The sequence below is a fragment of the Providencia sp. PROV202 genome (genome assembly GCF_028479565.1).
GTDB lineage: Bacteria > Pseudomonadota > Gammaproteobacteria > Enterobacterales > Enterobacteriaceae > Providencia > Providencia zhijiangensis.
Window position 1 is genome coordinate 57,672 of the sequence record NZ_JAMPNV010000011.1, and the last position, 115,343, is coordinate 173,014.

The window sequence follows — 115,343 nt, forward strand, 5'->3', positions numbered from 1 at the left end:
TCAAGCGCTCAAAGCACTGACCCTGTTAAAAGATTATCTGCCAGCAAGCTACCATGAAGGGGCAAAAAACCCAGTAGCAAGAGAGCGTGTTCATAATGCAGCAACATTAGCTGGTATTGCTTTTGCTAACGCATTCTTAGGGGTTTGTCACTCAATGGCGCATAAACTGGGATCGGAATTCCATATTCCACACGGTTTAGCAAACGCCCTATTGATTTGTAACGTAATTCGTTTCAACGCAAATGATAACCCAACTAAGCAAACAGCATTCAGCCAATATGACCGTCCTCAAGCACGTCGCCAATATGCTGAAATTGCAGACCACTTAGGGTTAACCAAAGCGGGTGACCGTACTGGTGCGAAAATTGAACGCTTACTGGCTTGGTTAGAAGAGATGAAAGCTGATTTAGGCATACCTAAGTCTATCCGTGAAGCGGGTGTTGCCGAGGCAGACTTCTTAGCTCACTTAGATAAACTATCTGAAGATGCATTTGATGACCAATGTACTGGCGCTAACCCACGTTATCCGCTGATTTCTGAAATTAAACAGCTGTTACTGGATTCTTACTACGGTCGTGAATTTACTGAACAAAGTGCAGAGCCAGTGGCACCAAAAGCTGAAAAGAAAAGCAGCAAAAAATAGTTAACATACTGGTGGCTTAGGCCATTAATAGATAAAAAGGCTTCAAAAGATTTAGGGTCTCCCTAACGCTTTTGGAGCCTTTCTCGTCATTTAGCCATCATAATGTACCAACTGATTGAGAAAGTGCCTTTTATTTCAGCTGGCAGCCATTACATCAACAAAACTACAGCACAATGAGCGGTTCAATTACTGATATACGTTTACTGCTAATTAAAGTTCACTGTTATTTAAAGTTTATTGCTGCGGTGAAAAATAGCCTCCCTATTTATATGGGTTTTAATATTCTTTCAAGCAATTGTATTTTTGTAGGTAGAGACAGTGCTAGAGGGAAGCTTGACCTAATCCAGAATCATTATAGCCGCTCTATTCTGCCTAGCCCCTACAATAGTATACTGAAGGTTTCAGGCTGCTTTAGTCGTATTTGAATAAACTGAAACAGTGAAATGCTAAACTTTATTTAGCCTACTGTTTTGTGCGAATTTTCATTGTTTGATTATAAATAATCTAACAATGTGTGAAATTAAACAGGTATAAAAAGAAAGCCCCGTGTTAAAAACATGAGGCTTGTCAAATTTTATTCAATCCGCTTTTATTCTATGAATGTTGAAGCTTTATCTGTGATACATCCCTTTTTAGAACTAACGAACTGAGTGTTTTATTAATTCATTTACTTTATTTGACAAAAATATCTTAATAATCTGATATTCCTATTTGTAAACTATATGAAGCATAAATCTTAATTAATGCTTATTTGAAGTTAAATGGTATTTTTTCAATTGCACCACTATTCATTAATTGAGCTTGCTTAATGGCTTCAGAGTAATGCTTTCGGCAAACTGAGATATACTTTTCATTCCCGCCGATATCCACTTGAGCCCCTTCGTATACAGGGATGCCATCACCACCAATCCGTAAAACTTTATTTGCCTTACGTCCACAGTAACAAACTGTCTTTAACTCAACTAACTTATCTGCCCATGCCAATAAATACTGACTTCCTGCAAACAATTCTCCAGAAAAATCCGTTCGTAAACCATAACAGAGTACCGGAATGTCTAAATTATCGACAACATCACATAATTGCTCTACTTGATGTTTTGTCAGAAATTGGCATTCATCAATAAGTACGCAATGTACTTTTTGTGCATCATTCTCGTTCTTGATAATTTCTGCCATATTCGTTATAGGCGAAAATAATAACGCATCCGCAGATAAACCTATCCGCGAAGATACCTTACCCTGACTGAAGCGGTTATCGATTTCAGCGGTAAAAATCAACGTACGCATCCCTCGTTCGTGATAGTTATAAGAAGATTGTAATAATGAAGTCGATTTACCCGCGTTCATCGCAGAATAATAAAAATATAGCTGTGCCATTGGGCGGTTTCCTAAAAAATAATATTCGCAAATACTTTAGCATAAAGGCATTTTAAGATTAACTTAAACCTATGTAGATAACTAAGTGTATGAATTTCCATCTATCACTACGTTAAATTAGTTCCTTTAGATCACACATCATCTGTGTTGTAGACAATTAATCTCAAACTGATATTAACTTTATCTGGTATAGCCATTGGCACATATTGCCAAATTAATTCTGTCAAAAAAAGAAAATTTCCGTTAAAGACATCCATTGATACATCGACAAACAAAAGGTAATGGTTATCACTAGGCTATTAATATAAAATTTAGTGGCATTTTCTAATTACCTTTTTTCATTAGTACCGTTATTGATAATAGAGCAATTTATAGCAACGAAAATTTTTATAATTCTTTTGTAAAAAAATTGCATTCGTTAAAGATAACTTTTAAACTACCAAAGTAATTTAGCTATTGCAGAATTTAAAATAGCACTCTATTATTACTGTACACATGCCAACATATAAAATTGAGACCAGGAAAATGAGCGAATCATTAAAAGCATTAAATAACATCCGTACTCTTCGTGCTCAAGCACGAGAAATGACTTTAGAATCTTTAGAAGAAATGCTGGAGAAATTAACTGTCGTTGTTGCTGAACGTCGTGAAGAAGAAAGCCAAGCTCGCGCTGAAGTCGAAGAACGTAATCGCAAACTGGAAAAAATTCGCGAAATGATGTTAGAACAAGGCGTAGATTTAAATGACCTCCTGCAAACTATGGATTCAGGTAAAAGCACCAGCACTCGCGCTAAGCGTGCTGCTCGCCCAGCAAAATATAAATATGTTGATGAGAACGGCGAAACTAAAACTTGGACAGGCCAAGGCCGTACTCCAAAAGTAATTGAAGCTGCACTCAAAGCAAAAACCAAAACTTTAGAAGATTACTTAGTCTAATATTGATACCCCTTCAAATTCTAAACACCCTTTTTATAAGGGTGTTTTTATTTATAACAGTCTTATTAATATCCACTTATCATCCCCTCAGCTCCATTCCCTTCATCTATTTTTAATCAAAAATAATGATACGAAATAAAATATACGTTAAAGTAAAGTTACGTAATTTAATCCAGTGATATTCTTTAAGTTACCTCTAGGCACACTACACAATTATTTACGCGCCATACGGGTTATATAGATTTATATTATACAACTGACATTTAATGACACTTAAAATCTGAGTACTCCTTTTTACATATTCCCATATAAAGCACCTATAAAAAAAGCCAACCATAAAGGTTAGCTTTTATCTGTACAACAAAGGTTAGTATTTTAATTAGATTTCGATGATGAATCTAAATTAGCCGCTAACTCTTTAATCCATGCGGAAAAATCATTTCCTAGCGTATCGTGTTGCATGCCATATTCAACAAAGGCTTTCATGTAACCTAATTTATTTCCGCAGTCATGACTTTTACCACATAAGTGGTATGCTTCAACGGGTTCCTTATTTTCCATCATTAATGCTATTGCATCCGTTAATTGGATTTCATCGCCAGCACCCGGTGCTGTTTTCGCTAATGCATCCCAAATCTTTTCGGATAATACATAACGTCCTACGATAGATAAATTGGATGGCGCTTCATCACGTTTCGGTTTCTCCACCATACGAGAAATAGGTTTACTATCGCCCGGGTGTAAAGTCACACCGTTGCAATCCACAATTCCGTAGTTAGAAACATCTTCTTCTGGTACTGGCTCAACTAAAATTTGGCTAGCCCCAGTAGTTTCGTAGTGTTCTAACATCTCTTTAAGGTTGAATTTCGTTAAATCGGTGCTGTAGCGGTCTAAAATAACATCCGGAAGGATCACGGCAAAAGGCTCATCACCGACTAATGGCTTAGCACACAGAATGGCATGACCTAAGCCTTTAGCAATGCCTTGGCGTGTTTGCATGATAGTCACATGACTTGGGCAAATGGATTTAACTTCATCCAATAATTGGCGCTTAACTCGCGCCTCTAAAATGGCTTCAAGTTCAAAACTGGTATCAAAGTGGTTTTCAATAGAATTTTTAGATGAATGCGTCACTAATACAATTTCATTAATCCCTGCGGCAATACATTCATTAACCACATACTGGATTAAAGGCTTATCAACAACCGGTAGCATCTCTTTAGGAATGGCTTTCGTTGCTGGAAGCATACGTGTTCCTAAACCTGCTACTGGGATTACCGCTTTACGCACCTTGCGTTTGATCATCTCAAGAACTCCAAAAATTTAATAAGCGCCGTTTATATCTTCAATAAACTATACTGGCGCGTTTTTAGTGCGCGCCAGTATATCAGGATTCATTATTGAATAAATAGAGATAGGCTCGTTTAGGATAAATAGAACCTATATTCATTAAATAAGTGCATTATTTCTGAGCGTCGGGATTAAACATTAACTTAATTTTCTGATTAGAATTATGAATAAGACACTTCCAATTCTCGCCTTGAAAATCTAATCGATTTGAATGATATGTTTTTAACGTACCTAATGGGACATTGCGCGCAAGATGATAATGATGGTGCTCCGTTGTAATATTGGCTTCCAGCCCTGCACTCGCCAAAATCACACTTTTAGATTTGGCATTAAAGTAACCAAGTAACAATGGGAACTGACCAGAAAAGCCAGAGTCTTCCAGTAAGTGATTTATTTGATTAATAATATTATCAATTTGCGGTAACTTTTTATCTCGGTTGTTCACTGCACTCTTTAACAAATCATTAAACACAACACGAATTAAAAAGGCCGCCATCACACCTTCTTGCGGGGAGCGTTCTATATCAATGCAATAAAATCCAATTTGATCTTCCGATATTGCAGCGATGTCCAACAGCAGTCCAAAACGATTCGCTTCGTTTAATTGTCTATAGTTTATCTTATAGCCATTGATAACTTGCGCCACGGGAGGCTGTAATTGTTTCAAAATAGCTAACATATCCAACTTGTCATTACTCAAAATATTCGAAATATTTTGGATTTCATTTTCAATGAGTGCGTCAGAGTCATACTGTTCTGGATACAGGGCCGCATGAATTGTCACTTTCACTTCATCAAGATTTTTTATTGGCTTTAATAAAGCATCTTTCGCCCCAAGACGAAACATTCTATCTAATTGCGTGAAGTCTGTGGTTGCCGAAATAACAATCACAGGTACATTAATATTGCGCTCCACCAGCTCCGCCATAAATGATTCTCCATTCATGACAGGCATATTGAGGTCACAAAGAATGACATCGGGAGTCACCTTTTTTTGCGTGATCAGGTCAAGTGCAAGCGCACCGTTATCCGCGATGTAGACTTCTGTTTCTAAACTTTCGAGGTATTCACGAAGAATAGTACAAAAAATTTTTTCATCTTCAACTATGAGTATTTTTCTATTTTTCATATCATACCTACCACGACAACCCTGGTTTCATAAGTAATATATTCTGACGACAATAGTCATATTATAAAATCATTAACGACTATATCTTTAAGTATAGTTATTTTATCGAGAAAAGAATGAGCCAATCTTTAAAAAATAATTGTAGCTGTGGTCATCCTCTGCCGTTTGACCAATGCTGCTCTCCGCTGTTGCTTGAGCAGGCTATTGCTGAAACCCCAGAGCAATTAATGCGTTCACGATACAGCGCTTATGTCCATCACAATGCGGATTACCTCATCAAAACATGGCATCCAGATTGCCAAGCACAAGAGTGGCGAGAGGCTATCTTAGATAGCTTTGAACAAACTGAATGGCTGGGCCTGCGTGTCATTAGTTCTTCTCATGCTAAAAATCCTGACGAAGCTTATGTCGAATTTTCGGCTTGCTTTATTGATGAAAAAGCTGATCATAAACAGCTTATTCACGAACGTTCCCGTTTTCTTCGCATTGATACACAGTGGTATTACATTGACGGAATAACACCAAAAATTGGGCGCAATGATGATTGCCCATGCGGCTCAGGAAAAAAATTTAAGAAGTGCTGCGATAGTTATTAATTCTCTGTTTATCAATTCGTATATTCATTGCACAAATTACGATGAGCCTAAATTATTAGGCTTTAGTCAGTTAAGGATTAGACAGTTCCATGCAACACAAAAATGTACAGAAAAAAATTCTCAGAACCATTTGTCCTGATGCAAAAGGATTGATCGCTAAAATCACCAACATTTGCTACAAACACCAGCTGAACATTATCCAAAATAATGAGTTTGTTGATCACCGTACTGGTCGTTTCTTCATGAGAACGGAACTGGAAGGGATTTTTAACGATGAAACTTTACTGGCTGATTTAGATGATGCATTGCCGGAAGGATCTAAGCGTGAATTAAACACTGCAGGGCGTCGCCGCATTGTTATTATGGTCACAAAAGAGGCGCACTGCCTTGGTGATCTTCTGATGAAAAGTGCTTACGATGGGTTAGATGTCGATATTGCTGCCGTTATCGGCAACCACGATACTTTGAAAAACCTAGTCGAGCAGTTTGGTATTCCATTCCACCATATTAGCCATGAAGGGTTAACCCGCGAACAGCACGATGAAAAGCTCACTGCGCAGATTGATCAATATCAGCCTGATTACGTAGTCCTTGCGAAATATATGCGAGTGTTAACCCCTGCTTTCGTTCAGCATTACCCTAATCAAATTATTAATATTCACCATTCATTCTTACCTGCATTCATTGGTGCACGACCTTATCACCAAGCCTATGAGCGTGGTGTTAAGATTATTGGAGCAACCGCTCACTTTGTGAATGATAATTTGGATGAAGGCCCAATCATCACGCAAAACGTTATCAATGTGGACCACACATTTACTGCGGATGATATGATGCGTGCGGGTCGAGACGTTGAAAAGAACGTATTGAGCCACGCTTTATATTGGGTATTAGCACAGCGCGTCTTTGTTTATGGAAATCGAACAATTATTTTATAACATAGCGCATCAGTTATTAATTGTAGTAATTTGTTGATTTATCATGCATTAAGATTAAAAAATCAGCATTCAGACATTTTTTTTCAATTAATACTTTACAGGGGCGCGTCATTTGATATGATGCCGCCCGCTGTGAACGATTACAGCAATTCAAAATCTGGTGGGATACCCAAGCGGCCAAAGGGAGCAGACTGTAAATCTGCCGTCACAGACTTCGAAGGTTCGAATCCTTCTCCCACCACCATCTAAGCAGTCTCTTTTCCAAGTTTATCAACTACCCCAATAAATCGATTTAACACACTTGAATGTGATTTTGATTTATAAATATAACAGTCACTTTTATCCAAAATTCCATTTAATGAAACATAGATCAGCGACCTATCAATCAGCTCATCCTCAGGATAGTGATCAATAATCCCGATAAAATCACCGTCTTGAATGAAACTCTGGCAACACCCAATATTATCCATCTGTCGTATACTGGATTTACTCTCTGCGGTTTCAACTTTAGCCAGCAAGTCACTCATGAGTGAGCTTTTATAAAATGAAGGGTCACATAGCCAAGTGCTTTGCTGTAGCAATACGACAACATCATGATTAAATTTTTCATATAATTCTTTTCTGCAATAAATACCTAAAGGAGCATTCTCTATTTTTTTTTGTAATGAAAATCTTTCACTGACGACTAATTCAGAACTTAAAATTAAAGTATTCCCATCATAATCGACAATTTCATCTACCTCATCATAGTTAAATCTTAATATATTAACCTGTACATTATTTTTGTGTGCTGCTTGATATAAATTAATTAGATGATTTTCCTTTCCCCAGTCATAATAAATATTGGCTTCATTGACGATATAACCAGAAAAATGTTTTTTCGTTATTTCTTTCTCCTGCAAGTAGAGATCTCTAAGATCATTATAAAGTTCTTGGCCATCCTTAGTTAATGTCATTCCAAATTTTTCTCGTTTAAAAAGCCGTTTACCCAAACTCGTTTCAAAGTCTTTTATGGATTTTGCGATGGGGGGTGTCGTGCGGTTCATCACCCTTGCAGCCTTGCTTAGCGAGCCATTTTCAACAACTGCCATAAACGCCTCTAATTTTCTTGAAAAGAACATATCTATGACCCCATTCTATTTATTGAAATGTAAACCAACATGATTATTTTAAATAACAGCATGTTGATTAACCCATAATCTTCCACATCAAATAAAAATTTAAATAAATTTTTTCATTTGATGGTTAACAATATTTCATAAAAGTATTTTTATAATTTCCAACATAGCAAAGCAATATATTATATTGTTTCATTTGATTATTTTTTATTGCCCCACCATTAAATCACATTAAAATATAAATAACCAACTGACTTTAAATGAACTTTTTAGTAGTTAATTATAAAACTAACAAACATTTTTTAATTAACAGTCATAGATATATTATTATTAAAAATTAAAGTTCCCTAATAAATTATGGGCAATTATATAAACAAAAAATATTTAATAGTTACACTATTGTTAGCATCTGATAGAATCCCCTCAGTCATGTTCAAAGCAATGGGTGATAAGTAACCATGAAATTTATTTCGTTCAACATTAATGGTCTAAGAGCACGTCCTCATCAACTGGAAGCGATTATTGAGAAGCATCAACCTGAAGTCATTGGGTTACAAGAGACAAAAGTCCACGATGATATGTTCCCTTACGAGGAAGTCAGTAAATTAGGCTACCATGTTTATTTTCACGGTCAAAAAGCCCACTATGGCGTAGCATTACTCCTGAAAAATGAACCACTTGCCGTTAGAAAAGGTTTCCCAACGGATGATGATGAAGCTCAGCGCCGCATCATCATGGCTGATATTCAAACCAGCGAAGGAATTCTGACTGTCGTTAATGGCTACTTCCCTCAAGGGGAAAGCCGTGATCACCCAACCAAATTCCCAGCAAAAGAAAAATTCTATCGTGATCTGCAAGATTACGTAACATCAACGCAAACCGCGGATTCCCAATTGCTGATTATGGGTGACATGAACATCAGCCATACGGATTTAGACATCGGCATTGGTGAAGTTAACCGTAAGCGTTGGTTGAAAACCGGAAAATGCTCGTTCTTACCTGAAGAGCGTGAATGGCTGGATAAACTACTGAGTTGGGGACTTGTTGATACCTATCGTGAACAGCATCCAGATACCACCGATTGCTACTCATGGTTTGATTATCGCTCCAAAGGCTTTGACGATAACCGAGGTCTGCGTATTGACCTTCTGCTCGCCTCAAAGAAACTCGCCAGCCGTTGTAGCGCAACAGGTATTGATTACGATATCCGTGGCATGGAAAAACCGTCTGACCACGCACCTGTTTGGGCTGAGTTTGACCTTACTAAGTAATCCTAAGCCTCCCTTTATAGGGCATAATCATATGCCCTATGCTTTCCCCTAGATCCCTTCCTACATTCATCCTTGGTGCACACTAAATTCAACCAATTACTGCTTAGTGCGCTCAAGTTTAGAAATCCACTGCGCCTATGCTGACGGTGAGGATTTTTTCCCTTTACTCGCACTTGCTTTTTTCGCGCCCTTCTTTGCCCCTTTGTTATTGGCAACAGGTGGCAACTCACGAAACGCGCGCAAGTTTGTATATTGACGAGCTTGCTGAATTAAGTTGATTAACGTCTGGCTTAACGGCTGCATAAAATCATCGTAGCGCGTCTGTTTTTCGCTGATCTGCGTTAGCCTTGATTCCCAGTGAGCCGTCATATCGGGCAAGGTCGCCATATCAGGTAAAACGTGGATCAGCGCTCGCCCAGCGGGTGAGGCGTGAATATAGCGCCCTTTTTTAAACAAAAATTGACGCTTAAACAGTAAGTCAATAATCCCCGCTCGCGTCGCTTCTGTGCCTAAACCATCCGTTTCACGCAATACTTTTTTTAATGCTTTATCTTGCACAAAACGAGCGATCCCCGTCATCGCAGACAGCAGTGTTGCATCGGTAAATGGGCGAGGTGGTTGAGTTTGCCGTTCAACCACTTCCCCTTTTTCACACAAAAGCTCATCGCCTTTTTTCACGATAGGCAATGGCATACCGTCGTTTTCCGCGTCACGCTCTTTCCCACCTAATACGACTCGCCACCCCGCTTCTGCGAGAAAACGTGCTTTGGCATTAAATTTGCCGTTTTCAATGTCTAAATCGATGGTGCATTTGCGGTAAACCGCATCTGCCATAAATTGGATAATGTACTGACGAGCAATTAACTGGTACACATTGCTTTCATTTTCAGTTAAACGCACAACGGCTGTTTTAGCCGTCGGAATGATGGCATGGTGGGCATCCACTTTCTTATCATCCCAACAACGGTTTTTCTTATCCAGTTCAGGTAATTCAAATTCAGTTAATGCGGGTTGGTGTACCGCAATCGCATTTAATACCGCATGGCGCCCTGCAAAATGCTCATCCGGCAAATACCGGCTATCCGAACGCGGGTAAGTGATAAGCTTATGGGTTTCATACAGTTTCTGGCAAATATCCAGCACCTCTTGAGCACTTAAACCGTATTTTTTGGCGGCTTCAATCTGCAAAGCGGATAACGAAAACGGCAATGGTGCAATCTCAGTTTCCTGTTTATCTTGGTATTGCGTGACAATCGCCGGCTTACCTTCGATGCGAGAAACTACATGTTCCGCTAATGGGCGATGAATTAAACGCCCTTCTTCATCTTGAAAATCGATGCAAGATTCACTTGGCTGCCAAACTGCGACAAAGCGCTCATCCTTTGGCGTGACAATGTGCGCTTTAACTTCAAAAAAGTCTTTCGGTACAAAGTGTTCTATCTCTTCGTCGCGCCTAACGACCAACCCCAATACAGGAGTTTGTACGCGCCCAACAGAGAGAACCCCTTGGTAACCACCTCGCTGTCCTAATAAGGTATAGGCGCGAGTCATATTAATTCCATACAGCCAATCTGCACGAGCGCGGGCTAATGCAGAAACACATAATGGAATAAATTCACGGTTTTCACGTAAACGATCAATCGCTCTCTCAACAGCTTGAGGGTTCAAGTCGTTGATTAAACAGCGTTTCACGCTTTTGCGTTTTTCGGGATCAAGCTTGAAGTAATCCAGCACCTCATCCACCAGCAGCTGCCCCTCTCTATCGGGGTCTCCTGCGTGGACAACGACGCTGGCTTGTTTAAGTAGCGCGTCGATAGTGTTTAATTGTTTGGTTACTGCGGAACGCGGCTTCAATTGCCACTTCTCAGGAATGATCGGCAAATCTTGCAAATTCCAACGGGCATAACGCGGATCATACGCATCCGGTTCAGCCTGTTCTAAAAGATGCCCAATGCACCACGTGACCATCTGGTCATCGCCACATTGAATAAAACCATCCCCTTTACGATGAGGTTTTGGCAGTACATCCGCAATGGCCCGTGCAAGACTGGGCTTTTCCGCAATAAACAAACGCATAGATTAGTCGATCACTTCAATTAAAGGCACACCGCTTTGTGCAGGTAATAAGGTACCGACAGACTGTAACAAAACACCTTGCTGCTGTGCAATCTCTTTAATTTTAGCGACTTCCGATGATTTAATCGCGATGAGAAGCCCGCCTGACGTTTGTGGGTCACACAATAATTGGCGCTGCATATCACTCATTGGTCCAATTAAGTGACCGTAGCTATCAAAGTTGCGCTGAGTTCCACCCGGCACACAACCCGCTTCAATGTATTTTTCCACATCAGCAAGTTTTGGCACTTTGTTAAAGGAAATCTGAGCACGAACACCGGAGCCTTCACAGATCTCACTTAAATGACCAAGCAAACCAAAGCCCGTTACGTCCGTCATCGCCGTCACGCCGTCTAAAGGCGCAACAACCGCACCGAACTTGTTCATTTGGCACATAGTTTCAGCAGCAAGGTGCGCATGTTCTGGTGCTAACACGCCTTTTTTCTCAGCCGTGGTTAGCACACCAATACCCAACGGTTTGGTTAGGAACAGTTCGCAATCTGCGCTCGCAGCACTGTTTTTCTTCACATAATCTGTGTTCACGACCCCAGTCACCGCTAAACCAAAGATAGGTTCTGGTGAGTCGATAGAGTGACCACCTGCCAGTGAAATTCCTGCATCCGCACAAGCAGCACGTCCGCCTTCAATCACTTCGCGAGCCACTTCTGGTGGCAATTTAGCAATCGGCCAGCCGAGGATCGCAATCGCCATAATTGGCTTACCGCCCATCGCAAAAATATCGCTGATGGCGTTCGTTGCAGCAATACGTCCGAATTCAAATGGGTTATCCACGATAGGCATAAAGAAGTCAGTGGTACTGATAATGCCGATGCCATTACCTAAATCATAAACTGCGGCATCATCTTTGGTTTCATTGCCCACTAATAAGTGAGGATCATGAAATTTAGCTTGTTCAGTATGTAAAATTTGCTCTAACACTTTTGGTGCGATTTTGCATCCGCAACCAGCACCATGGCTATATTGGGTCAGTCTAATTTTTTCTGTCATTGTCTGTCTCTTTAGAAATTCGCTATCTACTTAAAAATAGGACACAAAGCCTGTCATATCAGGTTGTTGAGCTTTTGTAGGTGCTTTTAATTCTGGGGTGCCTAAATAAAGGAAACCGACAATATGGTCATTTTCTTCACAACCTAAACCGTCACGCACGATAGCGTCTTCCGTCCATGAACCTGAACGCCAAATACCGCCAAAACCTTGTGCTAATGCGGCCATTTGCATCGCTTGTACGGTGCAGCTTGCGGCAACAATTTGTTCCCACTGTGGCACTTTGGGATGATCTTTCACTTTCGCAATCACAGTAATGATGAGCGGCGCACGAAATGGTGCATTACGCGCTTTTTCTTCAACTTCCGCACCTAACTTGCCTTCTACAGCTGCTTTTTCAAGCAATTGGCTGAAGCGAGCGATACCTTCTCCTTGCATAACAACAAAGTGCCATGGCTTCAATGCCCCGTGGTCTGGCGCTCTCATTCCTGCGGCAAGAATATTGTCGAGTTGTTCACCTTGCGGCGCTGGAGTGGTTAAGCGTGAAGCTGAACGGCGGTTCAACAAAAGGGTTAATGCATCCATATTGATCTCCGATTAAGAGTAAGCTGATGTAGTGCTCAGCAAAATAGAAATACCATTGAGCTATTGTACAACGCTCACAATGGTTTTGTTATGAATAATCCTGTATTACATTATTTGGTATCTGTCATCGTTTGATACTGTATAGGATTAAATCTATTGATTAATCTATCTATTAATCATCTGTCAAATAGATGATATTCTAAATCATTCGCGCGTCATTTTATGCCGCCAACTTGATTGATATCCTCACACTGGAGAAAAAATGCGACAACTCTGGGATATTTTCGCCACCGTTTTTAAGTTTAGCTGGCGAGTCATTAATTTCATTCGACAATTTGTTTTCAACGCACTTTTCTTCGTGTTGCTATTTTTAGTGATCGGCGGTTATTCTCTCTTGCAATCCGACAGCGAGCCAGAAAAAAACTATTTTGGTGCACTAGTTGTTGATCTACAAGGGGTTGTTGTCGACCAGGTCTCTTCCCCGGATCCTTTCGGACGCATGAGCCGCGAATTGCTGGGTACCTCGAACAACTTAATGCAGGAAAACTCGCTATTCGATATCGTCGATACCATTCGTACCGCCGCTGACGATGACCGCATTACAGGTCTAATACTACGTTTAGATAATCTGGTTGGTGCAGATCAACCCTCCATGGCATACATCGGTAAAGCGATTGAAGAGTTCAAAGCCTCTGGAAAATCAGTCTATGCAATGGGCGATAGCTATACACAAGCTCAATATTATTTAGCTAGCTTCGCAGATGAAATTTATCTCGCACCCCATGGCACCGTCGGAATTTACGGTTTCTCAACGGATACCCTGTATTACAAATCTTTATTAGAAAAACTCAAGGTAAGCACCCATATTTTCCGCGTTGGTACCTACAAATCTGCAGTTGAACCGATGATGCGCGATAATATGTCACCTGAAGCCCGTGAAGCTAACCTACTTTGGTTAAATACCTTATGGGATAACTATTTAGGATCTATCGCGGAGAATCGCCAATCTAAAGCTGAACAAATCTTCCCAGGAGCGGATAAGCTCATTGCACAACTTCGCGCCGTCAAGGGTGATACTGCGCAGTATGCTTTGCAGCAAAAATTAGTGGATAAGATTTACACTCGCGAGCAAGCCGAAAATGTGTTCTCTAATCAGTTTGGTTGGAATAAAGAAGATAAAACATTCAATGGCATTAGCATCTATGATTACTCCACTAAAATTGCCGATACCAGCAACAGCGACGGTAATATTGCAGTTATCGTCGTTCAAGGTGCCATCATGGATGGTCCACAAACTCCCGGTATTGCTGGTGGCGAAACCCTCGCAGCTCAAATCCGTGATGCGCGCTTAAATGAAAACATTAAAGCCATCGTATTACGCGTTAATAGCCCTGGGGGAAGTGTCAGTGCTTCTGACCTGATCCGCAGTGAATTAGCCGCTGTGCGTACCGCGAAGAAACCAGTCATCGTGTCAATGGGTGGCATGGCCGCATCAGGCGGTTACTGGATCTCAACACCAGCTGACTACATCATTGCTAGCCCAAGCACTTTAACCGGCTCTATCGGTATTTTCGGTGTGATCAATACCTTTGAAAGCTCATTAGAATCTATCGGCGTTTATACTGACGGTGTTTCGACGTCCCCATTAGCAGGCGTTTCTGTCACTAAAGGGATTAGCCCACAATTTTCTGATATGATGCAAATCACCATCGAAAATGGCTACCAAACCTTTATTGGCTTAGTTGCTCAATCTCGCCATAAAACACCGGAAGAAATCGATAAGATTGCTCAAGGCCGCGTTTGGATTGGTAAGGATGCGCTGAAAATTGGTTTAGTCGATGAACTTGGTGATTTCGATGATGCCGTCGCAAAAGCCGCGGAGTTAGCAAAAGTAAAATCTGTCGAACTGGATTGGATGCAACCTGAACTGTCCTTTATGGATCAGTTGATCCTTGAATTGACTAGCAACGTTCAAGTCATGATGCCTGATGCATTGCAAACTTTCCTACCGCCGGCTGTCGCTACCGATATTCGCCGCCAAGCTCAGTTTTTCTTAAAAATGAACGATCCACAAAATCGTTACGCATTTTGCTTAAACTGCGCAGAAATTAACTAACTATTCATTTTCACCAATGACCCCCCTCTCAAGACAACCATAGAGGGGCTGCCATTCGCGGTGAATCACGCTAGCGTAAACGGAAGTTTCCATCACAACAATCTGCAATATCTTGTTTTATCCATAGATTATCTCCAGTAAATAAGCCAAAATCCTTATAATCCAAATTATTCACACACAGAATTTCTTATTCATACAGAACTTCGCCTGTCATCGTTAGGTAACAAAATGCAGAAGAAATCGATTTATGTCGTTTATACGGGTGGCACCATCGGCATGCGCCATTCTCCTCAAGGCTATATTCCTGTTTCTGGTCACCTACAGGCGCAATTAGCCCAAATGCCTGAGTTTCATCGCCCTGAAATGCCAACATTTACGATCCGTGAACACCAGCCGTTAATCGACTCCTCGGACATTACACCGGAAGATTGGCAAAATATCGCCGATGACATCAGTGAAAATTACGATAAATATGATGGTTTTGTGATCCTGCATGGCACTGACACCATGGCATTTACGGCTTCTGCACTCTCCTTTATGTTTGAAAACTTGAAGAAGCCGATTATTGTGACAGGGTCACAGATTCCACTGGAAGCCCTACGTTCCGATGGGCAAACCAACCTGCTTAATGCACTCTATTTAGCGGCAAACTACCCGATCAATGAAGTGGGTTTATTCTTCAATAATAAACTGTATCGCGGTAACCGCACTGTGAAAGCTCATGCGGATGGTTTTGAAGCGTTCACTTCACCAAACTGTTCCCCACTGATGGAAGCCGGTATTCATATCCGTACATTCAATGCCTGCCCAGCACCGATTGGCGTTGGCGAATTAAAAACCCATCGCATTACCCCACAGCCTATTGGGGTTGTTACGCTCTACCCGGGGTTATCCATTGAAATCGTAAGAAATATTCTTCAGCAACCAGTTAAAGCGCTAATCTTGCGCTCTTACGGTGTAGGAAATGCCCCTCAGCAACCGGAACTTCTGCGTATTCTTCGTGAAGCGACTTCTCGTGGCATTATTGTTGTCAACCTTACCCAATGTATTTCTGGGCGGGTAAATATGGAAGGTTACGCCACTGGACACGCATTAGCAGAATCTGGAGTGATCAGTGGTTTTGATATGACTTTTGAAGCCGCATTGAGTAAATTACATTACTTACTAAGCCAAGATTATACCTCTGAGCTTATTCGCGAATTAATGCAAAATAATCTACGTGGTGAATTAAGCTACGCCGATGAATAAGCCATAACCTACTGAGAAGAATGATGAAATCAGCATTACTGTTAGTCGACTTACAAAATGATTTTTGTACTGGTGGTGCTCTCGCTGTAAAACAAAGCGAACAGGTTATTGAAACCGCAAACCACGTTATTAAGCAATGCCAAAAACAAGGTATCACGGTTTTAGCCAGCCAAGATTGGCATCCAGAAAACCACCTCAGTTTTGCCGTCAATTCTAACCAGCCTGTTGGCACCCTTGGCGAACTGAATGGATTGCCACAAGTTTGGTGGCCGGTTCACTGTGTACAAGGCTCCCATGGTGCTGATTTCCATCCAGAGCTTCATCGCCAAGCTATTCAGAAGGTATTTACTAAAGGTGAAAATCCGCAAGTAGATAGCTACAGTGCCTTTTTTGATAATGACCGAGTCAGTCAAACTGAACTTCATGTGTGGCTTCAGCAGCAACAAATCAGCCATTTAATGATTATGGGTATTGCGACCGACTATTGCGTGAAGTTTACTGTGCTGGACGCGCTAAGACTGGGCTACCGTGTCGATGTGCTCACGGATGGATGTCGCGGTGTTAATTTAGACCCTGAAGATAGCCAGAAGGCGTTAGCAGAAATGCAGAGTGCGGGCGCTAAGTTAGTGACATTGCCACTCTAGCGTTCCATCACCCTACTAATGGGTTTCAAATTTTGGCCCTGCTAATTTGCAGGGCTAACTACCTTATTCGTCGTTTTCTTGCGGTTTCAACGTCGCTAACCGCTCCCCTTGGAAAAGCGCTTTTAACTCTTGCTTGCTCTTCATGGTAATTTGGCCGTCTGTGCCGACCGTCATATGCTCCGCATCATGATTATGGCGAGATTGCCATAACATCACCATCTGTAAGGTATTTTCTTTTTGTTCTGGCGTTAATGCCACGCCATCAGGCCATTTACCTAACTCCACTGCCGTCACTAAACGCTGGTAAATTTCAAGGGTCATGACAGACAGTAATTGGTCTATTTGTTGTGCATCCATTTCTACGCTCACGTTACACGCCTCATCACATCAATTTAGTGGCAATCAAGATAATTATTTTTTTACGGTATTATTTATACATTGTATTTTGAATAATTAGCTGAATCGTTATTTCCGAACATGCCTTCACACTTCAGCAAGCTTCAGCATGTTATCCTGCGGTCTTTTCGCCCGTTTGGTCATCCGTAAAACTTAGCGATGCTGAATTTATGCAGTAACGCTGTCCGGTTGGTTGTGGACCATCGGGAAATACATGTCCAAGATGCGCATTACAATTACCACAGCGCACTTCAATACGATGCATTCCATGAGAGAAATCTTCGATAAATTTTATCAAACTTTCATCAATTGGTTGAAAGAAACTCGGCCATCCGCAGCCCGCATCAAATTTGGTCTCAGAAAGGAATAAAGGGGTTCCACAACAGAGACATTCATACACGCCATCTTTACGGTTATGCAATAATTGACCACTAAATGGGGGCTCTGTGCCAGCCTGTTGTGTAACATACAGCTGGACTTGGTTAAGCTTTGATAAATCAATAGCTTGCTTATCTTTATTCGACATCGATTACCTACTCTTTTTCAAAAAGATGCGTATTAAAGCGATTTCGCATCCATTTCAAGCAACAAAAACTTAACAACGCTCAGTGGAAAACTATTCTAGACTATTAAGGTTAGAACTTTACGGTTTGATTTGTGATGAGCCTCACATATATCACTGATGGATGGTTTCATTATGCTGAACAATCCCGATAATACGTGCGGCTGTATTTGCTGCTGAAGTGACTGACAAATATGCAGATAGTGGTATCAGAATTGATTTTTTTCAATAATTGACACGATTCCGCTTGACGGCTAGCAAGGTTTTGGTAACTTTAAGTACATCTTAATTCACGAAATAAAATAGCTGGTGGAAATACTATGACTATCAAAGTAGGTATTAATGGTTTTGGTCGTATCGGCCGTATCGTTTTCCGTGCTGCACAAGAGCGTTCTGACATCGAAATCGTTGCTATCAACGACCTGCTCGATGCAGAGTACATGGCATACATGTTGAAATACGACTCAACTCACGGTCGTTTCAACGGTACTGTTGAAGTTAAAGATGGTCACTTAGTTGTTAACGGTAAAAAAATCCGTGTTACAGCAGAGAAAGATCCTGCAAACCTGAAATGGAACGAAGTCGGTGTTGATGTTGTTGCAGAAGCAACTGGTATCTTCCTGACTGACGAGACTGCTCGTAAACACATCCAAGCAGGCGCGAAAAAAGTTGTGTTAACTGGTCCTTCTAAAGATGACACTCCAATGTTCGTTATGGGCGTTAACCACAAAGCTTACGCAGGTCAAGAAATCGTTTCTAACGCATCTTGCACAACTAACTGCTTAGCTCCACTGGCTAAAGTTATCAACGACAAATTTGGTATCGTTGAAGGTCTGATGACCACTGTTCACGCAACCACAGCAACACAAAAAACTGTTGATGGTCCATCTCACAAAGACTGGCGTGGTGGTCGTGGTGCTTCTCAAAACATCATCCCATCTTCAACTGGTGCGGCTAAAGCTGTAGGTAAAGTTATTCCTGAGCTGAACGGTAAACTGACTGGTATGTCTTTCCGTGTTCCAACTCCTAACGTTTCTGTTGTTGACCTGACTGCACGTCTGGCAAAACCAGCAACTTACGCACAAATCTGTGACGCTATCAAAGAAGCGGCAGAAGGCGAGCTGAAAGGCGTTCTGGGTTACACTGAAGACGACGTTGTATCTACCGATTTCAACGGCGAAAAACTGACTTCAGTATTCGATGCTAAAGCAGGTATCGCTCTGAACGACAACTTTGTGAAACTGGTTTCTTGGTATGACAACGAAACTGGTTACTCTAACAAAGTTCTAGACCTGATTGCTCACATCTCTAAATAAGAGCTGTTAAGCAACCAGTGTGACTGAGCCGCCTCTTGGCGGCTCTTTTGTATCTTTCATACATTCAAAATTAAAGCCCAGCTCAATATACTCCAAGCTGCGTCCCCCGCTTCATTCAATGCCACTTGCAGTATCGTGAGTTTGTTATATTGTTATTTCTAGTTACTGCCCTATTTATAGGCGCTGTTCTATTTATAGTCGCTGATTTAGGTCGTGATGATGGACCAACAACCACAGGCGCAAGACAATGCATGATAAAATTTTTGCTTTACCTGTTATCAAACAAATTTCCCCTTACATTACCCAACGTCAACTTGGCGATTTACCGCTGATCGTCATTTCCCACCCAAAAGTGCGTGGTGCCGTGAGCCTACAAGGTGCCCACTTAATTGACTGGCAACCCGCAGGTCAAAAACCCTGCCTTTGGTTAAGTCCAGAAAGTGCGTTTAAAGAAGGGATTGCCATTCGTGGCGGTATTCCTATTTGCTGGCCATGGTTTGGTCCTGTAAATAGCCCTAGTCACGGTTTTGCCCGTATTTTACCTTGGCAATTTACGGCTCATAATGAACATGATTGTGGTGTCATTCTCACCTTTACCCTGACAGACAACGAATACACCCGCAAACTCTGGCCTCATGAGTTCACGCTGATCCTACGTATGAAGCTCGGGGAAACTTGCGAACTTGAATTAGAAAGCTACGGTGACTTCGAGGCCACCGCCGCATTACACAGCTATTTCAATATCAGTGATATCCAGAAAGCCACCGTTTATGGCCTTGGTGGGCATTACATCGATAAAGTCGCCGATAGAGAAGCCTATATTTCAGAACCGCTAAAGTTTAATAAGCACACTGACCGCATATATACCGAGCCAGAAGAATACAGTTTATTGCGTGATGATGGCTGGAATCGCACTATTGAGTTGCATCACTATCATCATAGTGACGTGGTGTGCTGGAACCCTTGGGCGGAGTTATCGTGCAGCATGCAGGATATGCCTAATAATGGTTACAAACAGATGGTTTGTGTGGAAACGGCTCGCATTCATATGCCAATGAAATCTGAAGCTCAAAGCCCTTCTCGCCTTTCTCTCGTAATGGTATGCCGCGAAAATAAACCGCAGCCACAGCAAGAATAACCACGCGTAAAATAATCGTAAGAATAAATGCAAAAATAAAACCCCAAAACAGCCTAGCCATTTTGGGGTTTTTCATTCTATTCCAGCGTATAAATTAGAAGGTGTAAGTGACACCACTCCACATAATCGCTGAGTAGGATTTATTAACCATTGGGCTATCTTTCACTTCGCTAGACAGTTTATCAACACGACCCAGCGCAAACAGTGACCAGCTGTCTGTCATTTTATAATTTGCTGACAGCTCAACATATGGCGTCCAGCTTGAATTTGGTTCATAACGTTTTAACCCGCTATTTGCAGATTCTTTAGATGTCACACCGAATTCATAACGGTTCAGTTTCGCGCTATCCCATTTGATACCGACACCTGGGGTTAAAGACCAGTTATCACCTTTAAATGCATACAGGTAAGCCGCTTCCGCACGCATGCCTTCGCTTTCCCATAACATGTCGAGAGAGCCATTGAAACGCAATGTACCCCAGTCAGCATTATGACGGTAAGTAAAGCCACCCATTACGGTATCGCGACGGCGATCCAGCTTACGCATGTCGGCATCATCATTATCTTTTGGTTTAAAGAAATGTGGGTAGTAGTATGCATCTAAAGACAACTGGTCAACTTTATCATTCCAGAGGTAATAACCTACAGCCAAAGTACGGAAGTAAAAATTTTCACTTTCATAATTTACAACGGGAACAGGCGAAATATAGTCGCTCGTTTTGATGCCTTTATACGGTGTTGCTTGTGCTAATACAGAGCCACCAACAGACCAAGTCCCAGCAAACGCAGCAGTTGAGGCCGCACTTAACGCAATGGCAAGTGTGGTCATTTTGATTGTTTTAGACATTTTAAATTAAACCCAAATTATTCAGATGAAGTTAACAATAAGAATGAATAACGTGGGAAATTTCACCCACGTTAATGAGATGGTTCACATTTAAAGCTAAATTACTTTGATTGTCTATCTTTCTCAATCAAGAATATAAGCCAAGTGAATGAATGATGTACTTTTTTATTAAAAATCAATAGGTACGCGACGTGCTAGCGCACATAATAATTCGTAACCGATTGTGCCCGCCGACTGTGCCACATCATCAACAGGTAAATTCTCGCCCCACAACTCTACTTGAGAGCCAATAGCCGCTTCAGGACAGTCACTAATATCAATCGTGAGCATATCCATGGAAACCGCACCTAACAGCGCACAACGCTGTCCCTGACACCACACTGGCGTTCCAGTTGGCGCATGACGAGGGTATCCATCGGCATAACCACAGGCCACAGTCGCGATACGCATCGGTTTTTCTGACGTAAATTTGCTACCGTAACCAATGGATTGGCCGGCTTCAATATCATGGACTGCAATAATTTCCGATTGCAGCGTCATCGCCGCTTTTAAACCATACTCAGCAATATCACCCCATTTGCCACTCGGAGACGCGCCATACAGCACAATTCCAGCCCGTACCCAATCATAATGGGTGTTTTTATGCCATAAAACCGCCCCTGAATTCGCAATGCAGGTCGGAAGTGATAACTGAGTAAATTGTTGAATTTTCGCTAACGGCGCTTGTGTTCCCTCAACCATATCTGAATTGGCAAAATGGCTCATTAATGTCACATCCGCAACATTTTCCATCTGGCTCAGTTGAGACACAATATCCGCATACTCATCCACCGAGAAACCTAAGCGATTCATTCCGCTATTAAGCTTAATGTAGACAGAAATAGGTTTATTCAGTAAAGCTTGCTCAATGGCGGCTAGCTGCCAGCGACTGTGTACGCTGGTTGTTAATTGATACTGGTCAATAACTACCAAATCATCAGCTTGGAAGAACCCTTCCAATAATAAAATTGGCCCCTTCCACCCTTCATTTCTCAATAAAATGGCTTCATGAAGATCTAAAACGGCAAAACCATCAGAATCTTTTAGTCCGCGCCAAATTCGTTTAATACCATGGCCATAACCATCCGCTTTCATCACTGACCAGACCTTCGCTTGACCGATTTTCTGGCGGATCACCGCTAAATTATGTTCTAAATTATGTTGATGAATGACAGCACGAATTGGGCGTGGCATTGCGATTCCTTATTATTATTGATATTTTACGTCGCTCAATTAACGCGCAGGCGATAAGTGACCCGTACTGACTAATTTTGTATTAAAACCATCGGTATATCTGAATACCGATAAATCATCCGCAGCGATGTCCGGCGTATTCCCTGAAATTAAATCAGCCAACAATTTGCCAGAGCCGCAAGCCATTGTCCAACCTAAGGTTCCATGCCCCGTATTCAAATACAAGTTGCTAAATTCTGTCGGCCCAACAATCGGGGTTCCGTCTGGCGTCATTGGTCGTAATCCTGTCCAAAACTGGGCTTGATTAATATCGCCGCCGCCTTGATAGAGATCTTGCACCACCATTTTTAGGGTTTCACAGCGTTTTTTCAGTACATCAAGATTAAAACCAACCACTTCTGCCATTCCCCCAACGCGAATACGTTGGTCAAACCGTGTTACAGCTATTTTGTAGGTTTCATCCAACACAGTCGAAACCGGCGCTCGAGATTCATCGATGATTGGCATCGTCAATGAGTAACCTTTCAGAGGATAAACCGGAATCTTCACCAATTGCTGCAACATCTGAGTGGAATAGGACCCCATGGCAACGACATATTGATCCGCCAGCAAAATCTCTCCATCGACCTTAATACCGCTGATGCGCTTGCCATCCGTTAAAATTTGCTCCACATGGCAGCCAAAGCGGAATGTAACCCCAGCTTGCTCTGCCATTTTCGCCAGTTTTTTGGTGAACTGCTGGCAATCCCCTGTTTCATCATTTGGTAAGCGTAAACCACCTGTCAGCTTATGTTTTACAAAAGCTAATGCAGGCTCAGCTGTAATGAGCTGATCTGAGGTCAGTAATTCGTATGGTACACCTTCTTGCTGCAAAACCGCGATATCGTTGGCCGCATTATCAAACTGTTTTGCCGTTCTAAACAACTGTAACGTACCGCCTTGGCGACCTTCATAACCAATGCCAGTATCTGCTCTAAGTTGGCGAATACAATCACGACTGTATTCTGCGATCCGCACCATACGGCTTTTGTTCATGGTGTAGTGCTGCATGTCGCAGTTTTTCAGCATTTGCCACATCCAGCGTAATTGGAACAGGCTACCGTCGGGTTTTATCGCCAAAGGGGCATGTTTTTCAAACATCCATTTGACGGCTTTAAGAGGGATCCCCGGCGCCCCCCATGGGGTTGCATATCCTGGAGAAATTTGCCCGGCATTACCTGCGCTGGTTTCTTCAGCCACATCAAGCTGCCTATCAATGACGCAAACTTCATGCCCTTCTTGTGCTAGATACCACGCAGTGGTAACACCAATAACGCCAGCACCTAAAACGAGAACTTTCATAGAACCCCTCTAGAGAACAAAATGGAATTACTGTTAGCATAATATTCTAGTTTTTATTTTCCAATACAGTTAATTAACATTTTTAACAAAAAAGTTAAATCCTCTATCAAATTTAGGTTCCCTTAAATCCAGTGAAATTTTATTCTACCAATTAAAAAGAGGATAAATCAATTTAGTCTATATAAATCAATTTATTAGAAACAAACCCCTGAAATTAATTCTGATTAAATAATGAGTTAAACAGAGTTTTATATTCATTCATCAAAAGATTATTCCATTTCAATATTTAGAAGCTAAATATCGAATAACTCACCACGCCAGATAATAACATTGATAAATTTCAATTAAGCAGATGATTATACCAATCAATTAATCGGAAACAAAAAAAGCCAGTGCAAGGCACTGGCTTTTTGTTTGAAAATGGTGGTGTTAAATATTATTCGCGAGGTCAGATGGCATATTACTTTGCATATTGTGCCAGATCACGCCGCTATCTTTACCGTAGTTTCTGACGCAATCCATAATACGATCATAGGCTTGCTCACGGCATAAATTGCTCAGCTGTTGGTAAAAACTTAACGCTAAACGACGCGCTTCAGGGTTAGAGAAATAATAACGCCCAACTCGCGTGTATAACCCTCTTAATCCATTAATAATCAAACCATAGATTGGGTTACCGGACGCAAAGGCCAGTCCACGGAAAATATTGTAATCCAAATCGCTAAATGCATCTGAGTTGTCTTCAACTTTATCTTTACCCGATAACACTTCTAATGAGGCTTCCGGATCATTACGAAATGCGGTACGAATAAAAATAGCAGCGATATTAGTACGTACTGCCAATAAGTTATCAATTAGCTGAGGCACACGGTCGTGATCGAGCTTTGCCAGCGTTTCCAGAATATTTAATCCTGACGTTTCCCAGTAGTTATTGACCTTGGTTGGCTTACCATGTTGAATAGTTAACCATCCATCACGGGCTAAACGCTGTAAAACTTCACGTAATGTCGTTCGGGTTACACCGATTAATTCAGATAGCTCACGCTCCGCGGGTAAGATAGATCCTGGAGGAAAACGATTGTTCCAAATACTCTCAATAATGTACTCTTCCGCAAAACCTGCCGGACTTTGAGCTTTAATAACCATATTTTTATTATTCCAAACATTTTTAGACGGACTACGCGGAAGCATACCAGATTGTCACAATCTGAGATAGTTAGCTTTCCAATAAACCGCAGGTGAATCGTAAAAACCCCATATAATTAATGGATTATCTATTAGTAAATAAGCTTAAATTCTATAAAAGATAAGAGTAGTATGTAACGCGCTGTCACACAACACCAGTTAAAGAGGATTAAAAATCATAATGGATTTTAGTTTAAGAAGAGCATTTTTGAAGAATTTTTTGGGAAATTCTCCAGATTGGTACAAACTTGCTATCATTTTGTTCTTAATAATAAACCCAATTGTTTTCTACTTTGTTAACCCGTTTATCGCCGGTTGGTTACTCGTCATTGAATTCATTTTCACTTTGGCGATGGCACTAAAATGCTACCCATTACAACCTGGCGGGTTATTAGCCATTGAAGCCGTGCTAATTGGTATGACTTCCCCTGCACAGATTTCTCATGAAATCAGTAATAACCTTGAAGTGGTTCTGTTACTGATCTTTATGGTGGCTGGCATCTACTTTATGAAGCAACTTCTGTTATTTGTGTTTACAAAGCTGTTAATAAACGTCCGTTCTAAACGAATTTTAGCGTTGTCATTTTGCTTAGCAAGTGCGTTTTTATCCGCTTTTTTAGATGCTTTAACCGTCATTGCTGTGGTCATTAGCGTTTCTATTGGCTTCTACTCAATTTACCACCAATATGCCTCTAGCCAGCCGAGCAATACGGATCTACAAAACGATTCCTTCATTGATACGGTTGAAAAAAAGCAGACATTAGAACAGTTCCGTGCGTTCTTACGTAGCTTAATGATGCATGCAGGTATCGGTACTGCCCTTGGCGGCGTAATGACTATGGTGGGTGAACCCCAAAACCTGATCATCGCAAAACATGTTGAGTGGGACTTTATTACCTTCTATCTGCGTATGGCACCTGTCACTATCCCCGTTTTCTTATGTGGGCTCGTGGTCTGTTTCCTCGTTGAAAAGTTCAAAGTATTTGGCTACGGGGCTGAATTGCCGGATACCGTGCGCCAAGTATTAACCGAACACGACAAAAAAATGAGTGCTAAGCGCAGTAAGAAAGAGCAAGCACAGCTTATCGTCCAAGGTCTTATCGGTATTTGGTTAATTCTTGCGTTGGCATTTCACCTTGCTGAAGTGGGTCTGATTGGTCTGTCCGTCATCATTCTTGCCACGACATTCTGTGGGATCACTGAAGAACACGCGCTCGGAAAAGCCTTTGAAGAAGCCTTGCCGTTTACTGCCCTACTGACGGTCTTTTTCAGTGTTGTCGCCGTGATCATTGACCAACAGCTATTTACGCCATTTATTCAGTATGTGCTGCAATCCTCTGAATCATCGCAGCTATCCCTGTTCTATCTGTTTAACGGATTGCTCTCTGCGGTATCAGATAACGTGTTTGTCGGCACCGTATACATTACCGAAGCACTGAAAGCCGCGAATGCGGGTTTAATTTCCGCTGAGCAGTACCAGCACTTAGCGGTCGCGATTAACACCGGAACAAACTTGCCGTCGGTTGCAACGCCAAATGGACAAGCCGCCTTCCTGTTCCTGTTAACTTCTGCACTGTCGCCACTGATTCGTCTGTCTTACGGTAGAATGGTTTGGATGGCATTACCATTTACGGTTGTGATGACCATCGTCGGTCTGTTAGGTGTTGAGCTCTGGCTTATCCCATTAACTGATTGGATGGAAAGCTTAGGGTTAATTTCTATTCCACGTTGATCGATATTGATTGTTCAGATTCTGAATTTAAAGCCGCATATTTATGCGGCTTTTTTTGTAATAAAACGTAAAAACTAAGCTAATCTTATTCTAATCTGATTTTGCTGCTTTTTTTATCACCCAGATAGAGGCAAAATAAGCCGATTATTAATGAAGGGAATTTATTATGTTCAGATTTTTTAATTACTGTTCTCAAGGACGGTCAGCTTGGCTGCTTATGGCATTCACTGCTTTTATGCTTGAATGTGCTGCTCTGTATTTCCAACATATTATGAAACTGCAACCTTGTGTAATGTGTATCTATGAGCGCGTTGCATTGATGGGAATTATTGCGGCAGGTTTAATCGGGGCGATTGCACCGAAAAGCACCGTCGTTAAAGTGATTGCGATTGTGGTTTGGCTGTATGCGGGTTGGCGTGGATTAGACCTTTCATGGGAACATACCATGCTGCAACTTTACCCGTCTCCGTTTGCATCCTGTGATTTCTTTGTCAATTTCCCAGACTGGTTACCGCTGCAAGAATGGGTACCTTCTGTGTTTGAAGCGACAGGGGATTGTGCGGTTAGACAGTGGGCATTCTTAGGGTTAGACATGCCGCAGTGGTTAGTTGGTATTTTTGCAGCTTACATCTTAGTTGGCATCATCGTTGCAATCAGCCTCTTCTTCCCAAGCAAAAAATAACCTTTCTCTTTTCGCCCATCAACTGTGCTTGATGGGCGATTCAAATCATTAGCTCACCAAAATACTTAGATACAGGCCCCACTACGAATTGCCGAAACGGCACAACGGCGCCCATTTGCAAACTGGCAAACTGGGGTCTTTTCACCATTGAGTTCTAAATTCAGTGAAGGTAACCCACCCGCTGAAGTGCATGCTTCTTGTGCACCTGGGCCCAAATTCACCACTTGTTGAGCATATTGAGAACCGGATGTTTCTGCTCTTGTCATCTTACTGTTATCAGGGCTACTGCACGCTGAAAGTAAAATGGATAACACGGTAGCTGAACCCATTGCCACGACTGCTTTTAACAGCGCCTGACGTTTCCTTTTCATTCTCTTTCTCCGATAGTATCAGCGCTGTTTTGCATCCCATTATGTGTTGAACCTGATTAATGGGTGCCGCTTTTAGAAAACAGGTTGATGACCAATACACCAATGATAATTAATAGCATACCAATAATTGCGGGTAAATCGAGTTTTTGGTTATAAATATAGATAGCCGCCACAGAAACCAACACAATTCCCAATCCTGACCAAATGGCATACGCGATACCCAACGGCATTACCTTCACAACTTGGGAAAGCCCCCAGAAAGAGACTGCATAGCCAATGATAACCACTAAAGAGGGCCAAAAACGGCTAAAACCATCCGACGCTTTTAACGTTGTTGTCGCGATCACTTCCGCAATAATGGACATTAATAAGAAGCCCAATCCTTTCATTGTTCACCTTTCTCTATTCTTTCACCTAAAATTTGGCAAAAATTTAACACACAAAAAAGCACCGTACTAACCTTTAATTAGTACAGCGCACAATGAATAAATCTAGCTTAATAATTAGCAGCAGTTGACTGTTTTCCTGCAAAAGCTGAGCGATAGCGAGTGTAGATAAACACACACCAAGAGAATGCTAAAAGGCTGATAATCGCTCCCACATAACCAATATTAGTCATTCCCATATGGGTAATAACTTGGTTTCCTAATAATGCCCCAGCACCAATACCAATATTAAATAATCCAGAGAAAATCGACATCGCCACATCGGTCGCATCTGGCGCCAAATCCAGAACCTTCACTTGGATCCCGAGGCTAATGCACATAATCGCCACTCCCCAGAATATACAGGTACCAATCAACGTCCAAACATCACCACTTAATGGCATAAATAACACTAAACAAAGTGTCAGTAAGGCCATCGATACCGGTAAAAATGAGAGAGTAAAGCGGCTACTGTAGCGGCTAAACAAGACGCTACCAAAAATGCCAGCCCCACCAAAAATTAATAATAAGAGTGTGGCAAAATTTTGACTCTGTAAGGCAATATCACGTACAAACGGCTCAATATAACTATACGCAGTAAAATGAGCCGTAATGACGACGGTGATTAACACAAAGACACCCATCAATGCGGGGCGTTTAAACAGAATCGGTAGGCTTTTTAACGAACCGGAATGTTCGCTCGGTAAACGAGGTAAGAATCGCAATAACGCAATCAGGGTGAATAACGCCAGTACGCCGATACACAAGAATGTCACCCGCCAGCCCATCCATTGCCCAATCACTCGCCCTAATGGTAATCCCAACACAGTCGCCAGTGCCGTTCCCGTGGCGAGCAAGCCCAATGCTTGCGCTTTTTTACCCGCAGGCGCGACACGGATCGCCAATGATGCTGTAATCGACCAGAAAACTGCATGAGATAACGCGATACCGATACGCGCAATAATCAGCACTTCAAAGCTCCACGCAATCCCGCATAAAATATGGCTGAGAATAAAGACAACAAACAAAATCCCCAGTAATTTTCGCCGCTCAAATTTCCCCGTCATCAGCATTAATGGTAGAGACATCACTGCGACAACCCACGCATAAATGGTGATCATCAGCCCCGTATGGGCAACGGTCATATCAAAACTTTCGGCAATATCACTCAGTAATGCGACGGGAACAAATTCAGTAGTATTAAAGACAAAAGCCGCAACGGAAAGCGCCAATACACGGATCCACGCAGTGCTTCGAGAAACCTGGGACATGGTTTACGACATCCTGTTGATGATAATTAAGGCCAATAACAGCCTTCAGTACATTTTTGTGAATAATATCACATTCACCATTCATCTTTAAAGGATTGAAAACTATCATGTTCACACTGTTTTTTCATAGAGAAACAGTCACTCCCCTTTAATTTTCATGTCAGTTTGAAAAGCGACAGAATCATTTCTTCTATGCTACAATCTGCAAATTACTTTTTATTCTTACAGGAATTCCTAAATGAAAACCCATTTTCCAACTGAGCCAGACGTAAACGCATTAGCAGACGAAGTAACTTGTTTAAAAAATCTTGTTACTCATATGCTTAAAGCTATCGGTCAGGCTGACGCGGGTAAAATTTTGATCAAAATGCAACGCGAAGTCGCTTCGATGGAAGATGAGAAGCAAGCTGAGACTTACAAAAACATTTTAGAACAAATCAAGACTGGTTATCGTCAATAAGAGCTTTAGCGATAAATGCGATTCTAAGCGCTAACTCAAAACAGCGAACTAAAGTGCACAAAAACCTAAGTTTCGTTCACTAGAATCCTTTATCTTTGATCTCGAATTAAACCATTCTTTATTCATTTAGCTCCCCCTTCAGATCCCTACGAAGGGGGCTTTTTTTTGCCTAAAACCCTACCAAATAATTCATACCCAAAAACAAAAAACGCCACTCTTTCGAGTAGCGCTTTAATAAATACCCTATCTGTCTAAATAACCTAATAAACGGACTTAAATCGGGCCTAAATTCGTCATGACTGCGTAAACAATCGAGATAATCGAAATAATGATCCAAGTTAATACCAGCGGCCAGATAAACTTCAGCCACTTGGTATATGGGATTTTCGACGTCGCTAATACTGCCATCAAAATACCTGACGTTGGGTTAATACAGTTCACGACACCTTCGCCCATTAATACTGTTTGAACAGTCGTTTGACGAGTGATTTCTAACAGATCGCCCATTGGGGTGAAAATAGGCACTAAAACTGCCGCTTCCCCGGAACCTGAAGAAATAAAGAAGTGCATAATCGCTGCTGTACCGAACATAGAAAGCGCAGATAATGTTTTCGGTAAGCCATCCATCAGAGAAATAATCGAATTCACGATGGTGTCTAAGATCATGCCATCCGCTAATACAATCGCAATCGCACGCGCCATACCAACGATAAATGCCCCACCAACCATGCCAGCACAGCCTTTCAGGAAGCCGGTTGCAATATCATTTGGTGACATTCTGTTCAGTACGCCCACACCCACGCCTAAGATGATAAACATGGCCATCATCTCTTTCTCGCCCCAACCCCACTCAATCGCACCAAAAATAAAGCCAATTAAACAGAATGCGGCATAGGATAATGTAATGACGTGGCGTAAAGAGATTTTTGAGGTCTCAAATTGGCTATCATCAATTTGCACTTCTGGGCGAACCATCCCTTGACGGCGGCTTTTCTTCGCGTACAGCGTTAAGAAGATAATCCCTGCAACCACAAAGCTAATATAAACCACAGTACGAAAGCCAAATGCCGATAGCAGTGGAACGTCAGCTAAACCTTGAGATAACCCGACTGTCATCGGTGCCATTACTGAGGCGTTAAAGCCGGAGTAAGCCGCAACATAGACAATCGCTGCGCCAAACTTGTCATCCATTCCGACAGACTTTGCCACCAATAAACCTATTGGTACGAATGCAATTATCGAATTCACCACAATCCCTGTCGTGCCCAAAATGGAAAACACCACAAAGAAGATAGTAATCAACAAAAAGTCATTGAGCTTTTTACTGCGTGAAATATTACTCAGAACTTTGTTGATTGCGCCCGTCGTTTCAAGCAGATGTAACGCACCGCCAGTAAAGATAATCAGGAAAATGATCGGTGCCGCTTTAACTAGCCCGTCTGCAATCGACGTGAAAACCTGCCCTGGTAGAACGCCATGCTGTTCAGGTAAGCGCTCATAACTCCCCGGAATGGTATAGGAACTCTTAACTTGGGTTTCCACGCCATCTTTGATAGTCGTGATTACTTTCGTTTCAGAGGCGTATTGCCCTGCCGGAACGATCCAAGTCGCAACCGCTGCCGCTACTAAGATGAAAAAGAGCAATACATACGGGTTTATCCCATCAGAACGCTTTTTTTGTGGTGTTGTTGATGTTGCTTTTGATGTTGTTGGTATGGATGTTGCCATAGATTTATCCTGTTGGATTATTATTTGTTTTGTTAGCCATAATTACTGCGTAATGCGTTTTAACACATTGAAAAATAACTGAGCGCGCTCAGTTAAAGAGGGAATTTCGAGGTACTCTTTGTCACTATGTTGATAGCCGCCAATTGGGCCTAAACCGTCTACCGTTGGTGTCCCCACTCCTGCGGTAAATGAAGCATCAGAACCGCCGCCTGTAGAGACATCTACCAGAGTGATCGCCAGTTTGTCGGCTTCTTGTTTGATGATGTCGATAAGCGCGGCGCTTTCTGGCGTTTTTGCCATTGGTGGACGGTTGATCCCGCCGGTCAATGAAAGCTGAATGCCTTCTAGAACGGGCTGGCTGCACACTTCACGTACTTTCTTATCTATTTCAATACCTTGCTGCTCAGAAGAGATCCTCACATCAATTTCTGCTCGCGCATTTGGCGCGACGGTATTCACGGATGTTCCACCTGTGATCAGACCCACGTTCACCGAAAGCCCTTTGTCATGTTGAGAAAGTGCATGTAAGCTTTGGATTTTAAAAGCAAGTTCTTGGATAGCGCTGATCCCAGCTTCAGGAGCAATACCTGAGTGAGAGGCTTTCCCTTGAATGGTCAGAACATAGGTTCCCACACCGCGACGGGCGCTAACAATGGCACCATTCGCACGTGCTGGCTCCATCACTAGCGCATAGCGTTTGCTTTTTGCACATTGCTCGATGAGCGGCCGTGACGAAATAGAACCAATCTCTTCGTCGCAGTTCAGCAGCACTTCAATTTTTTTGTAGCGCTCATCGTTGGTGGCATAAAGCTGTTTGATCACCTGATGCACCATGACATGGCTGCCTTTCATATCGATAACACCGGGACCATAGGCTCTATCACCCTCAATGCTAAATGGTCTTTCCGCTACGGTTCCTTTTGGAAATACAGTATCAAGATGCAGTAAAATCAAAATTTCAGGCGTGGTGGATGGGTGATAAATGCGATAGTTATTACCTAATTTTTCATTTGGGATTATCTCAACTTCAAAGCCCATTGATTGGTAGCGTTCACACCAAAATGCCGCGTGATTATCAACACCCTCTTTATCGTATGAACCGGATTCGGTATTAACCACTTTCTCTAATAATTCCAGCATCTCTGCTTCGTGTACTAAAAATTCATTGTGCATGTTGAGTTCCTATTATTTATTATTTTATGGCGAGATATTTCAATGAGGAAATTGGCCCCGCACGATAAGACTTTTATTCCAAACAAAATGAAATGTTTATTACTCATAGGCGATAATATTATCGATATATTCCATTTGACGCGTAAAAACACACTGCCATCTATGCATTATTAATGCATAAACAACAATGGCGAGTAACTGGGAGTTTAACCCAAGGTGGAACAACCCTATGATAATCCGACATTTAGCTTGATTGAAAAGGATACTTTCGCACCATAACATAATAGATAAATAAATTACAAATAATTATTAACGCATAACTATGCATTATTTTTTGAATCTTTAAAAAAGTAATAGTTACAGAAAGGAATTATAAAAATAATCATAATCAATATATTAATTATGGTAAATAATTTTCAAAAATTAATGGCATGCTATTAATTTTAGTTAACCATAAATATGTAGCATTACACACGGTCTTTATTTTTTTATTTACGTTATTTAACGCCAATAAAGCGTATTCATCATTTAACTTTATTTAAATTAAAATAATCACAAAGGAGTATTTAGTCTATTTATTCAACATTTATAAGATAAATAAACATCAGTGCCTAAAAAATATACGGAGTTTTTAAACTGAGAGTTTAATGACATTCAATTTAGGTGCGATTTTCTTTCAGTATGTTTATTTAGCTCTCTTCAGCATAAAATGCGATATACCTTTCTTCTACAGGCGTACCACCTTGCTGGCACTATTCGCTGGAATAGTTAGATAAAATGATAAATCAAACACCGCGGGGATAGAGGTAGGATAGGTAATAAAAAAGGGAAACATCATGTTTCCCTTTCATTTACCACATTAACACCGTAGGCTATTTCAGATACTGGCCTGAACGTAATGCTTCAATACGTTTATCTAATGGTGGGTGAGATAAAAACAGTTCGCTAAATGCTTTACCGCGGCCGTTGATACAAAATGCCATCAAGCGCCCTTCTTCTTGCGGCTCATAGCTCGTTTTCAGGCGTTGCAGTGCAGCAATCATTTTCTCTCTACCAACTAATTTGGCAGAACCTGCGTCTGCATGGAACTCGCGGTAACGAGAGAACCACATCGTAATGATGCTCGCTAAAATACCAAACACGATTTCTAATACCATCGAAACGGCAAAATAAACCATTGGGTTACCATTGCTGCTTTCACTTTCATTGTCATTATTGTTTGACATAAAGCCAGCCGCAACTTGCGCCAAAATACGAGAAATAAAGATAACGAAGGTATTCACAACACCTTGCAGTAAGGTCATGGTAACCATATCACCGTTAGCGACATGACTGATTTCATGAGCAATAACGGCTTCAGCCTCATCACGGCTCATGTTTTCCAATAACCCTGTACTTACCGCAACTAAAGAGGCATCTCGGCGTGCGCCCGTTGCAAATGCATTAATATCCGGTGCATGGTAAATTGCCACTTGTGGCATTTTGATACCCACTTGTTGGGATTGACGGCTAACGGTGTTAACTAACCACTGTTCCATCTCATTACGTGGATGTTCGATAACTTCACCACCAACGGACTTCAGCGCCATCCATTTGGACATGAGTAGTGACACAAATGCACCACCAAAACCAAACAGTGCTGCCATGATCAGCAGACCCTGAGCACTACTTCCACGTATCCCGGTTAAACTCAAAATAATCCCGAACACAAACATAACAGCTAAGTTTGTGAGCAAGAATAAAGCAATTCTCATCATTTTTTATAGGTTCCTTGGTCAAAACAAACATCACGACAAATTTACTTTATAAATAAGGTTTTTTCACACCATTTCAAGCCCATTAACAGGAAAAAATCATAAAATAACATATCTTTACACACGGGAATAAAAATGCCGTTTTAATAAACGGCATTTAAATGATAACGATAAGGCACTACGAGAAAATGATCAGCTCACTTTTCCTTTAGTTGGTTTGCCCTTAGAAACCTTTGCGGTTGTTTTTGCAGCAGCTTTAGCCTTGTCAGCTTTAGCTTTGTCAGCTTTAGCTTTGTCAGCTTTAGCTTTGTCAGCTTTAGCTTTATCGGCTTTAGCTTTATCAGCTTTAACTTTATCGGCTTTATCGGCTTTAGCTTTGTCAGCTTTATCTTTTGCTGCTTTGGTTGTGTCTTTTTCTACCGCTTTAGCTTTGTCGGCTTTTTCCTTCACCGCTTTAGAGGTTTCCTTCTCTTTAGCCTTGGCTTTATCTGCTTTCTCTTTTACCGCTTTAGAGGTTTCTTTCTCCGTCGCTTTTGCCTTATCTTTCACAGCTTTCGATGTTTCCTTCTCAGCTGCTTTAGCCTTATCAGTTGCTTTTGATGCTTTATCTTTTGCAGTTTTACTCATGTTGTCACCTGTCTCTTTGATAGAATCTACCGCTGATGGTTTGCTGGACTGCTTTGCCACACCCGCCCCAATACCCGCACCAATACCTGCATTTTTATTGATTGAGTTTTTTAGTTCATTTGTACAGACTTGCTCCGAACGACTGGTTGTTCCGTCATTACAGATAAATTGCCCGCCATCACAACGAGCAATTCCGCCTTTAGCGCCTGAACAAGGGTAGTTACTTGCATTCGCAGAACCCATTGACGACATCATGACCGCCATGACAGTTAATAAACCTACAGATAATTTACGCATTATTTTGCCTCATTAATAAGGGATATTACTAACTGAAGTGTAGGATACTTTTGAAAAAGCGAAAGAAAACCCAATAATATTTTAAATAAAAATTTAAGTTTAGTTGAATTTAAGTCTGTAGATAAAACACCAAATAAAACAAATCATTTTAAAATCAACCAATTATAGTATTTTTAGATATAAAAAAGCCAGCTTGCGCTGGCTCTAGAAAATACTCTTTATTTTTACTGCTTGGCACCAGAAAGCATCTTAGTGTTCTGATTCGAAAGGTCTATTGCCATTTTCACCGTTTCATCTAAATACGGATCTGGCGCTTCGTAATCTTTCGGTAAATCATCAATCGACTTCAATAATGGCTTGCCAAGTTTCGCATTGCGCTCATTAATGCGCTTCAGTTTGGTCGCATCAATTTCATTATCTTCCTTCTGACGCTGAGCATAGTTCAGAGAAATCAGATTTTTCGTCGCTTTCAAAGACTTGTAACGCGCAATATCCTCATCGATATATTTGAATTCGGGATCAACACTGATACGAGCTAAATGCTTGGTTTTAATCGGTGATAAATCAGCGTTGATGTCCCCAGATTTAGTGTAATTTGCAGCTGGGATGCTATCCCAAGGCAATGCGTTATCTTCAAAGCTTTCACCTGTTTCTGCTGGATCTTGCCCTGTTGGCATGACCACATCTGGCGTCACGCCTTCACGCTGAGTACTTCCACCATTTACACGATAGAACTTCTGGATAGTGTATTGCACTGAACCTAATGATGGCCATTCTGGTTTAAGCATTTGATCATAAACGCGGCTTAAACTTCTATGCTGCTGTACCGTTCCTTTACCAAAAGTCGGTTCGCCCACAATCAAAGCGCGGCCATAATCTTGCATTGCTGCAGCAAAAATTTCTGATGCAGAAGCACTAAAGCGATCAACCAGAACCACTAATGGACCTTTGTAATAGATAACATCATCGTCATCCGCATCTTGGCGAACTTGACCATTGTTATCACGAACTTGAACAACAGGCCCTTTGTTAATAAACAATCCAGATAATGCAACCGCTTCTGTTAATGCCCCACCGCCATTACCGCGCAGGTCAATAATCAGAGCCGATACATTCTCTTTTGCCATTTTTTGTAGTTCAGTTTTGACATCATTGGTCAAACCAACATAGAAGCCTGGAATATCTAATACACCAACTTTCTCTTTACCTTGCTGTTTGATAGACAGTTTTACCGCTCTATCTTCCAGTCGGATCTGTTCGCGAACAATTGTCACGATACGTGGCTTAGCACCTTTCGTGTCTGAAACGACTTCTAAACGAACTTGGCTGCCTTTTGGTCCCTTGATTAACGCGACGACGTCATCTAAACGCCAGCCCACAACATCAACAATAGGCTTACCAACTTGACCGACACCGATAATTTTATCGCCGACTTTTAACTCTTTACTTTTAGCCGCTGGACCACCTGCAACTAAAGAATTAATTGTCGTATTATCATCATCTTGTTGTAATACAGCACCAATCCCCTCAAGAGATAAACTCATTTCTGAGTTAAATTGTTCAGTGCTACGAGGTGATAAATAACTAGTATGTGGGTCAATTTCGCGAGCAAACGCATTCATGATTAATTGGAATACGTCTTCGCTTTGCGCCTGAGATAAGCGTTTCAATGCAAAATTGTAACGCTTAGTCAGCTTGTCTTTGATCTCTTTGTCATCTTTGCCCGTTAATTTCAAACTCAACCAATCATAGCGGACTTTTTGATCCCATAAACGGTCTAGTTCTTCTTTATCTTTCGGCCAAGGTGCTTTAGTGCGATCAACTTCAATAGAATCCGTCGCGTTTAAATCAATCGGTTGATCTAAACGCGCGAGTGCATATTTGAAACGTTCAAAGCGACGTTGCTGAGAAAGGTTATACAGGTCATAGAACTTATCTAACTTGCCATCTTCAAGCCATTCGCCCGTTTTTGCTTTATCTTTTGCATACTGGTCAACATCGGATTGAAGTAAAACATTGTGTCCGTAATCAATCATATTGAGATAACGGTCAAATATTTTCCCAGAAAACTCTTTGTCTAAATCGAATTGGCGATAGTGAGAACGCGTAAAACGCGATGTCACCCGCTCACTCACGGTACCGTGTTGTGTATTCTGCTTTAAAAGAGGTAACTGAGCAGCAGTGACCGAAGTCACTGCCTGAGTATTAGCTATTGCTGTGCCGAAAGTCGCGAGACTCACAACAAATGCAACTTTGAGTAATTTGTTCATGACCTGAGTGACCTCCGTATCAGAACTTTAAATGTTCCGCGCGCACAATCATTGCCAGACCAGATGGCAATTGAACCCTAACACCATCTTTGGCAATTTCCAGCACAGAGGCATCCATCATACTGCTACCCACTTTCACTTTCAGAGTCTGACCGACTTTCAGTGTGTTGATATCAGTAACTGATTTCAAATTCTCTTCAGCTGGGTTGCTACGAGGTTTTTTCGGAGCTGTATTTTGTGGGCGTTCTTTTTTGTCTGATGGACGGCGACGAGATGTGTTCTCTTTGTTCGCATCATTTTGACGAGGTGCTTTGTCGCTAGGCTTTTTCGCAGCAGGACGCTTTTGCGTTTTTTGTTGCTCTGCGCGTTGCGCTTGGACTCTCGCTTTCGCTTCAGCTAATTGTTGACGCGCATGGGCAATGTGCTCTGCATCTAATTCACCGCAGTCATCTCCATTTAAGTCAACACGTTTTGCGCCTTCTTTAACACCGTAAAGGTAACGCCAGCTAGAGGTATACATGCGTAACGCAGAACGTAATTGCGTTTTGCTAATACCATCTTCTTCGGTCAAGTTCCCTACGATATCTTGAAAAATTCCGACTTTAAGCGGACGTGCTTCGCCTTCAGCGATAAAACAGCGTGGAAAACGCTCTGCCAAAAATGCGATAACTTCTTTACTACTATTCAACTTAGGTTGATTTTCCATGAAATTTCCTGATAACAACGATTTTGCCAACCTCACGGGCATGAACAAGCGGACATTATAATCGTGTTGCTGACAATTGCCACGTTCCTATTGATTTTACATACCAATAATTAATAATATTTTGGTATAGAACACATCACCAAGTGCTGGCATAACTGGTCTGTAAGGTATTGAAGCCCTTTTTCATCTTCTTCATCGAATTGACCGATATTTGGGCTATCGATGTCTAAAACCCCAATTATCTTGCCATTTACACTCAGAGGGAAGACGATTTCCGAGTTACTTGCCGCATCACATGCGATGTGACCTGGGAAAGCATGCACATCTTCTACACGCTGAACTCGCGCCTCAGAAAATGCAGCACCACAGACGCCTTTATCGAACGGGATCCGTACACAAGCGACTTTGCCTTGGAAGGGGCCGAGAACCAGCTCCTTTCCATCACTCAAGTAAAAACCAACCCAGTTGATACCGGATAAACGTTCAAATAATAACGCACTGCTATTTGCCAAACTGGCAATTAAATCATACTCTCCAGCGATAAGTGCAGATAAACTATCTGAAAGTTCGAGATAATACTTCTTTTTATCCATATTTATTTTCAGTTATACATAAACAAGTAAAAAATATTAGTAAGCGTAGACCGTAGGTTAGCAAGTTGTCACTTTTACGTAAATTTTTTTACACTAGATTACAAGCAAATTAATTCATACAATAAATATATATGACCCACATTAATCATACTGCCATGAATTTGCAACGTTGTTGCCATTGTAACCAAAAAATAGTGACTCCGCCTTTTCAACCACAGCAAGTCATTGTTTGCCCAAGATGTTCTAGTCAACTAAATGATGGGCGCTCATGGTCACTCCGTCGTCTTGCTCTATTATCTATCACTTTATTGCTTCTTGCTCCCATCGCTTTTTGGCAGCCATTGATTTCTATTCATCTATTTGGCACCCAAATCAATGCTAATGTGCTTGATGGCATCCGCTTAATTAGTGAGCAAGGTGACCCTTTTACCGCCAGCATTGTGGCTTTTTGTGCGATAGCAGCACCGTTACTTTTGCCTATTTCAATTTTATCTTTGGTATTAGCGCGTTACCTGTCCATCAACATGCGCCCCATTTTACTGATGATGAAACATCTCAAAGAGTGGGTCATGCTGGATGTCTATCTTGTCGGTTTGGGTATCGCTACGATTAAAATGCAAGATTACGCGACGGTTTATGTTGGGCATGGGTTGATTGCGTTTGGAATTATGTCTTTGATTAGTATTATTATTTTAATCCACATTAATCTCGATGAACTGTGGCGACGGCTTTATCCTTTAGAGGAAAATACAGATGCTCCTCATGCAGAAACCTGCCTAGCCTGCCATTTTACTGGCGAACCCAATAAGAAAGGCAAGTGCCAGCGCTGCCACCGTCCACTTCACCATCGCGAACCTTTAAGCTTACAAAAAACATGGGCCGCACTGATTGCCGCCATGGTGTTGCTAATCCCTGCTAACCTACTGCCTATTTCGACGTTTTATTTAAATGGGCGACGTCTAGAAGACACGATTTACTCCGGTGTTGTTTCCTTAATTGACTCAGGAAACTGGCCGATTGCCATTATCGTTTTTATTGCCAGTATTTTGGTGCCCTTCGTGAAGATTATCATCATGGTACTGTTACTATTTTCAATTCAGCTTAAAAGCCATACAGACCCTGTGTTACGGATGAAATTGCTGAAATTCGTTTCATGGATTGGGCGCTGGTCGATGTTAGATTTATTCGTCATCGCCTTGATGATGACCTTAGTTAACCGCGATATGCTAATGTCATTTACGATGGGGCCTGCGGCTTTATATTTTGGTACCGCTGTTATTTTAACTATCCTTGCTGTTGAGTGGTTAGACAGTCGATTAATTTGGGATTCTTATGGAAAATCAAAACCATCAAAGTGAAACTTCGAATGAAGTTTCGGAGGCTATCAGCCGTAAAAGGACGACAATTTCGCCCTTTTGGCTGCTTCCCATCATCGCGATCATGATCGCAGGCTGGCTGCTATTTCAACAATGGGTGGAGCGTGGCACGCAAATTACCATTCAATTTTCATCCGCCTCTGGCGTTGTGGCAGGTCGAACGCCAATTCGCTACCAAGGTGTAGATGTCGGCATGGTACAAACCGTCTCTATCAGTGATGATATGAAAAGCGTCATTGTTACTGCCAATGTGAATAAAGACATGCGCTCTGCACTCACTTCAGGAACGCGTTTTTGGCTGGTAACACCTAAAGCCTCTCTAGCCGGCGTATCAGGCTTAGATGCTCTGGTAGGTGGGAACTATATTGGTATGCAACCAAGCACTGGCTCGCCAAAATCCCAATTTGTGGCGCTCGATACACCACCTCAGCGAAACTTAAATGAAGGTGAATTACTGATTTACCTCACCGCGAAAGATTTAGGCGCATTAAACGAAAACTCCCCCGTTTATTACCGTAAAGTTCCGGTCGGTTATATTTCTGATTATTCTTTGTTACCTGAAAATAAAGGCGTCTCCATCGCGGTTATTATTAAAAAGCGCTACGTTAATCTCGTCCGGTCAGATAGCCAATTTTGGAATATCTCCGGTATTGAAGGTGGCTTCGACCTGAATACTGGCGCCAGCATCAAAATGGAAAGCCTGTCGGCAGTGATCAATGGCGCTGTCGCATTTGATTCTCCAGAAAACAGCCTGCCAGCACAAACAGGGCAACAATATGAATTGCAGCCAAGTAAAGATGATGTCAAACCGCTTGATCAGCAAGGCAATATAGACTTGCAACTGACCCTCACCGCATTGGATACCTTCGGGGTAAATGTGGGGCAACCTGTTATCTACCGTGGAATAAAAATCGGTGAAGTATTACAGCGTCACTTAACGGATGACAATGTTCAGTTCCAAATTGCCGTGTTTAATGAATTTAAACATTTGGTTAAACAAGACAGTAAATTTGTCGCCAATAGCCGTGTCGATGTGCAGTTAGGTATGAGCGGATTACAATTCCAAGGCGCAACGCCGCAAGAGTGGCTAGAAGGCGGCCTACATATCATTCCGGGGAAAGGTAAAGATACATTACCAGACTCATTCCCGTTATATCGTACCGATGAAAATGCCAAGGCGGGTATTTTAGGCTCCGCACCGCCGACCACCATTACGCTAAACACCAATACCCTTCCCGACATTCAACAAGGTTCAGTGGTGTTATATCGCCAATTTGAAGTCGGTAAAATTGTGTCGATTAAACCAAACAATGACGGCTTTGCAGTGAATGTGTATATCTCAGGGCAATACCGTAACTTATTGACTCCACAAAGTGTTTTCTGGGCTGAAGGTGGTGCCAAAGTTCAGTTAAATGCTGGAGGTTTAACGGTTCAAGCTTCCCCACTCAGTCGTGCGTTTAGTGGTGCGATTAGTTTTGATAATATTCAAACTGGCTCATTAGATACTTCACGCCAACATACACTTTACCCATCAGAAACTGCGGCAAAAGCGATTGGTAGTGCGGTAACACTGACGACCTTTGATGCGTCTAAGCTCTCCGAAGGCATGCCTATTCGTTATTTAGGTATTAACATCGGGCAAATCGAATCTCTGAAGCTGTCTGCGGATAATCGTGAAGTGAAAGCGAAAGCAATTTTGTATCCTGAATATGTGGAAAATTTCACCAAAATTGGCAGCCGTTTTGCCATTGTCACCCCTGAGCTTTCTCCATCGGGGGTTAACAACCTCGATACACTGATCCAACCATATATCAGTGCAGAGCCAGGACGCAGTAATAAGAGCCGTTTCCAATTTGAATTGCAAACTGCCAACATTACAGATTCCCGTTATCTCGATGGTCTCACTATTATCCTTGATGCTAGTGAGGCGGGTTCTATTCAGGTAGGAACGCCAATTCTGTTTAGAGGATTAGAGATCGGAACCGTCACTGGGCTTTATTTGGGAGAGCTTTCCGATCGCGTTTATGTTGCAACGCGTATAGGTAAAGAATACCAATATCTGATCCGTGATAATACCCAGTTCTGGTTATCTTCAGGTTATAACCTCGCCTTTGGCTTAACAGGCGGCGTGGTGAAAAGTGGCACATTCAAGCAGTTTGTTCGTGGTGGAATCTCGCTGGCAACCCCGCCAACAGTGCCACTTGCACCTAAAGCTAAACCTGATCAGCATTTCATTCTGAAATTAGAGCCACCAGCAGACTGGTTAGACTGGGGAACCCCTATCCCCAAAAAATAATCCCTAACAAGGCGTCATGTTTCTCAGCATGACGCCTTTTTTATTCTCCATTACTGAAAATATATTTTGGAAATGAATTCCATTTATACTATGCTTAATTTCGTTGGGCTGATTTTTTATTGTAAAAATAAAGAGTAAAGAGGAAATGTTATGAGTATAGTTAAATTGAAAATCTCTTCCTATGAAATCAATGATGCCGTTATGGCTGATAAGCGTAGCGATACTGTGAGTATTCCTTGCGATTCCGATTCTGAATTTTGCATGCAACTGGATGGTTGGGATGAACACACGAGTATCCCTGCGACACTGGATGAAAAACCGGTTCTGCTCTATCGCCAGCGTTATGATAAAGAAAATCATCATTGGCTAATGAGAATTGCTTGATGAAGATGGTGCTATTAAATAGAACGGTCAGATGGGAAATAATACAAAAAAAAGAGGCCTGGTAGATTCCGATTACCGGGCCTTGGGAAATGGCTCTGGCAGAGCCGTGCGCTAAAATTGCCATTGAGACGTAACAAAGTACTCCCTAATACTAGCGTTCAGCTTACGTTCTTACCACTTAAATTAGCAATTATTTTACATATTTTTAACACAATTTATTGCTTAATTTTCCAAGATTGAACTATTTGCATGATAAGTTAAACCTATCTAAGCAATCAGTAAAACCTTTCAATTGCCATCTCCTTGATCTTTCTAGCTAAAGGCTAACAGCACCTTACTTATTGCCACACAGTTTCTCTGCGGCTTGCTTCAGCGGCAATACTCGTTCTTCAACTGATTTAGTGGTCTCAATAGGTGCTAATAGCACATCAATCGGTTGTGCTTGGATCTCTTTCTTTTCCATTTGTGCCGTTGCAATATCATTCAATGGATGCTGCATTAACGTAGACGGGTTGATGACCACCAATGCGCCGTTAGCACGACACTCTAACATTACTTCTTCACGCTTTAGCGGCCACTCATCACCAAACTGTTTTTTACTGACGCTCGCCAATGGTGCAGCCATCGCCGTACTGAATGTTCCACCCAGTACTAACGCACAAATTATGAATTTAAATTTCATTTAAAATGACCTTGTCAAACAGGGTTATACAAAGATATGCGTCATTATACAGGTTGATAGGTAGCAAAAACAGCCACTGTAAGGATGGCAATAGTACCGAGCAACAATTCGGCCCAACTATTTATTATCAAATAATTAATCCGCCCTTGCTGTTGAAGACGTGGTACCACCCAATAACGATTCGTTAATGCCAATAGCACCATCAACCCAACCAACGCAATTTTTAGCCATAGCCATGATTGGTATTCAGATAGTGTTGCGATAAATGGCCATCCGGGCAATAAAATCAGGCTATTAATAATTCCCGTTATTAGCACGCAAACCACAGCAACATGCCCTAGCTGCGAGTAACGCTTCATCGATACGACAACTTGCGTTTCTAGCCCTGCTTTTAGCTTATCGTTACTACGTAAAAACTGAATGCAAATAAGGAAAGGCCACAAACCCCCGAACCAATATGCGCAACTAATTAGATGAATGAACTGATTAGTTTGATGAGCAACTCTCAGCCACCCTTCATTCATTGCAGCATGACCAATAAAGGCATGTAACCCCAGAATAATGACAGAGAAACCAAGAATGAGGTAAAGCTTTAGGGTGATCGGACGGATAAATAAAACGGCAAACAAACCGACAGCACTGAGGATTTCCCAACGCCAGATTTGGCCAAAGGTAGTGCCAAGTACACCTTGCCAAATATCCATATTCAACGCATCTTCCCAACCATCGCCCATCAAACCAGATTGTGCAATCATCCAGCAAAATGTGGTGATGATAGTGATAACTGCGCTAAAGATAATACTTTTTTTCAGTGCATCTTGGAGTAGTACGCGAAATTGCCCATGGGAAACTATCACCGCAAACATTGACATTCCACACATCAACATTGCGGCGATAAAGTGAGCAAATCGCGTTAAGGTGTAAAACGCTTCCAGTGACATATTATTTCACAGTGAAGCTATAGTTCCCTTTGGTTTTGTGTCCATCAACAGAGACAACGCTCCATTGAACATCATACTTACCTGCTGCTAATTTGCTTTCAACAGGAATAATGACTTTGGTGTTATTGCTTGGATCTAACGCGGCTTTACCTGTCTTGATGACTTGCTTATTCGCATCCGTTACATTGACTTTAGTGAAGTTAACTTCAATACCTTCAGAAAAGTTTAACGTGATTGCTTCTGGTGCCTGCTCTAACGCAGCGCCCTCTGCAGGTAATTGATCTTTAAGATGCGCATGAGCGAATGCTTGTTGGAATGACATACCTAAGAACAGTACAGCGACCGCGCTTAATTTACGCCAAGAAGATTTTATTTGGTTGATTGGCATAGTAACCTCTTAATTTGCAGGTGAATTTAGATATATTGCCAATCATTATACGGAAAATAATACGATACGCAGCGATAAAATCAGATTTTATCATTCAGCTTGTGAGGCTTGACACAAAATGCGAATAAAACTCACTCGCAAAAATAGAATAAGCGCCATTCATCTCTGAATTGGCGCTTAATAAGTAACACGATAATCGAGCGATTTAAAAAAATGATTAAACGTGCGCAGCCGCCGCTAAACCTTTCAGATCTTTATCCAGCAGGAATAGTGATTTACCAGACTCACCCACCATGCCCAGTTTATCCAGTACAGATTTGAACAGTTTCTCTTCTTCATGTTGCTCTGCAACATACCATTGCAGGAAGTTGAATGTTGAGTAATCTTGGGTTGTCATTGCTAAATGCGCAAGTTTATTAATTTCTGAAGTAATTAATTGCTCATGTTCGTACGTTTTATTGAACACATCAGCGATAGAATTAAAATCTTCTGGCGGTGCAGCAATCGCGCCTAAGCGTGGTAATGCCCCTGTATCGCTAAGGTAATTAAATAAACGCTGCATATGCTCCATTTCTTCTTGTGAGTGTGCTTTCAAAAATGCAGCTGCACCTTCAAAGCCTTTATCACTACACCAAGCACTCATTTGCAAATACAGATTAGCGGAGAAAAACTCAAGATTCAGTTGTTTATTTAACGCTTCAATCATGTCAGCTTTTAACATATCTTTACCTTAATGATGATGATTTTATGAAGTTATATCCCACAGTAACATAATAAATGCATTCAGAAAACATTCTTCCTATAAAAATTAATTTATTGATTAACAATGATTTTTTGTAAAAATAACACGAATCAGTCGCATTAGCTTTTATTTATCATAATAATCCTAGTTGCTTACTATTATCATGTTTGAATTTAATTTTATTCGCTAACCATCTCACTATTTCATCAAGATTTTTTGAACTTCAATTGCTACAATTCATGCTGATGTTGTTAACCGTTAGGATTTGAAATGAGCCACAATCTTGCCACCCTCCCAAAAGAAGAGATGGACAAAATTAACGTTGACCTGCTGGCTTCCGGCGTTGCTTTCAAGGAACGTTATAATATCCCCATTATTCCTGAAGCCATCGAACGTGAGCAGCCAGAACATTTGCGGGATTATTTTCGTGAAAGGCTGGTCCACTATCGCCAGTTATCGATGAATTTCGCTCGTATGCCCTACGAGCCAAGAAATCGCTAAGAATCGAATTTTAGACACAAAAAAAGGAGAGTTATACTCTCCTTTTTCATTCTATAAACCCACAGATTATTTGCTGGTGTTATAGGTGATGGTATTGTTTTTACAATCCACAGCAACACGGTAATGCAGATCGGATTTCGACCCTCTGACCACTAAAGGCAGCGAGTAGCCATCTTCCGTTTTCGTCACTTCACTGTCGTTGATCCATGCAACCGCTTTTTTACCCACGGCCGCTTTTTCATCTGCCCAACGTGGTAATCGGTTATTCATAAAATCATTTTTAACCTGCGCCGCAATTTGTGGCTCAGTCAGATTACCACAGCTCACAAATGCAGCGGCTTTACCTTCTTCCTTGTTAGCACTGAATGCAAACGAACTTAATGCAAGCGCACAACTGCCTAAAACTATTGCTATTTTTTTATTAACATTCATACCGTCCTCCGGCATCTACGAGATGTAGATGAAATTGAGATCCATTTTACTCACAAAAACTGCAGCATCATTAACAACGCACGCATAGGCTGTCGTTGTCTATCTAGTGTAGTTGTAAAAATAAAACCTATGAGCAAAATGACTTAACTGATATGAATTTATCAGAAATATATTTAAATGTTAATAGGATGTTTATTAATTATTAATTTTCATCATCGAATCGGGCAACAATTTGCTCTTTACCTTGATGGTTTTCCCTGATTTCTTGAGCGACTAGCGCAATGGCTTCTCCGCTGCTCATGCCTTCTGCCATCAGTTGGTGAATGCGTTCAACCGCTTCTTGTTGCTCTGCGTGGGAAAGTGCTGGCATACCTGAAAACATAATCAACCTCTTTAAATTGCAGACTTATTTACTACGTTAAGATTTTCAGCAAATTTTAACAGCTCTTGCCTTAATAAGGTAAGATTATATGGTAATCTGGCATTATTCACTTGTGGAACCTGATTTTAATTGATTGATATGGCTATTAATAAAATACAACTCCCTTACAGCCCCAATGCGGCATTAGATTATTTTGCACCCTTATCGCACCAACCCTGGGCCATGCTGCTTCATTCTGGTCAAGCTGAACACTCTCATAACCGTTACGATATGATTGTTGCTGACCCCGCTGTCACCCTATTAACTCGTGGTTTGCAAACTGAAATTCAAGCGCAAAATCAGCTCGCTCAATTTTCAGAACAAGACCCTTTTACTCTTTTACAGCAATACATAGATCAATACCAAGTTAGCGAATTTTCTGATGACGCCCTGCCATTCCAAGGTGGTGCAATGGGAATTTGGAGCTATGACTTAGGTCGCCGTATCGAAAAACTCCCTGAACTTGCCACTACTGAACTGCAATTTCCAGATATGGCAGTGGGTATCTATTTATGGGCGCTCATTGTCGATCACCATGAGCAACGTGTGACCTTATTCAGCCATCAAAATGTCGAGCAGCGACTTACTTGGTTACAAGCTCAAAAAGCCTCTCGTAAAAATGCCTTCTCATTGACGTCCCCATGGCATGCCAACATGACTGAAGCGCAATACCATGAAAATATTGCCCGCATCCATCAATATTTACGGGAGGGGGATTGCTACCAAATCAACCTTGCTCAGCGCTTTAAAGCCAAATATAAGGGCAATGAGTGGGATGCATTCTTAACGCTGAATGAAAGTAACCGCGCCCCATTCTCCTCGTTTATTCGCTTACCCGATAATGCGGTTATCAGCGTTTCTCCTGAACGCTTTATTTTATTAGAAAAAGGTAAAATTCAAACTCGCCCGATCAAAGGCACACTCCCTCGCTTAGACTCTCCCGAGGATGACCAACTTCAAGCAGAAAAATTAGCCAATTCACCAAAAGATCGCGCTGAAAACTTAATGATTGTAGATTTACTGCGCAATGATATTGGACGCGTTGCTAAACCGGGCACCGTACGCGTTCCTGAGCTTTTCAAAGTGGAACCTTTTCCCGCAGTTCATCACCTCGTTAGCACTATCACTGCCACATTAGACAGCCAATACCAAGCCACCGACTTACTGCGTGCCTGTTTCCCTGGCGGTTCCATTACGGGCGCCCCGAAAATTCGTGCAATGCAGATCATTGAAGAATTAGAACCCAATCGTCGACATGGATATTGTGGCGCAATCGGCTATATTAGTTTCTGTGGCAATATGGATACGAACATCACAATCCGTACGCTGATAACTGACAAAAAACAGATTTATTGCTGGGCAGGCGGTGGTATTGTTGCCGATAGTCAAGCCGATAAAGAGTATCAAGAGACCTTTGACAAATTACGCCTGATTTTGCCAAAACTAGGAAAACTCGATAGCGATGACTGAGCTGAATAGCTTTATTAACCGTTTTCAATTTACACTCCCGCTTTCTCGTCAACCCGCCACATCGGCGGGTAAAGCGGCTGCAGTGCTATTGCCAATTATCAATAAATCCAATCCGACATTATTGCTCACACAACGATCACCGCTATTACGTTCTCATGCTGGTCAAGTGGCATTCCCGGGTGGCTCTCGCGATCCTGAAGATACAAACTTAATTGCGACCGCATTACGAGAAGCCTATGAAGAAGTCGCCATACCACCAGAGAAAGTGCAGGTCTTAGGGCAACTGGCGCCTATCTCCAGTATTGGGGGTTATCAAGTCACCCCTATTGTCGGTCTTGTACCCGATAATATTCGTTATCAGGCGAATCCAAGCGAAGTTTCCTCTATTTTTGAAATTCCCCTGTTTGATGCATTATCCCTGCAAAAACATAAATATGTGGATATCAACCGCTCGGGTCGCGAAAAACGAGTCTTTTTTTACTGGTATAACAATCACTTAGTTTGGGGGCTCACCGCATCCATTCTGCATCAACTCGCCCTACAACTGGATTAGTCTTCTCAGTCAATAATCCTTTTATTCAATCATTTTTCCACTATCCAAAATACAATTAGTGCTATTTATAACCAATCCACCTTATGTAACTACCTTATTTCAAAAAATACTTTAAACTTACTGGTTAACACTACGAAATAACAGTAAAGTAGCGCCCTTTAAAATAAATCACTATATCTTCATCTTTTGTTTAAGGAGTCCTGCGTGATAAGCGTTTTCGACATGTTTAAAGTGGGCATTGGCCCTTCAAGCTCTCATACCGTCGGTCCGATGAAAGCTGGGAAAGAATTTGTCGATGATTTGGTCAATAAGCAATTATTGCCATCCGTCACCCGTGTCGCAGTAGACGTTTATGGCTCTTTATCCCTAACAGGTAAAGGTCACCATACCGATATCGCCATTATTATGGGTTTAGCAGGCAACCTCCCTGCTACCGTTGACATTGAATCAATCCCATCCTTTATCAAGAATGTGGAGGAGACAGAAAAGCTGCTATTAGCCAATGGCACTCATACTGTTGATTTCCCTCGTGATGGTGGCATGAATTTCCGTCAAGATAACTTACCGTTACATGAAAACGGAATGACTATCCACGCCTTCGCTGGCGACAAGGAAATTTACACTAAAACTTATTATTCCATCGGCGGTGGTTTCATTGTCGATGAAGAACATTTTGGCCAAACCTCTTCAGACAGCAAACCTGTTTCTTATCCATTCAACTCCGCGAGTGAGTTACTCTTAAAATGTAAAGAATCTGGCTTATCGATTTCTAGCCTGATGATGAAAAATGAGCTGGATTTACATCCTCGCGAAGAAATTGACGCTTACTTTGCGGATGTTTGGAAGACCATGCAAGCCTGTATTGAACGCGGTCTTAACACTGAAGGTGTCCTTCCTGGTCCATTGCGTGTTCCCCGTCGAGCACCAGCACTGAACCGCTTAGTGACCTCTGCAAGCAAACTGTCTAATGACCCGATGAACGTGGTTGATTTAATCAACATGTATGCATTAGCCGTTAACGAAGAAAACGCAGCGGGTGGTCGTGTTGTTACTGCACCAACCAACGGCGCTTGTGGTATCGTTCCGGCCGTTTTGGCGTACTACAATCATTGCGTTGAACCTGTCACTCCTGAACTTTACTTACGCTATTTCTTAGCATCTGGAGCCGTTGGCATTTTATACAAAATGAATGCGTCTATTTCTGGCGCAGAAGTGGGTTGCCAAGGTGAAGTCGGTGTTGCCTGCTCAATGGCGGCGGCAGGTTTAGCAGAATTATTTGGCGCAAGCCCAGAGCAAGTCTGCATTGCAGCTGAAATTGGTATGGAGCACAACTTAGGTCTAACCTGTGACCCCTGTTGCTGGACAAGTTCAAGTACCTTGTATTGAGCGTAACGCAATCGCCTCTGTTAAAGCTATCAATGCCGCACGCATGGCTTTACGTAGAACCAGCGAGCCTCGCGTGTCTCTCGATAAAGTTATCGAAACCATGTACGAAACGGGTAAAGACATGAATGCTAAATACCGCGAAACATCTCGTGGTGGATTAGCTATCAAAGTCCAGTGTGATTAATCAGTCATATTAAGCTTCCCTCTTCATTACCCATTTAAGTGATGAAGAGGGCGTTTTATCCTCACCCTTTCTACGCTTATTTAATTTTTTTAATTAAGTCTATTGAACTCCAATACGTTCATCAAAATAACACGCCCTTCCTTTTGCTTTTCTCGTTTCAGCTTTCGATTTTTATCGCCTATGATCGTTTTATTCCTTCAGTACTCTCACCCTACTTTCTATTTTTTGAATCACTATTTTGATTCTGTTATTCCTTTAGATTCTATTGCTCACACCTGTTTTCGCTCACTTTTTGCTCTTCTTGACGAATTTCTTATTAAATAAATTCATTTTTTGTTACCGATAACAGAATATTATTCTTTTAATAATTAATCAATCAATCATATATTCTAGATAAGTTCATACATTCGGAGTTATAGGTTTATTTATCAGTAATATTTGGATCTGTTTTTATTTTTCTGACGCGAAACAAGTTTTTTGGATTAATCCTAGTGATATGATTAGGCTGACCATTCGGCTAATAATTGCACTTAACTAATTATTAGCTAGCCACTTAGTTTGAATTTATTCAGCTACTATTTAAGGTGCAGGGGAAACACATAGAGAAGGAGTCCAGTTTCTAACTTCTATTCTATCGTCGATGATGTTTCGATTTATCTGTTAAGAGGGAAAAATAGTGAGTATAGCTATTATGATTGGTACCCACGGAGTTGCTGCCGAACAGCTACTCCGAACCACCGAGATGTTAATAGGCGAGCAAGAAAACGTCTCGTTTATTGACTTTGTCCCTGGGGAAAATGCTGACACCCTATTTGAAAAATACACACAAAAGCTGACTTCGCTTGATACCTCAGCTGGTGTGCTATTTCTTGTTGATACGTGGGGAGGTAGTCCATTTAATGCAGCTACACGCATTGCCAATGAGCATGGCAATTACGAAATCATTACAGGCGTAAATGTCCCAATGCTCGTCGAGACCTTTATGTGCCGCGATGACAACCCATCCATGGATGAGCTGATCACCGTCGCACTCGAAACCGGTCGCGGTGGCATCCGTCCATTCAAGTTTAAAGAAGTTGTTGCAGAAACTCCTGCGCCCGCAGCAGTCAGTGCCCCTGCTCCACAACCGGTTATTGCAGGTCCGGGCGAACACATGATTATTGCTTTGGCGCGTGTTGATGACCGATTGATTCATGGTCAGGTGGCGACTCGCTGGACAAAAGAAATGCGCGTGAAACGCATTATCGTTGTCAGTGATGAAGTGGCCAAAGACACCGTTCGTTCTACCTTACTGAAACAAGTTGCTCCTCCTGGTGTTACCGCCCACGTTGTTGATGTAGACAAATGTGTCCGTGTTTACAACAACCCAAAATACTCCGGCGAGCGCGTAATGCTGTTATTCACTAATCCAACCGATGTGCAGCGCATTGTTGAGCAAGGTGTTGAGATTGACTCGGTCAATATTGGTGGAATGGCCTATACCGAAGGTAAAACCATGGTCACCAATGCCGTATCAATTAACCAAAAAGATATCGATGCATTCAATTATCTGAATGACAAAAATATTGAGTTAGAAGTTCGTAAAGTCGCTTCAGACAGTAAAGTCCACATGATGGATTTAATTAATAAACTCAAAAAATAATGTTTTATAAATTCGTTCTTATTGAACCGTTACTCAAAAACAGACTTAGAAACTTGTTGGTTACAGGAGATTAAACAATGGAACTTACCGTTGTTCAAATAGTAATGGTCTTCGTTGTGGCTTGTATCGCCGGTATGGGATCGATCCTCGATGAATTCCAGTTCCACCGCCCTCTCATTGCCTGTACGCTTATTGGTATTGTTCTGGGTGATATGAAAACCGGTATTATTATCGGTGGTACGCTGGAAATGATCGCGTTAGGTTGGATGAACATCGGTGCGGCAGTTGCACCCGATGCTGCATTAGCCTCCATCATTTCAACCATTCTGGTTATTGCAGGTGGTCAAAGCATTGGTGCGGGTATCGCACTGGCTATCCCACTGGCAGCAGCCGGACAAGTACTGACCATCATCGTTCGTACTATCACCGTTGCATTCCAACACGCTGCTGACCGTGCTGCGGTCTCCGGCAATTTAACCTCCCTGAGCATCATCCATATTTCTGCGTTATTACTGCAAGCAATGCGTATTGCAATCCCTGCGCTGATCGTCGCAATTTCGGTGGGAACTTCAGAAGTCCAGCACTTACTGAACTCTATCCCTGAAGTCGTTACCAACGGTCTGAACATTGCAGGTGGTATGATTGTTGTGGTCGGTTATGCGATGGTTATCAACATGATGCGTGCTGGCTACCTGATGCCGTTCTTCTATTTAGGCTTCGTCACTGCAGCCTTTACTAACTTCAACCTTGTTGCACTTGGTGTGATTGGTGTTGTGATGGCAATTCTGTACATCCAACTGAGCCCGAAATACAACAAATCCCAAGTTGTTGTCAACCAATCAAACAGTAACAACAATCTTGATAACGAATTAGACTAGAAGGAACGTGAAAATGGTTGAACAAACTCAATCTACTGAAAAACGGCTGACAAAAAGCGATATTCGTGGGGTTTTCTTGCGTTCTAACTTATTCCAAGGTTCTTGGAACTTCGAACGTATGCAGGCTCTGGGTTTCTGTTTCTCAATGGTTCCCGTGATCCGTCGCTTATACCCTGAAAACAATGATGACCGTAAACAAGCGATTAAACGTCACTTAGAGTTCTTCAATACCCACCCTTACGTTGCAGCGCCTATTTTGGGTGTAACAATGGCGATGGAAGAAGAACGTGCCAATGGCGCGGACATCGACGACGGTGCAATCAACGGTATCAAAGTCGGTCTGATGGGACCATTAGCCGGTGTGGGTGACCCAATTTTCTGGGGAACCGTGCGTCCAGTCTTTGCTGCACTGGGTGCAGGTATCGCGATGACAGGTAGCTTGTTAGGCCCTGTACTCTTCTTCGTTCTGTTTAACCTTGTACGTCTGTTAACTCGCTATTACGGCGTGGCTTATGGCTACAAGAAAGGGATTGATATCGTTCAAGATATGGGCGGTGGATTCCTGCAGAAACTGACCGAAGGAGCTTCGATTCTGGGTCTGTTTGTGATGGGGGCGTTGGTCAATAAATGGACTCACGTCAACATTCCACTCGAAGTTTCGCGGATCAAAAACCAAACAACTGGCGTTGAAGATATCACTACTGTTCAGATGATCCTCGACCAATTAATGCCGGGCTTGGTTCCACTGTTACTGACCTTCGCCTGTATGTGGCTGTTACGCCGTAAAGTGAATGCTTTATGGATTATTATCGGCTTCTTTGGTTTAGGTATTCTGGGTGCTTGGTTAAACTTCTTAGCACCATAATTCCTGTTAAATATCAAAAAAGGGAGGTTGCAGCCTCCCTTGTTTACTTTTAAGCTTGATAGCTCGTCCACTTAGTCATGGGTACTCAAATGACCTTAAATGATGTCGTTTTAGCCATTATCATTTTGATCATGCTTGTATACGCAATCTATGATGAATTTATTCAAGGAATTCTGAAAGGCAAAACTCTACTAAAAGTTAACTTAAAACGTAAACATCGAGTGGATGCCATCATTTTTATTGTTCTCTCTTGTATTGTCATTTATACAAATATTGTTCGACATGGTAATTTATTAACCACTTATTTATTAATGATTACTATTTTTATGGCTATTTATTTAGCTTTCATTCGTCGGCCAAAAGTATTTTTTAAACAAACCGGTTTTTATTTCGCCAATACATTTATTTATTATGAGCGAATTAAGACAATGAATTTATCTGAAGATGGTATTTTAATGATTGGATTAGAGCAAAAGAAAATCCATATACAAGTTAACCATCTTGATGATTTACAAAAGATTTATGACTTCTTTATTAATCATAAATAACCACTTTATATATTGGTATAAATATTAAGGTTAATTAAATGTTTAATTAACCTTAACTTTGTTAATATCAAAAATGAAAATTATTCTCATTTGAAAAATATCTTTATTAATAATTAATATTTTGCCTTTATTAAAATCTATGATATCTTTCGTCCCACGTCATTGGGGAGTAGCCTGTTCTGGAATGTATTCTTTCCAGAAAATCCGTGTCAACATACTCGTTTGTTTTTAAACGTGGTGCGGATGCCATTTATTGGTTGGCAAGACCATAGACACATAAATACGCCTTTTGGTTGGGGGTAATTTATGTGTATATGGAAACACCCAACCGAGATTATTGTTATGAGCTTTTACGCAACTCTCATCCTCGCCTTCGCGCTCTCTATGGATGCTTTCGCTGTCGCTATTTGTAAAGGTGCAGTGCTCCATAAACCCCGTTTTCGTGAAATTCTCCGTACTGGTTTTATCTTTGGTTTTATTGAAGCTATCACGCCGATCATTGGCTGGGGTATTGGTATTTTAGCCAGCCAGTATGTTATCCGTTGGGATCACTGGATTGCGTTTGCCCTACTGTTCATTCTTGGCGGACGCATGATCTGGCAAAGTCTGACGACCAAAGATGAAGATTGTTGCGCTAAACCATCAAGTCACAGTGCAGGAAATCTAGTGTTATCTGCCATTGCCACCAGCCTTGACGCTATGGCAATTGGTTTAGGTCTGGCTTTCCTGCAAGTAGATATCGTCCACACGGCGATGACTATCGGCTTAACCACGATGATAATGGCAACAATTGGCATGATGATTGGTCGTTACGTAGGTCCATTATTAGGAAAAAAAGCAGAGATTTTAGGCGGGCTGGTGCTTATTGCGATTGGGTTTAATATCCTCTTTGAGCATCTTGAATTATTTATGTACGCGCCATAATCTTCCCGTTCCCCCTGACCCATTCAGGGGGAACAGTTTGAGATTTAATTCTGGTTCTATACTTGATATTGATAAACTCGGATCAGAAAATCAGCGGTATAACTCTTCACTTCAGCCTGCTTTAATTGATGTTTCACCTCTTCAGAAGCACGCCATGCAAACGGCGTCATTTCTAACAAAGCAAATGCCTCTTCCCCTTCGAGATCCATCGCATAATTTAAGCGAGTTTCGTCAATCAACTTAAAGTCAGGAAGATCTTCGTCTTTTGCGGGATGTAATTTTACTTCATCATAAATCAGAGCTTTTAATTCTTGCAGATGTTCTGCTGCCGGCGTTACCGTAATTAAAATTCCCATTGGTGCTAATACTCGGCTTAATTCTTGCGCTTTACAAGGTGCATAAATACGAATAACAGCACTCATACTCGAATCCGCAAATGGTAAACGATGACTTGAAGCAACACAGAAATTAACTGATTTATAGCGTTTAGCAGCAAAACGGATTGCCACTTTCGACACATCCAGCCCATACACACTAACGGATTTCGATGCCACCTTTAATAACTGAGAAAAATGGTCAGTGTAATACCCTTCTCCACAACCGATATCGAGTATATTTTCGCTGTTTTCAGGTAGGTATTCAGCGAGCTTGTCAGCGACCTTATCTCGCATTGGCTGATAATGGCCAGCATCTAAAAACTGACGACGGGAGGTCATCATTTCTAGGCTATCGCCTGGATCTTTAGAGCGCTTGTGCTGTACTGGCAGTAAATTAACATAACCCTCTTTGGCGCAATCAAACTGGTGGTTTGCTTCACAACGATAGCTATTGTTAATTAAATTGAGGGGTTTAAAACACAGGGGGCATTGATAATTCATATGGTTACACTGATTTAAAAATAATGCGCAGTATACCATATAAGCTGTCAAGCAGCGCCATGGAATTATACCCCATGGCACCGTGACGTAATCTAGAGGAGTATAGCGAACTTATTTACCAGCTTTAGCCGCTTCAGGTGCTTTGATTTCACCTGACTGTTTCACTTCACTCTTTTTAACTTCTTTTTTACCATGCTCTGCTTTGGCAACTTCGTGCGTTTTCACACCATGGTTTACATGTTCAGTTTTCGCAGTGGTATTTGCTAGTGCGGCACCAGAAACAGCTAATGACAGAACAGTCGCGATTGCTAATAATTTTTTCATTTTGAACGCCTTATTTAAATTCAAACTAACGAGTCATTGATATAAAACTTATATTTTGGTGTAGCTAAAAATTTAAATGGCTTTTTCGGCACTTTTATCTTTAGTTGCACTCACTTTTTTCTCAGTTTTCACTTTTGCGTGATGAGCTTTCGCTGAGTGATGAGCGGCAGCAATTGGCGCTACTGGCTCAGTTTTAGTTGTTGTATTTGCTAATGCAGCACCAGAAACAGCTAATGACAATACAGTTGCGATTGCTAATAACTTTTTCATACTAAGTACCTTAAGATTAATTTATTAAGCAAGGATGTTCTTGCCACACTAATAAATCATATCTGCAGATCATTTCGCAATAGGAGAATATTAAAGATTCTTAAATTTTTTATAGGTTATTTTAATGAATAAATATTTTAATTTTGTTGATATTCCGTTTACTTTCACAGGCTAATCTTTAATCTTTTTTTGATTTACCATGAAGTTGATTTATTCATAAATATCAAACAGATAAATTAAAGATAACCTTGATGTTAATTTTTTTATTTTAAAAATCATCTTCATTCCAATTTATTTGATATCTATTTTTTCTTCGTTTTTCTTTTAAAAACTCACTTTTTATCTTACTAATTTAATAAAGTTTCTTTTTTTTAAGATGTACTGACTTTTATTTTTATCTAAATAGAACTTTTTTGCTTACTTCAAGTAAAAAAGCCATTCAATTTTGAATGGCTTTTGAAGTTACTATATTCAATTTGAAAATTAAAAATGAGCAAACTCAGGAATCGGTTTACGTCCATGAGCCTCTAAAAAATCTAAAACGCGGCGTGGTGTGGTATTCAAAATACGGGACTCTGGAAAATCGATGGATTTCAACATCTCAACCACTTCATTAAAACGCCCTAAATAACTGACATGATGTGAATCTGAGCCTAATGCAACCCAACCACCCGCTTCTTTCACCGCTTTTGCTATTTCTATGCAGTTCTTCTTACTACCCGCTCTCGAATGCAAGAAAGAGGAGTTGTTCATCTCTAGTGCCACGTTGCATTCTTTAGCTGCTTGGGCAACGGCTTTAATATCAATAGGATATTTGGGATTACCAGGATGAGTAATAATTTGCACTTTTCTGCTACGAATAGTGGCGATCATTGCTTCAGTATTGTCTTCTAAACTTTGTGGTTCTAAAACAGGCTCATGGAAACCCGCTAAAATAATATCTAGATGGCGTGCTATCTTTTCATTGCAGTCCGTCTCACCCTGCTTATTCTTAATGTTTGCTTCGATTCCATATAACAAACCAACGCCATTAACAATGCGCGGCAATATCGGCATATTGCCAAAGTGCCACTCATGTGGCGCATCTTGCATTTCAGGGCCATGGTCAGTAATGGCAAATAGTTTCATTCCCCGAGCGGCAGCTTCCGCAAAGTATTCATTAACAGTGCTAAATGCATGGGTGCTGGCGATGGTGTGCGCATGTAAATCAACTTGATACATAAAATATCCTTCTAATTCTTCTATTTGCCTTCTGACATTATTCAGATTGAAAAGCTTATCCCAAGCTAACATATTGCCACTAAGGATTCGATAACAATTCTGTTAAACCGCACTTATCGGATCTATATTATAAACTGCAGTTTATCTGATTCCCTTGCGCCAATAAAAAAACCCGCTTCATTTGAAGCGGGCTTCTATTAAAATGATATAACTTAGTTCACTAAAACACGCTTATTGGTTGCGCCCCATAATATGGACATTTCAGTAAACAGCGCACCGCTAATATCTTCAACTTCTTCAGCGGTTATTTCCCCTTTTCCTTGTTTACCAAAAAAGACAACCTCGTCCCCTGGTTGCACATTTTTAATATCGGTGACATCGACCATTACTGTGTTCATTGACGTTTTTCCAAGAACAGGTACGCGTTGCCCATTGATTAAAACATATCCAGCATTACTGAATACACGGCGGTAGCCATCCGCATAACCGACAGGGATGTTGGCTAATACAGAATCACGCTTCAGCGTATACGTTCTGTCATAACCGACGGTGTTCCCTTTCGGATAGTGATTCACCGCCGCAATATTCGATTTAAACGTCATCACGCGCTTGTAATCTTTAGTGGCAACCGTATCACCATAAAAAATGCCACCAACACGCACCATATCCAACCACGATTCTGGCACTGTTAATGTTGCATAAGTATTCGCAACGTGCAGAGTAACATCTTCACGTTTTAATCCTGTCACATTCAGAACTTGTTGAGACTCTTTTTTGAATTTAGCCAGATCTTTTCGGATTTGTGCTTCATCCTCTTCAGGATAGTGAGACATTATCCCGACGATTTTTAAATTAGGTAACTGCGAGATTAGCTTAGCTTGTTGCAATCCTTCAGCATGACTGACCTCCAAGCCATTTCGTGACATTCCTGCCGAGTTCAATGCAAGGTGAATCGGAATAACTTTGCCTTGTTTCGCCGCAATCGCATTTAAGCGCTGCGCCATTTCCAAGTTACCAATCAGCTCTTCTACATTGAATTCAGTAGCTTGAGCCATCTCTTTTTCCGTGGCGTTACGCACACGCATTAAACGACCTTTAAAGCCTAAATCACGAACTTGCTTCAATTCTGTATTACTGGTAAGCCCTATACACTGGACATTATTTTCAATCATTACTGGGGTGACTAACGTCAGGTCATGCCCATATGCATCCCCTTTTAAAACAGCGCACATGCCCGCTTCATCACCCAATAATGCCTGTACTTTCTTAATGTTATAATCCAGCGCACTGTGAGAAATTTCTATCCACGCATTGTTAACGAGCGCAGGTTGAATCTGTGTTGATTGAGCTTGTGCAGATTGGGTTTCTATGATGTTGGTTTTCGCAGGTTGCTGACATGCAGTCGCCACCAGCAGAGGAAGAAGAGCAAGATATTTCAGACGAAATGCCACGTTGTTATCCTTAGCCATGGATCAGTGAGTTTCCCCTCACCTTTATTATTATGATTACGGGGAGTGAACATATACCTTGTATGTATATAGGCTATTGATAATAACAATCTGAATTAATTGAACAAGCAATAATTGCTAGATTTTGAATAAAAAATCACTTTTAGTGAATTTATAGCAATCATTGTACTACCCATCTTTTCCTAAAGGATGACTTACCGGAATACAAGTACCTCTAAACTATCCTAATAATGTTTTTTACGAGGCTGCTCTCATAATCACTTTTTCTGCTTTAATTTACCTTGTTCGAGGTATTTTTTTCTTTTTGGATAATATTATTCTGGGTGCGTTTGTGTTTGGATGCTTGTGTTTTAATCATCAGCTTTGTTGGCTGTTCCGTTATCTCGTTTTTAACGCACGTTATTTTAACTAATAAATAAGGGAAACTATGAATTGGATAATTCAAAAGATAATGAATCCTCTTACAGGAGGCGTTGGCTCAGCGTTAGCACTCAATGGTGCGATATCACTTATCGTTCCATCATTGATTTTAACGACCACCAATATCTATATTCTATCGGCTATCCTCAGCCTTATTTTTATCTATATCTCGATAAAATATGATTGAGTTTTTTCACCCACAAACCACACAAGCACTCAGCATATTTTACTTTACGCTTATTCTTGGTTATTTAGTGATTCACCTTATTTGGGAGCATTTTGATAAGTTTGCCGAGGATTTTTCGTTAATTCGTTTACCTCAAAAGGTGGCAATTATTTACACCGCCGCCACCTTCGCGAGTAATTTATTTTTAATCGTGATTATGTTTAACCTAGATAACCCACTCAAAAATGATAGCGTTATGATTTTGCCATTGAGCCTCGCAGGGCTAACGGGACTATGCTATTCGTTAGGGGCTATTGTTCCGAGAAAGAAAATTTATAAGGCTTAAAGTCCAGAATTATGGACTTTAAGCCTTATAAATCATTATAACGTCCTTAATTTTGGACTTAATTCATAGTGATTTGACTATTAGAATATAAAGTCCTATATTTGGTATATTATTATGCATTTTTGCATATTAAGTCCACATTAGAGGACACTATGAATAAAAGAAAATCACCATTGGCCTATGCAGAGCAAATCGGCGAACGGCTAAAACAAGCAAGACTTAATCAAAATTTAACCCAAACAGAGTTGGCCCAATTTGTGGGTGTTTCACGCAAAACGATCATGGCCGCTGAAAAAGGTCATACTCAGCTAGAAATGTTTATTGCCATTATGATGGCGCTAAACCTAACTGAGCAATTAGACCTATTTTTACCTCCGCAGCCAATATCCCCTATTCAACTGATGAAATTACAAGGTAAAAAGCGACAACGCGCATCTGGCCAACGTGCTGACCATACTGATACTAAAGAGGAAGAATTAGAATGGTAATGGAAGTCATCGAAGTGCGCTACCAAGGTGACAGTATTGGCGCATTAAGTTTTGATTCCTCTACGGGTCTTGGTGTTTTTGAATATACCCCTGAATTTATTAAAAAAGGTATCCAGCTCTCTCCGTTGAAGATGCCTTTATCTAAACATATTTATCGTTTTCCTGAACTCGATTATCAGACATTCAAAGGGTTGCCAGGGTTAATTGCCGATTCTTTACCTGATGATTTTGGTAATGCTGTCATGAATGCTTGGGTTGCAAGCCAAGGTAAATCCATCGATAGCATTACACCTTTACAGCGCCTGCAATACACTGGAAAACGAGGAATGGGAGCATTGGAATACATCCCTGCAACCAAACTTCATAACAGCAATACAAAAACCGACATTCATATTGAGTCTCTAGTGGCTATTGCACAGGAAGTTCTCGATTTGCGTAGCAACTTTAATGTGGAACTGAGTCGCAATCATCAAGAAGATTCAGCGTCAATGATGGAGTTATTATCTGTAGGAATGAGTGCCGGCGGAGCAAGGCCTAAAGCTGTTCTCGCCTTTAATCACGATTTTACTCAGGTCCGTTCTGGTCAATCCGATATACCAAATAATTTTATCCACTATTTAATGAAATTTGATGGTGTAAGCGAGCACAATACAAACCAAGAAACGTTTGGAGACCCACTCGGTTATGGTGCCATGGAATATGTCTATCACTTAATGGCGACACAGTGCGGAGTCGATATGATGCCATGCCATTTATTAGATGAAGGCGCCAGACGGCATTTTATCACTCAGCGTTTCGATCGGATTGGTAATCAAAAGGTTCACGTACAGACCTTAAATGGTTTAGCACATGTGGATTATAAAAAACCTGGTTCATTTTCCTACGCCGAGCTATTTGGTATCGCTCGTGACTTACGTTTATCGGCAGATGATGCGTTTCAACTATTAAAACGAATGGCTTTTAACATTATCGCTCGAAATCATGACGACCATTCCAAAAACTTTGCATTCATGCTGAAAGATAATAAATGGACTTTAGCTCCCGCTTACGACCTAGCCTATAGTTATAAACCCGGTAGTAAATGGGTAAACAGTCATTGGATGAGTTTAAATGGAAAAAGAGATGATTTTACCCGTGAAGATTTTTATTCTCTCGTTAAACTTAGCCCCGCATTTAGTAAACAGAGAATCGATAATATTATAGATGAAACGCTAGATGCTGTTTCCCAATGGAGAAAACTTGCCAAAGAGTGGGACGTTCCTACGACACTGGCTGATGAGATAAGTAAAAACTTGAGGCTGGATATTTGAGTAGCTTGGTTAATAAAACTGTTTTTATATTTAAAAAAAACAAAAAGGCACCAGTAAGTAACTGATGCCTTTAACATTAATGATTTCTAAAAATCGCTATCAATTATAGCTAAATCATTCCCACTCAATGGTCGCTGGTGGCTTGCCGCTGATGTCATAAACTACGCGGGAAATACCATTCACTTCATTGATAATGCGGTTAGACACACGGCCTAAGAAATCATATGGCAAATGAGCCCAATGAGCCGTCATAAAGTCGATGGTTTCAACTGCACGCAGAGATACGACCCAGTCATACTTACGACCATCACCCATTACGCCAACAGAGCGCACTGGTAAGAATACAGTGAATGCTTGGCTAACTTTATTGTACAGATCTGCTTTGTGCAGCTCTTCGATAAAGATAGCATCTGCGCGACGCAGCAAGTCACAATACTCTTTCTTCACTTCACCCAGAACACGAACACCTAAACCTGGACCTGGGAATGGGTGGCGGTACAGCATATCGTATGGCAGGCCTAACTCCAGACCAATCTTACGCACTTCGTCTTTGAACAGCTCTTTCAGAGGTTCAACCAGACCCAGTTTCATATCTTCCGGTAAGCCACCCACGTTATGGTGAGATTTAATAACGTGTGCTTTGCCCGTTGCTGAAGCCGCAGACTCGATAATATCTGGATAAATCGTTCCTTGCGCTAACCATTTGATATTTGTCAGCTTAGAAGACTCTTCATCGAACACTTCGATAAATACGTGACCAATTTTTTTACGCTTCGCTTCTGGATCTGAAATACCTGCCAGTGCGTTCATAAAGCGGTCTTCCGCTTTCGCGTGGATGATGTTCAGGTCAAATTTACCTTGGAACATTTCCATGACTTGGTCAGCTTCATTTAAACGCAGCAAACCGTTATCAACGAATACGCAAGTCAGACGCTTACCAATCGCACGGTTTAATAACAGAGCAGTAACAGAAGAATCCACACCGCCAGACAGAGCTAACAGAACATGGTCATCACCAATTTGTTCTTTCAGGCGAGCAACGGTATCTTCGATAATCGCAGCTGATGTCCACAACGCTTCACATTGACACAGATCCAATACGAAACGTTTTAAAATATTTAAACCTTGATGAGTGTGAGTCACTTCTGGGTGAAACTGAACACCGTAGAAACGTTTCTCAACGTCAGCCATGATGGCATATGGGCAGCTTGGCGTGCTTGCAATCGTTTTGAAGCTAGATGGGATAGCAGTCACTTTGTCGCCATGGCTCATCCACACATCTAAAACAGGCTTGCCATCTTCGTTCAGCGCATCTTGGATGCCGCGGAACAGGTCGCAATCTTCCAGAATTTCAACGTTAGCATAACCAAATTCACGTTCGCCAGACACTTCAACCGCGCCACCTAATTGCATGGACATAGTTTGCATGCCGTAGCAGATACCTAAAACAGGCACGCCCGCATTAAATACATACTCTGGTGCACGTGGGCTATCAGCCTCTGTCGTACTTTCTGGACCACCAGACAAGATAATCCCGTTAGGATTAAACTCTCTGATTTGCTCTTCGGTCACATCCCACGCCCACAGTTCACAGTAGACGCCAATTTCACGGATACGACGTGCAATCAGCTGAGTATACTGAGAGCCGAAATCAAGAATAAGAATGCGATGCTTATGGATATTTGTAGTCATTTGAGGAGAATTCCAGCAATTCAAGTCAAAATAAAAGGTGGTGACACCATCAACATGTGTGCCACCCTGAAACTTTTCGATTACTGTTTTAAAGGATAATAGCGCCCCGAAATGGCGTTATTATCCTAAACAATAATTACTGCCCTAAGCGATAGTTAGGAGACTCTTTAGTGATAGTCACATCATGAACGTGACTTTCTTGAATACCCGCACCACTGATACGCACAAATTCAGCTTTCGTTCTCAGCATATCGATAGTACCGCAGCCTGTCAGACCCATACATGAGCGTAAGCCACCCATTTGTTGGTGAATGATCTCTTTTAAGCGACCTTTGTAAGCCACGCGACCTTCGATACCTTCTGGAACCAGTTTGTCTGCTGCGTTATCAGATTGGAAATAACGGTCTGAAGAACCTTTAGACATTGCGCCCAGAGAACCCATTCCACGGTACGCTTTATAGGTACGGCCTTGGAACAGGATCGTTTCACCCGGAGATTCTTCGGTACCTGCAAACATGGAGCCAACCATCACACACGCAGCGCCAGCCGCGATAGCTTTAGAAATATCACCAGAGAAACGGATACCACCATCTGCAATAACAGGAATGCCAGTGCCTTCTAATGCACCCGCAGCTTCAGCGATTGCCGTGATTTGAGGTACTCCCACACCAGTGACGATACGAGTCGTACAAATTGAACCTGGGCCGATACCCACTTTCACTGCGCTAACACCAGCGTCTGCTAACGCTTTCGCGCCTTCAGCTGTTGCAACGTTACCACCAATGATTTGTAAATCAGGGTATTTTTGGCGAGTTTCACGAATACGCTGTAAAACCCCTTCAGAATGACCGTGTGATGAGTCAATGAGCAGAACGTCAACGCCTGCTGCAACCAATGCATCAACACGTTCTTCGTTACCTGCGCCAGCACCAACAGCCGCACCGACACGCAGACGGCCTTGCTCGTCTTTACATGCGTTTGGTTTACGTTCTGCTTTTTGGAAATCTTTAACGGTGATCATACCTAACAGATGGAAGTTATCATCGATAACTAAGGCTTTCTCAACACGTTGCTCATGCATTTTTTGTAAAACGACTTCGCGTGCTTCGCCTTCTTTCACGGTCACTAAACGCTCTTTTGGCGTCATCACCGCAGTCACTGGTTGGTCTAAATCCGTTACGAAACGGACGTCACGACCTGTAATGATACCCACTAAAGAATTATCTTTAGAGACAACAGGATAACCTGCGAAACCATTGCGCTCAGCCATTTCTTGCACTTCACGAATTGTGGTTTCTGGGGTAACAGTGACAGGATCAGTCACCACGCCGCTTTCATGTTTTTTCACACGACGGACTTCTTCAGCTTGACGCTCAATGGACATGTTTTTATGGATAAATCCAATACCACCTTCTTGAGCCAGTGCGATAGCCAGATCAGATTCGGTGACAGTATCCATCGCTGCGGAGAGCATAGGAATGTTCAGGCGGATTTTTGCGGTCAGTTGAGTGGACAGATCTGCCGTGTTTGGCAGTACAGTTGAGTGTGCAGGGACGAGTAAAACATCGTCGAAAGTTAGTGCTTCTTTTTTAATGCGTAACATAGGCAATATCCCACCAGGCAGCGTTATGAAAGGTATAAAATATTGCCGCGGCATTATACACACCGTAATCGGTTGCTTCCAGCACTTTTTTCAAAAAAAACTTGATAAGTCCGTCGGCTACGTTAGTATCAGTCAATTAAGTCATTGTTTTAAAATTTGATCTAGCTCACATGTCGACTCAACAAAATAGCGCAATTTACTCAGTTAGCAAGCTCAACCAAACGGTAAGAGAACTTCTTGATACCCAAATGGGACGAATTTGGTTAACGGCCGAAATTTCCAATTTTTCGCAGCCAAGTTCGGGACATTGGTACCTGACACTCAAAGATGATCGTGCCCAAGTTCGCGCGGCGATGTTTCGTGGACAAAATGCCCGCGTCACCTTCCGTCCACAAAATGGGCAGCAGGTATTAGTCCGTGCCACTGTCACACTGTATGAGCCGCGTGGAGACTATCAGCTAATCATCGAAAGCATGCAGCCCGCTGGTGAAGGTCTACTGCAACAGCGCTTCGAGCTACTCAAACAAACCCTTAATGCCCAAGGGCTATTTGATGTTATTCACAAGCAAGCCTTGCCATCTCCAGCAAAACGCGTGGGGATTATTACCTCTGCAACCGGTGCTGCCCTACATGATATTTTAAATATCCTACATCGCCGTGACCCATCCCTCCCCGTGGTTATCTACCCGACAGCTGTTCAAGGAGATTTAGCGCCTGCGCAAATCGCCAGAGCCATCGAACTCGCAAACCTACGCAATGAGTGTGATGTGCTCATTGTGGGGCGTGGTGGCGGTTCACTGGAAGATTTATGGGCATTCAACGAAGAGATCGTGGCACGTGCCATTTTTGCTAGCCGATTACCGATCATTAGCGCCGTTGGGCATGAAACGGATGTGACCATCGCCGATTATGTTGCCGATGTACGTGCACCTACGCCATCGGCAGCCGCAGAGCTTGTCAGTCGCAATCAAACTGAGATGCTTCGCCAATTGAAGTCAGGGCAACAGCACCTAGAGATGGCGATGGATTATTATCTGGCGGCGCAGCAGCAACGTTTTGCACGTCTGCAGCATCGTTTACAGCAGCAACACCCGCAATTACGCCTTGCTCGGCAACAAAATCAGCTTTCAGCTTTGCGCCAAAAACTGACCAATGCCATCAGCCGCCAGCTACAATCGGCCACCTTTAAATTCGATAAAAACCAACGCCGCTTGATGCAAAATGACCTGCGCCCTCAATTACAACGCCAACAGCGCCAATTGCAGCAAACTCAGTATCATTTACAAAATATGCTGACCCAGTTAGTGAATAACTACCGCCAGCGTTTTGCTGTTGCCTGCTCGAAAATAGAGGCTGTTAGCCCGCTTGCTACCCTCGCCCGAGGTTTCAGTATCAGCGAAACCGCTGAAGGCGCTGTATTGAAAAAAACCAGCCAAGTGAAATTAGGCCAACAGCTCAAAACTCGCTTAAATGATGGTTGGGTTGAAAGCCAAGTGACCAATATTCAGAAGGTTCGAGCGAAAAGGTCAACCAAATAGCTGTTTTTTCAAATATTCCACACCATCTCGAATGGCGTTATCCGCCGTTGGCATGATGCGGGAGTAATGTAAAAAGGCATGCAGTGTCCCCGGATACATTCGGTATTCACATGGTATTTTATGCGATTGAAACATTTGAAATAATGTCACACTATCATCAAGTAACGGATCATATTCCGCACTCGCAATAAAACAAGGTGGAATGTCTCGCGTAAGATCATTATTAAACAAGCAATAGTAAGGCTCTTCACGGCTTCCTTGTTCGCCTAAGTAAGCATTGTCATACTCTTGGAGATCTTCTCGTCTTAACCCATCCCATTCACCGCCATACAAACGGCGACTGCTGGAATCTTGTAATCCATACAATCCATACCACAGTAAAACGGCACAAACATCACCACAGTAGATTTGTTTATCCCGTAACCATAATACGGTAGCAAGGGATAACATCGCTCCAGCAGAGTCCCCCGCAAACCCAATACGGTGCATATTCAACGAATATTTTTCTGCGTGTTGAGAATAAAACTGGCATACCGCTGCCGCTTCTTCAATCGCTTGAGGATAATGTGCTTCAGGGGAAAGTGAATAATCAATACCGATGACCGTACAGCCAGAATACAACGCTAATAAACGCATAATTCGGTCATGAGTATCAAGATTGCCGAGGATAAACCCGCCACCGTGTAGATAAAATAGCGTGGCAGGTGTATGTTCAATAGGGTGATAAATTCTCGTGACAACGTCACCTTTAACGGTTTTAACCGTCATGTTTTCAACATGAAAAAGTTCAGGTGCGTTGGCGTTCCAATAACGGCGATCTTCATTATAAGCCATACGCTGAGCTTCATAGCTCCCATCAGTTGGCTCAGCTGGTATCTGTTGTTCATAATATTGAATAACTTTTTGCATCTCTGGCGAAATTAAATCAAGCACATTGATTTTATTGGTAGTTTTCATTGCAATCTCCACATTCTTATTTATTGATTGTAATGAATCCAAAGGGACAAACTGAGAGTGGCGTAGCCAATATTGAAAGCGTTTAGATAATAAGCCTATCAATCTTCCTTAGTAAGTAAGGCTAAAAATAATACTAAACGCTTTCCGTTAGCAATTTCCTGATTAGAAGCGCACTTGACCGCCAATCATATAACTGCGCCCTCTTCCCGTTTCATTATTTCTGCCACGTTCTTCCATCACTGCGCCAGAGTTTGCACGGTTTAACACGTCGGTGTAGTTTTCATTAGTGAGGTTATTAATCGCCATCATTAACTTGAAATGTTTATTGATTTCATAGTCTGCGTACAGGTCAACGATAGTTGGCTGTTTTTCATACTTTTCCGTCATCGCATCCCCGTTCATGTCACCGTCAGGAACTGGGCTGATACGTTTAGATGGTCCCGTCCATGTAATGGCTGAGCCGAGAGTCAGTTTTTCATCAAACAGACGAACACCGGAATCTAAAGTCACATAATATTCAGGTAATTGGGTAAAGTCCCCTGCACTAAATACCGATGTACTGTTGATTGACACGGGTTGTTTGCCAGATTCTTGGGTGTAAGAAACCATGGAGTAAAATACCCCTGCATCGTAGTTTGCTTGTAGCTCATAACCCCGTAAATTAACATCGCGAGGATCGTTCACATACATATCTGCGCGTTGGAAAATATCCGGATTTTCTTTATCCCACACATCATCATTAATTAAACACCAATCAAACTCTTCCTGAGAGTTTGCACGACATAGCAGGAAAGACTTACTCGTGATGTAGTCTTTGATATGTGTATGGAACCACAGCGCTTTCAGGTTGAACTGATCACCTTCTACAATTAAGTCTGGCTTAAAACTATTAAAACCTACCTGCCAAGTTTTCGACTTTTCTCCTTTTAGGAATGGATTCATACTCTGACCACCATTTTGAGAGAAAAAAGCTTCCTGAGAGTTTGGTGCTCTCATTGAGTGCGCGTAACTCACAAAAGGCTGAAATTCAGGAATAATTTGTGCAGAAACTAGCACCCCGGGGTTAATACCACTTTCACGCAGATTTAACGTACTGGCTTCTTGAGGGAAGCACTTTTCCGTCTCATCACAAGCTGGTTTATAGCCCTGAACGCGATAATTCAGATAGTTAAGGTCAAACGTTGCGGTGTAAATATCATAGCTCGCTTCAAACTGGGTATACAGGCTGGCAATATCTTGTGTCCCACTTGGTGAAAATGGGTTATAAATTATTGTGTTTGGATCTTCTACCGGTTTTGTTATTTTTTGGTATTTAGTCTTCATTAATTTCGAACCAACCTGCCACTTAAAATCAGTGTCACCATAAGAAAAACGGCTGGTATTGGAAATATTAATACTGTCAGATTTATTCTCTGACTCGGCGTCTTTTAATGCACCACCAATTGGTTCACCTTGGAATTTTTGGGTATTAAATCCATGACTCGCCAGCACTTCCACATCAATCAATTCGTTGATTGGCGTGTATTTATATTTAAGGTAATAATCTTCGCTATTAATCTTACGGCTGGTTAATTTATTTTGTAAAAATCGGCCACTGAATTCGACTTCATGGCTATCATTCGGTTTATATTTTAATTTAGTTAATTGAGATTGCGGTTTTTGTTTGAATGTCGGATCCGTTGCAAATTCATCGGTATCAAACCCATCACCATTTTTATAACTGCCCGGGATATTGTGCCCACTCACCGCAATTAAGCCGCCAAAATAACCATCACCCTCATTTAATAACGTTTTTCCCGCAACCGAAACCATGCCGTTATAGCCAAGTCCATTATCTCCCCAGCTCCCTTTGCTACGTACTCCCCACAAATTATCTTTGAAAATCACATCATCAATAGATAAGGTTCTAAAGTTGGCACTTCCCGCTAAGGCGTTAACACTGTTGCTGCCATTCAATTGCCCCTTTTCTACCTCAACCGCCACAATAAAATTAGGGTCAATAAGTGAACCAAAGTCATTACTCGGCTGCATACCGTGAGTGAATTTACTTGGCGATATTCCGTAATAGCTTTGTGTGACACCATCCACCATCATGTTTACGCGCCCAAAGCCACTCAACCCGCGAATATTCACGTTGATGGTGCCTTGGCTCGCATCCATTTGGGTATAGGTTCCGGGCATCGAACGGATAATTTTATCCATGGATTGCAATTTATTTTCGGTGCCGACTGCGCTATAGGCGCCTGGTTTTTCCAATGCTTTGACCAACGGCGTTTGCTTTTGCGCGCCCGACACTTTTAATTGGCTAAAATTAACCACATCATCTTTCTGTTTATTTGTCTGCTGTGTGTTTTCAGACAAAGCGAAGCCGTGGAAGCCTGCGGAAATAGTCCCAGCTACCATGATTATTATTTTATTATTCATTAAACCATTCCTGTAAACGTACTGATAAAACAGTCGCTCACATTGCAAACGCAGAATAAATATGTTTTCTGCGAATAGGATTAGTTGCAAGTTTTTATAGCTCCACAACTAATCCTTGGTAACCTTATTTTGGTTACTTATTATGAGTAACGCTATTTTAAATCTGGAAAATATTTTGCTTTGTTTTCTAACATCAGAATAAAGCTATATTCTCTCGCAATATCATCCAAGGCATTAAAGCGACCTGATTTTCCACCGTGTCCAGCATTCATATTGGTTTCTAATAACAATAAAGAATTGCCTTGTTTCAGCTCTCGCAGTTTTGCCACCCATTTTGCAGGCTCCCAATATTGTACTTGAGAATCATGCAGCCCTGTGGTGACCAAAATATGCGGATAGTGCTGGGTTTTGATATTGTCATACGGGCTATAGGCTTTAATGCGCCAGTAATCTTCCTCATTCTCTGGATTACCCCACTCATCATATTCCCCTGTAGTCAGTGGAATTGAAGGGTCAAGCATGGTCGTGACAACATCAACAAATGGCACCGCAGAAACAACACCTTCATACAGATCAGGAGCCATATTGACAACAGCACCCATCAGCAAGCCGCCAGCGCTACCGCCCATGGCATAGACATGGCCTTTTTCCCCATAGCCTTGTGCCAATAACGCGTTAGTCGCATCAATGAAGTCCGTAAAGGTATTCATTTTATGGACAGTTTTACCCTGAATATACCAATTCTTTCCTAAGTCCCCACCGCCACGAATATGGGCAATAGCATACACAAATCCACGGTCAAGCAAGGATAAGCGAGAAGAACTGAATGACGGATCGATACCATATCCATAGGCGCCGTAGCCGTAGACCAGAAGTGGATTTTTACCTTGTTTGAAACTATCTTTACGGTAAACCAATGAAACCGGTACTTTCACCCCATCTTGGGCAGTGACCCAAATACGTTCACTTTGATAATTCGCTTTATTGAAACCCTTCACTTCCTCTTGTTTTAATAGCTGTTTTTCTTGAGTCAGCATATTAATTTCATACACCGATGATGGTGTTGTCATGGAGGAGTAGCCGTAGCGTAATTTATCCGTATCTGGCTCTGGGTTGTTGCCAATCCAAGCCATGTAAGCTGGGTCATCAAAGCTGACAGAATGCTCTTTGTGGGTTAACCAACTAATTTGTCGAATGTTCACTAAGCCGTTTTGGCGCTCTTCAATCACCAACCAGTTATTAAATAACGCAAAATCTTCAAGGTCGACATCATCACGAGGCGCGATAAAACTCACCCACGGTGCCGAGGCGTTATCCGCAATATACAGTCCGAATAATGGATGCTGATGATTAGAGCGAATATAGAATTTGCCGTTAAAATGATCAGGGTAATATTCGATACCTGTTTTGCGAGGTTGTAACACTATCGCATCACGTTCAGGTTGGTTTGCATCCAAAAGACGATATTCTGAGGTTTCGGTGCTGGTGATCCCAATCAGAATATAATCTTTGGAGGTGGATTTCGCTAAACTGACATAGTAAGTATCATCTTTCTCTTCATACACCAATTTATCAGCCGATTGGGCTGTTCCATATTGGTGCTTAACCACTTGATAAGGCAGCAGTGTTTGTTTATCTTTATTAACATAAAACAGTGTGCTGTTATCATTTGCCCACACAATATTGCCTGAGGTGTTAGTCAGGACATTTTCTTGCCACTTTGCATCATCAACTTTACGGAACGAAACCGCATAATCATTACGACCTTGGCGGTCTTCAGCAATCGCGATCGTGGTGTTATCTGGGGAAATGGCTAGCGCCCCCATTCGGTAATATTCAGTACCTTCCGCGCGTTGGTTACCATCAACCAAAACTGTCCATTCGCCATCACTATTAATTGGGCGCCTTTCATAAATGGAATAGTTTTTACCCGCAACAACGCGAGAACGGTATGTATAGCCATTGTAGTTGTATGGTACCGACTCATCATCTTGCTTTACGCGGGATAATAATTCGTCGTAAATTTCCTGTTTTAATGGCTCACCCAATTCAAGCTGCTGCGTGGTATAGGCATTTTCTTGATTCAGATATTCAAGGACCTCTGGGGCTTCACGGTTATCGTCTCTTAACCAATAATAGTTATCGACGCGCTGATCCCCATGGATAGTCATAGTGTGGGGCTGTTTTTTCGCTATTGGTGCTAGCATTTTGTCCTCCGCAGCACTGCTGGCCGCATATAACCCAAGTAGTGTGACCACGCAATAAGTGGTAATTCTATTACGCATGGTTTTATTATGTATGGCTTTATGACACATGGTGAGTCCAATTTATTTATCATTAAGAGTAAAATCAATAGGTAACCTGACTGTTATCCGTCCATTCTTGAGAATTTCTGCTGGCGGTACGGGTAACGGCGCCGCGCGAGATAACACCTGCTGGGCTTCTTTGTCTAAAGAACGTGTGCCTGATGAGTTCACTAAACTACTATCAAGCAAAAAACCTTGGCTATCTACCGTAAACATCACTACTGGTTTACCCACGCGGTTACGCCTTCCTGCATCTTCAGGGTAACGTTTATATTTATTCAATCTTCCAAGCACCATCGCTTCCCACTGTTTTTGAAGGCTATCGAGGGCTTCGGACTGGCTATTAAGTTCCGCAGCAATTTGCTGGCTTTGGACGAGTGCCGCCGCATCGCTGGTCACTGGCGCATCGCTGGCTTTCGAATCTGTGGTTTGCACCTTCTTCACTTGCTGCTGCTCTTGTTTCTGTTTTTTTAACTCGGGCTTTGGTTTTTTCGCCGTTGTTTTCGTCAGTTGCACTTCCGCTTGCTCATTAACAGGCAATGGGGGAATAATGGCGTCCTCTGCTTGCGCTTTATGGGATTCACTCGCCACAGCCAGCTCTTGAGTTTGACCAATATTCACTTCCGTTAATTGTTTGGCTTGTGCTTCGATAGATAATTCCATCACCACTGAAGGGGGCGGCAGTGACTCCACCCATCGCGCATTGTGTGTTATCCAGATAAAAAATCCCACAATGGCAATATGCAGTGCCACGGCTAAAACCAGCCACCCGCCCATTTTGGAGGTTCGATTCACATATCCACTTTCAAACGTTATTGTGCTCATAATCATCTTACGTGCTTTTACAGAGTTGCAAATGATAATTAATAACGAATGCAAATGGAAATTATTTGTAAATAAATGTGATGATTACTTCACAAAATTAACGAGTTTAAATCATCATATTGCTCGTACTTGTTAATTATTTCGGCGTATACCACACATAATCTGCATGCAAGTTATCGATTTCCTCGCCTTGCTCCGAAATAATCAATACTTTCAATGGCTCATCTGGCGCTAAATCGAGCACATGTAACGGTACACCAATCGCTCGCGTTGCATGATAACCGCCTGCAAATAACAATGCAGGTGCTGGAGCATCCAATAATCCTTGAGCCATCGCTCTATCTCTTAACTGCTGGATCACCATCATCTTTTTCGCTTGTTTATCATCCAACTCACCATTGTGTGAGCGCTTAATGGTTTCGCTGATCAGTTCCTGAATAACGAGTTGCGTTGAATGTGTTCCTGTAAGCGTAGGTGGGTTGTCATAAGCCTTCAGCACAGCATCTCGATTAATATTTGCTGCTAAAACCGGGGATTGCTGAGCCAGTAAATACTTCACGAGTTCCCCATATTGCGCCCACGGCCAACCATTATTCCAATGTAAAACCTCTTGCAGTTTTTCATCTCGAATATACGGATTTCCCTGCATCTGTTTTTGAACATTGTTAACTCGGCTTTGTTGATCTGGCGTGAGCATCTCTAAAAGCACCGCACCTTGCGGGCGTATTTGCTGCATTTCTTGGGCAACCCATTGCTCGATTTGATGATGGTAAATATTGTCGTGCTTTTCCCCGACAATGACGCGAGGTGAAGCTGCAAGTTCTTGAATTAACTGTTGTGGCGTGATGGACTTGCCTGAATCTAAATCAATAATTTTGCCAGCTTGTGTGAGTTGGGGATCCAATTGCTGAACAGGTTTTGGTGTTTGCGAGGTACATCCTAACTGTGTGAAACTCAAAACGAAAAGCATCCCTAAACTCAACAGTGATGTTTTTTTCGTTAAATAATTCAAAGAACGTGCTGATATCATTATCTTTTCCATATAGTGACTTTGAAGCCATTCAAAATACAGATAATGATAATCATTTTCAAATAAAAAAGACTCCCATTAACCACAATGGAAGTCTTTATGCGGAACTCGATGATTAATCAATCATTCGAGAAACTATTATAATGATGCTAATTACAGTGGGTTCGTTTGAGCTTCCACTGCCGCTAACGCTACCATGTTGACAATACGGCGAACAGACGCGATTGGCGTTAAGACGTGGACAGGTTTTGCCACCCCCATTAGCACAGGCCCCACGGTGACACCATCAGAACTTGTCACGCGCAGCAAGTTATAGCTAATACGCGCCGCTTCCATATTTGGCATAATCAGTAAGTTTGCTGAACCTTTCAGTGGGCTATCTGGCATCACATCTTTACGGATTGACTCAATCAACGCCGCATCCGCATGCATCTCACCGTCAATTTCCAAGTTTGGCTCACGTGCTTTCACTAATGCCAGTGTATCGCGCATTTTTTGTGCTGAACCACAATCTGAAGAACCAAAGCTTGAGCGAGATAACAGCGCCACTTTAGGCTCAATACCAAATCGACGAACCGTATCCGCTGCCATTAACGTGATTTCCGCTAACTCTTCTGGCGTTGGATCTTCGTTCACATAAGTATCGGCAATAAAGGTATTACCAGTTGGTAGTAACAAGGCATTCATTGCCCCAGCAGTATGCGCACCTTCGCGGAAACCGAACAGGTCTTTGACGACTTGGTAGTGTTCACTGTAGCTACCGATTGAACCACAGATCATCCCATCCGCTTCACCACGCAGAACCATGATACCGCCGATAATCGTTGGGTTAGCAACTAATGCGCGACGCGCCATTTCTTGAGAAACACCACGACGTTTCATGATTTGATAATATTCTTGCCAGTACTCTTTAAAGCGTGGGTCATTTTCATTGTTGACCACTTCAAAGTCTTTACCTAGCTCAATATGTAGACCCAGTTTTTGGATACGCATTTCAATTACGCTAGGACGGCCAACCAGAATAGGGAATGCTAAACCAAGGGAAACCAGCTCTTGAGTTGCGTGTAATACGCGCTCTTCTTCCCCTTCCGCTAATACGATGCGTTTTAGCTCTTTTTTCGCTTGAGAGAAAATTGGCTTCATAAATAAGTTTGTTTTATGAACAAACTGATTCAGTTTTTCAACATACGCATCCATATCCGTGATTGGACGTGTCGCCACACCTGACTCCATTGCCGCTTTTGCCACTGCTGGCGCAATTTTCACGATAAGGCGCGGGTCAAATGGTTTTGGAATGATATATTCAGGGCCAAAGAATAAATCTTGGTTACCGTACGCTGATGCAACTTCTTCACTTTGCTCCGCCAGCGCTAAGTCCGCGATAGCGTAAACACAAGCCAGTTTCATCTCTTCGTTGATTGTTGTTGCGCCCACATCCAGCGCGCCACGGAAGATGAATGGGAAGCACAGAACGTTGTTAACTTGGTTCGGGTAGTCTGAACGACCTGTACAGATAATGGCATCTGGGCGAACTTCTTTCGCTAATGGTGGCAGAATTTCTGGCTCAGGGTTAGCTAATGCTAAGATTAGTGGGTCTTTTGCCATGGTTTTCACCATTTCTGGTGTTAACACGCGAGGGCCTGAACAACCTAAGAAAATGTCAGCATCAGGAATAGCATCCGCTAATGTGCGTTGACCGTTATCGTCAATGGCATACGCGGCTTTAGTCGCATCCATTCGCTCATCACGACCTTTATAAATCACCCCTTTTGAATCGCAAACAGTGATATTTTCGCGCTTTAATCCTAACGCCACTAATAAGTTCATACAAGCAATCGATGCGGCACCCGCACCGGATACAACTAAACGAACATCGCCAATTTCTTTTTTAACAATGCGCAGACCGTTAATCACCGCCGCGGTACAGATAATTGCGGTTCCGTGTTGGTCGTCATGGAACACAGGAATATTCATGCGTTCACGTAATTTTTGTTCAATATAGAAGCACTCTGGTGCTTTAATATCTTCGAGGTTGATACCGCCGAATGTTGGTTCCAGCGACGCGATGATATCAATCAGTTTATCAGGATCGGTTTCATCGACTTCAATATCGAAAACATCAATACCCGAGAATTTCTTAAATAGTACCCCTTTCCCTTCCATGACAGGTTTACCTGCCAATGCACCGATGTTCCCTAAGCCTAGTACCGCAGTACCATTAGAGATAACACCCACAAGGTTACCTTTCGCTGTATAACGATACGCTTTTAGAGGTTCTTCTGCGATTTCTAGGCAAGGTACCGCAACGCCTGGGGAATACGCTAAAGCTAGGTCACGTTGCGTGGTTAATGGTTTGGTTGGTGTTACAGTAATTTTCCCAGGATGAGGAAACTCATGAAAATCGAGAGCACTTTGTTTTAATTTATCATCCATCATCAAGTCCTTTCAAAATTTGGTAAGGTAAGAGCCATCACAGTATAAACACATCTTGTTAGCAAATCATGATCACGCCTATGATTTCCAGAAAAATCTTTCATTTACAAGGAATTTACACGGATTTGCCACAAAAATACAATGGTGAATTTCTAGAGATACACAATATTGTTATTATTTTTATTCATATCATTTTTTAAATCACTTTAATTTTTTTCAATCTTAGTTATTATTTTTTTGAAATTAATGTATTATTCGAAAGCTCGTTTCTTTTTAGCCTTAAATATACCCAGCTTCATAGTTTTCGCTTCCATTATTCATGCTTTTATACAGCTAATTAATTCATCAATTAAGAATAATGATTTCATGTAATCTTAAATATATTATATTTTAACTATATCAATTCTAGTTAATCTAATAAGTTGTCAGACATAAAAAAGGAACCCACTATGTCTAATCACACGGTTATGATTATCGATGAACATCCTATCTTTCGTTTTGGACTATCTCATTTATTAAAATCAAAAGCTGACTTTGACGTAATGGCGGAGGTTTCAAATAGCAAAGAAGCGCTGAATATCGCCACCAGCAAACAACCCAATATGATACTGATAGATACTATTCTTCATGGTAATAAAACATTCGAGACGATTCGATTACTACGTAAGCATTGCGCTAATAGTTATTTGCTGGTTCTTTCACTCTCAACGATGAAAACCGATATCTACGCCGCTATCGATGCAGGTGCTCAAGGTTATTTATTAAAAAATAGCGAACTCGATATGCTGCTTAATAGTATGAAAAAAGCGATGGAAGGACACCATGTATTTAGCGAAAAAGTTTATCAGCATCTGATTACCCGGCATCAATCCAAAGATCCACTTTCCACATTAACTCGCCGTGAATGCGAAATATTGCACGAAATGGCAGCTGGATTAAAAAACAGAGAAATCTCTCAACTATTATTTATTTCTGAAGAAACCGTTAAAGTTCACATCCGAAATATCTTAAAGAAATTACGAGTTCGATCTCGTTTAGAAGCCAGTTTAATATACATGCGTTCAAAATAATTTCATCTGATTTAATTTAATTAACGTAAGTTTCCTAAATTAATTATTTTATTATTTATATATAATATTATGAATATTGACTCTGCCTTAGTTATTATTAAATCGCTTGTTAGATTAATAAATCTTTTCGATTCAAAGGGGTAGACCATAATTGCATTTTCCCGCATTATGTAGGGCATACATTGTTCGCCATTAGAGGAAAATCATATGTCCAACACCCCTGCATCTCCTTATATCATGTACGGAATTAAAAACTGCGATACCATTAAGAAAGCTCGCCGTTACTTAGACGATAACGCAGTTAGCTACCAATTCCATGATTACCGTGTTGATGGCATCACTGATGAACTCCTTTCTACATTTTTGCAACACATCGATTGGGAAACCTTGGTGAATAAACGCGGTACAACTTGGCGTAAGCTCAGCGATGAAGAGAAAAATGCAGTTGTCGATGCTGATAGCGCGAAAAAAGTCTTACTGGCTGAACCTGCGATGATCAAGCGCCCTGTTCTTGTTTCTGCTAATGGTCATTACCTTGTCGGGTTTAACGCCGACGACTACAAAAAATTCACACAATAAAAGGTGACTCAATGAACTGCCCTGTCATTGAACTTGCAAAACAACTTATCGCCCGTCCCTCTATCAGCCCGGATGACCAAGGTTGCCAAGATTTACTCATCGAACGTTTGAATAAAATCGGCTTTACGGTGGAAAAAATGCCATTTGGGGATACTCTCAATTTTTGGGCTCACCGTGGCAATAATGGCAAAACCCTCGCCTTTGCGGGTCATACCGATGTCGTCCCTGCAGGCGATCACAGTAAATGGCAAACTCCGCCATTTACCCCAACAATTATTAACCAACATTTATACGGTCGTGGTGCTGCCGACATGAAAGGCTCCATTGCCGCCATGGTGGTTGCCGCCGAGCGCTTTGTAGAAAAACACCCTAACCATACTGGTCGTCTGGCATTTTTAATTACCTCTGACGAGGAAGCGAAAGCGACCCATGGCACCGTAAAAGTGGTAGAGACGTTACAAGCCCGCAATGAGCCAGTCGATTACTGCTTAGTGGGAGAACCATCCAGCCAGTCTGTACTTGGTGACATCATTAAGAATGGTCGTCGCGGCTCTATCACCGCACACTTAACTATTTTGGGTACTCAAGGGCACGTTGCCTACCCACATCTTGCTGATAACCCAGTACATCGTGCAACCGGTTTTCTACAAGAGTTAGTCTCCACTAAATGGGATGATGGCAACCAATATTTCCCGGCTACCAGCATGCAAATCGCCAATATCAATGCGGGTACTGGCGCCGATAACGTCATCCCCGGTGAGCTAAAAGTGCAATTTAATTTCCGTTTTAGCACCGAACTGACCGATACCATGATCCGCGAACGCGTGACAGACATGTTAGAGCGCCACGGACTGAATTATCATTTAGATTGGTTCTTATCGGGTCAACCATTCTTGACGGGTGACAGCGAATTAGTGAGTGCAACGGTGCAAGCCATTCAGGAAGTGACAGGACGTGCCACCACCTTATCCACCAGTGGCGGTACCTCTGACGGACGTTTCATCGCCCAAATGGGAACCCATGTTATCGAACTCGGCCCTTTGAATGCGACGATCCATAAAGTGGATGAGTGCGTTAACGTCGATGATTTGCAACAGCTTGCCGTTATCTACGAACGCATCATGGAACTACTATTACTATGACTCTCTCCATCGAAATGTTGACTGGGCGCTCCACCGACCATTTAGTAACTTTGGGCGGTAATCATCGCCTACAGTTTAATACCACTAAAGCGTTTCTTGCCATGCAGCAAGCTGCCGCACGCGCAGGGTTTAAGCTACAATCCGCCAGTGCTTTTCGTGATTTTGCTCGCCAACAAATTATTTGGAATGAAAAATTTGCTGGCAAACGCCCAGTTCTTGATACCCATAGCCAGCCGTTAGATATTTCAACATTAACGGAAGGGGAATTATGTGAGGCGATTTTGCATTGGTCTGCGCTACCAGGGGCAAGCCGTCACCACTGGGGAACTGAGATTGATGTTTACGACCCGCTACGTATTCCTGCGGGGCAAACCTTGCAATTAGAGCCTTGGGAATATCAAGAAGGGGGCTATTTTGCTGAGCTTAATCACTGGTTAACCGACAATATGGCCACCTTTGATTTCTACCGCCCTTTCACCGCAACCAATGCTGGTGTTGCGGAAGAACCTTGGCATATTAGTTATTGGCCATTGTCACATGAAGCTGAACAGCTATTGACGCCAAAAATTGTTAGGCAAGTGCTAACCGAAGAAGATATTAGTGGAAAGACCTGGTTATTAGATAACCTTGAGTATGTTTTTAACCGCTATATTAAAGTGCCTGAATGATTTATATGTCACTCAGTCTCTTGCTGAGTGACAGCTTTCCTGATTACAAACCTTCGTTATTCTGATCCGAATTTGACACATCGACGACAGGCAAACGGTACATAAAAATCAGCAACCAGCACATCCCTAAAAATAACCCAATTTTTAGCCAACCATAACTAACCACCCAAATCGAAAAGGCAAACGTAATAACGATCAACGTCATGGCTTTTGGTTTTACACCTTTTGGTAGCGCACGGTGCGCTTGCCAGTGACGCAAATACCCGCCAAACCATGAGCGATATAACAACCAATTATGGAAGCGTGGAGAAGAACGCGAAAAACACCATGCCGCCAATAATAAAAAGCAGGTCGTTGGCATGACTGGTAAAATAGCACCAAGAAAAGCTAAGCCAACAGCAATCCACCCTACTGTAATGAATATGATTTTCTTTATATTCATTCAGGCTCTCCCGTTACAACAAAAAACATGGTTAAATGACCCCACTAAAGCCTACCAACTACATCATTTGGGCAGGGCTACACATTATTATGATTAAAATAAGAAGGCAAATATGCATTGGTTAGCCGATTACTGGTGGGTCATCCTACTGTTATTAGTCGGGGTCATTTGGAACTCAGTCAAAGAGATGATGCGACTCGACCCCAAAAAGTATTTAGATGACAAACCAGATATTCCGCCTCACAAAGATAATAATCACCTGTGGGACGATGAAGATGACGACTGGCCTAAAGACAAAAAACACTAATTTGTTGCCTTAAACTTTTCACCTCTTCAGGGTAATAGTTATTCAGCCACTGCGTGACTTCGGCTCTTGCGCGTTTTAACCACTGTTTTTGCCCTGCTAACCCGAGTTGCATAGCAATACATTCAACAGATAGCCCTTGATGAAAATAGCCCCCAAGGGCAGAGCCTGTTATTTCAGCCGAATGTTGTTGCTGTAAAACCGCTAAAAAACGCTGTAATGACGGCTCACTTGCGGCTAACGAACGGTGGTAGTCGCTAAAGCCAACCAATTCTAGCCAATCTCCATCATCAAGGTGCTGCTCAGATGTGCTTTTCAGACTAAATTCATTCAGATCCTGACGCCAGAATAAATCTCGCTGCAATCGCTGTTGCCCTAAATAGCAAATTGACTGCGCTTCTACGGATAATGGCAACACCGCCATCGCAGTGAAACAGCCACTACTCCCCTCAACATGCCGTCCAATTCGCACGATTTGGAACCCTGATGATTGCCAAAAAGCCAATAACTCTGGGGTTAAACCAAAGCTGACCGATAGGAAATCTAAACCGTCCTGAATGCCTTGTCCAATTTGCAATTCTAATAACCGGTAGCCAATTTTTTGGCGACGATATTCAGCATTTACGGCAATGCGCATCACTCTGCGAGAACGTAACCTCGGGGCTTGAGGAAAATAGCAATGCGCTGCGAGGGATTGAGCAACCAGATTTCCCCGTGGTCGCCGTTGTCCTGCCCAAATTTTCCAGCTCAGTTTTTCATCTAAACCACCTTCATCCACCATCCATACAGCGCCGCCAACATCCTGATTATGATGATTTGCAACGGCAAAATGCTGGTGCTGTGCATCCAATAATCGGCGTAAATCCAACGGCGAGGTTCGATAATGTGCCGCGGTCAATAAACCGTAAAATGCATGAAGCTGTTTAGGATCATTAGCCAGTTGCTGCTGGCTAAGTGGCTTGAGGATAATCGGCTCTGACACAGCCTTCGTCGAAGTAGCGCTTTCCAATAATAAACTTTGGTTAATCACCCTTTCGAGCGGGTCATGTTCTGCAAAGCGAATCGGCTGAGTGAGCGACAACGAGGTGAAATTTTCGAGGCTATCACAAAATTTCATCATAAATCCACGCCCCGTACCTTCATAACCTTCCACCGTCGTGGTCATGAGTACCCGTGGGAAAAAGACGATAATCTGCCGCAGAATATGGGAGGGAATGGCGGCAGCTTCATCAATAATTAGCCAATCAGCCTCAATTTGCTGCCCAGATTGGCAATAATGCAAAAGCGCATCAGGTGCCCAAAATTTGAGTTCATGCTGAGCATATTCGGCAATCAGGCTGGTGGTCACTTTCGCTGGCGCACAACACCAACACACACCTTTCCACGCCTTTATCAACATTCCCGCAACCGTGGACTTACCCCGTCCACGAGGAGCGATTAAGCCCCATATTCCGTTTTTTGCGGACAGCAGTTGTCCAAGCGCATCTTGTTGCTGCTCTGTCGGCAGTCCCGAGGGGGGTATCCATTTGGGGTGATCGGGTAGCAAATTCAGTCCGTGCGGCTGTTTTTGTTCCTCAAGCTGTTGATCAATAAACAGCACATCAGAGCAATTCCGGAAAGTACGTTGCAAATGATGCACAAAATTCGGTGTGGGGATTTCACCAAATTGCTCATTCCATCTCACACTATCCATATCATTTTGCTGCGCCCATCGGGATTGTGGCGGTGTGCAAAGTACTAACAAGCTTCCAGCTTTTAAGGTTCCCGCTAAGATAGCCAGCGCCTCGCTATGTAACCCTTTACGCGCATCAAAAATACCATGAGTAAATTCACGACCAAGCAGTAATTGGGCTTTTTCAGGGGGCATGCTATCGGGTAGTTCGGATGAAATACAGAGCCAATCCCCCGCTAAGAAACCTTGAAACTCCTGAAGCACAGTTGTGACCCACTCATGCTCCCCAGATAAAACCAGCAGGCGGCGGAAACCGGTATGATGTAGCTGCTCAACAATCGCTTGTAATGAATTTTTCATCGCCAAAGTGACTATTTACCAATAAGTAATGACAGAATACCTGCGGCGATCAATGGTCCAACAGGGACGCCTCGGAATAAGGCAACGCCAATCACCGTACCCACCAATAACCCTGCCACCGTGGAAGGCTGGCTTCCCATCAGTGCAACACCCCGACTTCCTAGCCAAGAAACCAATATTCCAATCACGATTGCCAATAATGATTTCCAATTCAAAAAGGAGCTTAATACATCATTCGCTGAGATTTTTCCGCTCGCAATAGGCGCCATGACACCTATCGTCAAGATTAAAATTCCGATGGTTAACCCATATTTTTCGACCCAAGGGAAGAAATTATTCAGCGGCGTGATCCGCACCACCAGCAAAAATAGCATGGCTAACGTCACTGTCATGTTGTGGCTGATAATGCCTAATCCTGCCAATACCAGCAAAATGATCAGTGTAGGATCCACTTGGCTCATAATTTTTCCCCTGTAAAATAAATGCATTGCGGCAACACAGTTCCACCGTGTCAATTGAGTTAGTATGTTATTGATCTCGCGTTGAAGAGGCAAATCATCCTTCACCTTTAAACGCTATTTTCTATAGTTTATCTGAAAAAAGTTTATCTTAGACAATAGGCTCTCCTTCATTCACGGAACCCTAATAAAACTTAAGTTAAATAATCAGAATATTCGAGACTCCACATTGTTTTTTCGCCCACTATTCCGACCTTCTTGATCAATATTTTTTAAGATACAGAGTGTTTCACTAAAAAAAACTGAAAAAAATCTCTTTCCCAGACAGCAAGTTATCTATTCGTATAATAGATTGCCGTAATCTATAAATACGATTCACTAGGATCTCGGCTATGTCTCACGATTTAACCACTTACTCAAACGCTCACTTTATCGCACTGCGTCTACGTCCAGGGGAAGATGTCATTCTTACCTTACGACAACAGGTCAAACATCATCAGTTGCAAGCTGCATTTATTGCTGGCTGCGTAGGTAGCTTGACCGATGTCGCCTTGCGTTTTGCTGGGCAAGAAAATACCCATCTTACTTCTGGTAAGTTTGAAGTTGTGTCACTGATAGGCACCCTTGATGCCCAGGGTGAACATCTGCATTTGGCCGTTTCCGATGAAAACGGGCAAATGAGCGGTGGACATATGATGCCGGGTTGCACCGTCAGAACCACCCTCGAATTGATTATTGGCGAACTGGAAAATAAAACCTTTACCCGCGAGCCCTGCGCGCTCTCAGGATATGAAGAATTGGTCATCACCTCTCGTTAATTTTCGTTCTATTTTGATTTTTATTCTGGCTTTATTTTACAACTTATTAGGGATATTTCATTCATGGCAAACTCGTCAATAATCTCCAGCCGAACATTGGCTTTAATTGTTTTTTCTATTGCAATCAACATGGTGGTTGGGCAATTAAGTTCCATGTTAAAACTGCCTATCTTCCTTGATTCTATCGGCACTATTATCTGTGCACTGCTCGCAGGTCCTTGGGCGGCTATCTTTAGTGGCTTAGCGACTAACTTGCTTTGGGGCCTTTTAACAGGCCCTATCGCGGCGGCATTTGCGCCTGTGGCGATGATGATCGGCTTAAGTGCTGGTTTACTGGCACGCGCTGGCGGTTTTCGTACTCTACCTCGCGTGATTTTATCGGGTGTGGTGATCACTATCGCACTGATGATCGTTGCCGTGCCTATTCGTACCTACTTATTTGCAGGTACCACCGGTAGTGGCGCAGACTTTTTTGTAGCCTATTTCCATGCTGTTGGTGAAAACTTATTAGAGTCTGTGGCTATCACCGTTTTAGGCGCTAATATTGCGGATAAAATAATTTCAGCCATTGTGGCTTGGTTGCTTGTCCGCCGTTTACCTGAGCGCGTTCAACGTACTTTCCCGAATATGGCTAAAGTGCGTTAGGAGTTAGGATGCACCCTTTTACTTCATTAACCTTATGGTTCTGGTTTAGCGCTAGCACATTGATGCTACCGCTAGGCTGGGGGTTAGTTCTCGTTGCTTTCGCTACCCTTGCCGCAGTCATCTTACGCTCAGCGTCATTCCATCGCTGGAAATTTATCGCAGCAATTATGGTACCAATGGCGGTAGGACTTTGGCTAATCCACGGAGGGTGGCTAAATGAATTATTAACAGGCTCACCGCCACAAGCCCTTCAACAGCAAAAAGCCATGGCTTTATGGCTGCGTCTGCTCGCCATCATTAGTGCCTCTCAATTATGGCTACAGTATGTTCCCACTGAACGGTTTATCCGAGCGCTATTTGCCAGTCGCCTCCCGGCCAGCTTTGCCTATGTGCTTGCGGGTCCACTTTTACTTGTTGAGCAACTGCGTCAGCAGCTTGCCACGATTCGTGAAGCTCAGCTTGCCCGAGGAGTTCCCTTAGATGGCCACTTTTGGCAACGATTAACGACGTTGCCCGCCCTATTGCTTCCTCTGGCGAGCCAAGCACTCAGTGAGCTAACTGTCCGCAGTGCAGCCCTTGATATGCGAGGTTTTCGCTACACTCGCCATCGCACCACATTGAATAAACCTGCTGATAGCCGCCTTCAATATGTATTGCGTTTTGGCTTATTAGCACTGATCGTAATTGAAGGAGGTTTGGCGCTATGTTGGTAAACATAACGGAAAACAGGGTGGTAAACCTTCAACAACTGTCTTTTACACCTCAAGGCGTCGATCACCCCATCCTTTCAGGGATTGATTTAACGCTAAACCAAGGTAATTGGCATTGTATTTTAGGGGGTAATGGAAGCGGAAAAACCACATTAGCCCAACTGTTAGCGGGTTGGTTACCTGATCAGTTAACCGGCAAAATCACTGGTAATGGCATGATCCTTGCTCAACCATTAGGGGAACAATCTTTAGTTGAACTCTCTATTGAACGTCAATTGGTGCAGCAATCTCCGCAGTTGCAGCTTTCTGGTTGTACATTTACCGTTGAGCAAGAAGTGGCGTTTGGCCCCGAAAATTTGGGACTTCCACCTGAAGAAATCGTTCAACGGGTTGAACAGGCTCTTGAGTTAACGTTCAGCCAGAATTTACGTAATCGTCACCCAACCACCCTCTCTGGCGGGGAAGCTCAACGCGTGGTATTGGCGAGCGCTCTCGCTATGCGACCACGATTATTGCTATTAGATGAAGCTTTTAGCAGATTAACTCCCGCAGCCACGCATCGATTACTCACTCAGTTAAAAAATTACAGTGAACAAACTGGCTGTTGCGTGATCTTATTCGAACGGCATTTACTGCCAGCTCTGCATTTTTGCAATGATTTTTCATTGCTGGAACAAGGTGTTATTACCGCCCAAGGGGATATTAACGCCATATTTTTACCCGCACAGCAGACAATCAATATGCCAGATGCGTGGCGGGTTGTCGGGAAATTAATGGCGCATGGTCGTTGGCATTTCCCAGTGCCTCACAATGAACAACAACTTATCCAAGGCATTGAGGCGTGTTATGCTGCAAATTAATCAACTTAGCTTTCAATACACCCCGAAAACAGCACATGCCATTGAAGATCTTACACTTACGCTTCGCGCTGGAGAATGGGTGGCATTAGTGGGAGATAATGGTGCGGGGAAATCCACCTTATTGCGTTTAATGGCGGGTTTATTGCCGCCTTCGCATGGGAAAGTCAATTTTAATCAACAACCTATCAGTGGATTAAGAGCAGCAGAACGTGCGCAACAAATTGGCATTTTATTCCAAGAAGCAGAAAAACAGATTTTTCACAGCACAGTGAAAGATGAAATTATGTTTGGATTACGCCGCCAAAAATTATCCTCGTCGGATATTGCTGAAAAATTAGAACGAGCTTTAACACTCTGCCATTTAACAGATGTTGCGGATAAACATCCTCTTGATTTACATTCCGCTCAGCGACGCATGGTCGCAGTGGCCTGTTTAACCGCTGTTCAGCCTAAACTACTGCTGTTAGATGAGCCAAGTCGAGATTTCGATACGCAGTGGTTAGGGTATTTTGAACACTGGCTCGATTATCAAAAACAATTGGGTACTACGGTTGTCACGATCAGCCATGATTTGGATTTTGCAGCCCGCCATTTTACTCGTGCAGTACATTTATCCCAAGGTTGCTTAATTGCGGACGGCAATATTGAAACGGTGTTACGCCACCCTGAGTTACAGCCAGACTCCGTTTTGCTATCCCCGACTTTGCATTCACTCAGCCATCAGCTGAATCTACCTATCGAAAGCCAAGCTGAGCGTTGGGTTCAGCAATTTCTAGCACAGCCATGATTTAAAGATAAAAAAATAGCCTGCGGTTGGCAGGCTATCATTGTTTCTTTCAAGATGATTTTAGACACTTAGTCGAGTTTAACGCCGATACGACGAGCCACTTCTTCGTAAGCTTCAATCAAGCCACCAAGGCTTTGACGAAAACGGTCTTTGTCCATTTTATTCAGGGTTTCTTTATCCCACAAACGGCTACCGTCTGGAGAGAATTCATCACCCAGCACAACTTCACCTTTGAATAAACCGAACTCCAATTTAAAGTCGACTAAGATCAAACCTGCGTCCGCAAAAATTTTGCTTAAAACATCGTTCGCTTTGTAGCTAAGTTCGCGCATTTTCGCTAAGTTTTCTTTGCTCACCCAACCAAACGTTTCGCAGTAAGATTCGTTCACCATTGGGTCATGTTTAGCGTCATCTTTCAGGAATAAATCGAACAGAGGCGGGTTTAAAATCATCCCTTCTTCAACCCCAAGGCGCTTAACCAGAGAGCCTGCCGCGCGATTACGGATAACGCATTCAACCGGCACCATATCCAGTTTTTTAACCAAGGCTTCGGTATCAGATAACATGGCTTCCATCTGTGTAGGAATGCCTGCTTCTTGCAACTTAGTCATGATGAAATGGTTAAATTTGTTATTAACCATACCTTTGCGGTCAAACTGTTCGATACGCTCACCGTCGAGTGCTGATGTATCATTACGGAACTCCAGAACTAATAAATCTGGATCCTCTGTGGTATAGACCGTTTTTGCCTTGCCACGATACAACTCAGCTTTCTTTTGCATCTTAAACACTCCAGGGATGTGATTACACTCAATAGAAATCAACCTGCACAGCAGATTCAGATAAGTAACAGTAGAATAAACCGCTAAAAATGGCGGATTCATTGTTAATTTTCTGCTCTGATTCAGTCAGTTATCCAAAAATTATTGATACACTGCTAACTAACTGATATTCAATATTTTATGATTAACTGCTAATTATGATAATAAAATTCTCGCGCATACGCAAACGATTACTTAGCTGCAAATACTGATTTTTTGTCCATTTGTTTCACTGAGAATTTTATGATTGATAGATGTGCAGATGGGTAGTTATGTGCAGGCGTAGGAAAGCGACTAAAGTAATGGATGTTTGCTGATCACAATCAGCTTATGGGTATAGACGTCGATATCCCTGCCCCAAAGTTGATTAATCCATTGATCAAAGAATTCAGCCTCAGTATGGATTTGTGTTAGTGGTCTGTCTTCAAGCGTGCCATCGGAAGCATAAATATAAAAGTTATTATAAAACGCCCAAACAATTGTTGTTTCCCAGAAACGCTGCCCATCACGGGTATGCTCTTCATCTGTCACCATAATACAGTGTGTATTTAAGAGGTATGCAAAGAAAATACTTGGCATCTCCCGTATGATGGATTTATGTTCTACCGCCATTGTGCGCCAAACTTTAATTTGAGTGCATGTGGTTTCACCAAAGACAATATCCGTGCGGAATCTCAGCTCCAATAAGTAAACTGTTTCTGGTATTCCCTCCATCGATAATAATCGATATTGTTCTTTTTTGAGTGACTTAACTAACCGATATCCCTTAGGAATAACATAGCCGGGTAAATCAAAGTCCACAACTCCATCTCGAATAAAGCTTTCCGTATGGCTCTGGTTATTTTCGGTACTGCGTAATTTATAATTAAATTCAGCACCTGATATTTGTCTTGGCATCGAAGTACTATCACTCTTGGTCGTTGGTTTAGATGCGTTATTATCCACGACTTTTCCCTCACTGTTAGCCTTCATTGACTGAAGTATATCCGAAAAATGGCCTCTAATACATTCACCGTTAGAGTGACTATTAAGCGGTTTTATTACGTTTACATCACGTTTTTATCCGAAAAAAAACGCCATCTCATAGGACGGCGTTTTCACTTAATAGAACAAATAAGTTAGCTATGTAAACTTATTTTTTAGTCGATGCTTTACTGAAAGCGGCTTTCAGTGCGGCGACCATTTCATCATTCTGTTTCTGAGTTAATGGTACGCCTTTGGTGTTGATAAACTGTAGGCTACTACGGTTATTCAAATCACCCACTTGGACTTTATAGTCATCTTCAGGTACCGATGGGTCATCAATACCCAGCGCTTGCCACTCAGAGCTGCTCAAGCCTTTGTAAGTCACCATGACGGAACCTGCTGAACGGCTACGGTCACCCACTTTCATGCCAACGCTTTCTAATGCGTGAGGTAAACGTTCCCAAACTGCATCGTACGGCGCACGAACAATAACCACTGGTAAGCCAGTGTCATTGCTGCCTGTTTGAACATCAATGATGCCATAGGCGCTTTGCAGGCTATTTTTGCTTGAAGTATCACGCAGGGTGTACAGAGCGTCGGTTAAATCGTTTAATAACAGTTTGTTATAACGTTGAATTTCCGCTGCATCTGTCACCGTTTCATCACCTTGGCGTAAGCCTAAGTTAGTCACGGTTAACGCAATCATGCCATTTTCAGGCTGAACAGTGACTTTATGACGGCTCTCTAATGGGACGTTTTCATCTGCACGATCCCATTTAATCCAGTCAGTCTCGATAGAACGAGAACCATCGTTCTTCGTAGAAACTGGGATGCCACGCTGTTCTAAAATCATGGTCACTTGTGACCATAACGCATTATTTTCAGGAGTATTATCTAGCAACAAACGGCTGGCTTCAGCGCTGTTTTCAGTGCGTGAACCAGCTAATTGTGAAATCGTCAGTACTGGCGGGCGAATATCTAACGCTTTCCCAACCGCCCCTGTTGAGGTGGTTTTAGGAATGTCATATTCACCATTAGTTGCTGGTAATGTAATCCCTTGCGGCGCATTCAGCACTTTCAATGGCGCAGCATTAAGATATTCCTCATCACCACTGACCTGACGTTTATAGCGCTGATCGCTGGAGCAGGCTGCCAGTAACACGACAAGTGACAGGCCAGCAACCTTCATAACCTTCGATTTTTGCAATAATGTTGCCATTAAAATTCCCTAAATTTTACAGTAAACCTGCGAGTTTCAAGGCATCTTCAACCTTTTGCTGTCCAGATACAGTTAACGGTGTCATTGGTAACCGTAAAGTATCATCCGCAATAAGACCTAAACGATGACAAGCCCATTTCGCAGGGATTGGATTCGGCTCAACAAATAACTGATGATGAAGTCCCATCAGCTGTTTATTCAATTCACGGGCCTCAGTATATTTGCCCGCAAGCGCTAAGTCACACATTTTTACCATCTGTGCAGCCGCGACGTTGGAGGTGACCGAAATGACGCCCTTTCCACCGAGTTGCATAAAATCAAGTGCAGTCGCATCATCACCAGAAAGCAGAACAAAATGGTCATCAACCAACTCTTTGATTTGATGAACCCGTGCTAAGTTCCCTGTGGCTTCTTTAATTGCCACAATATTCGCCAATTTCGCCAAGCGGCCCACAGTTTCAGGTAATAAATCACATCCAGTGCGCGATGGTACATTATAGAGAACCTGTGGCAAGCTGGTGTTTTCTGAAATTGCTTTAAAATGCTGATATAAGCCTTCTTGTGACGGTCTATTATAATAAGGCGTTACTGTTAGGCACGCAACTACACCACTGTTTTCAAACTCATTTGTTAGCGAAATCGCTTCTGCGGTCGCATTTGCACCTGTTCCCGCAATAATTGGGATACGGCCATCAGCTAACTCAAGCGTCGCTTTCACTACATCAACATGCTCTTTATGGTTTAATGTTGCTGATTCCCCCGTTGTTCCCACTGACACAATCGCAGAGGTTTTATTTGCGACATGGTAATCCACCAGCTGTTTCAAGCTTTTTCTATCAACGTTACCCGCTGAATCCATTGGTGTGATCACAGCAACAATACTGCCTTGTAAAAAGTCTTTGTAGTTTACGTTTTGATTAGCCATCGCAATGCCCCCTAAATAGTGAGTTTCCATGTTACGTTTTCATTTCACAGAAGAAAACCACCCAAACGCAAGATTTTAATGAATTTTGTTAATGCCGATGACATTAACTTAAATAGAAGTAATAATTCAGCCATATTTGTCGCAAGAGTGAATCGCCCCACTTGGCAGACTCACAATTTTATGGTTTCCTTACCACCATCCTGAGTCAATATCATTGACCTAAATTTAGTCAAAATAAGGAAGATACTTTGCCTAAGACTGAACCGCAATTTCTTGTTATTACTGCGCTGGGAACAGATCGTCCGGGCATTGTGAATACAATTACACGCCTTGTCAGCGAATGTGATTGTAATATTGAGGATAGTCGACTCGCTATGTTTGGCGAGGAATTTACTTTTATAATGATGTTATCCGGCAGTTGGAATGCTATCACGCTTCTAGAGGCTATCTTACCGACTAAAGGGGCAGAGTTAGATTTGCTGATTGTAATGAAACGCACGCATAGCGTACAAAAAACCTACTATCCGTCTACTGTAACCGTGAATGTGATGGTGGACGATGCGCCGCGTATTATTGAACAGTTTACCAATTTGTTTACCACTCAACAGTGCAACATCGCAGAATTGATTTCTAAAACACAGCCTGCAAATGATACACAACCGGCTCAATTGGAAATTCAAATTACAGCCCATGACCCACTGGATGATAATGGCATAATTATAAAGAATAAATTTCAACAACTATGTACAATGCTAAATGCCAAAGGCAACATCAGTATTGTTAACAACCCCAAAATGCAGAGTTAACGGAGATATATGTAATGAACCCATTGAAAGCCGGTGATAAGGCACCTCAATTTAGCCTTCCTGACCAAGATGGTGAAATCATCAATCTTTCTGATTTCCAGGGTCAACGCGTATTAGTTTACTTTTATCCTAAAGCGATGACACCAGGCTGTACAGTTCAAGCATGTGGACTGCGTGATGAGATGGATACACTAAAAGCAAAAGGTGTCGAAGTTTTAGGTATTAGTACAGACAAACCAGAAAAATTGGCTCGTTTCGCTGAAAAAGAGTTATTAAACTTCACACTGTTATCCGATGAAGATCATCAAATTTGTGAACAATTTGGTGTGTGGGGTGAAAAACAATTTATGGGTAAAACCTATGACGGTATCCACCGCATTAGTTTCCTTGTCGATGCAAATGGCACCATCGAGCACGTATTTGACGATTTCAAAACCAGTAACCACCATGAAATCGTATTAGCGTATATCAACGCTAACGCCTAATTACTCTCATCTAATTACTAAAAAGGGTTGCTAAATTAGCAACCCTTTTTTCTTACCTGCTCTTTTAACCTTCTATTTTTTCTGTTGTCTCACTATCACTTAAATCTTGTGGCCACGCGTTAATCACCGCTTTGATTAAGGTTGCAAGCGGGATCGCAAAAAACACGCCCCAGAATCCCCATAACCCACCAAAAATCACCACCGACAAGATAATCACGAGTGGGTGTAAGTTCACGGCTTCTGAGTACAACAGCGGCACGACGATATTGCTGTCTAGCCCTTGGATAACCAGATAAACAATAAACAGTGACCAGAACTCAGTACCTATGCCCCATTGGAATAATGCCACCAGCACGACAGGGATCGTCGCCGCAACCGCACCAATATAAGGAATAAGCACCGAAACACCCACCAGCACAGACAACAGCACTGAATAACGTAAATCAAAATAAGCAAAACCAATGTAGGTACAGACACCCACAATCACCATTTCTGTGACTTTACCACGCAAATAGTTGGTAATTTGCTGATTCATTTCCAACCAGACTTTACTGACTAACTGGCGATTTTTCGGGAGAAGTTTAACAAAGCTTTTGGTGATTTTTTCTTTATCTTTTAATAAGAAAAACATCATCAATGGTACTAAAACCAGGTAGATTGCTAAGGTAAAAATACCAATTAGTGAGGCCACCGACGCTTTCACCACAGACTCCGCAACAACTGACAACCTACTGCGCACATTATCTGCCATCATATCAATGATGCCAGCATCTACCAGTGCGGGATATTGTTCCGGTAATCGGCGAGCGAACTCGCTAAAGCGATTGACCATGTTAGGTAAATCCGCCACGAGATTAATCCCTTGTTGCCACGCCGTTGGTGCAATAATTAAGATCACCATGGCACTTATTCCAGCAAACAAGGTCAAAATGATGCTAACCGCTAAAACGCGGGATAAACCCAGTCGTTGGAGTAAATGTGTTGGCCATTCAAGTAAATATGCTAAGACAATTGCGACTAATAATGGAGCCAGTATACTGCTGAAGAAAAAGATGACCAGAAAGCCAATAACCAGCAAACTAAACAACGCAACTGCTTGCGGGTCAGCAAAGCGCCGACGGTACCATTGTAAAAACATTTCTAACATTCATTGGCTCCTGGGAATGTAAAACAAAGACAGTTCCTAAATTGAAGAAAATTATACCGAATAACAGATTTTACGATAGCTTTTGCTATCATATCTCCCAATTAATTCGTATTTTCTGTAGGTAATAAGTGAAGATATGCATGATGACTAAAAAATTGAAATATCCACTGCTCGCTATCCTGATGTCCGCACTTATCCATGGTGCTGTATTACCTGCCTATAGTGCTGTTGAAGATACCCTACCCGATATCGGTACAACCGCGGGAGGAACGCTCAGCATTAACCAAGAAATCATTATGGGCGATGCCATCACTCGTCAAATTCGAGGAAGTACCCCCCTCATTTATGACCCATTACTAACCCAGTACGTGAATAAACTGGGGCAACGTTTAGTGACGAATGCAGATTCTGTCAAAACACCATTTAAATTTTACCTAGTCAATAACCCGAATATTAACGCTTATGCCTATTTTGGCGGTAACGTGGTTCTTCACTCTGCACTGTTTCGTTATAGCCAAAATGAAAGCCAGCTTGCTTCCGTTATGGCGCACGAAATCTCTCACGTAACTCAGCGCCATCTGGCGCGAATGATGGAAGACCAAAAAGCCACAACGCCGTTGGCTATCGCAGGTACTATCGGTTCTCTATTACTGGTGATGGCGAACCCGCAAGCCGGTTTTGCCGCATTAACGGGAACATTCGCGGGAATGCAGCAAGGGATGATCAGCTTTACACAAGCCAATGAGCAAGAAGCCGACCGTATTGGCCTGCAAACATTGCGTCGTTCAGGGTTTGACCCGCATGCCATGGCTGATTTTATGCAAATCATGTCGGACCAAACCCGCTATATGTCTAAACCGCCAGAAATTTTACTGACTCACCCCTTACCAGACAGCCGTTTAGCCGATGCCCGTAACCGTTCAAACCAATATCCGAAAGTCCATGCCCCATCTTCATTAGACTTTATGTTGGCACGTGTTCGTATTTTGTCCATGTACAGCCCAGCAGATCAACGCAATGCACTGGATCAAATCATCGAAAATTACAGTAAAGGCAATGCTCAAGAGCAAATGGCGGCGAAGTACGGTAAAGCATTATTATTATCTCAAGATAAAAAATACAGCGAAGCGGGCGTTATGATTTCTGAATTGTTAGCCAAGCAGCCGGATAACCCGTGGTTTATCGACTCCATGACCGATATCGATATTGAGCAAAAACAAGTTGGCAAAGCGGTTGCTCGCTTGCAAGATGCCTTGAAAAAATCACCGAAAAATACGGTGTTTATTGTCAACTTAGCGAACGCATACGTCAGTAACGGGCAATATAAAGAAGCCACTAATTTATTGAATAAATATACGTTTGATTACCCTGACGACCCTATTGGTTGGGATCTGCTTGCCGAAGCCTCAGCAAAACTAGGGGATCGTAATGCAGAATTGGCGGCGTATGCTGAAGGCATGGCACTGCGCGGTAACTATGACACTGCCATTAATTATTTAAGCGAAGCGAGTCGTAAAAGCCGCTTAGGCAGTTATGAACAACAACGTTTTGATGCGCGAATCGATGAACTTACTCGATTAAAAGAGCGCGATAGCAACGCAAAACCGTAAGGAATAAAAATAATGACGGATTCAATTAAAATTTATCACAACCCTCGCTGTTCTAAGAGCCGTGAAACACTGGCTTTATTGCAAGAAAAAGGCATCACGCCAACGGTAGTTGAATATTTAACGACGCCACCTTCAGTGGCTGATATTGAAAAATTGCTGAAGATGCTTGGATTTGCCGATGCGCGCCAATTAATGCGCACCAAAGAAGATATCTATAAAGAGCTGAAATTAGCGGATAACAGCGTTACTCAAGCGCAGCTTATTCAAGCCATGCATGATAATCCAAAGTTAATTGAGCGCCCGATTGTGGTAAAAGGTAAAAAAGCCAAGTTAGGTCGCCCACCAGAGCAGGTGCTGGAAATTTTATAAGCAGGCTATTTGGCAGACAATTAATTGGCAGTCGATGGGCTGCCAATTTTTTATAATTTGAGAATGTCTTTAACGAAAGGAATGGTCATTTTACGTTGAGCGACAATCGAGGCGTGATCAAGTTTATTTAAGATATCAAATAAAGTGCCCATCTTTCTGTCTAACCGTTTCAAAACAAACCGGCAAACATCTTCAGGCAATTCAAATCCGCGAATACTGGCACGTAATTGAAGCGCACAAATTTTGTCTTCATCACTTAAAGGATGCAGTTTATAAATTTGCCCCCAATCGAGGCGAGAAGCTAAATCCGGCAGTTTCAAGTCAATCTGGCGCGGTGGGCGATCCCCGGTGATCAGTAAGCACGTTCGACCAATTTCTAAAATGCGGTTATACAAATTGAAGATGGCCATTTCCCACTCTTCATCTCCCGCGATGCATTGAATATTATCAATACAGACCAGAGAAAGATGCTCCATACCTTCGAGCACGTCAGGCACAAAGTAAGCGCGTTTATCCAGCGGCACATAACCCACAGCAACACCTTGCTCAGACAACTCAGCACATGCCGCATGCAGTAAATGACTCTTACCGCCCCCTTCTCTTGACCAGTAATAGATATAACTACCATGAGGCTGATTAATCGCCGTTTTTAGCGCAGAGAGTAATCCCTCATTTTCCCCTGCATAGAAACTGGCAAAGGTTTCATCATCAGGAAGAGAAAGTGGTAATGAGAGTTGAGATGGTGTATTCAGAAGCGCCTCTGATTGTGCAGTTCAATTAACGCCATTGAGTTTATCATAAATAACAAGAAGAGATGAACAGCCTGACGGTTAATTGCCGGAGCTTTAGCCACTCCGGCAATCTATTTTACTTAATCGTGACTTATTTTTTATTTTCGTCTAAGACTTTCACTTCTGAAGTCACAAACTGTTTTTCTGGGCGAACAAAGGTAATAAAGCGGAATAACAACGCCATCAGAATACCGACGATAGTCGCCAGCGCCATGCCTTTCAGTTCAGCTTGACCAATGTGGATCACCGCGCCACTCACACCGATGATTAAAATCACTGAGGTTAAAATCAGGTTTTGTGGTTTGTTATAATCTACTTTTGAATCAATCAGAACACGAATACCCGAAGCGCCGATGACGCCGTACAGTAACAGTGAAACACCCCCCATAACAGGTACTGGCACTAATTGAATCGCAGCCGCTAATTTGCCCACGCAAGAGAGTAAGATAGCGATAATTGCCGCACCACCGATGACCCACGTACTGTAGACCTTAGTAATCGCCATCACGCCGATGTTTTCACCGTACGTGGTATTTGGTGTCGATCCAAAGAAACCCGATAACACAGTAGAGAAACCGTTTGCGAACATAGAACGATGTAAGCCAGGGTTTTTCATTAAGTCGCGCTCAACGATATTCGCTGTCACCACTAAGTGTCCAACGTGTTCCGCAATGACCACTAACGCCGCAGGCAGGATGGTTAAAATCGCAAACCACTCAAAACGCGGTGTATAGAAAGTCGGAATGGCAAACCATGGCGCTTCGATAACTGGCGTAAAGTCAACAATCCCCATAAAGTAGGAAAGTGCATAACCAGAGAGGAAACCAATTAAGATTGGGATAATCGATAAGAATCCACGGAAAACCACCGCACACAAGATAGTGACTGACAATGTGGTGATCGAGATGATTAAGGTGCTTGAATCAACCGCGGCGCCTTCTTTTGGTAATAAGCCCGCCATACCTGCTGCCGTTTGCGCTAATTCCAAACCGATAACTGCAACAATCGCCCCCATCGCTGCGGGTGGGAACATCACGTTGATCCAGCCGCGCCCTGCCACTTTGACAATCAATGCTACGATACAGAACAACACCCCGCAGATAATAAACCCGCCAAGCGCTAGCTCATACCCAAGAGGCAATAAAATTAATACTGGAGAAATAAAGGCGAAGCTCGACCCTAAATAAGCGGGAATTTTGCCCTTACAGATAAATAAATACAGCAGCGTACCGATCCCGTTGAATAATAAAATCGTTGCCGGGTTCACGCCAAATAAAATAGGAACAATAACCGTTGCCCCAAACATGGCAAACAAATGTTGAAAGCTTAATGGAATGGTTTGTAGTAATGGTGGTCTTTCTTCAACACTTATCGTGCGGCGTGTCATGCTCGTCATCCTCTTATGCGTCGTGAATATTATTTTTTTTATCAAAAAAAAGCCGACTCTTCAGTCGGCTTCATTATTATTTAGTACCAAATATCTTATCGCCCGCGTCTCCTAGACCCGGAACAATGTAACCTTCATCATTTAAGTGTTGGTCAATTGAAGCCGTGTACAGTTCAACGTCTGGGTGCGCTGCTTCTAATGCAGCAATACCTTCCGGTGCAGCAACTAAAACTAAGACTTTAATGGAATTACAGCCGGATTTTTTCAAGAGGTCGATGGTTGCAATCATTGAACCACCAGTTGCTAACATTGGGTCTACAATCAGCGCCATACGCTCATCAATGTTAGAAACTAATTTTTGGAAATAAGGGACAGGTTGTAACGTTTCTTCATCACGGTAAATACCCACTACACTGATACGTGCGCTTGGGATGCTTTCCAATACGCCGTTCATCATGCCAATACCGGCACGTAGAATAGGAACTACAGTGATTTTTTTACCTTTAATTTGTTCAATTTCTACAGGACCACACCAACCATCAATTGTTACTTTTTCAGTTTCTAGGTCAGCGGTCGCTTCATAAGTCAGTAGGCTACCAACCTCTGAGGCCAGTTCACGAAAGCGCTTAGTGCTTATGTCATGATCTCGCATCAGGCCGAGTTTATGTTTAACGAGAGGGTGTTTTACCTCAACGATCTTCATGGGTTTCTCCTACTTTTTTAAAACGTCACCGGACAAAAAAATCGCGGGATTATACCGCTTTTTTCCCTCAATGCCACTAGTATCATCTTGATTCAGGTCAAACAATCATCAATCACACGTTATTTGCTGAATTAGTATACACATAATATTTTTTATGGTGTAGGCAGCGAATAAAATCATGCGCTTTGCGTCACGACATCACAATTTATTGCATCAAATATTTCAGTCAGAAAGCTATCGCAAACGTTTGCGGAGCCTGATAGAATATCGGCAAATGAAGTTATCTTTTCCAAAATGCAATTGCCTTGGGGGCCGTAGTGACTGATAAAACCTCTCTCAGCTATAAAGATGCCGGTGTTGATATTGATGCAGGTAACGCATTGGTTGAACGTATCAAAGGTGTGGTGAAAGAGACTCGCCGTCCAGAAGTGATGGGAGGATTAGGAGGGTTCGGCGCACTGTGTGCCCTGCCACAAAAATACCGTGAGCCTGTCTTAGTATCAGGTACTGACGGTGTGGGAACTAAACTACGCCTCGCGATGGACTTAAAACGTCATGAATCCATCGGTATCGATTTAGTCGCTATGTGTGTCAACGACCTGATTGTTCAAGGTGCTGAGCCGCTGTTTTTCTTAGACTACTATGCAACCGGCAAGCTGGATGTGGATACCGCCGCGAGCGTTATCACGGGTATCGCGGAAGGCTGTAAGCAGTCTGGCTGTGCATTAGTGGGTGGTGAAACCGCTGAAATGCCGGGCATGTACCACGGCGAAGATTATGATGTTGCAGGCTTCTGTGTGGGTGTTGTTGAGCGCTCTGAAATTATTGATGGCACAAAAGTCAGTGCGGGCGACGCGCTGATCGCATTAGCCTCAAGCGGCCCTCACTCTAACGGTTATTCATTAGTGCGTAAAATTCTGGAAGTGAGCAAAACCAATCCAGAAACCACGCAATTAGCGGGCAAACCTCTCGCTGATCACCTGTTAGAACCAACCCGTATCTATGTTAAAAATGTCTTAGAATTGATCGCGAAAAACGATATTCATGCCATTGCACACATTACGGGCGGCGGCTTCTGGGAAAATATTCCTCGCGTTTTACCTGACAACACTCAAGCCATCATTGACGGCAACAGCTGGGAATGGCCTGCAGTATTCGAATGGCTGCAACAAGCGGGTGATGTCACCACTCACGAAATGTATCGTACATTTAACTGCGGTGTCGGCATCATCATTGCTCTGCCACAAACCGAAGTTGAGTCTGCATTAAAACTGCTGGCTGCGTTAGGCGAAAATGCTTGGCAGATCGGAACCATTGGCGAATTACCTGCGGGTGAAGAGCAGGTTGTTATCCGCTAATGAAAAACATCGTTGTTTTGATTTCAGGCAGTGGCAGTAATTTGCAATCGATTATTGATGCCTGCCAACGCCATGAAATCGATGGGCAAATCGTCGCGGTGATCAGTAATAAAAGTGATGCTTACGGTTTGGTTCGCGCACAAGAGGCTGGTATTCCAGCCCTTTGTGTTAGCTCAAAAGCGTTCACCGACCGCCAAGCTTACGATGCTGCACTGTTAGACGCTATCGAGCAGTATCAACCGGATTTAGTGGTCTTGGCTGGGTTTATGCGCATTTTAACCCCTGAGTTTGTGAAACATTTCACAGGGAAAATGCTGAATATCCACCCTTCTTTACTGCCTAAATATCCGGGGCTGCATACCCATCGACGCGCACTTGAAAATGGCGATAGCGAACACGGTACGTCCGTGCATTTTGTCACTGAAGAGCTCGATGGTGGTCCGATTATTTTGCAAGGATATGTGCCCATTTTACCGCAAGATACTGAAGACGATTTGGTTGAACGCGTTAAACTGCAAGAGCACCTGATTTATCCTCAAGTTATTGCGTGGTTTGTTTCCGGCCGCCTTATCATGCAAGACGGTAAAGCCCTACTCGATGGCCAGCCGCTGTCGGTAACGGGCTATCAAGCAGATTAATACGCAATTCGGTAAGTTTAAATGTATTCGCTCAGATTTGGTTGGCAAGTCTGAGCGAATAACTCAAGTTCAGCCATCCGCAATAAACGTTTTATTTCCCACCCGCCAAATCGATAAAACTTCCCGTGACGTAAGAAGCCTCATCAGATAATAACCACACGATTGCCTGAGCAACCTCTTCTGGCTGACCTCCTCGTTTCATCGGTAAACTATCTTTAACTCGATCAACCCGAGCAGCCTCACCACCATCAGCATGCATATCCGTATAGATAAATCCGGGACGGACGGCATTGACACGAATTCCCTCTCCAGCCACTTCGAGAGATAAACCAATCGTCATTGTATCGATGGCACCTTTGGATGCGGCATAGTCCACATACTCATGGGGAGAGCCAAGACGAGATGCCGCAGATGAAACATTAACAATCGCGCCACCTTGCCCACCATGACGAAATGCCATACGTTTGACCGCTTCACGCGCACAGAGAAAACTACCACTGACATTCGTTGCAAATAATCGCGCTAATCGCTGTGCATCTAGCTGCTCTATCGAGGCTTGAGGCATGATTATTCCCGCGTTGTTAACCAACCCAGAAATGGGGCCTAATTCTTTATCAATCTGCTGAAACAACGAAACAATTTGTTCTTCCTGAGAAATATCGGCTTGCACCGCAATAGCGGTACCGCCTGCATGACGAATTATATCTAAAACTTCCTGTGCGCAGTCTTGACGGGTGTGGTAGCCAATACAAACCTTATGACCTTTATGTGCCAAATTGATTGCTGTCGCTCGACCTATCCCGCGATCACCACCCGTTATCAACGTAATATTGTTTTTCATATTTTATGCGCCCAGTTTTAGTTTTATTTTTTTCTTATTGATCAATATTAAGACTGAAATGTACAGGTAAAATACTGGCATGACGAAAATAGAATAAATTATCCAAACTAGGTAACAGAATTGCATAGATTTCATATCATTAACCGGAAAGGTAGCTCTGAGCGAGAAGCAGAAGTAACCCTCATGGCTTTAAATTTGTTAATTTTACTTGTAGCGCCACTATTTCTTGGTTAATAACCTCAAATCCCTCATTGATAGCATACCTGAGTTCTGCATCAATATTTTTTATTCCTTGCGCATAATCCACCATGACTTCGAGTTTTTTAGCGTACAATCTTGTGTACATATCTTTATTTTTATTATTATCAGCCATGTCAAAAAGGATTTTTTCGTAGTCTATAATAAGCTGGTTGTTCCCTTTAAAAGACTGTATTAGCGAACGAGCATATGTATAAACATTAATTATTGAATCTCTTGCTTCGTCATCCAATTTTGCAATAATTTTTGCGTTTTGCTCATAGAATGTAAAGTTATCATCCCCAATAGGGAAATTAATAAGAAATATTTCACCTGGCCCAATGCTATCAATATGATTTTTAAGTCTTTTATCATATAGATTCATTAAGGTGAAAATCTCACCCTTAATTCCTTTTAATACAGATAGCTGCAGCTCAAGGGAATTTTTTTCAGTCTCTGCACGAGTAATCTTAGCCTCCCGATCAACTCCTTTAAGAGTAAACCAGCCACCAACAAATGCGCCGATCAAAGCAGTAATAAATGATGATAACCATTGAGGAATGCTATTTAAAAAATCACTAATTCCGGTCAAAAAAGCCATGATACTTCACTTCTTAGTCAATTTAGAACAATGTAGACACAACTATACATTAAAGTTAACTTTAGGTATCTTGGATATAATCCAATTGGATTAATTAACACGCGAATGCCCCTATTTCTACCAACTCACAATGTTTATTAACATCCGCTTCCAACATAAAGCAGCCCACGAAACTAGATGCTCATCACCGTCCCCAATTCAAATCCAAGAAAGCACAATTTTTGGGTGGAGACAATCACCGCCCTATATTGAGTCTTCACCAGTTCACCAACCTCCCCCTAACCATTCCCACTTAAACAAACTAATCTTCAACAAACTCTCCCTCCCCCTGCTTTCTGCCATTATTTTATTGCAAATAAGTGGTATCCTTATAACAGCGCTAAGTAATTAATTTTCTAGTTGATACTTTCGCCATAAATAGTTTTATAATTAACAACAATCGAGGTGTTTTATGACGACCGGGCAAGCTCATCTGTTTAGATTGCGCCCACTTGAGCGTGAAGATTTAGCTTTCATCCACCAGCTGGACAATAACGCCAACATTATGCGTTATTGGTTCGAAGAACCTTACGAGGCATTCGTTGAGCTCAGTGATCTTTACGATAAGCATATTCATGACCAATCCGAACGCCGCTTTATTGTCGAATCAGACAGTGAAAAAGTCGGTTTAGTCGAACTGGTTGAAATTGATTATGTTCACCGTCGTTCTGAATTCCAGATTATCATTGCCCCCCGCTATCAAGGAAAAGGGTATGCAAGCCGCGCTGCAAAACTGGCCATGGACTACGCCTTTTCAGTGCTCAATTTGTACAAACTTTATCTGATAGTCGATAAAGAAAATGTCAAAGCTATCCATATTTATAATAAACTCGGCTTCCACACAGAAGGCGAGCTGATTGACGAATTTTTCGTTAATGGTCGCTACCACACCGCAATCCGTATGTGTGTGTTCCAGCACCAATATTTTGCAATGAAACAGCAGTCTGAAAACGCGTAATAGTTCCAAGAATAGCGCTATAGAAGTCAAAGGTGATAATCGGTTTTTTTATCAGCATTAACCAGCCAAATACGGAGCAACAATGTCCCAAGAACGCCTCTATCATGAAAAAGAGCTCAGCTGGCTCTCTTTTAACGAACGAGTTCTCCAAGAAGCCGCGGATAAGCGGAACCCTCTTATAGAACGAATGCGTTTTTTGGGCATTTACTCCAATAACTTAGATGAGTTCTATAAAGTCCGTTTTGCGGATGTAAAACGTCGCATCTTAATCAACGAAGAGCGCGGTTCCGCCAGCGGAGCCCGTCATCTGCTCAAACGTATTCAGTCTAAAGTAGCTAAACAGGAGCAAGAGTTCGACGTTCTCTACAACGACCTGCTCCTTGAAATGGCACGTAACCAAATATTCTTAATTAACGAGCGTCAAATTTCACCTCGCCAACAAATTTGGTTACGCCAATACTTTCGTCAAAACTTACGCCAACATATCACGCCAATTTTAATCAATCGTGATACTAACTTAGTGGAGTTCCTGAAAGACGATTACACCTACCTCGCCGTTGAAATTATTAATGGTGCTGAAGTGCAATACGCCTTATTGGAGATCCCATCGGATAAAGTTCCGCGTTTTGTGAATCTCCCTCCAGAGATGCCAAAGCGCCGCAAGTCAATGATTTTAATTGATAATATCCTTCGCTATACCCTCGATGAAATTTTCAAAGGCTTCTTTGACTACGATAAGCTCAACGCCTATTCCATGAAAATGACCCGTGATGCGGAATATGATATCGCCACGGAAATGGAATCTAGCCTGCTGGAAATTATGTCATCCACGTTAAAACAGCGTTTAACGGCTGAGCCAGTTCGCTTTGTTTATCAACGTGATATGCCCGATGAAATGGTCGCGCTGCTACGAGAAAAACTGGGATTATCGAGCGATGACTCGGTGATTGCCGGTGGTCGTTACCATAATTTTAAAGATTTTATTAACTTCCCGAATGAAGGAAATAAAAACTTACTCAACAAACCGTTACCACGCCTGCGCCACCGCTGGTTTGATAATTTCCGTAACGGATTTGATGCCATTCGCGAGCGCGATGTGTTGCTCTACTACCCGTATTACACCTTCGAGCACACATTAGAATTGCTGCGCCAAGCGTCGTTTGACCCGAATGTGTTATCCATCAAAATCAATATTTACCGTGTGGCAAAAGACTCACGTATCATCGACTCCGTGATCCACGCTGCCCACAATGGCAAAAAAGTCACCGTAGTGGTGGAGCTGCAAGCGCGTTTTGATGAAGCCGCCAATATTCACTGGGCGAAACGCCTAACTGAAGCGGGTGTTCACGTTATCTTCTCCGCGCCGGGGCTAAAAATTCACGCCAAGCTGTTTATTATTTCCCGTATGGAAGAAGGCCAGATTGTTCGCTACGCCCATATTGGTACGGGTAACTTTAACGAAAAAACCGCGCGTCTTTACACCGACTATTCATTACTGACCTGTAACGAGCAAATCACCAACGAAGTGCGCCGAGTATTTAGCTTTATTGAAAACCCGTATCGCCCTGTAACTTTCGATAATTTGATGGTGTCTCCGCAAAATACACGCACCAAAATCACTGAATTAATTGACCAAGAAATTGCAAATGCTGAAGCTGGGTTACCTAGTGGCATCACGCTGAAAATTAATAACTTAGTCGATAAAGAACTGACCGATAAGCTCTACGATGCCTCCAATGCAGGGGTTAAAATTCGCTTGTTAGTGCGTGGCATGTGTTCACTCGTCTCAGGGCAACAAGGCTATAGCGAAAATATCCAAGTCACCAGTGTGGTGGACCGATTCTTAGAGCATGACCGCGTTTATGTCTTTACCAACGCTGGCGATGAAAAAGTATTCATCTCCTCGGCCGACTGGATGACCCGCAACATCGACTACCGTATCGAAGTCGCCGTTCGTTTGCTGGATCCACGACTTAAACAGTTGGTTTTAGATATCCTCGAATTACAGTTCAGTGATACCGTCAAAGCCCGCTTTGTTGACAAAGAACTCAGTAATCATTATGTTCCCCGCGGCAATAAGCGCAAAATTCGCGCTCAATTAGCTGTTTATGAATTTTTAAAAGCACTCGAAATGCCTGAAACAAGAGCTTGATACTATGCCAATTGCCAGTTCATCTACCCCAAGACCACAAGAAATTGCGGCGATTGACTTGGGTTCAAACAGTTTTCATATGGTTATTGCGCGTATTGTCAATGGAGCACTACAAGTTCTAACCCGTTTAAAAAAACGTGTTCATCTTGCTGATGGGCTGAGTGATACCAATGAGCTCAGTGAAGAAGCCATGGAGCGTGGCTTAGCGTGTTTATCGCTATTTGCTGAGCGTCTACAAGGCTTCACGCCTGATAACGTCTGCATCGTTGGTACCCATTCATTACGAGTCGCCACCAACGTTGAAGAATTTCTACGTCGTGCAAAAGCCATTATTCCCTACCCGATTGAGATCATTTCAGGGCAAGAAGAAGCGCGTTTGATTTTTATGGGCGTTGAACACACGCAGCCGGAAAAGGGTCGTAAACTGGTCATCGATATTGGCGGCGGTTCCACAGAGCTGGTGATTGGCGAGAAATTTGAACCCATTTTAATTGAAAGCCGCCGTATGGGCTGCGTGAGCTTTGCTCGTCACTATTTCCCTAATGAAATCATTTCCCCAGATAATTTTAATCGCGCTTATTTAGCCGCCTGCTTAAAACTGGAAAGCACCGCTACCCTATTTAAAAAGCAAGTTTGGGATGTGGCGATGGGAGCCTCCGGTACCATTAAAGCGGCACATGCGGTAATTGTAGAGATGGGCGATCGTGATGGCATTATTACCCGCGAGCGCCTCGAAAAAATCAAACAAGTCGCATTGAAGTACAAAACGTTTAAATCATTAGAAATTCCGGGACTTTCTTCTGATCGTAAACACGTTTTTGTGCCGGGTTTAGCTATCTTAATTGCGGTGTTTGATTCCCTCGACATCAAAGAATTGCGACTCTCCGACGGAGCCTTACGTGAAGGCGTTCTCTATGAAATGGAAGGTCGCTTTCGTCACCAAGATATTCGGCAACGCACCGCATTAAGCCTTGCCGAGCACTATAATATCGACCGTGAACAAGCCAAACGGGTTTTGAAAACCATGGAAGAGCTGTATTATCAGTGGCGCCAGCAGAACCCTAAACAGGCCAATCCACAATTAGAATCCATTTTAATTTGGGCGGTTATGCTGCACGAAGTGGGATTGAGTATTAACCATAGCGGCATGCATCGCCATTCCGCTTATATCTTACAAAACACCAACTTACCGGGATTTAGCCAAGAGCAACAATTGCTATTAGCGACGTTGGTTCGCAATCATCGCCGTGCCATTAAATACGATGAAATCCCTAAGTTTAACTTGTTTAAACGCAAGCAATTTATGCCGTTGATTCAAATTTTGCGCTTATCTATCTTATTGAATAATCAGCGCCAATCAACGACAACACCTTCGTCTATGCGCATTGAAACCGACGAAGGTCATTGGACACTTTTCTTACCTGCGCAGTATCTCGCCCACAATGCGTTAATGCTGCTCGACCTTGAAAAAGAGAGCGCCTACTGGGAAGAGGTTCCTGGCTGGAAACTCACCATTTGCGCAGAAAATGAGCCATAGGCTTACATGACTCAGAAATGAGTATGATTTAGAAAATAGAAACAAAAAATAATGATTTGCGGTCAGTGTTGTTTTGTTCTTCTTATTCGAAATATGAACAGATTTGATATTTTTTTGGGATCAGCGACAATACTGGGTAGAAGTTTCGTCACCTCGCAGGCGAATTAATTTAAAGCGCTTCGGCGCCGAATGGTTTAAGGATTAACATGTCACAAACTGCTTTTTCAACTGATGCGGCACCAATAATCAATCCGCATTCACAAAGACTGGCGTACATCCGCCAGCAAATACTGACGTTATTCATGGAAGACGAAGAGTTTGTTCATGCTCTTGTCGAGAAAGACCAACACGTCAGTATGGATGATAAAGCATTTAGTGAAAAAATTAGTACGGTTAAAGAACTGCTTGTTGACCTCCACACCGCGGATATCGCCGATATTCTTGAAATGCTACCGTACGACGAGCGTCTCGCACTGTGGCGCTTAGTCGACAACAACGAACGCGGTGAAGTGTTGGTTGAAGCCTCTGTCTCTGTTTGGGACAGCCTGATTAAAGATATGTCAGACCGAGAACTGCTGCGAGCGGTTGCAGGCTTACATGTGGACGAACAAGCGTATATCGCTGAGCACTTGCCCCGCGATACCATGCGCCGTCTCCTCACCTACTTAGACCCAAGCTTACGTAGCCGTATTCGTGAAGTTCTCCAATACGCCAAAGACAGCGTTGGGCAGATGATGGATTTCGAATTCGTCACTGTGCGTTCAAACGTCACCCTAAAAACAGTACAACGCTATCTACGCCAACGGGGAAAAATTCCTGAAGCAACGGATAAAATTTTCGTTGTCGATAAAGATAATTATCTGCAAGGCGAATTACCCCTGACCACCATTTTGATCCAAGCGCCAGAACGTATTGTTGCCGATGTGATGAAAACCGATACCGTCACCTTCTTACCCGATGAAAAAGGGGAAGATGCAGCAAGCGCATTCGAACGTTACGACTTAATTTCTGCCGCGGTTGTGGACAGCAACGGCTTGCTGATGGGGCGTCTAACCGTTGAAGATATCGTTGATAATATCAGCGAAGAAAACGATAACAGCATCCGCCGTATGGGGGGGTTAAGTCCTGAAGAGGACGTATTCGCCCCTGTTGGTCAAGCGGTTAAAACCCGTTGGACATGGCTTGCCATTAACCTGTGTACCGCTTTCGTCGCTTCCCGTGTTATCGGTGTGTTCGAAGATACGATTTCACAGTTGGTTGCCCTCGCGACCTTAATGCCAATCGTGGCGGGTATCGGTGGTAATACGGGTAACCAGACTATTACCATGATTGTCCGCGCCATTGCGTTACACCAAATCCAGAACGGTAGCTTCTCCTTCCTGATGGTCAGAGAGCTGGGAGTCGCCTTTATTAACGGGGTGGTTTGGGGCGGTATTATGGGCGTCGTCACCTACCTCTTGTATGGGGATCTCGCCATGGGCGCTGTGATGACCCTTGCGATGGTACTTAACCTCTTGATGGCTGCCATCATGGGGGTCTTGATCCCATTAATCATGATTAAGATGGGTAAAGACCCTGCTATCGGTTCTAGCGTGATGATCACGGCAATTACAGACACTGGTGGTTTCTTTATCTTCTTAGGGTTAGCGACCCTGTTCTTAGTTTAACCGCCTACCCGCGTACTTTGCCTTAAACTAGGTACGCGGGTTTATAAAAACCTACCATTCTCTGAAAAACCGCCCAATTCGACTAAAATAGAAATAATTGACAGATCATATCCGCGAGTATTATTTATTTAAATAGCCTTATCCCCTGCCTATTAATTATATTATTTTATCTATATCTGTTATTTACTCTATTTAATTTCACACTTAATAAATTAGCACCATTATATTTATTACCTTTTTTGTGATTATTTTGCACATCAAAATATACAATCGTCTGTAATTGCTAGTTTATTAATATCATATCGTGGCATTCAATTATCATTCAGAGTAGTCATTCAACCTTTTCTAATTAAATAGAATTTTATGCTTGTTTTTAAGGTGGCAGTTTACAGAATATGAAACTTTCTGCTATAAATGAAGACACGTTAGAGATACAGAGTATTACCTTGGTTTATTTTCCCTCGTTTTATCTCATATCCTTTGCCAAATAATATTAATTACTTCGCTATTTAACGTACCTATTATTACAAATAACCTCATCGCGCTAATATTGAAATGTTGTGTATTGAGAAGGACAGAATTATGACATCGCAAACAACCAGCCAGCCTGCGGCTAGACCGTTAGGCAAAGAAGATTATAAAACTTTGGGCTTATCCTCTTTAGGTGGCACATTAGAATTTTATGATTTCGTTATTTTCGTTTTTTACGCGAAAATTATCTCCCAGCTATTTTTCCCGGGCGATAATGAATTTCTCGCATTAATGGCGACGCTGGGTCTGTTTGCTGCGGGTTATCTTGCTCGCCCATTGGGCGGCATTATCATGGCCCACTTTGGCGATAAAATCGGTCGTAAGAAAATGTTTACCTTAAGTATTTTCTTGATGGCATTCCCAACTTTTATTATTGGTTTCTTGCCAACATTTGAGACCATTGGCGCTGCTGCCCCCCTGTTACTGTTATTAATGCGTATCATGCAAGGTGCTGCTATTGGCGGTGAAATGCCAGGTGCATGGGTGTTTATTGCCGAACATACTCCGAAACAGCGTTATGGTTTAGGCGTGGGAACATTAACCTCAGGGATCACTGGCGGGATTTTATTAGGCTCTATCGTCGCGATTATCATTGAACGCTCTTATACCACCCAAGAGGTGCATGATTTTGCGTGGCGTATTCCGTTTATCTTAGGGGGTATCTTTGGTTTTATCTCTGTCTATCTGCGTCGTTTCTTACAAGAGACCCCGATTTTCAAAGAGATGGCAGCTAAGAAAGCGTTAACCAAAGAATTGCCAGTAAAAACCGTGGTTAAATCCCATAAACAAGCTTGCATGATCACCGCGGCACTGACATGGTCACTGTCTACCGCTATCGTTGTCACCATTTTGATGACGCCTGACGTGGTATTAAAAGGTATTTATGGCATCGATCGTAATATTGCGTTGCAAGCCAACTGTGCAGCAACCTTGACCTTAACTTTAGGCTGTATTTTCTGGGGTTGGTTAGGAGATAAAACAGGAACGCGTACGTCGATGACCTTGTCTTGGGGTGGATTAGCGGTTACCGCTATCTACTTCTATTCATCGCTGTCATCGGATATTTCGGCAAATACTTTAACGTTTAACTATGCATTAATGGGCTTCTTCGTGGGCGCAATTGCGACAACGCCAATTATCAGTACTCGCGCGTTTCCACCTGAAATTCGTTTCTCAGGATTATCCTTTGCGTATAACTTGGCGTATGCGGTATTCGGTGGCTTGACCCCAATCTTAACAGGGGCATGGTTACAGCAGTCCCATATGGCACCAGCATACTATGTTGCAGGAGTTTCCTTGTTAGCCGTTGCCGTGGCGTTTATCCCTCTGTCATACAAAGGTTGGACTCGTACCGCAGAAGAGGAACGTAACCCTGCGGCAGTATTGAAAACCAGCATCAATTAATTTCTCGTCATTCAAACATAAAGCCAGTCGCTTAGCGGCTGGCTTTTTTATGGCGCCCTACATGCTAAAAGGATGACTCTCTCTCTGCCGCATATCCCCAGACATTTCAAGTTCTTCCGTCTGAATAAGCAAATCAGAATATCCATCAGGTAACGCCTCCTTTTGAATCAAGTGAGTATTCCTTCCCACCCTTAATAAAACGAGAGAAATGCTTTCACAACAAAGAGTTCTACGCTCATTTCGAAAAGCATTATTTGCAGTTATCTAACGTTCTTTTCCATTTTTTCATATTTCCTCCATTTTCTTTTGTTCCCCTCAAGCTAAACTATTAAAATACGCAACTGATTAATTTTTAATATATACCTTATTATATTCAGTTAAATTTATTGGAATGGTTCCTAACTGATTTTACTCAACCTTGAGTTAAGCGAATTACCCACCATGACGACACAGAAACGCCGTACAATTTTGACTCGCTCTGCCCTGTTTGTTGCTCTGTTAGCTGCGGCTGGCGCAACGTGGTATGCCTACCATAAAAATAACCAAAATGAAGGACCAACCACAGCCAGTGCAACTCAAAGCGGACAAGCGAAAAAAGCAGGTGGAAGACCATCACGTCCACTTGCACCGGTTCAATTTGCCACTGCCCAAGAAAAAGTCGTGCCGCGTTTCCTATCTGGTTTAGGTACCGTGCAGGCCGCCAACATGGTGACGGTCACTAGCCGCGTTGAAGGTCAATTAATGAATATCTACTTCACCGAAGGGCAATCCGTCAAAGCCGGCGATTTATTAGCCCAAATTGACCCTCGCCCTTTTGAAGTGCAACTTGCCCAAGCGGAAGGTCAATTAGCCAAAGATAAAGCCACTTTAGCCAATGCTCGGTTAGATCTGACCCGCTACCAAAAACTGGCGGGAACCAAAGTCATCTCCCAGCAAGAGTTGGATAACCAGCGCGCTACTGTATTACAAGCCGAGGGTAGCATCAAAGTTGACCAAGCCGCCGTTGATAACGCCAAACTGCAACTGACCTACAGCAAAATTACAGCCCCTATTTCTGGACGCATCGGTTTAAAACAAGTGGATGTGGGTAACTTTATCTCTTCAGGGACTTCCACGCCGATTGTAGTGATCACCCAAACGCAACCTGCTGACGTACTATTTGCCTTACCTGAAGGTGATATTCCTGCTATCCAACAAGCGCAAGCAGCAGGGAATAAAGTTCTGATAGAAGCTTGGGATCGCAATAATATTGCCATGATTGCACGCGGTGAATTACTGAGTACCGATAACCAAATTGACCCAGCAACGGGGACACTGAAAATCAAAGCACGCTTTACTAACGAAGAGCAAAAACTGTTCCCGAATCAGTTCGTGAACGTCAAAATGCAGGTAGAGACCTTACAAAATGCCGTGGTGATCCCTACTGCTGCCCTGCAAATGGGCAATGAAGGTCACTATGTTTGGGTACTGAGCGACGATGATACCGTGACGAAACACCTTGTGACAGTGGGCATTCAAGACAGCCAGCAAGTGGTAATTGAAAGCGGTTTATCCGCTAACACCAAAGTCATTACCGATGGCGTCGATAAGCTAACTGATGGCGCAAAAGTTGAAGTGGTCAACGCTTCAAGCCTCGAAAAGAAACCGGCTTCCACAGAGAGAAAACCTCGCAATAGTGCGGAGAAAGCCTAATGCAGCCGGAAACACATAAAGGCGGTGGCCCATCCCGCCTCTTCATTCTACGTCCTGTCGCAACCACCTTATTTATGGTGGCGATTTTGCTCGCGGGGATCATCGGTTATCGGTTTTTACCTGTCTCGGCGTTACCGGAAGTTGACTACCCGACTATTCAAGTTGTGACCTTATACCCCGGTGCCAGCCCCGATGTGATGACGTCGGCTATCACGGCACCGCTAGAAACGCAATTCGGTCAAATGTCCGGCTTACAACAGATGTCATCACGCAGCTCCGGCGGCGCGTCGGTGATCACCTTGATGTTCCAGCTCTCTTTGCCTCTCGATGTGGCAGAGCAGGAAGTGCAGGCGGCGATTAACTCCGCCACCAGCTTGCTGCCCTCAGATTTACCATATCCACCGATTTACAACAAAGTAAACCCTGCGGATCCGCCCGTTTTAACGCTCGCCGTCACCTCCGATGCGATGCCATTAACGCAGGTACAAGATATTATTGAAACCCGCGTGGCGCAGAAAATTTCCCAAGTGACTGGGGTGGGCTTAGTCACCTTAGCGGGGGGGCAACGCCCTGCTGTGCGCGTCAACCTTAATCCACAAGCCATGGCGGCAAAAGGATTAGACAGCGAAACCATTCGTACCGCTATCAATAATGCGAACGTCAACTCCGCAAAAGGAAGTTTTGATGGCCCAACCCGCTCTGTGACGTTATCTGCTAATGACCAGATGAAATCCCTTGAGGATTACCGCAAGTTGATTGTGGCTTTCCAAAATGGCGCCCCAGTGCGTTTGGGGGATATTGCTACTATTGAACAAGGTGCTGAGAACGCCTATCTCGGTGCATGGGCGAATAGCCAACAAGCGATTGTAATTAACGTTCAGCGCCAACCGGGCGCGAACGTGATTAGCACCACGGATACTATCCGCGCGTTATTGCCAGAATTGATTGAGAGCTTACCGGCATCCGTGAATGTGGATATTTTGACCGACCGCACCAGCACCATTCGCGCTTCCGTTAATGATGTCCAATTCGAATTAATGCTCGCTATCGCCCTCGTGGTGATGGTGATTTACTTATTCCTGCGTAATGGGATTGCGACGCTGATCCCCGGCATCGCCGTGCCATTATCGTTAGTCGGCACCTTTGCCGTCATGTATTTTTGCGGCTTTTCCGTCAATAACCTCACATTGATGGCGCTAACCATCGCCACGGGATTCGTGGTGGATGACGCTATCGTGGTGATCGAAAATATCTCCCGCTATCTTGAAAAAGGGGATAAACCGGTTGTTGCCGCATTAAAAGGTGCAGGAGAAATCGGTTTTACCATTATCTCCCTGACCTTCTCTTTGGTTGCCGTACTGATCCCGCTGCTGTTTATGGGGGATATTGTCGGGCGCCTGTTCCGTGAGTTTGCAATTACGTTAGCGGTAGCGATTTTAATCTCCGCCGTGGTATCCCTCACTCTCACCCCAATGATGTGCGCCCGCTTGCTTAAACCGGAATCCCAGCATAAACATAATCGCTTTGAAATCGCCTGTGAGCATTTCTTTGAGTGGATGATTGCAGGTTATGGTGTTTGGCTAAAACGTATTCTTAACCACCAGTGGTTAACTCTGTGTGTGGCATTAGGAACTTTGGTACTGACCGTACTGCTGTATATGTGGATCCCAAAAGGATTCTTCCCACTACAAGATAGCGGCATTATTCAAGGCACCATTGAAAGTCGCCAATCCATTTCGTTTGCCGCGATGTCGAAGAAACAGCAAGAAGTGGCGGGCATTATTCTGGCAGATCCGGCGGTTGAGAACGTTACCACCTATGTGGGTATCGACGGTAACAATGCCACACTGAATAACGCCCGTATTCAAATCACCTTGAAGCCCCTTGAAGAGCGTGACGACCGTGTCCCTACGATTATTCCTCGCTTGCAGCAAGCCACCAGCGGTATTGCGGGCGTCAACCTCTACTTGCAACCATCCCAAGATTTAACCATTGATACGCAAGTTTCCCGCACCCCGTATCAATTCACGCTACAAGCTGGCTCCTTAGATGAGCTCAGCACTTGGGTACCAAAATTGCTGGAAGCGTTAAATCAACAATCCGCACTCATTGATGTGAGCAGCGACTGGCAAGATAAAGGTTTAGTGGCGTATGTGAATGTGGATCGTGATACCGCGAGCCGTTTTGGTATTACCATGTCGAATATCGATAACGCGCTGTATAACGCGTTTGGTCAACGCATGATCTCCACCATTTACACCCAAGCTAACCAGTATCGCGTCATTTTAGAGCACAATACCCAAACCCGTGATGGGATGGATGCGCTCAACGATATTCGCTTAAAAGGCACTGATGGCGCCATTGTTCCGCTAAATACCCTCGTCAATATTCAAGAAGGTTATGGACCTTTGGCGATTAATCACCTCGACCAATTCCCGTCAGTCACTTTCTCT

105 protein-coding genes, 1 tRNA gene, 2 pseudogenes and 1 riboswitch (2 of these 109 cut by a window edge) are annotated in these 115,343 nt (G+C 42.5%); of the genes and pseudogenes, 53 read left to right on the plus strand and 55 right to left on the minus strand.

The window, feature by feature from the left end; genetic code table 11:
* Window positions 1–643 carry the 3' end of a bifunctional acetaldehyde-CoA/alcohol dehydrogenase gene (adhE, locus tag PR799_RS07605; protein WP_154627007.1) on the plus strand. 2,018 nt of this gene lie to the left of the window's left edge, so 643 of the gene's 2,661 nt are visible here — the last part of the coding sequence; its start codon lies off the left edge, out of view; its stop codon occupies window positions 641–643.
* Window positions 644–1,390: 747 nt separating this feature from the next.
* Here adhE and PR799_RS07610 read toward each other — a convergent pair.
* Window positions 1,391–2,020: a thymidine kinase gene (locus tag PR799_RS07610; protein WP_154627009.1), complete on the minus strand. Its 630-nt coding sequence runs from the start codon at window positions 2,018–2,020 to the stop codon at window positions 1,391–1,393.
* 525 nt (window positions 2,021–2,545) lie between these two features.
* Here PR799_RS07610 and PR799_RS07615 point away from each other — a divergent pair.
* Window positions 2,546–2,956, plus strand: a complete 411-nt coding sequence (locus PR799_RS07615; RefSeq protein ID WP_272521631.1) for an H-NS family histone-like protein — start codon at window positions 2,546–2,548, stop codon at window positions 2,954–2,956.
* Between the two features lie 375 nt (window positions 2,957–3,331).
* On the opposite strand, the gene galU is transcribed toward PR799_RS07615, so the two are convergent.
* The gene (gene galU, locus PR799_RS07620; RefSeq protein WP_272521632.1) at window positions 3,332–4,261 is read right to left on the minus strand and encodes a UTP--glucose-1-phosphate uridylyltransferase GalU; all 930 of its coding nucleotides are present in this window, start codon (window positions 4,259–4,261) and stop codon (window positions 3,332–3,334) included.
* 157 nt (window positions 4,262–4,418) lie between these two features.
* On the minus strand, window positions 4,419–5,435 hold the full coding sequence (gene rssB / locus PR799_RS07625) for a two-component system response regulator RssB (protein ID WP_272521633.1): 1,017 nt from the start codon (window positions 5,433–5,435) through the stop codon (window positions 4,419–4,421).
* 116 nt (window positions 5,436–5,551) lie between these two features.
* Here rssB and PR799_RS07630 point away from each other — a divergent pair, with 116 nt between their 5' ends.
* The 3 genes from PR799_RS07630 to PR799_RS07640 all read left to right on the plus strand — a co-directional run bounded on the left by PR799_RS07630 (window position 5,552) and on the right by PR799_RS07640 (window position 7,213).
* Entirely contained in the window at window positions 5,552–6,031 is a 480-nt protein-coding gene (locus PR799_RS07630; RefSeq protein ID WP_154627017.1) for a YchJ family protein, read from the plus strand.
* An 89-nt stretch (window positions 6,032–6,120) separates the two neighbouring features.
* Window positions 6,121–6,969, plus strand: a complete 849-nt coding sequence (purU, locus tag PR799_RS07635; protein WP_154603710.1) for a formyltetrahydrofolate deformylase — start codon at window positions 6,121–6,123, stop codon at window positions 6,967–6,969.
* 159 nt (window positions 6,970–7,128) lie between these two features.
* Window positions 7,129–7,213: transfer RNA gene (locus PR799_RS07640), tRNA-Tyr, on the plus strand.
* A gap of 1 nt (window position 7,214) precedes the next feature.
* On the opposite strand, the gene PR799_RS07645 is transcribed toward PR799_RS07640, so the two are convergent.
* A complete protein-coding gene (locus PR799_RS07645) occupies window positions 7,215–8,090 on the minus strand; it encodes a LysR family transcriptional regulator (protein ID WP_154603709.1) in 876 nt (291 codons plus the stop codon).
* A 455-nt stretch (window positions 8,091–8,545) separates the two neighbouring features.
* Between PR799_RS07645 and xthA the strand changes: the two genes are divergently transcribed.
* Window positions 8,546–9,358 carry an exodeoxyribonuclease III gene (gene xthA / locus PR799_RS07650; RefSeq protein WP_154603708.1) on the plus strand — a complete coding sequence of 271 codons (813 nt, stop codon included), beginning with the start codon at window positions 8,546–8,548 and terminating at the stop codon, window positions 9,356–9,358.
* Between the two features lie 135 nt (window positions 9,359–9,493).
* On the opposite strand, the gene PR799_RS07655 is transcribed toward xthA, so the two are convergent.
* The 3 genes from PR799_RS07655 to PR799_RS07665 are packed head-to-tail and all read right to left on the minus strand — an operon-like array spanning window position 9,494 to window position 13,063.
* Window positions 9,494–11,434, minus strand: coding sequence for a DNA topoisomerase III (locus tag PR799_RS07655; RefSeq protein ID WP_154627019.1), 1,941 nt, complete (start codon window positions 11,432–11,434; stop codon window positions 9,494–9,496).
* Between the two features lie 3 nt (window positions 11,435–11,437).
* Window positions 11,438–12,481, minus strand: a complete 1,044-nt coding sequence (gene selD, locus PR799_RS07660; RefSeq protein WP_154627021.1) for a selenide, water dikinase SelD — start codon at window positions 12,479–12,481, stop codon at window positions 11,438–11,440.
* Between the two features lie 30 nt (window positions 12,482–12,511).
* Complete coding sequence (locus tag PR799_RS07665) at window positions 12,512–13,063, minus strand: NAD(P)H nitroreductase (protein ID WP_272521635.1); 552 nt, start codon at window positions 13,061–13,063, stop codon at window positions 12,512–12,514.
* A 262-nt stretch (window positions 13,064–13,325) separates the two neighbouring features.
* Between PR799_RS07665 and sppA the strand changes: the two genes are divergently transcribed.
* From sppA to pncA, 3 genes are all read left to right on the plus strand, one after another.
* Window positions 13,326–15,179 (plus strand): signal peptide peptidase SppA, encoded by a 1,854-nt coding sequence (gene sppA, locus PR799_RS07670; RefSeq protein WP_272521636.1) that lies wholly within the window; start codon window positions 13,326–13,328, stop codon window positions 15,177–15,179.
* 228 nt (window positions 15,180–15,407) lie between these two features.
* Window positions 15,408–16,427, plus strand: coding sequence for an asparaginase (gene ansA, locus PR799_RS07675; protein WP_154603699.1), 1,020 nt, complete (start codon window positions 15,408–15,410; stop codon window positions 16,425–16,427).
* A gap of 23 nt (window positions 16,428–16,450) precedes the next feature.
* Complete coding sequence (gene pncA / locus PR799_RS07680) at window positions 16,451–17,071, plus strand: bifunctional nicotinamidase/pyrazinamidase (RefSeq protein WP_154627028.1); 621 nt, start codon at window positions 16,451–16,453, stop codon at window positions 17,069–17,071.
* Window positions 17,072–17,134: 63 nt separating this feature from the next.
* Here pncA and PR799_RS07685 read toward each other — a convergent pair whose 3' ends face one another.
* Entirely contained in the window at window positions 17,135–17,428 is a 294-nt protein-coding gene (locus tag PR799_RS07685) for a YeaC family protein (RefSeq protein ID WP_154627195.1), read from the minus strand.
* Between the two features lie 151 nt (window positions 17,429–17,579).
* On the minus strand, window positions 17,580–17,993 hold the full coding sequence (gene msrB, locus PR799_RS07690) for a peptide-methionine (R)-S-oxide reductase MsrB (RefSeq protein WP_154627030.1): 414 nt from the start codon (window positions 17,991–17,993) through the stop codon (window positions 17,580–17,582).
* A gap of 356 nt (window positions 17,994–18,349) precedes the next feature.
* On the opposite strand from msrB, the gene gapA reads away from it, so the two are divergent.
* Both gapA and PR799_RS07700 read left to right on the plus strand, forming a co-directional pair.
* On the plus strand, window positions 18,350–19,345 hold the full coding sequence (gapA, locus tag PR799_RS07695) for a glyceraldehyde-3-phosphate dehydrogenase (RefSeq protein ID WP_006658762.1): 996 nt from the start codon (window positions 18,350–18,352) through the stop codon (window positions 19,343–19,345).
* 247 nt (window positions 19,346–19,592) lie between these two features.
* Complete coding sequence (locus PR799_RS07700) at window positions 19,593–20,483, plus strand: D-hexose-6-phosphate mutarotase (RefSeq protein WP_154627032.1); 891 nt, start codon at window positions 19,593–19,595, stop codon at window positions 20,481–20,483.
* A 94-nt stretch (window positions 20,484–20,577) separates the two neighbouring features.
* Here PR799_RS07700 and PR799_RS07705 read toward each other — a convergent pair whose 3' ends face one another.
* From PR799_RS07705 to fadR, 4 genes are all read right to left on the minus strand, one after another.
* The gene (locus PR799_RS07705; RefSeq protein WP_154627035.1) at window positions 20,578–21,330 is read right to left on the minus strand and encodes a MipA/OmpV family protein; all 753 of its coding nucleotides are present in this window, start codon (window positions 21,328–21,330) and stop codon (window positions 20,578–20,580) included.
* A 168-nt stretch (window positions 21,331–21,498) separates the two neighbouring features.
* Entirely contained in the window at window positions 21,499–22,563 is a 1,065-nt protein-coding gene (gene alr, locus PR799_RS07710; RefSeq protein WP_272521637.1) for an alanine racemase, read from the minus strand.
* Window positions 22,564–22,602: 39 nt separating this feature from the next.
* Complete coding sequence (locus tag PR799_RS07715; protein ID WP_154627039.1) at window positions 22,603–23,904, minus strand: D-amino acid dehydrogenase; 1,302 nt, start codon at window positions 23,902–23,904, stop codon at window positions 22,603–22,605.
* Window positions 23,905–24,333: 429 nt separating this feature from the next.
* Window positions 24,334–25,050: a fatty acid metabolism transcriptional regulator FadR gene (gene fadR, locus PR799_RS07720; protein ID WP_036956460.1), complete on the minus strand. Its 717-nt coding sequence runs from the start codon at window positions 25,048–25,050 to the stop codon at window positions 24,334–24,336.
* Between the two features lie 220 nt (window positions 25,051–25,270).
* Here fadR and nhaB point away from each other — a divergent pair, with 220 nt between their 5' ends.
* Entirely contained in the window at window positions 25,271–26,821 is a 1,551-nt protein-coding gene (gene nhaB, locus PR799_RS07725) for a sodium/proton antiporter NhaB (RefSeq protein ID WP_036956457.1), read from the plus strand.
* Window positions 26,822–26,987: 166 nt separating this feature from the next.
* Complete coding sequence (gene dsbB / locus PR799_RS07730; protein WP_036954894.1) at window positions 26,988–27,503, plus strand: disulfide bond formation protein DsbB; 516 nt, start codon at window positions 26,988–26,990, stop codon at window positions 27,501–27,503.
* A gap of 65 nt (window positions 27,504–27,568) precedes the next feature.
* On the opposite strand, the gene PR799_RS07735 is transcribed toward dsbB, so the two are convergent.
* The 3 genes from PR799_RS07735 to PR799_RS07745 form a co-directional block, all read right to left on the minus strand.
* A complete protein-coding gene (locus PR799_RS07735; protein ID WP_154627041.1) occupies window positions 27,569–27,874 on the minus strand; it encodes a DUF333 domain-containing protein in 306 nt (101 codons plus the stop codon).
* Window positions 27,875–27,930: 56 nt separating this feature from the next.
* On the minus strand, window positions 27,931–28,263 hold the full coding sequence (locus PR799_RS07740; protein ID WP_154603690.1) for a DMT family transporter: 333 nt from the start codon (window positions 28,261–28,263) through the stop codon (window positions 27,931–27,933).
* Between the two features lie 107 nt (window positions 28,264–28,370).
* Complete coding sequence (locus PR799_RS07745; protein WP_272521638.1) at window positions 28,371–29,570, minus strand: sugar transporter; 1,200 nt, start codon at window positions 29,568–29,570, stop codon at window positions 28,371–28,373.
* Between the two features lie 238 nt (window positions 29,571–29,808).
* Between PR799_RS07745 and PR799_RS07750 the strand changes: the two genes are divergently transcribed.
* On the plus strand, window positions 29,809–30,030 hold the full coding sequence (locus PR799_RS07750) for a DUF2594 family protein (protein WP_036954881.1): 222 nt from the start codon (window positions 29,809–29,811) through the stop codon (window positions 30,028–30,030).
* A gap of 273 nt (window positions 30,031–30,303) precedes the next feature.
* Here the strand turns inward: PR799_RS07750 and PR799_RS07755 are convergent, their stop codons facing one another.
* From PR799_RS07755 to PR799_RS07785, 7 genes are all read right to left on the minus strand, one after another.
* A complete protein-coding gene (locus PR799_RS07755) occupies window positions 30,304–31,758 on the minus strand; it encodes a YfcC family protein (RefSeq protein ID WP_154627050.1) in 1,455 nt (484 codons plus the stop codon).
* Between the two features lie 42 nt (window positions 31,759–31,800).
* Window positions 31,801–32,931, minus strand: coding sequence for a M20 family metallopeptidase (locus tag PR799_RS07760; protein WP_272521639.1), 1,131 nt, complete (start codon window positions 32,929–32,931; stop codon window positions 31,801–31,803).
* 872 nt (window positions 32,932–33,803) lie between these two features.
* A complete protein-coding gene (htpX, locus tag PR799_RS07765) occupies window positions 33,804–34,688 on the minus strand; it encodes a protease HtpX (RefSeq protein ID WP_036954871.1) in 885 nt (294 codons plus the stop codon).
* Window positions 34,689–34,877: 189 nt separating this feature from the next.
* The gene (locus PR799_RS07770; protein ID WP_272521640.1) at window positions 34,878–35,609 is read right to left on the minus strand and encodes a cell envelope biogenesis protein TolA; all 732 of its coding nucleotides are present in this window, start codon (window positions 35,607–35,609) and stop codon (window positions 34,878–34,880) included.
* A 224-nt stretch (window positions 35,610–35,833) separates the two neighbouring features.
* Window positions 35,834–37,879, minus strand: coding sequence for a carboxy terminal-processing peptidase (prc, locus tag PR799_RS07775; RefSeq protein WP_272521641.1), 2,046 nt, complete (start codon window positions 37,877–37,879; stop codon window positions 35,834–35,836).
* A gap of 19 nt (window positions 37,880–37,898) precedes the next feature.
* A complete protein-coding gene (proQ, locus tag PR799_RS07780) occupies window positions 37,899–38,585 on the minus strand; it encodes an RNA chaperone ProQ (RefSeq protein ID WP_154627057.1) in 687 nt (228 codons plus the stop codon).
* Window positions 38,586–38,695: 110 nt separating this feature from the next.
* Complete coding sequence (locus PR799_RS07785) at window positions 38,696–39,178, minus strand: GAF domain-containing protein (RefSeq protein WP_154627058.1); 483 nt, start codon at window positions 39,176–39,178, stop codon at window positions 38,696–38,698.
* A 131-nt stretch (window positions 39,179–39,309) separates the two neighbouring features.
* On the opposite strand from PR799_RS07785, the gene yebS reads away from it, so the two are divergent.
* The 3 genes from yebS to PR799_RS07800 all read left to right on the plus strand — a co-directional run bounded on the left by yebS (window position 39,310) and on the right by PR799_RS07800 (window position 43,234).
* The gene (yebS, locus tag PR799_RS07790; protein WP_272521642.1) at window positions 39,310–40,536 is read left to right on the plus strand and encodes a membrane integrity lipid transport subunit YebS; all 1,227 of its coding nucleotides are present in this window, start codon (window positions 39,310–39,312) and stop codon (window positions 40,534–40,536) included.
* The gene (locus PR799_RS07795) at window positions 40,511–42,850 is read left to right on the plus strand and encodes an MlaD family protein (protein WP_154627060.1); all 2,340 of its coding nucleotides are present in this window, start codon (window positions 40,511–40,513) and stop codon (window positions 42,848–42,850) included. The genes yebS and PR799_RS07795 overlap by 26 nt, the downstream gene beginning before the upstream one ends.
* Window positions 42,851–43,000: 150 nt before the next feature.
* The gene (locus PR799_RS07800; protein WP_036954855.1) at window positions 43,001–43,234 is read left to right on the plus strand and encodes a DUF1480 family protein; all 234 of its coding nucleotides are present in this window, start codon (window positions 43,001–43,003) and stop codon (window positions 43,232–43,234) included.
* A 334-nt stretch (window positions 43,235–43,568) separates the two neighbouring features.
* On the opposite strand, the gene PR799_RS07805 is transcribed toward PR799_RS07800, so the two are convergent.
* The 4 genes from PR799_RS07805 to ftnA form a co-directional block, all read right to left on the minus strand.
* On the minus strand, window positions 43,569–43,916 hold the full coding sequence (locus PR799_RS07805) for a DUF2511 domain-containing protein (protein WP_154627062.1): 348 nt from the start codon (window positions 43,914–43,916) through the stop codon (window positions 43,569–43,571).
* Between the two features lie 44 nt (window positions 43,917–43,960).
* Window positions 43,961–44,857, minus strand: a complete 897-nt coding sequence (gene copD / locus PR799_RS07810) for a copper homeostasis membrane protein CopD (RefSeq protein WP_272521644.1) — start codon at window positions 44,855–44,857, stop codon at window positions 43,961–43,963.
* A 1-nt stretch (window position 44,858) separates the two neighbouring features.
* Complete coding sequence (gene copC, locus PR799_RS07815) at window positions 44,859–45,245, minus strand: copper homeostasis periplasmic binding protein CopC (RefSeq protein WP_154627064.1); 387 nt, start codon at window positions 45,243–45,245, stop codon at window positions 44,859–44,861.
* A 217-nt stretch (window positions 45,246–45,462) separates the two neighbouring features.
* Window positions 45,463–45,966 (minus strand): non-heme ferritin, encoded by a 504-nt coding sequence (ftnA, locus tag PR799_RS07820; RefSeq protein ID WP_036954837.1) that lies wholly within the window; start codon window positions 45,964–45,966, stop codon window positions 45,463–45,465.
* 291 nt (window positions 45,967–46,257) lie between these two features.
* Between ftnA and PR799_RS07825 the strand changes: the two genes are divergently transcribed.
* Window positions 46,258–46,488 carry a DNA polymerase III subunit theta gene (locus PR799_RS07825; protein WP_154599213.1) on the plus strand — a complete coding sequence of 77 codons (231 nt, stop codon included), beginning with the start codon at window positions 46,258–46,260 and terminating at the stop codon, window positions 46,486–46,488.
* A 66-nt stretch (window positions 46,489–46,554) separates the two neighbouring features.
* On the opposite strand, the gene yebF is transcribed toward PR799_RS07825, so the two are convergent.
* Both yebF and PR799_RS07835 read right to left on the minus strand, forming a co-directional pair.
* On the minus strand, window positions 46,555–46,920 hold the full coding sequence (gene yebF / locus PR799_RS07830) for a protein YebF (RefSeq protein WP_154627066.1): 366 nt from the start codon (window positions 46,918–46,920) through the stop codon (window positions 46,555–46,557).
* Between the two features lie 202 nt (window positions 46,921–47,122).
* A complete protein-coding gene (locus PR799_RS07835) occupies window positions 47,123–47,302 on the minus strand; it encodes a YoaH family protein (RefSeq protein WP_036954826.1) in 180 nt (59 codons plus the stop codon).
* Between the two features lie 138 nt (window positions 47,303–47,440).
* On the opposite strand from PR799_RS07835, the gene pabB reads away from it, so the two are divergent.
* From pabB to mntP, 8 genes and pseudogenes are all read left to right on the plus strand, one after another.
* Entirely contained in the window at window positions 47,441–48,811 is a 1,371-nt protein-coding gene (gene pabB / locus PR799_RS07840; protein ID WP_272521645.1) for an aminodeoxychorismate synthase component 1, read from the plus strand.
* Window positions 48,804–49,364, plus strand: coding sequence for a CoA pyrophosphatase (locus tag PR799_RS07845; protein WP_154603675.1), 561 nt, complete (start codon window positions 48,804–48,806; stop codon window positions 49,362–49,364). Before pabB ends, PR799_RS07845 begins: the two co-directional genes overlap by 8 nt.
* A 204-nt stretch (window positions 49,365–49,568) precedes the next feature.
* Window positions 49,569–50,934 (plus strand): annotated as a pseudogene (locus tag PR799_RS07850) (L-serine ammonia-lyase).
* Between the two features lie 676 nt (window positions 50,935–51,610).
* Window positions 51,611–52,576, plus strand: a complete 966-nt coding sequence (gene manX / locus PR799_RS07855) for a PTS mannose transporter subunit IIAB (RefSeq protein ID WP_272521646.1) — start codon at window positions 51,611–51,613, stop codon at window positions 52,574–52,576.
* Window positions 52,577–52,653: 77 nt separating this feature from the next.
* Entirely contained in the window at window positions 52,654–53,454 is an 801-nt protein-coding gene (locus tag PR799_RS07860; RefSeq protein ID WP_154627068.1) for a PTS mannose/fructose/sorbose transporter subunit IIC, read from the plus strand.
* Between the two features lie 13 nt (window positions 53,455–53,467).
* The gene (locus PR799_RS07865) at window positions 53,468–54,319 is read left to right on the plus strand and encodes a PTS mannose transporter subunit IID (protein ID WP_036953376.1); all 852 of its coding nucleotides are present in this window, start codon (window positions 53,468–53,470) and stop codon (window positions 54,317–54,319) included.
* 89 nt (window positions 54,320–54,408) lie between these two features.
* Window positions 54,409–54,867, plus strand: a complete 459-nt coding sequence (locus tag PR799_RS07870; RefSeq protein ID WP_154627069.1) for a DUF986 family protein — start codon at window positions 54,409–54,411, stop codon at window positions 54,865–54,867.
* 152 nt (window positions 54,868–55,019) lie between these two features.
* Window positions 55,020–55,203, plus strand: a riboswitch (yybP-ykoY riboswitch).
* A 6-nt stretch (window positions 55,204–55,209) separates the two neighbouring features.
* On the plus strand, window positions 55,210–55,791 hold the full coding sequence (mntP, locus tag PR799_RS07875; RefSeq protein ID WP_148444745.1) for a manganese efflux pump MntP: 582 nt from the start codon (window positions 55,210–55,212) through the stop codon (window positions 55,789–55,791).
* Between the two features lie 56 nt (window positions 55,792–55,847).
* Here the strand turns inward: mntP and rlmA are convergent, their stop codons facing one another.
* The 5 genes from rlmA to alr (PR799_RS07900) all read right to left on the minus strand — a co-directional run bounded on the left by rlmA (window position 55,848) and on the right by alr (PR799_RS07900) (window position 59,953).
* A complete protein-coding gene (rlmA, locus tag PR799_RS07880) occupies window positions 55,848–56,669 on the minus strand; it encodes a 23S rRNA (guanine(745)-N(1))-methyltransferase (RefSeq protein ID WP_272521647.1) in 822 nt (273 codons plus the stop codon).
* A 111-nt stretch (window positions 56,670–56,780) separates the two neighbouring features.
* Window positions 56,781–56,993: an acid-shock protein gene (locus PR799_RS07885; RefSeq protein WP_272521648.1), complete on the minus strand. Its 213-nt coding sequence runs from the start codon at window positions 56,991–56,993 to the stop codon at window positions 56,781–56,783.
* A 72-nt stretch (window positions 56,994–57,065) separates the two neighbouring features.
* A complete protein-coding gene (locus PR799_RS07890; protein ID WP_006658806.1) occupies window positions 57,066–57,263 on the minus strand; it encodes a hypothetical protein in 198 nt (65 codons plus the stop codon).
* A 483-nt stretch (window positions 57,264–57,746) separates the two neighbouring features.
* Complete coding sequence (locus PR799_RS07895; protein ID WP_272521772.1) at window positions 57,747–58,484, minus strand: phosphatase; 738 nt, start codon at window positions 58,482–58,484, stop codon at window positions 57,747–57,749.
* Between the two features lie 212 nt (window positions 58,485–58,696).
* Window positions 58,697–59,953: an alanine racemase gene (gene alr / locus PR799_RS07900; protein WP_442959912.1), complete on the minus strand. Its 1,257-nt coding sequence runs from the start codon at window positions 59,951–59,953 to the stop codon at window positions 58,697–58,699.
* A gap of 599 nt (window positions 59,954–60,552) precedes the next feature.
* Here alr (PR799_RS07900) and PR799_RS07905 point away from each other — a divergent pair.
* The 3 genes from PR799_RS07905 to PR799_RS07915 all read left to right on the plus strand — a co-directional run bounded on the left by PR799_RS07905 (window position 60,553) and on the right by PR799_RS07915 (window position 62,683).
* Window positions 60,553–60,885, plus strand: coding sequence for a hypothetical protein (locus tag PR799_RS07905; RefSeq protein WP_272521649.1), 333 nt, complete (start codon window positions 60,553–60,555; stop codon window positions 60,883–60,885).
* 152 nt (window positions 60,886–61,037) lie between these two features.
* A complete protein-coding gene (locus PR799_RS07910) occupies window positions 61,038–61,373 on the plus strand; it encodes a helix-turn-helix transcriptional regulator (protein WP_154627073.1) in 336 nt (111 codons plus the stop codon).
* The gene (locus tag PR799_RS07915; RefSeq protein WP_272521650.1) at window positions 61,367–62,683 is read left to right on the plus strand and encodes a type II toxin-antitoxin system HipA family toxin; all 1,317 of its coding nucleotides are present in this window, start codon (window positions 61,367–61,369) and stop codon (window positions 62,681–62,683) included. Before PR799_RS07910 ends, PR799_RS07915 begins: the two co-directional genes overlap by 7 nt.
* A gap of 114 nt (window positions 62,684–62,797) precedes the next feature.
* Here the strand turns inward: PR799_RS07915 and guaA are convergent, their stop codons facing one another.
* On the minus strand, window positions 62,798–64,375 hold the full coding sequence (guaA, locus tag PR799_RS07920; RefSeq protein WP_272521651.1) for a glutamine-hydrolyzing GMP synthase: 1,578 nt from the start codon (window positions 64,373–64,375) through the stop codon (window positions 62,798–62,800).
* Window positions 64,376–64,511: 136 nt separating this feature from the next.
* The gene (gene guaB / locus PR799_RS07925) at window positions 64,512–65,978 is read right to left on the minus strand and encodes an IMP dehydrogenase (protein ID WP_036953269.1); all 1,467 of its coding nucleotides are present in this window, start codon (window positions 65,976–65,978) and stop codon (window positions 64,512–64,514) included.
* Between the two features lie 170 nt (window positions 65,979–66,148).
* On the opposite strand from guaB, the gene xseA reads away from it, so the two are divergent.
* Window positions 66,149–67,516 carry an exodeoxyribonuclease VII large subunit gene (gene xseA / locus PR799_RS07930; protein ID WP_272521652.1) on the plus strand — a complete coding sequence of 456 codons (1,368 nt, stop codon included), beginning with the start codon at window positions 66,149–66,151 and terminating at the stop codon, window positions 67,514–67,516.
* Here xseA and aes read toward each other — a convergent pair.
* The 6 genes from aes to maeB form a co-directional block, all read right to left on the minus strand.
* Entirely contained in the window at window positions 67,505–68,473 is a 969-nt protein-coding gene (gene aes, locus PR799_RS07935) for an acetyl esterase (protein ID WP_272521653.1), read from the minus strand. The two genes, xseA and aes, sit on opposite strands and share 12 nt — an antisense overlap.
* A 162-nt stretch (window positions 68,474–68,635) precedes the next feature.
* Window positions 68,636–70,897 carry a TonB-dependent receptor domain-containing protein gene (locus PR799_RS07940; RefSeq protein WP_272521654.1) on the minus strand — a complete coding sequence of 754 codons (2,262 nt, stop codon included), beginning with the start codon at window positions 70,895–70,897 and terminating at the stop codon, window positions 68,636–68,638.
* A 152-nt stretch (window positions 70,898–71,049) separates the two neighbouring features.
* Window positions 71,050–73,182, minus strand: a complete 2,133-nt coding sequence (locus tag PR799_RS07945; RefSeq protein ID WP_154627077.1) for a S9 family peptidase — start codon at window positions 73,180–73,182, stop codon at window positions 71,050–71,052.
* Between the two features lie 42 nt (window positions 73,183–73,224).
* Window positions 73,225–74,028 (minus strand): energy transducer TonB, encoded by an 804-nt coding sequence (locus tag PR799_RS07950; protein WP_154627078.1) that lies wholly within the window; start codon window positions 74,026–74,028, stop codon window positions 73,225–73,227.
* Window positions 74,029–74,164: 136 nt separating this feature from the next.
* Window positions 74,165–75,058, minus strand: coding sequence for a ChaN family lipoprotein (locus tag PR799_RS07955; RefSeq protein WP_230088580.1), 894 nt, complete (start codon window positions 75,056–75,058; stop codon window positions 74,165–74,167).
* A gap of 153 nt (window positions 75,059–75,211) precedes the next feature.
* Window positions 75,212–77,491 (minus strand): NADP-dependent oxaloacetate-decarboxylating malate dehydrogenase, encoded by a 2,280-nt coding sequence (gene maeB / locus PR799_RS07960; protein ID WP_154627080.1) that lies wholly within the window; start codon window positions 77,489–77,491, stop codon window positions 75,212–75,214.
* A gap of 449 nt (window positions 77,492–77,940) precedes the next feature.
* On the opposite strand from maeB, the gene PR799_RS07965 reads away from it, so the two are divergent.
* From PR799_RS07965 to PR799_RS07980, 4 genes are all read left to right on the plus strand, one after another.
* On the plus strand, window positions 77,941–78,561 hold the full coding sequence (locus PR799_RS07965) for a LuxR C-terminal-related transcriptional regulator (protein WP_154627081.1): 621 nt from the start codon (window positions 77,941–77,943) through the stop codon (window positions 78,559–78,561).
* A 207-nt stretch (window positions 78,562–78,768) separates the two neighbouring features.
* Window positions 78,769–79,140: an ArsC family reductase gene (locus PR799_RS07970; protein ID WP_154627082.1), complete on the plus strand. Its 372-nt coding sequence runs from the start codon at window positions 78,769–78,771 to the stop codon at window positions 79,138–79,140.
* 11 nt (window positions 79,141–79,151) lie between these two features.
* Window positions 79,152–80,282, plus strand: coding sequence for a succinyl-diaminopimelate desuccinylase (dapE, locus tag PR799_RS07975; protein ID WP_154627083.1), 1,131 nt, complete (start codon window positions 79,152–79,154; stop codon window positions 80,280–80,282).
* Entirely contained in the window at window positions 80,279–80,950 is a 672-nt protein-coding gene (locus tag PR799_RS07980) for a M15 family metallopeptidase (protein WP_154627084.1), read from the plus strand. The genes dapE and PR799_RS07980 overlap by 4 nt, the downstream gene beginning before the upstream one ends.
* Before the next feature lie 43 nt (window positions 80,951–80,993).
* Here PR799_RS07980 and PR799_RS07985 read toward each other — a convergent pair whose 3' ends face one another.
* Entirely contained in the window at window positions 80,994–81,386 is a 393-nt protein-coding gene (locus PR799_RS07985; protein ID WP_272521776.1) for a DUF454 family protein, read from the minus strand.
* A 118-nt stretch (window positions 81,387–81,504) separates the two neighbouring features.
* Here PR799_RS07985 and PR799_RS07990 point away from each other — a divergent pair, with 118 nt between their 5' ends.
* Window positions 81,505–81,699 (plus strand): YpfN family protein, encoded by a 195-nt coding sequence (locus tag PR799_RS07990; protein ID WP_272521655.1) that lies wholly within the window; start codon window positions 81,505–81,507, stop codon window positions 81,697–81,699.
* Here PR799_RS07990 and PR799_RS07995 read toward each other — a convergent pair.
* Window positions 81,680–83,728 carry a tRNA(Met) cytidine acetyltransferase TmcA gene (locus PR799_RS07995; protein ID WP_272521656.1) on the minus strand — a complete coding sequence of 683 codons (2,049 nt, stop codon included), beginning with the start codon at window positions 83,726–83,728 and terminating at the stop codon, window positions 81,680–81,682. The genes PR799_RS07990 and PR799_RS07995 overlap by 20 nt on opposite strands.
* Before the next feature lie 11 nt (window positions 83,729–83,739).
* Complete coding sequence (locus PR799_RS08000; protein WP_154603652.1) at window positions 83,740–84,189, minus strand: DUF441 domain-containing protein; 450 nt, start codon at window positions 84,187–84,189, stop codon at window positions 83,740–83,742.
* 389 nt (window positions 84,190–84,578) lie between these two features.
* Between PR799_RS08000 and PR799_RS08005 the strand changes: the two genes are divergently transcribed.
* The 5 genes from PR799_RS08005 (at window position 84,579) to PR799_RS08025 (ending at window position 88,006) form a co-directional block, all read left to right on the plus strand.
* Entirely contained in the window at window positions 84,579–85,004 is a 426-nt protein-coding gene (locus tag PR799_RS08005) for a PPC domain-containing DNA-binding protein (protein WP_272521657.1), read from the plus strand.
* Between the two features lie 63 nt (window positions 85,005–85,067).
* Window positions 85,068–85,649, plus strand: coding sequence for a membrane protein (locus PR799_RS08010; RefSeq protein WP_036953246.1), 582 nt, complete (start codon window positions 85,068–85,070; stop codon window positions 85,647–85,649).
* Between the two features lie 8 nt (window positions 85,650–85,657).
* On the plus strand, window positions 85,658–86,362 hold the full coding sequence (locus PR799_RS08015) for an energy-coupling factor transporter transmembrane component T (RefSeq protein WP_272521658.1): 705 nt from the start codon (window positions 85,658–85,660) through the stop codon (window positions 86,360–86,362).
* On the plus strand, window positions 86,353–87,219 hold the full coding sequence (locus PR799_RS08020; protein WP_272521659.1) for an energy-coupling factor ABC transporter ATP-binding protein: 867 nt from the start codon (window positions 86,353–86,355) through the stop codon (window positions 87,217–87,219). The genes PR799_RS08015 and PR799_RS08020 overlap by 10 nt, the downstream gene beginning before the upstream one ends.
* Window positions 87,206–88,006 carry an energy-coupling factor ABC transporter ATP-binding protein gene (locus PR799_RS08025; protein ID WP_272521660.1) on the plus strand — a complete coding sequence of 267 codons (801 nt, stop codon included), beginning with the start codon at window positions 87,206–87,208 and terminating at the stop codon, window positions 88,004–88,006. Before PR799_RS08020 ends, PR799_RS08025 begins: the two co-directional genes overlap by 14 nt.
* 68 nt (window positions 88,007–88,074) lie before the next feature.
* Here PR799_RS08025 and purC read toward each other — a convergent pair whose 3' ends face one another.
* The 4 genes from purC to dapA all read right to left on the minus strand — a co-directional run bounded on the left by purC (window position 88,075) and on the right by dapA (window position 91,937).
* Window positions 88,075–88,788, minus strand: coding sequence for a phosphoribosylaminoimidazolesuccinocarboxamide synthase (gene purC, locus PR799_RS08030; RefSeq protein ID WP_154627091.1), 714 nt, complete (start codon window positions 88,786–88,788; stop codon window positions 88,075–88,077).
* A gap of 333 nt (window positions 88,789–89,121) precedes the next feature.
* Window positions 89,122–89,799: a hypothetical protein gene (locus tag PR799_RS08035; protein WP_272521661.1), complete on the minus strand. Its 678-nt coding sequence runs from the start codon at window positions 89,797–89,799 to the stop codon at window positions 89,122–89,124.
* A 160-nt stretch (window positions 89,800–89,959) separates the two neighbouring features.
* On the minus strand, window positions 89,960–91,012 hold the full coding sequence (gene bamC, locus PR799_RS08040; protein WP_132496058.1) for an outer membrane protein assembly factor BamC: 1,053 nt from the start codon (window positions 91,010–91,012) through the stop codon (window positions 89,960–89,962).
* A 16-nt stretch (window positions 91,013–91,028) separates the two neighbouring features.
* Window positions 91,029–91,937: a 4-hydroxy-tetrahydrodipicolinate synthase gene (gene dapA / locus PR799_RS08045; RefSeq protein ID WP_051422710.1), complete on the minus strand. Its 909-nt coding sequence runs from the start codon at window positions 91,935–91,937 to the stop codon at window positions 91,029–91,031.
* Window positions 91,938–92,185: 248 nt separating this feature from the next.
* Between dapA and PR799_RS08050 the strand changes: the two genes are divergently transcribed.
* Both PR799_RS08050 and bcp read left to right on the plus strand, forming a co-directional pair.
* Window positions 92,186–92,743 carry a glycine cleavage system transcriptional repressor gene (locus PR799_RS08050; RefSeq protein WP_036953236.1) on the plus strand — a complete coding sequence of 186 codons (558 nt, stop codon included), beginning with the start codon at window positions 92,186–92,188 and terminating at the stop codon, window positions 92,741–92,743.
* A gap of 14 nt (window positions 92,744–92,757) precedes the next feature.
* Complete coding sequence (gene bcp, locus PR799_RS08055; RefSeq protein ID WP_036953234.1) at window positions 92,758–93,228, plus strand: thioredoxin-dependent thiol peroxidase; 471 nt, start codon at window positions 92,758–92,760, stop codon at window positions 93,226–93,228.
* A gap of 64 nt (window positions 93,229–93,292) precedes the next feature.
* Here the strand turns inward: bcp and PR799_RS08060 are convergent, their stop codons facing one another.
* On the minus strand, window positions 93,293–94,375 hold the full coding sequence (locus PR799_RS08060; RefSeq protein ID WP_154603645.1) for an AI-2E family transporter: 1,083 nt from the start codon (window positions 94,373–94,375) through the stop codon (window positions 93,293–93,295).
* Between the two features lie 143 nt (window positions 94,376–94,518).
* On the opposite strand from PR799_RS08060, the gene PR799_RS08065 reads away from it, so the two are divergent.
* Both PR799_RS08065 and arsC read left to right on the plus strand, forming a co-directional pair.
* The gene (locus PR799_RS08065; protein ID WP_154627200.1) at window positions 94,519–95,985 is read left to right on the plus strand and encodes a beta-barrel assembly-enhancing protease; all 1,467 of its coding nucleotides are present in this window, start codon (window positions 94,519–94,521) and stop codon (window positions 95,983–95,985) included.
* A gap of 12 nt (window positions 95,986–95,997) precedes the next feature.
* Entirely contained in the window at window positions 95,998–96,354 is a 357-nt protein-coding gene (gene arsC, locus PR799_RS08070) for an arsenate reductase (glutaredoxin) (RefSeq protein WP_154627093.1), read from the plus strand.
* A 50-nt stretch (window positions 96,355–96,404) separates the two neighbouring features.
* On the opposite strand, the gene hda is transcribed toward arsC, so the two are convergent.
* From hda to upp, 3 genes are all read right to left on the minus strand, one after another.
* Window positions 96,405–97,106 carry a DnaA inactivator Hda gene (gene hda, locus PR799_RS08075; protein WP_036953226.1) on the minus strand — a complete coding sequence of 234 codons (702 nt, stop codon included), beginning with the start codon at window positions 97,104–97,106 and terminating at the stop codon, window positions 96,405–96,407.
* Between the two features lie 130 nt (window positions 97,107–97,236).
* Window positions 97,237–98,532, minus strand: a complete 1,296-nt coding sequence (uraA, locus tag PR799_RS08080; protein ID WP_196712397.1) for a uracil permease — start codon at window positions 98,530–98,532, stop codon at window positions 97,237–97,239.
* Between the two features lie 76 nt (window positions 98,533–98,608).
* The gene (gene upp, locus PR799_RS08085; RefSeq protein ID WP_006658899.1) at window positions 98,609–99,235 is read right to left on the minus strand and encodes a uracil phosphoribosyltransferase; all 627 of its coding nucleotides are present in this window, start codon (window positions 99,233–99,235) and stop codon (window positions 98,609–98,611) included.
* Between the two features lie 317 nt (window positions 99,236–99,552).
* Between upp and purM the strand changes: the two genes are divergently transcribed.
* On the plus strand, window positions 99,553–100,593 hold the full coding sequence (purM, locus tag PR799_RS08090) for a phosphoribosylformylglycinamidine cyclo-ligase (protein WP_272521662.1): 1,041 nt from the start codon (window positions 99,553–99,555) through the stop codon (window positions 100,591–100,593).
* Window positions 100,593–101,231, plus strand: a complete 639-nt coding sequence (gene purN, locus PR799_RS08095; protein ID WP_272521663.1) for a phosphoribosylglycinamide formyltransferase — start codon at window positions 100,593–100,595, stop codon at window positions 101,229–101,231. Before purM ends, purN begins: the two co-directional genes overlap by 1 nt.
* A 91-nt stretch (window positions 101,232–101,322) precedes the next feature.
* Here purN and PR799_RS08100 read toward each other — a convergent pair whose 3' ends face one another.
* The gene (locus PR799_RS08100) at window positions 101,323–102,072 is read right to left on the minus strand and encodes an SDR family oxidoreductase (protein WP_272521664.1); all 750 of its coding nucleotides are present in this window, start codon (window positions 102,070–102,072) and stop codon (window positions 101,323–101,325) included.
* Between the two features lie 181 nt (window positions 102,073–102,253).
* On the minus strand, window positions 102,254–102,910 hold the full coding sequence (locus PR799_RS08105; RefSeq protein WP_272521665.1) for a hypothetical protein: 657 nt from the start codon (window positions 102,908–102,910) through the stop codon (window positions 102,254–102,256).
* Between the two features lie 451 nt (window positions 102,911–103,361).
* On the opposite strand from PR799_RS08105, the gene speG reads away from it, so the two are divergent.
* The 7 genes and pseudogenes from speG to PR799_RS08140 form a co-directional block, all read left to right on the plus strand.
* Window positions 103,362–103,907, plus strand: coding sequence for a spermidine N1-acetyltransferase (speG, locus tag PR799_RS08110; protein WP_036953207.1), 546 nt, complete (start codon window positions 103,362–103,364; stop codon window positions 103,905–103,907).
* An 82-nt stretch (window positions 103,908–103,989) separates the two neighbouring features.
* A complete protein-coding gene (ppk1, locus tag PR799_RS08115) occupies window positions 103,990–106,059 on the plus strand; it encodes a polyphosphate kinase 1 (RefSeq protein ID WP_154603637.1) in 2,070 nt (689 codons plus the stop codon).
* Between the two features lie 4 nt (window positions 106,060–106,063).
* On the plus strand, window positions 106,064–107,596 hold the full coding sequence (gene ppx / locus PR799_RS08120) for an exopolyphosphatase (protein ID WP_272521666.1): 1,533 nt from the start codon (window positions 106,064–106,066) through the stop codon (window positions 107,594–107,596).
* A 386-nt stretch (window positions 107,597–107,982) separates the two neighbouring features.
* A pseudogene (mgtE, locus tag PR799_RS08125) lies at window positions 107,983–109,263 on the plus strand (magnesium transporter); the annotation flags it as partial.
* Between the two features lie 582 nt (window positions 109,264–109,845).
* Entirely contained in the window at window positions 109,846–111,198 is a 1,353-nt protein-coding gene (locus tag PR799_RS08130) for an MFS transporter (protein WP_272521667.1), read from the plus strand.
* Between the two features lie 441 nt (window positions 111,199–111,639).
* The gene (locus PR799_RS08135; protein ID WP_272521668.1) at window positions 111,640–112,890 is read left to right on the plus strand and encodes an MdtA/MuxA family multidrug efflux RND transporter periplasmic adaptor subunit; all 1,251 of its coding nucleotides are present in this window, start codon (window positions 111,640–111,642) and stop codon (window positions 112,888–112,890) included.
* Window positions 112,890–115,343 carry the 5' portion of an MdtB/MuxB family multidrug efflux RND transporter permease subunit gene (locus tag PR799_RS08140; protein ID WP_154627100.1) on the plus strand. It continues 663 nt past the right edge of the window, so 2,454 of the gene's 3,117 nt are visible here — the first part of the coding sequence; its start codon is at window positions 112,890–112,892; its stop codon lies off the right edge, out of view. The genes PR799_RS08135 and PR799_RS08140 overlap by 1 nt, the downstream gene beginning before the upstream one ends.

Excerpts from the sequence above, each read along its gene's own strand:
- PR799_RS07630 (WP_154627017.1), top strand. The coding sequence starts at position 5,552 with ATGAGCCAATCTTTAAAAAATAATTGTAGCTGTGGTCATCCTCTGCCG.
- PR799_RS07785 (WP_154627058.1), bottom strand. The coding sequence starts at position 39,178 with ATGGATAAAAAGAAGTATTATCTCGAACTTTCAGATAGTTTATCTGCA.
- PR799_RS07645 (WP_154603709.1), bottom strand. The coding sequence starts at position 8,090 with ATGTTCTTTTCAAGAAAATTAGAGGCGTTTATGGCAGTTGTTGAAAAT.
- xthA (WP_154603708.1), top strand. The coding sequence starts at position 8,546 with ATGAAATTTATTTCGTTCAACATTAATGGTCTAAGAGCACGTCCTCAT.
- ppx (WP_272521666.1), top strand. The coding sequence starts at position 106,064 with ATGCCAATTGCCAGTTCATCTACCCCAAGACCACAAGAAATTGCGGCG.
- purC (WP_154627091.1), bottom strand. The coding sequence starts at position 88,788 with ATGCAAAAGAAAGCTGAGTTGTATCGTGGCAAGGCAAAAACGGTCTAT.
- PR799_RS07615 (WP_272521631.1), top strand. The coding sequence starts at position 2,546 with ATGAGCGAATCATTAAAAGCATTAAATAACATCCGTACTCTTCGTGCT.
- PR799_RS07755 (WP_154627050.1), bottom strand. The coding sequence starts at position 31,758 with ATGGCAACATCCATACCAACAACATCAAAAGCAACATCAACAACACCA.
- PR799_RS08025 (WP_272521660.1), top strand. The coding sequence starts at position 87,206 with ATGCTGCAAATTAATCAACTTAGCTTTCAATACACCCCGAAAACAGCA.
- PR799_RS08065 (WP_154627200.1), top strand. The coding sequence starts at position 94,519 with ATGACTAAAAAATTGAAATATCCACTGCTCGCTATCCTGATGTCCGCA.
- PR799_RS07915 (WP_272521650.1), top strand. The coding sequence starts at position 61,367 with ATGGTAATGGAAGTCATCGAAGTGCGCTACCAAGGTGACAGTATTGGC.
- dsbB (WP_036954894.1), top strand. The coding sequence starts at position 26,988 with ATGTTCAGATTTTTTAATTACTGTTCTCAAGGACGGTCAGCTTGGCTG.
- alr (WP_272521637.1), bottom strand. The coding sequence starts at position 22,563 with ATGCCACGCCCAATTCGTGCTGTCATTCATCAACATAATTTAGAACAT.
- maeB (WP_154627080.1), bottom strand. The coding sequence starts at position 77,491 with ATGGATGATAAATTAAAACAAAGTGCTCTCGATTTTCATGAGTTTCCT.
- copD (WP_272521644.1), bottom strand. The coding sequence starts at position 44,857 with ATGTCACTGGAAGCGTTTTACACCTTAACGCGATTTGCTCACTTTATC.
- PR799_RS07665 (WP_272521635.1), bottom strand. The coding sequence starts at position 13,063 with ATGGATGCATTAACCCTTTTGTTGAACCGCCGTTCAGCTTCACGCTTA.
- PR799_RS07970 (WP_154627082.1), top strand. The coding sequence starts at position 78,769 with ATGTCCAACACCCCTGCATCTCCTTATATCATGTACGGAATTAAAAAC.
- yebS (WP_272521642.1), top strand. The coding sequence starts at position 39,310 with ATGACCCACATTAATCATACTGCCATGAATTTGCAACGTTGTTGCCAT.
- galU (WP_272521632.1), bottom strand. The coding sequence starts at position 4,261 with ATGATCAAACGCAAGGTGCGTAAAGCGGTAATCCCAGTAGCAGGTTTA.
- PR799_RS07825 (WP_154599213.1), top strand. The coding sequence starts at position 46,258 with ATGAGCCACAATCTTGCCACCCTCCCAAAAGAAGAGATGGACAAAATT.
- PR799_RS08130 (WP_272521667.1), top strand. The coding sequence starts at position 109,846 with ATGACATCGCAAACAACCAGCCAGCCTGCGGCTAGACCGTTAGGCAAA.
- speG (WP_036953207.1), top strand. The coding sequence starts at position 103,362 with ATGACGACCGGGCAAGCTCATCTGTTTAGATTGCGCCCACTTGAGCGT.
- PR799_RS07980 (WP_154627084.1), top strand. The coding sequence starts at position 80,279 with ATGACTCTCTCCATCGAAATGTTGACTGGGCGCTCCACCGACCATTTA.
- arsC (WP_154627093.1), top strand. The coding sequence starts at position 95,998 with ATGACGGATTCAATTAAAATTTATCACAACCCTCGCTGTTCTAAGAGC.
- PR799_RS07805 (WP_154627062.1), bottom strand. The coding sequence starts at position 43,916 with ATGAAATTTAAATTCATAATTTGTGCGTTAGTACTGGGTGGAACATTC.
- dapA (WP_051422710.1), bottom strand. The coding sequence starts at position 91,937 with ATGGCTAATCAAAACGTAAACTACAAAGACTTTTTACAAGGCAGTATT.
- gapA (WP_006658762.1), top strand. The coding sequence starts at position 18,350 with ATGACTATCAAAGTAGGTATTAATGGTTTTGGTCGTATCGGCCGTATC.
- PR799_RS08000 (WP_154603652.1), bottom strand. The coding sequence starts at position 84,189 with ATGAGCCAAGTGGATCCTACACTGATCATTTTGCTGGTATTGGCAGGA.
- guaA (WP_272521651.1), bottom strand. The coding sequence starts at position 64,375 with ATGACTACAAATATCCATAAGCATCGCATTCTTATTCTTGATTTCGGC.
- PR799_RS07745 (WP_272521638.1), bottom strand. The coding sequence starts at position 29,570 with ATGTCCCAGGTTTCTCGAAGCACTGCGTGGATCCGTGTATTGGCGCTT.
- PR799_RS08015 (WP_272521658.1), top strand. The coding sequence starts at position 85,658 with ATGCACCCTTTTACTTCATTAACCTTATGGTTCTGGTTTAGCGCTAGC.
- PR799_RS07610 (WP_154627009.1), bottom strand. The coding sequence starts at position 2,020 with ATGGCACAGCTATATTTTTATTATTCTGCGATGAACGCGGGTAAATCG.
- PR799_RS08005 (WP_272521657.1), top strand. The coding sequence starts at position 84,579 with ATGTCTCACGATTTAACCACTTACTCAAACGCTCACTTTATCGCACTG.
- aes (WP_272521653.1), bottom strand. The coding sequence starts at position 68,473 with ATGAAAACTACCAATAAAATCAATGTGCTTGATTTAATTTCGCCAGAG.
- PR799_RS07865 (WP_036953376.1), top strand. The coding sequence starts at position 53,468 with ATGGTTGAACAAACTCAATCTACTGAAAAACGGCTGACAAAAAGCGAT.
- PR799_RS07910 (WP_154627073.1), top strand. The coding sequence starts at position 61,038 with ATGAATAAAAGAAAATCACCATTGGCCTATGCAGAGCAAATCGGCGAA.
- PR799_RS07905 (WP_272521649.1), top strand. The coding sequence starts at position 60,553 with ATGATTGAGTTTTTTCACCCACAAACCACACAAGCACTCAGCATATTT.
- uraA (WP_196712397.1), bottom strand. The coding sequence starts at position 98,532 with ATGACACGCCGCACGATAAGTGTTGAAGAAAGACCACCATTACTACAA.
- yebF (WP_154627066.1), bottom strand. The coding sequence starts at position 46,920 with ATGAATGTTAATAAAAAAATAGCAATAGTTTTAGGCAGTTGTGCGCTT.
- dapE (WP_154627083.1), top strand. The coding sequence starts at position 79,152 with ATGAACTGCCCTGTCATTGAACTTGCAAAACAACTTATCGCCCGTCCC.
- rssB (WP_272521633.1), bottom strand. The coding sequence starts at position 5,435 with ATGAAAAATAGAAAAATACTCATAGTTGAAGATGAAAAAATTTTTTGT.
- PR799_RS07740 (WP_154603690.1), bottom strand. The coding sequence starts at position 28,263 with ATGAAAGGATTGGGCTTCTTATTAATGTCCATTATTGCGGAAGTGATC.
- PR799_RS07955 (WP_230088580.1), bottom strand. The coding sequence starts at position 75,058 with ATGATATCAGCACGTTCTTTGAATTATTTAACGAAAAAAACATCACTG.
- fadR (WP_036956460.1), bottom strand. The coding sequence starts at position 25,050 with ATGGTTATTAAAGCTCAAAGTCCGGCAGGTTTTGCGGAAGAGTACATT.
- PR799_RS07950 (WP_154627078.1), bottom strand. The coding sequence starts at position 74,028 with ATGAGCACAATAACGTTTGAAAGTGGATATGTGAATCGAACCTCCAAA.
- PR799_RS07700 (WP_154627032.1), top strand. The coding sequence starts at position 19,593 with ATGCATGATAAAATTTTTGCTTTACCTGTTATCAAACAAATTTCCCCT.
- PR799_RS08105 (WP_272521665.1), bottom strand. The coding sequence starts at position 102,910 with ATGGCTTTTTTGACCGGAATTAGTGATTTTTTAAATAGCATTCCTCAA.
- PR799_RS08010 (WP_036953246.1), top strand. The coding sequence starts at position 85,068 with ATGGCAAACTCGTCAATAATCTCCAGCCGAACATTGGCTTTAATTGTT.
- PR799_RS07945 (WP_154627077.1), bottom strand. The coding sequence starts at position 73,182 with ATGCGTAATAGAATTACCACTTATTGCGTGGTCACACTACTTGGGTTA.
- PR799_RS07685 (WP_154627195.1), bottom strand. The coding sequence starts at position 17,428 with ATGGATGCACAACAAATAGACCAATTACTGTCTGTCATGACCCTTGAA.
- guaB (WP_036953269.1), bottom strand. The coding sequence starts at position 65,978 with ATGTTACGCATTAAAAAAGAAGCACTAACTTTCGACGATGTTTTACTC.
- PR799_RS07965 (WP_154627081.1), top strand. The coding sequence starts at position 77,941 with ATGTCTAATCACACGGTTATGATTATCGATGAACATCCTATCTTTCGT.
- msrB (WP_154627030.1), bottom strand. The coding sequence starts at position 17,993 with ATGTCGAATAAAGATAAGCAAGCTATTGATTTATCAAAGCTTAACCAA.
- PR799_RS08100 (WP_272521664.1), bottom strand. The coding sequence starts at position 102,072 with ATGAAAAACAATATTACGTTGATAACGGGTGGTGATCGCGGGATAGGT.
- pabB (WP_272521645.1), top strand. The coding sequence starts at position 47,441 with ATGGCTATTAATAAAATACAACTCCCTTACAGCCCCAATGCGGCATTA.
- PR799_RS07860 (WP_154627068.1), top strand. The coding sequence starts at position 52,654 with ATGGAACTTACCGTTGTTCAAATAGTAATGGTCTTCGTTGTGGCTTGT.
- PR799_RS07890 (WP_006658806.1), bottom strand. The coding sequence starts at position 57,263 with ATGAAAAAGTTATTAGCAATCGCAACTGTATTGTCATTAGCTGTTTCT.
- PR799_RS08020 (WP_272521659.1), top strand. The coding sequence starts at position 86,353 with ATGTTGGTAAACATAACGGAAAACAGGGTGGTAAACCTTCAACAACTG.
- PR799_RS07870 (WP_154627069.1), top strand. The coding sequence starts at position 54,409 with ATGACCTTAAATGATGTCGTTTTAGCCATTATCATTTTGATCATGCTT.
- ansA (WP_154603699.1), top strand. The coding sequence starts at position 15,408 with ATGCAGAAGAAATCGATTTATGTCGTTTATACGGGTGGCACCATCGGC.
- bamC (WP_132496058.1), bottom strand. The coding sequence starts at position 91,012 with ATGGCAACATTATTGCAAAAATCGAAGGTTATGAAGGTTGCTGGCCTG.
- PR799_RS08135 (WP_272521668.1), top strand. The coding sequence starts at position 111,640 with ATGACGACACAGAAACGCCGTACAATTTTGACTCGCTCTGCCCTGTTT.
- pncA (WP_154627028.1), top strand. The coding sequence starts at position 16,451 with ATGAAATCAGCATTACTGTTAGTCGACTTACAAAATGATTTTTGTACT.
- PR799_RS07655 (WP_154627019.1), bottom strand. The coding sequence starts at position 11,434 with ATGCGTTTGTTTATTGCGGAAAAGCCCAGTCTTGCACGGGCCATTGCG.
- PR799_RS07835 (WP_036954826.1), bottom strand. The coding sequence starts at position 47,302 with ATGTTTTCAGGTATGCCAGCACTTTCCCACGCAGAGCAACAAGAAGCG.
- purN (WP_272521663.1), top strand. The coding sequence starts at position 100,593 with ATGAAAAACATCGTTGTTTTGATTTCAGGCAGTGGCAGTAATTTGCAA.
- selD (WP_154627021.1), bottom strand. The coding sequence starts at position 12,481 with ATGACAGAAAAAATTAGACTGACCCAATATAGCCATGGTGCTGGTTGC.
- PR799_RS08035 (WP_272521661.1), bottom strand. The coding sequence starts at position 89,799 with ATGAAGGCTAACAGTGAGGGAAAAGTCGTGGATAATAACGCATCTAAA.
- PR799_RS07895 (WP_272521772.1), bottom strand. The coding sequence starts at position 58,484 with ATGTATCAAGTTGATTTACATGCGCACACCATCGCCAGCACCCATGCA.
- rlmA (WP_272521647.1), bottom strand. The coding sequence starts at position 56,669 with ATGAATTATCAATGCCCCCTGTGTTTTAAACCCCTCAATTTAATTAAC.
- nhaB (WP_036956457.1), top strand. The coding sequence starts at position 25,271 with ATGGATTTTAGTTTAAGAAGAGCATTTTTGAAGAATTTTTTGGGAAAT.
- PR799_RS07995 (WP_272521656.1), bottom strand. The coding sequence starts at position 83,728 with ATGAAAAATTCATTACAAGCGATTGTTGAGCAGCTACATCATACCGGT.
- xseA (WP_272521652.1), top strand. The coding sequence starts at position 66,149 with ATGTCGACTCAACAAAATAGCGCAATTTACTCAGTTAGCAAGCTCAAC.
- ppk1 (WP_154603637.1), top strand. The coding sequence starts at position 103,990 with ATGTCCCAAGAACGCCTCTATCATGAAAAAGAGCTCAGCTGGCTCTCT.
- PR799_RS07800 (WP_036954855.1), top strand. The coding sequence starts at position 43,001 with ATGAGTATAGTTAAATTGAAAATCTCTTCCTATGAAATCAATGATGCC.
- PR799_RS07885 (WP_272521648.1), bottom strand. The coding sequence starts at position 56,993 with ATGAAAAAATTATTAGCAATCGCGACTGTTCTGTCATTAGCTGTTTCT.
- PR799_RS07990 (WP_272521655.1), top strand. The coding sequence starts at position 81,505 with ATGCATTGGTTAGCCGATTACTGGTGGGTCATCCTACTGTTATTAGTC.
- alr (WP_442959912.1), bottom strand. The coding sequence starts at position 59,953 with ATGGCTAAGGATAACAACGTGGCATTTCGTCTGAAATATCTTGCTCTT.
- copC (WP_154627064.1), bottom strand. The coding sequence starts at position 45,245 with ATGCCAATCAACCAAATAAAATCTTCTTGGCGTAAATTAAGCGCGGTC.
- PR799_RS07750 (WP_036954881.1), top strand. The coding sequence starts at position 29,809 with ATGAAAACCCATTTTCCAACTGAGCCAGACGTAAACGCATTAGCAGAC.
- PR799_RS07845 (WP_154603675.1), top strand. The coding sequence starts at position 48,804 with ATGACTGAGCTGAATAGCTTTATTAACCGTTTTCAATTTACACTCCCG.
- upp (WP_006658899.1), bottom strand. The coding sequence starts at position 99,235 with ATGAAGATCGTTGAGGTAAAACACCCTCTCGTTAAACATAAACTCGGC.
- PR799_RS07760 (WP_272521639.1), bottom strand. The coding sequence starts at position 32,931 with ATGCACAATGAATTTTTAGTACACGAAGCAGAGATGCTGGAATTATTA.
- PR799_RS07715 (WP_154627039.1), bottom strand. The coding sequence starts at position 23,904 with ATGAAAGTTCTCGTTTTAGGTGCTGGCGTTATTGGTGTTACCACTGCG.
- prc (WP_272521641.1), bottom strand. The coding sequence starts at position 37,879 with ATGAACAAATTACTCAAAGTTGCATTTGTTGTGAGTCTCGCGACTTTC.
- PR799_RS07795 (WP_154627060.1), top strand. The coding sequence starts at position 40,511 with ATGGAAAATCAAAACCATCAAAGTGAAACTTCGAATGAAGTTTCGGAG.
- htpX (WP_036954871.1), bottom strand. The coding sequence starts at position 34,688 with ATGATGAGAATTGCTTTATTCTTGCTCACAAACTTAGCTGTTATGTTT.
- proQ (WP_154627057.1), bottom strand. The coding sequence starts at position 38,585 with ATGGAAAATCAACCTAAGTTGAATAGTAGTAAAGAAGTTATCGCATTT.
- PR799_RS07705 (WP_154627035.1), bottom strand. The coding sequence starts at position 21,330 with ATGTCTAAAACAATCAAAATGACCACACTTGCCATTGCGTTAAGTGCG.
- purU (WP_154603710.1), top strand. The coding sequence starts at position 6,121 with ATGCAACACAAAAATGTACAGAAAAAAATTCTCAGAACCATTTGTCCT.
- bcp (WP_036953234.1), top strand. The coding sequence starts at position 92,758 with ATGAACCCATTGAAAGCCGGTGATAAGGCACCTCAATTTAGCCTTCCT.
- sppA (WP_272521636.1), top strand. The coding sequence starts at position 13,326 with ATGCGACAACTCTGGGATATTTTCGCCACCGTTTTTAAGTTTAGCTGG.
- PR799_RS08060 (WP_154603645.1), bottom strand. The coding sequence starts at position 94,375 with ATGTTAGAAATGTTTTTACAATGGTACCGTCGGCGCTTTGCTGACCCG.
- PR799_RS07735 (WP_154627041.1), bottom strand. The coding sequence starts at position 27,874 with ATGAAAAGGAAACGTCAGGCGCTGTTAAAAGCAGTCGTGGCAATGGGT.
- PR799_RS07770 (WP_272521640.1), bottom strand. The coding sequence starts at position 35,609 with ATGCGTAAATTATCTGTAGGTTTATTAACTGTCATGGCGGTCATGATG.
- mntP (WP_148444745.1), top strand. The coding sequence starts at position 55,210 with ATGAGCTTTTACGCAACTCTCATCCTCGCCTTCGCGCTCTCTATGGAT.
- PR799_RS07940 (WP_272521654.1), bottom strand. The coding sequence starts at position 70,897 with ATGAATAATAAAATAATAATCATGGTAGCTGGGACTATTTCCGCAGGC.
- ftnA (WP_036954837.1), bottom strand. The coding sequence starts at position 45,966 with ATGTTAAAAGCTGACATGATTGAAGCGTTAAATAAACAACTGAATCTT.